Here is a 113,252-nt window from a genome sequence, read left to right as displayed (position 1 = left end):
GCCAGCGCATGACGAGCTGGTTGCGCGAGAGCACCTGCTGGCGGTAGATACCCAGGTTCTGCCGCGCCTTGTGCGGACCCTGGGTGATGACCAGGCCCCAGGTGATGAGCGGGGCGACGTCGCCCGGCCAGCAGTGCTGCACTGGCAGGCGCGCCAGGGCCACGTCGCTTCCCTCCCAGACGACCTGCTGGCACGGCGCCGAGCTGCATTCCCGGGGCGTCATGTTCCACAACGTCTTCAGCATGCCGCCCATGCCGAGCATGTCACGCAGCCCCCTGGGTGGCTCGGGCTCCTTGAGCGCGGCGAGAAGTTCGCCAAACGTGCGCAAGCCGCGCAGGTCGGCCACGCCCATGGCGCGCGCCACCCTGGCCGGCGTGCCGAACAGGTTGGCAAGCACGGGCATTGCGTGGCCGGTGGGCCGCTCGAACAGCAAGGCCGGACCGCCAGCGCGCAGGACGCGGTCGCACAGGGCGGTCATTTCCAGGTGCGGCGAAACCGGTTGGCTGACGCGGCGCAACTCGCCGGCCTGCTCAAGCTGGGTGATGAAGTCGCGCAGGTCGTGGTAGGGCATGTTTATGTATTAAAAGTGGCTTATCCGCCCGACAGTATTGCTTATTTAGCTATTTTTATAGTAGCAATTTCGCAATCTTCAGCGCTGAAAGACTCAGGCGGACTGCGCAAGTCCGGCGCCCTCCCAGCTCGGCGACAGCGTGTGTGAGATCCCCAGCAGATCGAGCGCGCGGGCCACGCTGTGGTTGACGATGTCGCCAAGGGTTTTCGGCTGCAGGTAGAACGCGGGCATCGGCGGACACACAATGCCGCCCATTTCGGTGACGCTGACCATGTTGCGCAGATGCGCCAGGTGCAGCGGCGACTCGCGCACCAGCAGCACCAGGCGGCGTCGCTCCTTGAGCATCACATCGGCCGCACGCGTCAGCAGGTTGTCGCCCAGCCCGTTCGCCACGGCGGCGAGCGTGCGCATCGAGCAGGGCGCGATCACCATGCCGTGGCAGTCAAACGAGCCACTGGCGATCGAGGCGCCCACATCGCGCACGTCATGCACCTGGCCGGCCATGCCCTCGATGGTGGCGCGGTCCATGTCCAGTCCCAGTTCCAGCTCGATGTTGCGCCAGCCGGCGCTGGACACCACCAGATGCGATTCAATGCCGGGGCGGTTCCGCAGCGCTTGCAGCAACCGCACGCCGTACACGGCGCCACTGGCGCCCGAGATGGCAACGATGAAGCGGCGCGGTGAAGATACAGCTTCGCTGGCGCGGTTCATGCGGCAGCGACGTTCGGTGCGTGGCGGTCAGGCTGCAGATCGATGCTGCTGGCCCCCGCTGGCGTGTCAAGGCATGCAGGCGGGCCGAAGGGCTGGGCCAGCAGATCGGCACTGACGCGTTCCAGCACCAGGGCAGCCTGTTGCGGGTCGAAGTCTTCATGCTGGCGCTTTTTGACGCCGTATTCCTGCAACTGGTAATGCCGCTGGGGGGTGATGCCGTGGCGCGCCAGGCTGCTTTTCACGCAGACCAGCGCGCAGCCGTCGAGCGCGACAATCGGCCGACCCGAACGCGCCGTCTTCAGCAGGCTGGGCACATCGCCGCCAATGCCGGCAATGCATGACATCTCGGCTACTGCGCTGCGGTCAAGCCGCACCGCGACATGGTTGGCCATTTGCGCGGCGCTGGAGCAGCCCGAGCAGGAATAGACCAGCGGCTTTTTGACGGCTGCGTTCATGGCCTGTTGTCCGGGTGGCGCGCTGCGGCCATGGATCTGCCCCACATGCCCAGCCGTGCCAGCACCTGGGGCGGCGTCCACTGGCGCGGGTCGAACACCGGCAGCTCCAGTGCATCGAGCGCGTTCTTGATCACCAGGCCCAGTTCGGTATCGCCCTCGATGGACAGGCGGCGGCTGAAAAACAGGGTGTCCGGGTCTTCGAGGCGCTGCGCCAGACGCACGAAGTCATGGACTGTCGCGCTGAGCGTCAGGTCGGTAGCCTGCTGTTTCGGGCAGGCCGCAAAGCACCGGCCGTTCCAGGAAAAGTCAAAGGTCAGGCGTGCGTCACGCACATGGATGCGCAATTTTCTGCCCAGCACCCGCTGGCGCACATCGTCAGGAAGTTGTCTGGCCAGGACCAGATTGAGCGCGCCCACGAGCAGCAGCGAGCCCGGGTAGGCGGGCAGACTGGACAGGATGGCGCCCATGGACTGGGGCAATTCAAAAGCAGGGAGTGTCGTCATTTCGGTCCAGGCAGTGGTCATTCGTCAGGCCACATGGTGTTGTTCAAGCCCTGGGCGGCCGCGCCAGTACCCGTTGCAGCCCTGCCCGGGCATGAGCGGCCCGGTGCGCGCCAGCGCTTCATGCGGCGCCAGCACCTGCCTTCGGGCCTGATCGAACAAGGCAATGATGTCAGGCATGTGCCGTGCCTGCGGACTCAGGCGCAGCACATCGACACCCAGCGCTTTCATTTCGTCCAGGGAATCGATCAGGTTGTAGACCCGTGAAGACTGGGTCTGGGTGCCATTGATGACCAGGAATTCTTCGCTTTCGCGCGTCTTGAGCAGCAGGCCGTCCGGATGGTCCAGGCAGCTGAAGCGGCAATCGTCCTTGGGCAGGTTGCGGTGCCGCGCGGTGAAGCAGCGCGCCGAGAAGGCCAGCGGCATGCGGCCATAGGCGAACACCTCGGTCTGCAGCCCGCCCGGCCGGCCCTGCTGCAGGATGGCCAGGTCGTCACGCTTCATCTCCAGCGGCATGACCCAGCGGACAGCGCCCAGCGAAGCCATCCACTGCAGCGAAGGCAGGTTGTAAAGGTTGAGTTGCGGCCCGGCCACGAACGGGAGCGTGCCCGCCAGCCGCTGCACCGCGCCCATGTCGTTGGCTTCGACCAGGAAACGGCCGTTGGCCGCAATCTTGTGCATGGTGGCGACTTCGCTGCCCGATTCAAGCAGCACCTGCGTGGACAGCACGACTTCCTTGCCAGCGTTTTGCAGCCGGGCGGCAATGTCCAGCCAGTCGGCCAGGCGCAACTCATGGCGGCGCGAGCAGACGGTTTCGCCGAGATACACCACATCGACCGGCATGCTGGCCATGGCCTCGTAAAAGCTGAAGACGGTATCGCGCGGCCAGTAGTACTGAATCGGACCAAGGGCAATTTTCATCATGGGGTTCGCTATCATTTCCAGGGCCTGTGGTAAGCGCCCAGCGTGTGCTGCTGGCCTTCGGCCAGCTTGTCCAGGCTGGACATCCAGGCCGGCTTGGGGGCATAGCGTTGCAGGTTGGCGCTGCAATGGTCGATGGCCTCGCGCCAGGTCTTCGTGACTTGCGCAACATAGGCAGGGCTGCGCTGCCGGCCTTCTATCTTGAGGGCACGCACGCCCATCTTCATCAGCTGCGGCAGCAGTTCGAGCGTATTCAGGCTGGTGGGCTCTTCAATGGCGTAGTAGTTTTCATCTTCGCCGACATCGAAGCGCCCCTTGCACAGCGTGGGATAGCCGGCGTTCTCGCCATCGGCGTAGCGGTCGATCAGCACGCCGTTCAGTCGCGACTCCAGGCCCTTGGGCGTTTGCTGCCAGCGCACCGCCCTGGCCGGCGAGCACACGCCGTGGGTGTTGGGCGACTCGCCCGTCACGTACGACGACAGCGCGCAGCGGCCCTCGACCATCACGCACAGGCTGCCAAAGCCGAACACCTCGATCTCGACCGGCGTCTTTTCGATCACCTGCTGCACCTGCGTCAGCGACAGCACGCGCGGCAGCACGGCGCGCACCACGCCGAACTGCTCGCGGTAGAAGTTGATCGCGTCAAAATTGGTCGCCGAGCCCTGCACCGACAGGTGCAGCCGCAGGCCGGGGTAATGCGCGGCAGCGTACTGCATCAGCCCCGGATCGGCCAGGATGACCGCGTCCATGCCCAGGTCCGCCGCCTTGTCCAGCGCGGCGCGCCACAGTCCGGGATTGGATGCCTGCGGATAGGTATTGAGCGCCATGAACACCTTGCAGCCACGCGCATGGGCGTACTGGATGCCGGTGGCAATGGCCGCCTCGTCGAAGTTCAGTCCGGCAAAGTTGCGTGCATTGGTGGCATCGCGAAGACCCAGGTAAACGCAGCTGGCGCCGTTGTCAACCGCCGCCTTGAGCGCCGGCAGGCTGCCGGCCGGGCAGACCAGTTCAAAAGGATTGGTATCGGGCGCCGCAGCGTTTGCCGGCAAGTCGGAACCGGGTTTACGAATAAAAGATGCCATGCTTATCCATGTTTTACGACAAGTCGCGACGGATTTGTCGCAGCCGCCAAGAATATGTGCTGGCACGTTCAGCCGCCTTGATCCTGGTCAAGCTCAGCAACGGAATCGGCCAAAATGGCAAGCAAGACAATCCATCCGGAATTCATGCCTTGCATCGCTGCCTTGGGCTAAAGGATCCGCTCGCCCCAGGGAGAACAGGCCGTCATCGTCCCCGGTGCACAAATCACTTTCAGTAGTAGCCGCCCTTCATGCGCTGACCCAGCCGGTCCCTGCGCCTGCCGGACTGGCTCCAGAGCAGCAGCCCCAGCCCGACCACCGCCGACACCACCACGGCTTTCTGTATGGCCGCCTGCCGGTTGTACTTGAACTCGGCCTTGCCGCCCATTTCGGAAAACAGGTTGGGCACATGGCCGCGCATCAGGTCGGCGCCCAACCCCTCGACCATGTTGACCCGGTCGGCAAACAGCAGCATCAGCCAGTGGCGCAGATCGCTTTCGCTGTACTTGAACGCGGCGCGCCGCAGCATGCCGCTCATGCCCGAGGGCGGCAGCGGCGTTCCAAAGATCGGCGTGATCGACGGCCGCTCGATGGACTGGAGAATCTCGACGGTCTGCGCCTGCTGCGCCGGCGGGTGGGAATGGTCGCCCCCCAGGCGCGCCGGCATTCGCTCCATGGGATAGGCCGGGCGATTCGCATGGTCCAGGTCAGCGCCCCAGCCCTTGATATGGGCAAAGCGGGGGGGAACCTCACGTGTCTTATCGGGGGTGTTGGAGAGGGTGTCCATGGCAAACGCCTCCTTCAGGTTGAAGCCATGGCACGCGGCGGTACCAGCACCGTCTTGATGCAGTTGTCGAGCTTGCTGGAGAACATGTAGTACGCATCGGCGACCTCCTCCAGCGGCATGCGGTGCGTGATGACCTCGCCCGGCTTGATGCGGCCGGCCTGGATGTGCTCGACCAGCCGGGGCAGGTGGCGCTTGACGCTGACCTGGTTCATGCACAGCGTCAGCCCCTTGTTGACCGCGTTGCCAATCGGAATCGCATTGAAGGTCGAGCCATAGACGCCGACGATGGACACCTTGCCGCCCTTGCGCACCGAGTTGATGCACCAGTGCAGCACCGTGGCCGAGCCGCCCTGCAGCTTGAGCTTGATGCCGGTCAGCGACTGGGCAAAGTTGGCCCGCCGCCTCGCAGCCGACGGCGTCGATGCAGACTTCGGCACCCATCGAGTCGGTCATTTTCTTGAGGTGCAGCGCCATGTCGTCCACTTCCTTGAAGTTGACGGTTTCACACTGGGCGAAGTTCTTCACGAACTCCAGCCGGTAATCGACATGGTCCACCACGATCACGCGCCCGGCGCCCAGCAGCCAGGCCGACTTGGCGGCAAAAATACCGACCGGCCCGGCGCCGAACACCACCACCGTCTCGCCTTCGCGGATGCCGCCCATTTCAGCGGCCTGGTAGCCGGTGGGGTAGGCGTCGGTCAGCAGCACCGCATCGTCCAGGTCCAGGTCGGCGGGAATCACCGTCGGGCCGACATCGGCCATGGGCACACGGACGTATTCGGCCTGGCCGCCGTCATAGCCACCTGTCGTGCGCGAATAGCCGTAGATGCCGCCCACTGCGCTGGCCTCGGGGTTGACGTTGTGGCAGTTGCTGTACAGCTCGCGCTGGCAGAAATAGCAGGCGCCGCAAAACACGTTGAACGGCACCAGCACCTGGTCGCCGACCTTGAGCTTATGTACTGCCGAGCCTACTTCTTCCACCATGCCGGTGAACTCGTGGCCGAAGGTGGTGCCGACGCGGGTGTCGGGCACCAGGCCGTGGTACAGGTGCAGGTCGGATCCGCAAATACACGCGCGGTTGACGCGGACGATGGCATCGTCCGGATGCTCGATGTAAGGCGCGGATTTTTGCGCTGCGCGCACCCGGCAAGGGCCACGGTAGTTCATTGCGAGCATGCTTGTTCCTTGGCTGAGAAGGCCGGTTGAAACCGCCACGGTAACGAAAGCTGCAGGCTGCCATCGTAGGCGGGTCAACGCAGTGATAGTAAGAAGCAGTAAGAAGCGTCTGACGATGCGGGACCCGCAAAGCAGCGCATGCCAGGCGGTATCAACAGCCGCTGCGTTCGGTCGGCACGCAGGCTGGCCATAACGAGGAGCAACGATAAATTCAAGTAAAAACAGGGTTTTTCGCTTGTCCCATATGCGCAAGCAGCTATGTATTCAATAGCACCCTGATAAAATGCCCGATGCCGGCCTGACGGACATTCCGGCATCGCAGGCGAGCGCCGAAAGGGCCGGGCTTAAACTTGCGGGTTCTGGCGACAACCGGTCGTAGTCCCCAACCGGCTTTCGGCGTCTTCGCTTCCTGCCTTCTTTCCGAGCACCTTTTCCATGCCATTTTCATCCCTCGGCTTTTCGCCGGCCCTGCTGCCCGTCCTGTCGCGCGCGGTTGCCGAAATGGCCTACCTTGCGCCCACGGCGGTCCAGGCGGCGGCGATTCCGGCCATTTTGCAAGGCCGCGACATCGTGGCCTCGGCCCAGACCGGCTCGGGCAAGACAGCGGCGTTCGCCCTGCCCTTGCTGCACCGGCTGGCCGAATCGCCCATTGGCGCCAAGCGCCGCATTCGCGGCCTGGTGCTGGTGCCAACGCGTGAACTCGCCGCCCAGGTGGGCGAAGCCATCGTCAGCCTGGCCAAGTATTTGCCCCAACGCATGAAGGTCGCGGTGGTGTTTGGCGGCGTGTCTATCAATCCGCAGATGATGAACCTGCGCGGTGGCGCTGACATCGTCGTCGCCACGCCGGGCCGGCTGATCGACCTGATCGACCACAATGCGCTGACCCTGGACGCCGTCGAAACCCTGGTGCTCGATGAAGCCGACCGGCTGCTCGACCTCGGGTTTGGCGAGGAACTGGGCCGCATCCTGCAATTGCTGCCGGCGCAACGCCAGAACCTTTTTTTCTCGGCGACCTTTCCCCCCGCCATCGAGGCGCTGTCCGCCAGCATGCTGCAGGACCCCTTGCGCATCGAGGCGCAGGCCGCGCCCCAGGCCGATCCCGACATCGCGCAGCGCGCCATCGAAGTTGATCCGAGCCGGCGCACGCAGTTGCTGCGCCACCTGGTGCAGACCGAGAAATGGAGCCGGGTGCTGGTGTTCGTCGCCACCAAACATGCCGCCGAGATCGTGGCCGACAAGCTGCGCAAGGCCGACATCGAGGCCGAGCCCTTCCACGGCGAATTGAGCCAGGGCAAGCGCAGCCAGGTGTTGCTCGACTTCAAGGAAAAGCGGGTCCAGGTGGTGGTCGCCACCGACGTGGCCGCGCGAGGGCTGGATATTGTTCAGCTGCCGGTAGTGGTGAACTACGATTTGCCGCGCTCGTCAAGCGACTACACGCACCGCATTGGCCGCACCGGCCGGGCCGGTGAAAGCGGCATGGCGATCAGCTTTGTCAGCGCCGCTACCCAAGCGCATTTCAGGCTGATTGAAAAACGCCAGCGACTGAGCGTGCCGCGCGAGCAGGTCGCGGGCTTTGAGCCGGTTGAAGTCCTCCAGCCCAACGCCGCCGATCCGCTGTCGGTGGGCGGCATCAAGGGCAAGCGCCCGAGCAAGAAGGACAAGCTGCGCGAAGCGGCCGGCCAGCTGAAACCGGCGCAGGGCACATAAAGCCTGGCGGCGCCAGGCTCGGGCTTATTCGAAGTCTTCGTCGTCGCCGGAAGCGGCTTCGGCGCCCTCAGCCTGAGGCCGGGCGCTGCGGTGGCCATGTTTGGTGACGACCTCGACGTAAAACTGCTCGGCGCCTTCGTGCACGGCGGTGTCGATCAGGTTCATGAGCGTGGCGAAATGCACCACGGCCGCAGTCGCTTCATCGCTGCCGAACTTGCAGTCGAAATCCCAGAAATCCACGCCTGCAGGCAAGGCCCGGCTGCGTTCGCGCTTGACGTACTTGCGGATGTCGTGCTTGCTGGCCTCGACCAAGCGGTCACGGTTCTTGCCTTCGAGGTTGAGGAGGAATGTTTTTCTCACGGAATGGTCCTAATGGGGGGTTTGATGCGATTCACCCCTTGCGGACGTGACTCAGAAGCGGACCATTATCCGTCCACCGGTGGCGCCTTCACGGCGGCCGGGTTCAGCCGCGCTGCAGCAATGCCTTGTCAACCGCGTCATGCAGGTGCTGCAGGCCGAAAGACACATCGGTGAACACGCCGTTGACGTAAAACGCCGGCGTCGAGCGCACGCCCAGGTGCCGGCCGCCCAGCACATGCTCCTGCACCCGCTGGAGATAGACATGGTCGGCCATTTCATTGCGCCAGCGTGCCATGTCCAGGCCAATCTGGGCGGCATGGTCGAGCAGGTGCTTTTCCTTCAGGTGCTGCGCATGGCTGAACAGCAGGTCGTACATCGGCCAGAACTTGCCTTGCGCGCCGGTCGCCTCCGACGCTTCCGCAGCCAGTTCGGCATGCGGATGCACTTCACGCAGGGGAAAATGGCGAAACACGAAGCGCAACTGGTCGCCAAAATGCGCCCGCAGGATGTTCACCGCGCCGTAGGCCTGGCAACAGGCCGGACACTCGAAGTCGCCATATTCAATCAGCGTGACCGGCGCGGACGCGGGACCGCGAATGTGGTCGGTGGCCTCGTCAGGCTGCAACACGGAGACTGTTCTGGAATGGGGATTCATGACGGGTTTCCCTTTCGATGTCTCTTGCCAATGGTTGCCAGGAATTTCGGTATGCCCGGCAGCACACTATGCGCTTCCCGGCACCCGAAAATCAAGGCTGGGTCAAGCCAGCGAACCCTCGCGGGCCATTCCGACGAACGCGTAAGGCCTCAGGCGGCAGACGCGGCGGCTGCGGCAGCCGAGGCAGCGGCAGCGGCCTCAAGCGCTTCATCGAGCCCCTTGCAGGATGGCGAGCATACGGCCTGGGACTTGCCCAGCACCTTGCGGGTGCCCATCAAGGAGCGGGCGCGGTGCTTGCCGCACATGAAGCACGACATGGTGGCCGCGCCAAACGACGTGGTGGCCGCAAAGGGCGAACCCGAAACTTTGGATTTGTAGCGCAGGCCGTCTGCGAGTACGGCGGTTTTTGCGTCAGCTCTTGCCATGGGTGGGGTCTTCCTTGTGTGATGGGTTGGAGCGGTTCATGGCCCGGCACATTGCGCGGTCCAGAACCTCTTTGGCTTGTTGCTCCGCAGCAAGCGAAGCGTCCAGCGCCGAGCGGCAAAGCCCGGCATGCTGGTAATTGACGTTCTCGTACAGTTCGGCGGCGGCTGGATGGCTGTCGAGCAAGGCGCCGAGCGCCGTTCCCGGCTCGACTTCACCCAGCTCGCTGACCAGATGCTGCACGACCGATCGGTACTGCTCGGCGCCGACAGGCACCGCACTGCGCTCCAGGCGCTCAAGCAATTGGGCGAGCACATGGGTCACAGTCAGATCGGTTTTACGGGCGTATGGTTTGGTGGCGTTCATGTAACAAATCTGGGGGTTCCTTCCCCAAATTCAAGCACTTTGCCAGTCGGCGTCACCAGGGTTGGATCGGCTGCCAGGCCACTGAAAGCCCGGCCCGACAAACGTTATCGCTATATTTTTAATAGCTTTTCACGCTTGCCTGTCGTGGGTTGGAGCCGTATTTTACCGTTAAATCCAGATGACGTCACTATCCTGATTTGCAACGCGGTCTTTCAGGCTGCCTTTGCGCCGTACAGCAAGGCGTGGCGGCCTGCCCGGAAAGCTTGATAAAGTGGCGCCGCACCTCATGGTTTGCGCCGTGTTTCAGAAATGCCGCCGAATGCGGACAAAATGGGTACCGGATACAAGCACTCCTGTTCAAGAAGAATAAAAAATCCTTTTATTCAAAAAAACCCCCTCCATCTTCAAAAGCTAGAAAGAACTTCTCACATGGCACGTCTCGTCAATTGCATCAAGCTCGGCAAGGAAGCCGAAGGTCTCGATTTTCCACCGTACCCCGGCCCGCTGGGCAAGCGAATTTATGAAGAAGTCAGCAAGCAGGCCTGGGCCGACTGGATGAAGCAGCAAACCATGCTGGTCAATGAAAACCGGCTCAACCTGGCCGACGCCAGAGCCCGCCAGTACCTGGCGCGGCAAATGGAAAAGCACTTCTTCGGCGACGGCGCCGATGCGGTGCAGGGCTACGTTCCACCAACGCCTCCCGGCGCCTGAGCGCTGCGGATGCCCGAGCGCATTGAATGGCTGGAAGATGGCACGGCAGGCGGCAGCCCCTACAACCCGCGCTTTGGCGACCGCTACCGCAGCGAAGGGGGCGGACTGGAGCAGGCGCGTGAAGTGTTCCTCAAGGGCTGCGGCCTGCCGCAAGCCTGGGCCGGCCAGCCGCAATGGTGCGTGCTGGAAACCGGCTTTGGCCTGGGGCTGAATTTTTTGGTCACCTGGGCGGCATGGAAAGCCGACCCGCAGCGCCCTCGCCTGCTGCATTTCGTCTCGACCGAGGCGTATCCGGCCAGCGCCGACGATGTGTTTCGCAGCGCCCTGACCCACCCCGAATTGGTTCCGCTCGCGCAGGCCTTGAAAGACCAGTTCTGGGGCCTGCTGCCCGGCGTTCACCGGCTGGTGTTCGAGGGCGGGCAGGTGCTGCTCACGCTGTGCATCGGCGACGCCAAGGCGATGCTGCGCGAAACCAAATTTGAAGCCGATTCGGTCTACCTCGACGGCTTCAGCCCGCAGCGCAACCCTGACATCTGGGATGTGCCTACCTTTAAAGCGGTGGCGCGCTGCTGCCGCCGGGGCACGCGCATCGCCACCTGGACGAGTGCGCGCAGCGTGCGCGACGCGCTGGTGCAATGCGGCTTTATCGTAAAAAAAGTCCCCGGCGTACCGCCCAAACGCGACAACCTGAAGGGGCAATACCAGCCCGCGTGGGAACCCAAAAAATCCCGGCCCGCAGCAGCCCGAACACAAGCGGCACGCTGCATTGTGATTGGCTCGGGCCTGGCCGGCGCCGCCGTGGCGGCCAGCCTGGCGCGGCGCGGCTGGCAGGTCACGGTGCTGGACGCCGCCAGCACGCCTGCAGCCGGCGCGTCGGGCTTGCTGGCCGGTGTGCTGGCGCCGCATGTGTCACCCGACGACAGTTTGCTGTCGCGCCTGTCGCGCAGCGGCATCCGGGCGATGCTGCAGCAGGCCGGCAGCCTGCTTGAAAGCGGTCTCGACTGGCGGCCGACCGGTGTGCTGGAGCATTGCGTCGAACATTCGCGCCAGTTGCCTGCCGCGTGGCGTCCCGGAGAGGCGCTGGCCGATGCGGCCGGCGACTGGACCGGCTTGGCAACGCCCGAACAGCTAGAACACTGCGGCCTGCCGCCCGACACTCCGGCACTGTGGCATGCGCGGGCAGGCTGGATCAAGCCTGCCCGCCTGGTCCGGGCCTGGCTGGCAACACCGGGCGTGGCATGGCGCGGCAACGTGGCCGTCAGCCAGTTGGTGCGACAAGCCAATGGCTGGCAGGTGTGCGATGACGTTGGCCGGGAACTGGCCAGCGCCGAGCTGGTGGTGGTGGCGGCGGGATACGCCAGCCGCCTCCTGGCCGAGTCGGCGGGCTTGGGCAATCCGCTGGCCTTGCAAGCCATTCGCGGCCAGGCCTCGTGGGGCATGCATGCGCCGGACACCGAAAAAGTTATGCCGGTTTTCCCGGTCAATGGCCACGGCAGCCTGGTGCCGGCCGTTGCGCTGGCACAAGGACTGGCCTGGGTTGCCGGCTCCAGTTTCGAGCGCGACAACACCAGCACCGAACTCCGGCCCGAGGACGAACAGCACAATTTCAGCAAGTTGAAGACGCTGCTGCCCGCCGCCGCGCAGGCGCTGACGCCTCAATTTGAAAACGGACAGGTGCAGGGCTGGGCCGGCATTCGCTGCGCCACGCCCAGCCGCCTGCCTTCGCTCGGCCTGCTCGACGGTCTCCCCGATGCGTGGGTGTGCAGCGGCATGGGTTCGCGCGGCCTGACCTTCGCGGCCTTGTGTGGCGAACTACTGGCAGCCCGGTTGCACGGCGAACCGCTGCCGCTGGAGCAACGCCAGGCCGATGCGTTGCTGCCGCAATACACGGCGCGATGACCGGCAGCCACGAGTTGGAGGCGAGAACTGCGCCATGCACCCGCAGGGTTGGCGTTTAAAGCGCAGGCCTCAGATGGACAAGGTCCGACTGCGTTTTTGCGGTGAATCGCCGGGGATCAAAGCAATACGATGTCGTATTGCTCTTGGGCCATCACCGCTTCGGCCTGCAGAGAAATCGGTTTACTAATAAAGTCGCTCAGACTTGCAAGATGCTGGCTTTCCTCGTCCAAAAACAACTCGATCACTTTGGGCGAAGCCACAATTCTGAATTCCCGTGGATTGAACTGGCGTGCTTCACGCAAGATTTCACGCAGGATGTCGTAGGTTACGCTGCGAGCCGTTTTGACAATGCCTTTTCCACTACAGGCGTTGCAAGGTTCGCACAACTGACGCGCCAATGACTCCCGGGTTCGCTTGCGTGTCATTTCAAGCAATCCCAATGCTGAAAATCCATTCACAGCGGTTTTGATGCGATCGCGCTCCAGTTGTCTTTTGAATTCAGCCAATACGGCATCGCGGTGGCTTTCTTTGCTCATGTCGATGAAATCGACAATCACGATACCTCCGAGATTGCGCAGACGAAGCTGTCGCGCAATGGCCTGGGCTGCCTCCAAATTGGTTTTGTAGATGGTTTCGTCGAAGTTGCGGACGCCAACAAATCCCCCGGTGTTCACGTCAACCGTCGTCAACGCTTCCGTCTGGTCAACGACCAGATAGCCACCGGACTTGAGGTCCACCCGGCGGCCCAGCGCTTTTGCAATTTCCTCGTCGATGTTGAACAAGTCAAAAATAGGCCTCTCACCACTGTAAAGCTGCAGCTTGGGGACAGTTGAGGGCATGAACTCCAGGGCAAACGCTTTGAGTTTTTCAAACTGTTCACGCGAATCGATGCGAATAGTCTGTGTGTTTTCCAGCGCCATGTCGCGCAATACACGCTGCAACAGGCTCAAATCCTGATGCAAAACAGACGCCGCCGGCAAACGCAAGGAAGCCTGCTTGATGCGAAGCCAGGTTTTGCGCAAATAGGCAATGTCTTCAGCCAGTTCAATGTCAGTTGCATCCTCGCCATTGGTGCGAAGAATAAATCCTCCCCCCATGTCGGAGACCAAAGACTGGACCCGTTGACGCAACTCTTCGCGCTGGCGAGGCGGAATTTTTTGCGAAACACCAATGTGGTTGTCCTGGGGTAAAAAGACCAACAAGCGGCCCGCAATGCTGATCTGCGCCGTCAACCTTGCGCCTTTGGTGCCCATCGGGTCTTTTAGAACCTGCACCATCAGTGCCTGTCCTTCAAACAGTTGCTTCTCGATTGGCTGTAACGATGGGCTTGCCTGCACCACGGCGGTGCCACCGGAAAGCGATTCGGGCTCGGCATGGCGGCTGTTGATGCTGCTCATCAAGTCGGCAACATGCAAAAATGCAGCGCGGTCCAGGCCGATGTCGATAAACGCAGACTGCATTCCCGGCAGCACACGGACCACCTTGCCAAGATAGACGTTGCCGACCAGGCCACGCTCAAGCGTCCGCTCCACCTGCAGTTCCTGCACAGCAGCATGCTCCACGACGGCAACGCGTGTCTCTTGTGGCGACCAGTTAATCAGGATTTCTTGTTGCATTGTTCTCAGAAAGTAAGGCTAAATATCAAGTCCGGCAGCCCGAAGCAGCGAGGCTGTTTCCCATAATGGCAACCCCATGATGCCACTGTAGCTGCCGTTGATCCGTGTGATATGCATGGACACCCTGCCCTGTATGGCATAGGCGCCCGCCTTGCCCAGAGGTTCACCGGTGGCTACATAGCGGCTGATCTGGTCGGCAGTCATGGGCTCGAAGCTCACCCTCGAACTACTGAGCGCACCAAAACGCTGCTGGCCGTGCTGGATATTTACCGCCGTCAGAACCCGGTGCGTTGTGCCAGAAAGCGCAGACAACATTCGCTCGGCATGACGGGCGTCGTCAGGTTTGCCGTAAATGGTTCGCCCAAGGGCCACGGTGGTGTCAGAGCACAGGATGGGCGCTGGCTGCAGTTGGCGCCGGGCCAGGCGCGCTGAAGCGGCATCGAGCTTGAGGCCTGTCACCCGCTTCACGTAGCGTGCTGGCGCCTCGTTTTCAAAGGCGGCTTCCAGCGCTTCAGCATCTTCATCTGCGTCGGGCAGCAGCAGTTCATACCGAACGCCCAGTTGTTCCAGCAACTGGCGCCGCCTGGGGCTTTGGGAGGCCAGATAAACAAACTCCACCATGCTGGGCACGCCTGAAAAAACTACTCGCGATGATACGGATGATTGATGGTGATGCTCCAGGCGCGGTAAAGCTGCTCGATCAGCAATACGCGCACCATGGCATGCGGCAGGGTCAGGTCGGAAAGGCGAATTCGCTGATGGGCGGACTGCTTGAAGCCGGCATCCAGACCATCGGGCCCGCCGATCACGATGGCCACATCGTCGCCGGAAAGCTGCCAGTTTTTGAGATTCTCCGCCAGCGCCATGGTGGTCACGGCCGTTCCGCGCTCATCCAGTGCCACGATCCGGCAGCCTCTGGCAATGGCGCCCTCAATGCGGCTGCGCTCCGCCGCAAGCAGGTTTTCCAGCGTTTTGGACCCCCTCGGTTCGGTCTTGACGGCCTTTAGCTCAACCTTCAATTCTGGAGGAAAGCGTTTGGCATAGTCGTCGTAAGCTGTCTGGGCCCAATCGGGCACCTTCTGGCCGACGGCTACGATGGTCAGCCTCATTCGCTCCGGGGTGTGGTTTTCTTCGCAGCAGGCTTTCTGGGTGCAGGCTTTTTGGCAGCTGTCTTGACCACAGCCTGCTGGGCGGCGACTTTTTTAGCCACAGGGGTTTTCACAACCGGTGTCTTGACGACCACCTTTTTTACGGCTGCCTTTGTCGCCACCGGCTTTGACTCGGCCGAAGCCACCCTGGCGGCTGGCTTGCGTGCCTTGACCGGCTTGGCTTCAGGTTCTGCAGCCGGTGCCGTTGCATTGCGCTTGGCCGTCCAATCATGCGTCTTGCCAACGCGGCCCACATAAGTGCCGTCATCGGTTCGTGCGAACGTTATGGCGTCTGGCAGGTTCTCGTCGCTAGGACTTTTAGCTGCCTTGGACGGCTTGGGAGTAGTTTTCGATTTGCCGCCAGCCGCAGCACGTGACCGGGCAGGCTTGACTTCTGCCTTCGCTTCGGCCTTGGCGGCTTTTGGCAGCGGCGCCGGGGCTCCAAGCTTGAGCTTGATGGGCTTGTCGCCCCAGAGTTCTTCCAGGTTGTAGTACTGGCGAATCGTCGGCTGCATGATGTGCGCGACCGCCGCGCCGCAGTCAACGATGATCCACTCGCCGTTGTCCTCGCCCTCAATGCGTGGCTTGGCAAAACCGGCATCCCGCACGGCGTCGCGCACGCTGGCGGCAAGCGCCTTGGTCTGGCGGTTGGACGTTCCCGACGCAACGATCACGCGCTCGAACAGCGACGTGATGTGCTCGGTATCAAACACCTGGATGTCTTGCGCCTTGACATCTTCGAGCCCGTCAATGATGGCGCGCTGCAGTTTTTGGACATCTTTTTTGCCCTCGGCGCTTGAGATTTTGACAGTGATAGGGGTCATGCAATGCTTTGCTTCAATAGGGTGAAAATTAACCGGGGCCGTACAGTTGATACAGCGAAATATAACGTGCAACCGCTTCGGGAACCAATTTCCTGGCTTCTTCGGCGGTGGTCGCGCCCGAAGCCATCATCTGGCGAATCTGGGTGGCGCTGACCGGCATCAGGGGCAACTTGAGAACGAAAAACCGGTGATGGTGCGGCGCATAAACGTCAAACTGGATTTGAGTCAGCGCGGATTCTGTACGATCAGCTATACAAATTATAGCGATTTCAAGAATCTGCCTCCATTGATGCCATTGGGCAAAGGTGGCGAACTGGTCTGCGCCTATGAACAGGTAGAGCTGGCACCCGGGATTCTCGGCTTGCAAGGCCTTCAAGGTATCAATGGTAAAGGTAGGGCCCGTGCGCTGCAATTCGCGCGTGTCCACGATGACGCCATCAATGCTGCCGAACGCCAGCCGGGCCATGGCCAGCCGGTGTTCGGGGGCGCTGAGCGCCCTGGCCTTGTGCCATGCCTGGCCGGTCGGGATGACGTGCAGCACATCAAGAGCGAACTGCGCCAGTGCTGCCCTGGCCATTGCGACATGGGCGTTGTGCGGCGGGTCAAACGCACCACCAAACACGCCGATGCGTCGGGGCTGGCCGCTAGCGTTAGTACTCAAACCCAGTCCCGCCTGGCAAGAAACTCTGTATACAGGCGTTCTTCAGGCGATCCGGCTTCATTTGGCCGCTGGTAGGACCAGCTTGCCAGCGGCGGCATGGACATCAGGATCGATTCGGTCCGTCCGCCCGACTGCAGGCCGAAATGGGTGCCCCGGTCCCAGACCAGGTTGAACTCCACATAGCGGCCCCGACGGTACAACTGGAAATCGCGCTCACGCTGGCCAAAGGGGATGTCCTTGCGGCGTTCGACAATCGGCAGATACGCCTGCAGGAAGGAATCGCCAACGCCTTGCATCATCGCAAAGCTCTGCGCCAGCCCAAGCTCCTGAAAGTCATCGAAAAACACGCCACCGATGCCGCGCTGCTCCTGCCGGTGCTTGAGGTAGAAATACTCATCGCACCACTGCTTGAAGCGTGGGTATTTGTCGTCGCCAAATGGCGCCAGTGCGTCCTTGCACACCTGATGGAAATGCACGGCGTCTTCGTCAAAGCCGTAAAAAGGCGTCAGGTCCATGCCGCCGCCAAACCAGCAAACCGGTTCGGCGTCTTCGCCAAGCGGCGTTGCCGCAAGCATCCGGACATTCATGTGCACCGTCGGCACATAGGGATTGCGCGGATGAAACACCAGGGAAACACCCATGGCCTCAAACGGTGCGCCAGCCAGTTCGGGCCGGTGCTGGGTTGCAGAGGGCGGCAGCCTGGGGCCGCGCACATGGGAAAAGCCGCAGCCTGCCCGCTCAAACACCCGGCCGCCTTCCAGGATTTTGGTGATGCCATTGCCCTGCAGCGTTTCACCGGGTTCCTTTTGCCAATGGTCGGCCACGAAGGGCTGGCCATCCACCTGGGCAATCGCACAGGTAATGCGCTCTTGCAAACCCAGCAAAAAGGTGCGGACGGTTGAAAGGTCGATGCTTGACATGTCCGGCCTTCAGGACTTGATCGCCCGGTAGCCAATGTCCTTGCGAAATTGCGCGCCATCGAAATCAATTCCCCGGGCGACTTCGTAGGCGCGCTGCTGCGCCGCCTTGACCGTGCCGCCGAGCGCCGTTACGCACAGCACGCGGCCGCCGGAAGTGACCGTGGCGCCGTCCTGGCGTTGCGTACCCGCATGAAACACCATGGCGTCGTCACTGGCCGGGGGCAAGCCGTGGATGACATCGCCCTTGCGCGGATGCAGCGGATAACCGTGCGCGGCCATCACCACGCCAAGCGCCGGACGACGGTCCCATTCCATTTCCACCTTGTCGAGGGCGCCCGAGGTAGCCGCCATCATCACATCGAACAGATCGGTTTTCAGCCGCATCATGATGGGCTGGGTTTCCGGGTCGCCCATGCGACAGTTGAATTCCAGCGTCTTGGGCTTGCCCTGCGCATCGATCATCAGGCCGGCGTATAAAAAACCGGTGAACGGAATGCCGTCCTTTTCCATGCCCTTGATGGTGGGCAGGATGATCTCGCGCATCGCCCGGGCATGCACATCGGGCGTGACCACCGGAGCTGGCGAATAAGCGCCCATGCCACCCGTGTTGGGACCCTGGTCGCCGTCGAGCAGCCGCTTGTGGTCCTGGCTGGTGGCCAAAACAGCGACGTTCTTGCCATCGCACATGACAATGAAGCTGGCTTCCTCGCCCTGCAGGAATTCCTCGATCACGACGCGCGCGCCGCCCTCGTTGTGCGTCACGCCCAGCGGGTTGAATTCCGGCTCGGGGGCCAGCATGAATTCAATGGCTTCGTGCGCCTCGTGCAGGGTCATGGCGACGACCACGCCCTTGCCTGCGGCCAAGCCATCAGCCTTGACCACGATAGGGGCGCCCTTTTCATCGACATACGCATGCGCGGCCGCTGCGTCGTTGAAGGTTTCATAGTCCGCCGTCGGAATATGGTGGCGCTTCATGAACGCCTTGGAAAAGGCCTTGGAGCTTTCCAGCTGCGCCGCCGCCTTGGTCGGGCCAAATACCCGCAGGCCGTGCTTGCGAAATTCATCGACGATGCCGGCGGCCAATGGCTGCTCCGGGCCGACCACCGTCAACGCTATCTTTTCATTAGCTGCCCAGGCCCGCAGGGCTTGCGGGTCCGTGATATTTATGTTCTCAAGCCGGGAATCCAGGGCGGTTCCGCCATTTCCCGGTGCCACATAAACCGCCTGCACCTTGGGCGACTGGGCCAGTTTCCAGGCCAGCGCATGTTCACGGCCGCCGCCGCCTACCACTAAGACTTTCATGCCGGGGCTTTCATTGTTGTTGTGTTTGCAAAGGATGTCTTATTCGGAAAACTCGGCATTGTGAAAGACTTCCTGCGTGTCGTCCATGTCTTCCAGCACATCGAGCAGCTTTTGCATTTTCTGGGCATCGTCGCCGCTCAGTTCGATGGTGTTGTCGGCGCGCATGGTGACTTCGGCCAGTTCCGGCGTCAAGCCGGCGGCCTCCAGGGCGTTCTTGACGGTTTCCAGCGCGGTATAGAGCGTCAGCACTTCAATGGCGCCGTCATCATGCGCAATCACATCGTCGGCTCCGGCCTCCAGCGCGATTTCCATGACCCGGTCTTCATTTGTGCCCGGCGCAAAAATCAGCTGGCCGCAGTGCTTGAACTGAAACACGACCGAGCCTTCGGTGCCCATGTTGCCGCCGTGCTTGGAAAACGCATGGCGGACTTCAGCGACAGTGCGGACCTTGTTGTCGGTCATGCAGTCCACCAAAATGGCCGCGCCGCCGATGCCATAGCCTTCGTAGCGGACTTCTTCGTAGTGGACGCCTTCCAGGTTGCCCGTGGCCTTGTCGATGTTGCGCTTGACCGTATCTGCCGCCAGATTGGCTGCCTTGGCCTTTTCAACGGCCAGGCGCAGGCGCGGATTGGTCGCCAGGTCGCCGCCGCCCAGGCGCGCCGCCACCATGATTTCGCGGATCACCCGCGTCCAGACCTTGCCGCGTTTGTCGTCCTGGCGACCCTTGCGGTGTTGAATATTCGCCCATTTACTATGACCAGCCACGGAAAATCCTTTAGCAATTGATTTAATCTACAGATCCCATTTTACTTTTCGCCTGGCCTTGGCTCAGGCAAGTTACATCAGGACCTCCACATCATGGCCGAGCCACTCCTTATTGGTAAAAATTCCGTGACGCAATGCGAGCTTCTGCCGGCGCTGGCGAACCGGCACGGCTTGATCACCGGCGCCACGGGAACCGGCAAAACCGTCACGCTGCAAACCCTGGCTGAAAGCTTTTCCAGGATCGGCGTGCCGGTTTTCATGGCCGATGTAAAAGGCGACCTGACCGGCATCAGCCAGGCCGGCGTCGTGGGTGAAAAACTGGCCGGCATTCTTAAGGAGCGCGGCTTGGGGATGCCCGAACCGCGGGCCTGCCCGGCCACGCTGTGGGATGTGTTTGGCGAGCAGGGCCACCCGGTTCGTGCCACCGTGTCCGACATGGGGCCGCTGCTGCTGGGCCGCATGCTCAACCTGAATGAAACGCAGGCCGGCGTCCTGAACCTGGTCTTCAAGATCGCCGACGACAACGGCCTGCTGCTGCTTGACCTCAAGGACCTGCGCGCCATGCTGCAGCACGTGGGAGACAACGCCAGCCAGTTCACCACGCAATACGGCAATGTCAGCGCGGCCAGCGTGGGCGCCATCCAGCGCGGACTGATGCAGATCGAAACCCAGGGCGGCGACAAATTCTTTGGCGAGCCGATGCTCAACATCAGCGACTTCATGCAGACCGACAGCGCCGGGCATGGTGTCATCAACATCCTGGCAGCCGACAAGCTGATGCATTCGCCCCGGCTTTACGCGACCTTCCTGCTGTGGATGCTGTCCGAACTGTTCGAACAATTACCCGAAATCGGCGACCCGGACAAGCCCAAGCTGGTGTTTTTCTTTGACGAAGCCCACTTGCTGTTCACCGATGCGCCCAAGGCGCTGGTCGAGCGCATCGAACTGGTGGTGCGGCTGGTGCGCTCCAAGGGTGTGGGCGTTTATTTCGTGACGCAAAACCCGCTGGACATTCCCGATTCGGTGCTGGCGCAGCTGGGCAACCGGGTGCAGCACGCCCTGCGCGCCTACACCCCACGCGACCAGAAAGCCGTCAAGGCCACGGCCCAGACGATGCGTCAAAAGCCGGGTCTGGACATTGAAGCCGCCATCACCGAACTGGCAGTGGGCGAAGCGCTGGTGAGTTTCCTTGACACCAAGGGCCGGCCCAGCGTGACCGAGCGCGTCTTTGTGCTGCCGCCCGGCAGCCAGCTGGGCCCGATCTCTGCGCAGCAACGCCAGCAACTCCTGCAGGATTCGCTGGTGGCCGGCGTCTATGAAAAGGAAATCGACCGCGCATCGGCCTATGAAATGCTCCAGCAGCGTGCGGGCGCCGCAGCCCCGGCCGCCGCATTGCCCAACGGCGGCGCGGCTGGACAATCGGCTTCGGGCGGCATGCTGGGCGGCCTGAACGACATGCTGTTCGGCACCACCGGGCCGCGCGGCGCCAAATACGACGGCCTGGCGCAAAGCATGGCCAAGTCCGCCGTCCGCACCATGGGCTCTACCGTGGGCCGCGAGATCATCCGTGGTGTACTGGGCAGCCTGTTTGGCGGCAAAAAACGCTGAACCTCACCTCGAATCCCCACAAGAAAGCCTATATATCCATGAGCAATGTCCACCTGATCGACCATCCGCTGGTGCAGCACAAGCTGACGCTGATGCGCCGCAAGAATGCTTCGACCAGCACTTTTCGCACCCTGCTCAGCGAGCTGAGCAACCTGATGGCCTATGAAGTCACCCGCGACATGCCGCTTCAGGACCTTGAAGTGGAAACGCCGCTGGAAACCATGACCAGCAAGATCATCGATGGCAAGAAGCTCGTCCTGGTGTCCATCCTGCGCGCCGGCAACGGTTTTCTCGATGGTTTCCTGAACGTCGTTCCCGGCGCGCGCGTCGGCCACATCGGCCTGTACCGCGACCCGCAAACGCTGGCCCCGGTCGAGTATTACTTCAAGATGCCGCAGGAAATGGAAGAGCGCGACATCGTCATCGTTGACCCGATGCTGGCCACCGGCAACTCGGCCATCGCGGCGGTGGACCGGCTCAAGCAGCTCAAACCCAAATCGATCAAGTTTGTCTGCCTGCTGACCTGCCCGGAAGGCGTTGCAGCACTGCAAAAGGCGCATCCCGACGTGGCGATCTACACCGCAGCAATCGACCGGCAGCTCAACGAGCATGGCTACATCCTGCCGGGCCTGGGCGATGCCGGCGACCGTATTTTTGGAACCAAGTAAGGCCTTTGCGCATATGGAACGTGCGCAAGCAGCTATTTAATTCATAGCGTTCAAAATTGATTTTCAGACTGCCTGCGACCGTTTTGGAACAAAGCAACTCATGCCTTTGCTGAAGGAAACTTCTCAAGCCGCCTTGCCACCGCTGCCATTGCTTGCGGCCGGTCAGGCTTTTCCACCGCTGGAAAATGCCTGGAGCACGGCCGACCCGGCGCCCGGCCTGCTGGCGGCCGGCGAAACTCTCGATGCACCCACCTTGCTCCGGGCTTATTCAAACGGCATTTTTCCCTGGTTCAGCCTGGGGCAGCCCGTGCTCTGGTGGAGTCCCGATCCGCGTATGGTGCTGCGAACCGCCGACTTCAGGCTGCACCGGTCGCTGCGCAAGCGCATTGTTCATTTCATCAATGATGCCCGGTGCGAAATCAGGTTTGACAGCGCCTTCGAGCGCGTCATCGGCGCCTGCGCCAGCAAACCGAGGATCGGCCAGTCCGGCACCTGGATTGTTTCGGAAATGGAGCAGGCTTATGCCGAACTGCACCATGCAGGCCACGCCCACAGCGTGGAAACCTGGATCAACGGAGAACTGGCCGGCGGTCTGTACTGCGTCAACCTGGGCACCATGGTCTTTGGCGAGTCGATGTTCGCGCACCAGACCGATGCGTCCAAGATCGCGCTGGCCGCACTGGTGGCGTTTTGCCGCACTGCGGGCATCACAATGATTGACTGCCAGCAGAACACCGGCCATCTTGCGTCACTCGGCGCAGCCGAAATCAGCCGCGCGGCGTTTGCCCATCACCTGCGCCGCAACGTGAATGCAAACGCGCCCGCATGGCATTTTGATTCCCTATACTGGCAGCAAATCCTGAAGGCTACGGCAACCTCCTTGCCCGCAACACCGTGACGCACCTCAAAGACCTGCCGCTGCACACCCTGCAGTTCTACGCCACCGCGCCCTACCCTTGCAGTTACCTGCCGGGCCGGCAGGCGCGTTCGCAGGTCGCAACCCCCAGCCACCTGATCCACAACGACGCTTATTCAGAACTGCTCACCCAGGGTTTCCGGCGCAGCGGCATGTTCACCTACCGGCCCTACTGCGACGGATGCCAGGCCTGCGTGCCGCTGCGCGTGCCGGTCAACACCTTCGTGCCAGACCGCAGCCAGCGGCGCGCATGGAAGCGGCACCAGGCCCTCAAGGCCAGCAGCCTCAAACTGTGTTTTCTGCCGGAACACTACCAGTTGTACCTGCGCTACCAGAACAGCCGCCATGCTGGTGGTGGCATGGACCACGACAGCATCGATCAGTACACCCAGTTCCTGCTGCAAAGCCGCGTCAATTCAAGGCTGGTGGAGTTTCGCGAGTCCTTACCCAACGGAGAATCCGGCGCGCTGAAGATGGTTTCGATTCTGGATGTGCTGGAAGACGGTATTTCAGCGGTCTATACGTTCTATGAGCCGGAGGCTGGCGCGGGCTACGGAAACTACGGCGTGCTGTGGCAGATCGAGCAGGCCCGGCAACTCGGCCTGCCCTTCGTCTACCTGGGCTACTGGATCGCCCAAAGCCCCAAGATGAATTACAAGCTCGGCTTCAGGCCCAACGAGATACTGCGGGACGGCAGTTGGATTGACTCGCGAACGATCAGCGCCGGTCCCGGGTAGGCTCGCCGCTCCGCTCAGCAGTGGAGCCGGGTCCAGATTCAGCAATGCACAAGTAAATTTCACAAGGTAAAATTTGCAGCAGAAAGCCTGCACATGACAAAACCCGATAGTGAACTTCCCGTCAAACCGACCGTCCAGGTGATCGAGCGCATCTTTACCTTGCTGGACATCCTGGCCAACCGTGAAGAAGCAGTTTCCCTCAAGGAAATCAGCGAGGAATCCGGTCTGCACCCCTCGACGGCGCACCGCATTTTGAATGACCTGGCCTCGGGCCGTTTCGTGGAACGGCCGGCAGCTGGAAACTACCGCCTGGGCATGCGGCTGCTCGAACTTGGCAACCTGGTCAAGGCGCGCCTCAATGTCCGTGAAGCAGCCATTCTTCCCATGCGCGAACTGCACAAACTGACGCAGCAACCCGTCAACCTGAGCATGCGCCAGGGCGACGAGATCCTGTATGTCGAGCGCACCTACGGCGAACGCTCGGGCATGCAGGTGGTACGCACCATAGGCGGCCGGGCACCACTGCACCTGACGTCGGTCGGCAAGCTGTTCCTGGCCTCCGACGACCCGCAGCGCCTGCGCGCCTACGCGACCCGAACGGGTTTGCCCGGGCAAACGCGCAACAGCATCACCGACCTGGCCGTACTGGAACGCGAGTTGTCGAAAGCCCGCCAGTATGGATTCGCGCGGGACAACGAAGAATTGGAACTGGGCGTTCGCTGCATGGCTGCCGGCATTTATGACGACCAGAACAAGCTGGTGGCAGGCTTGTCAATTTCAGCGCCAGCCGACCGGCTCGATGAAAGCTGGCTGCCCAAACTGCAGGCCACAGCCAACGAAATTTCGACGGCGCTGGGCTACATTTCAAGGTAAAACTGGCTTTCACGCACGCTGTGCAAGCATCTCAAGCTATAGATACCATAGCACCATAAAATAAAATGCCGGGTGCGGTTTTTTACAAAACCTGCACCCGGCAATCGTATTTCAAAATTTCCTGCCGATGGCAATCAACCGTTGATCTGCTTGTCAGTAGCGCTGAGCTTGACCTTCTGGTCTGCCACCGGATTGGTTTCGACCCAGCGCCGCACGCGCTCCGCGTCGCCCAGGCGGCTCAGCTTGCCAGCAGAATCCAGAAACACCATTATCAGTTTGCGGCCGGCAATTTTGGTCTGCATGACCAGGCACTGGCCGGCTTCGTTGATGAAGCCTGTTTTCTGCAGGCCAATGTCCCAATCCGGGTTTTTTACCAGCCGGTTGGTGTTGTTGAACTGAAGGGTTCGGCTGCCGACCGCCACCTGATAACCCGGGGATGTGGACAATTCGCGCAGCACCGGGTCGCCATGGGCGGCACTGACCAGTGCAGCCAGGTCTTGCGCGCTGGACTGGTTGCGGCTGGAAAGACCCGTCGGTTCGGCATAGCTGGTGTCATGCATGCCCAGCATTTTTGCCTTGGCATTCATCAGGCTGACAAAAGTGGCCATGCCGCCGGGATAGGTGCGGCCCAGGGCGTGGGCGGCCCGGTTTTCGCTCGACATCAGCGCCAGGTGCAGCATTTCCCCACGGGACAGCGTGGTGCCGACGCTGAGCCGCGAGCGGCTGTGCTTTTCAGTGTCAACGTCATCCTGCGTCACGGTGATCATTTCGTCCATCGGAAGCCTGGCTCCGCTGATGATCACGCCGGTCATCAACTTGGTCAGGGACGCAATCGGAAGCACCGCATGTTCATTCTTGCTGAACAGCACTTCACGCGTGTCCTGGTCAATCACCAGGGCCACGCTGGATTTCAGGTCCAGCGGATCGATCGCGCTGTGCAGGCCAGCCATCTGGCCAAACGAAGGAATGGCTGGAATCAGTGCCTGAATAAGGGAAGGCCGCTTGGCACGGGCTAGCTTGGCGCTGGTTTCAAAGCGTACGTTCTTGCGAACGGATGCTACTTTTTTCGACGCTGTTGATTTTTCGACATGGGGCTTCTTGACAATTGCTCGCTTGGACGACGATTTTGCCGGCGCTGCTTGGGCAGTCGGTGCTACCAGCGCAAACGACAAAGCAAAGAATCCCACGATTTTTAGTGCGCGACTCAAAAGCTGTTTCGACATGGTAAATATTGCCTGTTTGGGTTGCGATAAAGAAAGAGGTTGAAGTGTATAGAAATAGAAAAAGTCACGCAATATCAGGAGCTTGCGTGACTTTCTTAAATAACTACCAGAATGTCTGGCTTCATGCCTTTGCTTACCCCGCAGACCCGACCTAAGCCATTGAATCTAAAAGGTATTGCTCAGACAAAGAGCCATTATCCCTGCGCGGCAACCCTGTCGGCTTTACTTTGAAGTTTGTTCAAAGCGCTTAAATAAGCTTTGGCCGACGCCACCACGATATCGGGATCGGACCCTACCCCATTCACGACACGCCCGCTGTTTTGCAAGCGCACGGTCACTTCACCCTGGCTTTCGGTCGAGCCGCTGATGGCATTCACCGAATAAAGCACCATTTCAGCGCCGCTTTTGACATGCGTCTCAATCGCCTTGAGCGATGCATCCACAGGCCCATTTCCATCGGACTGGCCTTTGACCTCTTTTCCGGCGACCGTGAAAACCACGCAAGCCTGGGGTCGCTCGCCGGTTTCGCTGTGCTGGGACAAGGATACAAAACCGTACTGCTCATTGCTATGGGTGACGCTCTCATCGCTGACCAAGGCAAGAATATCCTCGTCAAAAATTTCGCTCTTGCGGTCGGCAAGATCCTTGAACTTGATGAATGCATTGTTGATGTCGGTTTCGCTTTCCATCGCCACGCCGAGTTCCTGAAGGCGCTGCTTGAAGGCATTTCGTCCGCTCAACTTGCCCAGCACGATCTTGTTGGCCGACCAGCCCACGTCTTCGGCGCGCATGATCTCGTAGGTGTCGCGCGCCTTGAGCACACCATCCTGGTGAATGCCCGACGCATGGGCAAAAGCGTTGGCGCCCACGACGGCCTTGTTGGGCTGCACCACAAAACCTGTCGTCTGGCTCACCAGGCGGCTGGCCGCCAGTATCTGCTGCGTGTCGATGCCAAGTTCGAGTCCAAAGTAGTCCTTGCGTGTTTTTACGGCCATCACCACTTCTTCAAGCGAGCAATTGCCTGCGCGTTCGCCCAGGCCATTGATGGTGCATTCCACCTGCCGGGCGCCACCGATCTTCACGCCTGCGAGTGAATTGGCAACGGCCATGCCCAGATCGTTGTGGCAGTGAACCGACCAGACCGCCTTGTCGCTGTTGGGGATGCGTTCGCGCAGGTTCTTGATGAAGTTGCCGTAGAGCTCGGGAATCGCATAGCCCACGGTATCGGGAACATTGATGGTGGTCGCGCCTTCGTTGATGACCGCCTCGATGACGCGGCACAGGAAGTCGGGGTCGGAGCGGTAGCCGTCTTCGGGGCTGAACTCGATGTCGGCCATGAGGTTACGGGCAAAACGCACGGAAAGCCTGGCCTGCTCAAACACCTGGTCGGGCGTCATGCGCAGCTTTTTTTCCATGTGCAGCGCACTGGTCGCCAGAAAAAGATGCAAGCGTCCTGAGTTGGCCGGCTTCAGCGCTTCTGCGGCCCGCGAAATGTCGCGGTCATTGGCGCGCGCCAGCGAGCAGATGGTGGAATCCTTGATGGATTCTGCAATCGCCTTGACACATTCAAAGTCGCCATTTGAACTGGCGGCAAAACCGGCCTCGATCACATCGACCTTCAGCCGCTCCAGTTGCCGGGCAATGCGCAGTTTTTCGTCACGTGTCATGGAAGCACCAGGGGACTGCTCGCCGTCGCGCAAGGTGGTGTCGAAAATAATGAGTTTGTCAGTCATGGGAAGTTTCTCGGTTTGGATGGGGTTTGCACAAACTGCAAAAATGCAGCAGGGCTGAGGACGGTTATCTGGAGTCAGTTGTCTGCAGGTTTCAGTTGCAATGCGTTTTTCATTAATAAAAACCAGCAACCAAAAAAAACGGCCCGTTGCTGGTGCAAACGGGCCGTGGAAATCAGGTGTACGCGTGCGCTACCGTCTCCGCCCGTTGGCAGATAGCAGTAGTGCTAGCGAAATTTTTTTCATCCGGTCAATGTACCACAATTCATTTGTGCAGCCCACGTTCGTCAGGCTCGTCAGTAGAGGTTGAAATCACACTCGTCTGCTGACCCTTGGCCTTGCGCCAGCCGTACAGCACGTAACCCGACAGTCCATAAATCACGAACAGGCCGAAAATGACCGTCGGCGGATCAATATTGATGATGGCAATGCCGAGTGCGATCAGCACAATGACGACGAAGGGGACGCTGCGCTTCATCTGGACATCCTTGAAGCTATAAAAAGGCACGTTGGTGACCATGGTCAGGCCGGCATACAGCATCAGTCCAAAGGTAACCCAGCGCACCTCCAGGCCCTTGATTCCCAGGTCGTTCATCAGCCAGATATAACCCGCCACCAGCGCGGCGGCGGCAGGGGACGGCAAACCCTGAAAAAACCGCTTGTCAACCACGGCCGTGTTGACATTGAACCGCGCAAGGCGCAAGGCTGCGCAGGCGCAATAAACAAAAGCGCCAATCCAGCCCCAGCGACCCAGGCTGGTCAGTGCCCAGATATAAGCGATCAAGGCAGGCGCTGCGCCAAACGACACCATGTCCGACAGCGAATCCATTTGCTCGCCAAAAGCGCTCTGGGTATTGGTCAGGCGTGCGACCCGGCCATCGAGGCTGTCGAGCACCATGGCACAAAATACGCCAATGGCGGCCTGGTCGAAGCGCCCGTTCATCGCCATGACGATGGCGTAAAACCCGCCGAACAGCGCAGCGAGGGTGAACAGATTAGGCAATATGTAGATGCCTTTGCGCCGCTTGCGCGGTACAACTTCTGTGCCGGTTTTCAGGTTTTCCTCGCCATCATGCATAAAAAGTACTCCTCAGGCACGACTGGAGCGCGCAAATAGCTATTGAATTCATAGTGCAGCGAGTTAGTTCCCCACACAAGAGATTGCCTTGTGAACAAGGCGGGCCCAGCATACCGGTACAGACTGGCAAGGATAAAGTCACGTTTTTGAATCGCAGCAATTTTTGTCAGCACCATTGAAAAAGCCGCGCAAGGACTTTGCGCGGCTTTAGCAAAACCGTCGTAGCTGAAAAGATCAGTTGCGCGTCTGATCAACCAGCTTGTTCTTGGCAATCCACGGCATCATGGCGCGGAGCTTTCCGCCCACTTGCTCGATCTGGTGCTCGGCATTCAAGCGGCGGCGGCTGATCAGGGTCGGCGCGCCAGCGATGTTTTCCAGCAGGAAGCTCTTGGCGTATTCGCCCGTCTGGATGTCTTTCAGCACGGCGCGCATGGCGTTCTTCGTGTCTTCGGTCACGATGCGCGGTCCGGTCACGTACTCGCCGTATTCAGCGTTGTTCGAGATCGAGTAGTTCATGTTGGCAATGCCGCCTTCGTAGATCAGGTCCACGATCAGCTTGAGTTCATGCAGGCATTCGAAGTAGGCCATTTCCGGCGCGTAACCGGCTTCCACCAGCGTCTCAAAACCAGCCTTGATCAATTCAACCGCGCCGCCGCACAGAACAGCCTGCTCGCCGAACAGGTCGGTTTCGGTTTCTTCGCGGAAGTTGGTTTCGATGATGCCGGCCTTGCCGCCGCCATTGGCCATGGCATAGCTCAGCGCCAAGTCGCGCGCTTTGCCCGACTTGTCCTGATGGACCGCCACGAGGTGGGGCACGCCGCCGCCCTGGGTGTAGGTGTTGCGCACGGTGTGGCCAGGGGCCTTCGGGGCCACCATCCACACATCGAGGTCGTCGCGCGGAATCACGGCGCCGTAATGCACGTTGAAGCCGTGGGCGAACACCAGGGAAGCACCCTGCTTGATGTTGGGGGCCACGTCGTTCTTGTAGACCGCGCCGATTTGTTCGTCTGGCAACAGGATCATGACCACGTCGGCAGACTTGACCGCGTCAGCCACTTCAGCCACTTGCAGACCGGCTTTTTCAACCTTTGGCCATGAAGCACCACCTTTGCGAAGGCCTACAACCACCTTGACGCCGCTGTCATTCAGGTTCTGGGCGTGTGCATGGCCCTGGCTGCCGTAGCCGATGATGGCGACTGTCTTGCCCTTGATCAGGCTCAAATCACAATCCTTGTCGTAAAAAACTTTCATCTGTCGCTCCTAAATAATCAGCAAAAAAATAAACTGCCAGATCCGATACCCGGATTCCGGCAATATCAGACCCTCAGAATTCGCTCGCCACGGCCAATGCCGCTCGAACCGGTTCGCACCGTCTCCAGAATGGCGCTGCGGTCGATGGCCTCCAGGAACGCATCGTTCTTGGTCTGGTCGCCCGTCAGTTCAATCGTGTAACTTTTCTCGGTCACATCAATAATCCGACCGCGAAATATATCAGCCATGCGCTTCATCTCCTCGCGCTCCTTGCCGACGGCGCGCACCTTGACCATCATGAGTTCGCGCTCGGTGTACGAGCCTTCGGTCAGGTCCACGACCTTGACGACTTCAATCAGGCGGTTCAGGTGCTTGGTGATCTGCTCGATCACGTCGTCCGATCCCGAGGTCTGGATGGTCATTCGCGACAGGGTCGGGTCTTCGGTCGGCGCGACGGTCAGGCTCTCGATGTTGTAGCCACGCGCCGAAAACAGGCCGACGACGCGGGAAAGAGCGCCCGGCTCGTTTTCCAGCAAAACTGCGATGATGTGTTTCATAAGAAGATTCCTCTTTTCGCTGCCCTCCCCTGCGCACGGTAATGCGCAGGCTTGGCAGGCAATAGATTCGTCAGTTGACGGGGTGAATAATTAAAAGGGCGATGCGTTCAGAGGTCTTCAGACCCGAGCAGCATTTCCGTGATGCCCTTGCCGGCCTTGACCATCGGGAACACGTTTTCCGTCGGATCGGTGCGGAAGTCCATGAACACCGTGCGGTCCTTGAGCTTGCGCGCCTCGCGCAGCGCCGGTTCCACGTCTTGCGGTTTTTCAATCAGCATGCCGACGTGGCCATAGGCTTCGGCGAGTTTGACGAAATTGGGCAGCGCGTCCATGTAGCTGCTGCTGTAGCGGCCGGCGTATTCGATTTCCTGCCACTGGCGCACCATGCCGAGGTAGCGGTTGTTGAGCGAAACGATCTTGATCGGCGTGTTGTACTGCAGGCAGGTCGAAAGCTCCTGGATGCACATTTGCACCGAGCCTTCACCGGTGATGCAGAACACTTCCGAATCCGGCTTGGCGAGTTTGATGCCCATGGCGTAGGGAATGCCGACGCCCATGGTGCCTAGACCGCCGGAATTGATCCAGCGGCGCGGCTCGTCGAACTTGTAGTATTGCGCGGCCCACATCTGGTGCTGGCCCACATCGGACGTGATGTAGGTATCGGCGTCCTTGGTCATGTTCCAGAGCGTCTCGACCACATACTGCGGCTTGATCACGTCGCCCGAGCCCAGGCTGTATTTCATGCAGTCGCGGCTGCGCCACTCGTCAATCGTGCTCCACCAGCCGCCCAGCGCATCGGAGTCGGGCTTGAGGCCCGACTCGCGGATCATGGCGATCAGTTCGGTCAGCACATCCTTGACATCGCCGACGATGGGAATGTCCACCTTGACACGCTTCGAAATGCTCGAAGGATCGATGTCGATGTGAATGATCTTGCGTTCGTTCTGGGCGAAATGCTTGGGGTTGCCGATCACGCGGTCGTCAAAACGCGCGCCGACGGCCAGCAGTACATCGCAATTCTGCATGGCATTGTTGGCTTCGAGCGTCCCGTGCATGCCCAGCATGCCGAGGAATTTTCGGTCGCTGGCCGGATAGGCGCCCAAACCCATCAGCGTGTTGGTGCAGGGATAGCCCAGCATGTCCACCAGGGTGCGCAGTTCCTGAGATGCATTGCTGAGCAGCACGCCGCCGCCGGTATAGATATAGGGCCGCTTGGCCGCCATCAGCAGGTGCAGCGCCTTGCGTATCTGGCCGGCATGACCTTTGCGAACCGGGTTGTAAGACCGCATCTCGACGCTCTTGGGGTAACCGGTGTACAGGGTCTTGTTGAAAGAGACGTCCTTGGGCACATCGACCACCACCGGACCGGGCCGGCCGGTGCGGGCGATATGGAAAGCCTTTTTCATGGTGGCAGCCATGTCCCGCACATCCTTCACCAGGAAATTGTGCTTGACGATGGGCCGTGTGATGCCCACGGTGTCGCATTCCTGGAAGGCATCCAGGCCGATGGCGGCCGTCGGCACCTGGCCGCTGATGATGACCATCGGAATGCTGTCCATGTAGGCGGTCGCAATTCCGGTCACGGCATTGGTCAGGCCAGGGCCTGAGGTGACCAGGGCCACGCCCACATCGCCGGTGGCGCGGGCATAGCCATCGGCGGCATGCACTGCGGCCTGTTCGTGGCGCACCAGCACATGCTGAATCGAGTCCTGCTTGTAGAAAGCGTCGTAAATATGAAGAACAGCGCCGCCCGGATAACCCCAGATGTACTTGACACCTTCGGCCTGAAGCGACTTGACGAGGATTTCAGCGCCCCGCAGGTCTTGAGAATTTGTGGGGACAGATGCCGCTGCTGCGGAAGCGATTTCCGCTTTATTGATTTCCATGATGAACCTTTGTGAATTTCTCTAACGAAATACCTAGGGTGCCTCTTGGCCCGCTCTTGTGGAGCCGCGTCGAGACTTGAGGCCAAAACCATAAGCAGAAACATAATCCGCCGAGCCATGACCCGTTTGCCTTTTGATGTGCAGGCAGCATTATGACACCGTGCGCAGCCTGCCTGTCGTCTTGAACCCGCCGATACTGGAGACGGCACACCTGAGGCTTGCGAAAACCCAATGCGATAATTTCAAGCTGAGCATCGGCCTGAAGCCCATGCAACAACACATCAAGTCCTGAGCACACTGACAACGCTGGACAACCGGGACTCACACAGTTGGCAACTGAACAAGAACTTTCCGACTTTTTGAAAAGCGTCGAAAAACGAGCCTTCAAACGCAGCATCTACCACGTCCGAGACGAAGAAGCCGCGCTTGACATCGTTCAGGACAGCATGATGAAACTGGCCCAGCACTACGGCGACAAGCCGGCGGCGGAATTGCCCATGCTGTTTCAGCGAATCCTTTCAAACACGACGCTGGACTGGTTCCGGCGCCGCAAGACGCGAAACGCCCTTTTTTCCAACATGAGTGAATTTTCTGCATCCGGTGATGATGGAGATTTCGATCTTCTGGAAACTTTGGAGAGCCTGACCAACTCTGAAGGCACAGAAAGTGCGCAGGACGCCACCGAACGGGCTCAGATTTTGCATGCGATCGAAGTCCAGATTCAGGAGTTGCCAGACCGTCAACGGGAAGCCTTTCTGATGCGTTACTGGGAGGAAATGGATGTGGCTGAAACGGCCGCCGCCATGGGTTGCTCGGAAGGCAGCGTCAAGACACACTGTTCCCGTGCAGTTCACGCCCTCAGCAAAGCGCTGAGCGCCAAAGGAATAAAACTATGAAAATTTCGCTCCAGAAAAAATCGGCCATCCTGCAGGACAGGTTTGGACTCAGAACCGCCTCCTACCTGTCAGCCGGCACGGCCGAGCTACCTCATGACATCTCCGAACGGCTGCGGTCGGCCCGCGTTCAGGCGGTTTCCCAGCGCAAGATTCCCCATACCCAGACTGCCGGCGGGGTGGTTCAGTCAGGCGGCAGCGCGGCGCTGACCTGGGGGTCCGGCGAGGGCTTCAGCTGGTGGAACCGGATTGGCTCGGTACTGCCCTTGATTGCACTGGTCGCGGGCCTGCTGGCCATCAATTCGTTTCAAAGTGACAACCGGACCCAGGAACTGGCCGAGGTGGATGCTGCGCTGCTGACCGATGACTTGCCACCGGCCGCATTTGCAGACCCGGGTTTTGTCCAGTTCCTTCAAACTGGACGCCAGCTTGCCAGCCCCCAATGACGCTGACCAATTTTTCACTGGCGATGTCCTGCGGCATTTTTGACGGGCCCATGACGCACCGAGCGATAGTCCCTATGCGTTCAGCCCTGCTGGGCCTGACGGTTGCCATCCTGCTGGCCTGGCCACCCGCCGCTTCGTCACAGATTGAGCGACCCTCGACACCAGCCAGCGCACCAGCATTGGGCAAGCCCCCGACCTCCGGTCCGGCCTGGTCCCAATTGACGCCATCCCAGCAGCAGGCCCTGGCACCACTGGCGTCAAGCTGGAACACCGGCATGAGCGAGCAGCAAAAACGCAAGTGGCTGGAGATTTCGAAAAACTACGGCGCGCTCACGCCCCAGGCCCAGGCCACGCTGAACAGCCGCATGAATGAATGGGTAGCGCTCAGTCCGCAGCAGCGCGCCCAGGCACGGCTGAATTTCGGCAAGACGCTGGAGTTGTCCCGGCAACTGACGCCAGAAGAAAAAAAATCCAAATGGGAGGCCTACCAGGCCTTGAGTCCTGAAGAAAAACAAAAGTTGGCCGCCACGGCCAGCCCCAAGCCAAGCGGCGCGGCCACCGCCGTCAAGCCCGTGGCGCCGCAAAAACTTGCAACGGTTCCCGCGCAGCCCGCCAGCAGCCAGGCTTTCAAGCCTGCGCCTAAAATCACTCCTTCGCCAGCAGCGCCAGTCCCAGTTCCCGCAGCGACGCCTGCGCCAGCATTCGACGCTGTACCGCAGCGATAAGGAACCGGCCTGGCAATGCTTGCCGGCCCTGCCTCCAAATCGGTTCAGCGGCTTCGTGCCAGCCATCCACCATGAGTTGTTCAATTGATTGCTAAAGATATTCAAATACCGTCGATTCCAAGGCGCATGGCCTGCTGGATGTACGAAGGCATGCTCATGTTCGGCGTGGTGTTCATTGCCGGCTACCTGTTCAGCACCCTGAGCCAGACGCGCAATGCACTGGACAACCGGCATGGGCTGCAGGCTTTCGTGTTCGTGGTTTTTGCCGTCTACTTTGTCTGGTTCTGGGCCAAGGGCCAGACACTCGCCATGAAAACCTGGCATATCCGCGTCGTCGATGTGAATGGCCAGCCGATCACCCAGCAACGCGCCCTGCTCCGCTATGTGCTCAGCTGGATGTGGTTTCTGCCGCCCTTGGCCGCAAGCTGGATGCTGGAGCTGTCGGCTGCAAAAGGCGCCGTTCTGACGATGGGCTGGGTGGCCATCTGGGCGATTCTGGCGCGCTTTCATCCGCAGCAACAGTTTTGGCACGACGCCTGGGCCGGCACCCGGTTGATCACCTTGATCACCCCGCCCAAGGCGAAACGCACGGCATCCGCCAAGGCAACGGTTTCAAGTCCATCCTGAAAGCGCTTTGTCATGCTGCGCCGCGAGAATGATGTTCATGCCTGAACAAGTTCCGTTTTCCTCACCCGCCAATGCCCAGAAAAACCGCCGTGGCCTGAGCCGCATGTGGCATGCGGCCGGCTTCTCCCTGGCCGGCCTGCGCGCCGGGTGGAACGAAACGGCTTTCCGGCAGGAGGCGCTGGCCTCGCTGGTGCTGGTGCCGGCTGCGTTCTGGCTGGGACGCAACTGGATGGAAACAGTCCTGCTGGCAGGAACCGTCATGCTGGTGCTGATTGTCGAATTGCTCAACACCGGCATCGAGGCGGCCATCGACCGCATCGGGCCAGAATGGCATGAACTTTCCAAACGCGCCAAGGACATGGGCAGCGCTGCGGTTCTGCTCAGCCTGCTGCTTTGCGCAGTCACCTGGACGCTGGCGCTGGCCGACAGGCTTGGCGCATGAACCTTGAAACTGGCAGTATGAACAAACCTACTTTTTCCTTGTGCGTATATTGCGGCTCGCGCCCCGGCAACAGCCCCGAATTTGCCGCGCTGGCGCGCGAGGTCGGCAGCTGGATTGGCCGGCATGGCGGCCAGCTGGTATATGGCGGCGGCCACAACGGCCTGATGGGCATCCTGGCCGACGCAGCGCTGGCGGCAGGCGCCCGGGTCATTGGCGTGATTCCGAAGGCGCTGGTCGAAAAGGAATGGGCGCACACCGGCTGCACCGAACTGCATGTCGTGGAAAACATGCATGAGCGCAAGCGCATCATGGCCGAGCATGCCGACGCATTTCTGGCATTGCCCGGCGGCATCGGCACGCTTGAAGAATTCTTTGAGGTCTGGACCTGGCGCCAGCTCGGCTACCACGACAAGCCGGTGGGCCTGCTCAACCTGGGCGGCTTCTACGACAGCCTGCTCACGTTCCTGAATTCAGCGGTCAGCAGCGGCTTCATGAATGAATGGCAGATGGGGCTGATCCGCACCGGCAGCGATGCGGAATTGTTGATGGCCGAACTGGTGCAGGCAGCCGGCACCGCCTTGCCGACGGTGCGGCTGGACCAGATCTGAGCCGGCTTAAATCGCCGCTTCGTCTTCTTCGCCAGTTCGGATGCGCAACACGCGCTCGACACTGGTGACAAAAATCTTGCCGTCGCCGATCTTTCCGGTGCGCGCCGCGCGCACGATGGCTTCGACGCAGCGGTCGACATCGTCAGTCTTGACGACCACTTCGACCTTGACCTTGGGCAGGAAATCGACCACGTATTCGGCGCCGCGATACAGCTCGGTGTGTCCTTTCTGGCGGCCAAAACCCTTGACTTCCGTCACGGTCAAGCCGGTCACGCCGCATTCCGCCAGGGCTTCGCGGACTTCTTCGAGTTTGAAGGGCTTGAGGATGGCGGTAATTTGTTTCACGAAAACTCTCTCTGTGGGTCTGAAAACTGAATGGTAAAGGCTGGCTGCTGTCGGCGATGTAACGATTGTGAATCGCTGCCCGCCGTCAGACGCCGAACTTGCTGGTAATAGGATAACGCCAATCCTTGCCAAAACTCCGGTGGCTCACACGGATGCCGACCGGCGCCTGGCGGCGCTTGTATTCATTGATCCGGATCAGCCGGGCCACGCGCTCGACCACCGCCCGCTCGAAGCCGGCGTCCACGATGGCATCGATGCTCTGGTCGTTTTCCATGTAGCGTTTCAGGATGGCATCGAGCACCTCGTAGGGCGGCAGGCTGTCCTGGTCGGTCTGGTCGGCGCGCAGTTCGGCGCTGGGCGGGCGCGTGATGATGCGCTCCGGGATCGGGCTGCTTCCCGTGCCGTAGGGGTCGTTTTCATTGCGCCACCGGGCCAGACGGAACACCGTGGTTTTCAGCAGGTCCTTGATGACCGCAAAACCGCCGGCCATGTCGCCGTACAGCGTGCAGTAACCGGTGGCCATTTCGCTCTTGTTGCCGGTGGTCAGGACAATCGAGCCAAACTTGTTTGACAGTGCCATCAGGAAAACGCCGCGGATGCGCGCCTGGATGTTTTCCTCGGTGGTGTCCTCGGACAGCCCCTTGAACTCGCCGGCCAGTGAAGCCTTGAAGGCTTCGAATTCGGGAACGATCGAAATCTCGTCGTAACGCACTTTCATGCGCTCGGCCATGTCGCGCGCATCGATCCAGGAAATATCGGCCGTGTAGGGCGACGGCATCATCACCGTGCGCACCTTGCTAGAGCCCAGCGCATCGACCGCAATGGCCAGCACCAGCGCCGAATCAATGCCGCCCGACAGGCCCAGAATGGCGCCGGGAAAGCCGTTCTTGCCCAGGTAGTCGCGCACGCCCAGCACCAGCGCATCCCACAGGTCGGCATCAAGGCTGCGCAAGGGCACGCTGTCCGCTACCAGTTCAATAGCGCCCTGCGCCCGTCCCGCCTGCGCAAAGAACAGATTTTCCTTGAAACTCTCGGCCCGGCCGGCAAGCAGCCCATCGGCCTGCAGGGCAAACGAATGCCCCTCGAAAACGATTTCGTCCTGGCCGCCGACCAGGTGCGCATAGACCAGCGGCAGGCCGGTCGCCAGGCAGCGTTCGCGCATCATCAGCTCGCGCTCGCTGCCCTTGCCGACGTGAAACGGCGAGGCATTGATGACCACCAGCAGCTCGGCGCCGGCCTGCCTGGCCAGCCGTGCGGGCTCCTCGAACCAGGCGTCCTCGCAGATCAGCAGGCCGATGCTGACCGCATCAATGCCTTCGCCGGCCTGGAACACGCAGGTGCCTTGTCCGGGCGTGAAATAGCGGCGCTCGTCGAACACCTGGTAGTTGGGCAGTTCGCGCTTGGCGTAGCTTTCGATGATGCGGCCTTCGCGCAGCACCCGGGCGGCATTGTGGCGCTGCTGCACTTCCACGCTGCGGGTGCGCAGACCCAGGCCGCTGTCGCCGTGCGTCGGCGTGCCGACCACGACGCTCAGGCCTTTTAACCCGGCCAGCTCACGGGCCACCAGATTCACGGCATCATCACAGGCCTGGATGAACGAGGTGCGCAGGAACAGGTCTTCGGCCGCGTAGCCGCAGATCGCCATTTCCGGCGTCAGCACCAGCCGGGCGCCCTGCTGGTAGGCGGTGCGGGCGGCGGCGATGATTTTTTGCGCATTGCCGGTCATGTCGCCGACGCAGTAGTTCAATTGGGCAACGCAGATTTTGAGTGACATGTGAAAAATCGAACCCTGAAAAAAACGCCAAGAAACAAGTGAAAAACAAGTCAAACGATTATGTCATCCGCATCCTGGATTCGCCGCTGGCCGTGAATGCCGGCCAGTGGAATGCCCTGCTGGCCGCGCAAGACCCGGACGCCACCGTAAACCCCTTCATGCGCCACGAGTACCTGGCCGCGCTGCACGCCAGCGGCAGCGCCACGCCAAAGACCGGCTGGACGCCGCGCTTCGTCACCCTCTGGAACGGCGACACGCTGGCCGGGGCTTGCCCGCTGTACCTCAAGGCGCATTCCTACGGCGAGTACGTCTTTGACTGGGCCTGGGCCAACGCCTATGCGCAAAACGGCCTGGACTACTACCCCAAGGCGCTGGTCGCCGTGCCTTTCACGCCCGTGCCCGGCGCGCGACTGCTGGCGCGCAATGCGGCCGAGCGTTCGCTGCTGATGCAGGCGCTCGTGGCCTGGTGCGACGAGGAAAAACTGTCTTCATTGCACCTGCTGTTTGCCGCCGATGAGGACGTGGCTGCCTGCGAGGAAGCCGGCCTGATGCTGCGCCACACCGTGCAGTTTCACTGGACAAATAGTGCCCCCACGCTCCCCGCTGCGCGTGGTTCGCTGCCCCCCGGGGGGGCCGCTGCGCCTGCGGCCCGGCAAAGCCGGTTCCGCGGCCCTGACGCGCAGGGAACTGCCGCCTCCACGCCTGTCGCTGCGCGTACTGCGCTGCCTCTTGATAGGACTGGCTTGTTCAAGGACTTCGACGACTTCCTGATGACACTGAGCCAGGAAAAGCGCAAGAAAATCCGCCAGGAACGCCGCAAGGTGCGGGACGCCGGCATCTCCTTTCGCTGGTCGCTGGGACCGCAGATTTCAAGCGCCGACTGGGATTTTTTCTTCCGCTGCTATGAGCGCACCTACCTGGAGCACGGCAATGCCCCTTACCTGAGCCGCGACTTCTTTCATCGCATGGAAAGCACCATGCCGGAGAACTGGCTGCTGTTCGTGGCCGAGCATGAGGGAACCGCCATTGCTAGCAGTTTGATAGCTGTCAGCGCACGTCCTGATTGCGCAAATGGCCATATTGATGCCGAAAATCATCCTGCGCAGCCAGAAAGCTCAGCGAATCCGCCATTCCAGGGCCTGACAGCTTATGGGCGCTACTGGGGCGCGCTGGCGCGGGTGGACTGCCTGCATTTCGAGGCGTGCTATTACCAGCCCATCGAATGGTGCATTGCGCATGGCTTCCAAAGTTTTGAAGGCGGCGCCCAGGGCGAGCACAAGATGGCCAGAGCCCTGCTGCCGGTCAAGACCACCAGCGCGCACTGGCTCGCGCACCCTTCCTTTGCCGACGCAGTCGAGCGTTTCCTGGAGCGCGAAGGCGCGGGCATCGACAACTACCTTGAAGACCTGGAGCGGCGCAGCCCCTTCAAGGCGCCCGCCCTTCAACCCACAACACACCCGACAATCCCCTCATGAGCGAAAAGACTGCCCCCTACACCGTCAAGATGGTTGACGCCACCGGCCTGAGCGCCGCCGAGCGCAGCGCCGCCGAACTGCGGTTTCGCATGGCGCTGGAAGCCGGCGTCGGCGGCCGCGACCTGGTCGTGCCGACACTGCAGGCCTGCATGCTGGCGCGGTCGCTCACCAGCCAGCTGGCGCCCGAGGAACTGGCCGATGCCGACCATGCTGCCGAACGCGAAGTGATCGCGCTCTGGGAAAATGCCGAGGACCGGGCCATCATGACCGCGCTGAAGCCGCTGAACCGCGACACGGGCGACGCACGGTTTGAAATCAGCCTCTGAACACCGAAGCTTCGATGCTTCTTTATTGATAGCTGCTGATGCCCGCGCTGATTGCGCAAAAGGCTTTTTTGACCATGAATCTCCCGTCCAGCCCCGATCACGCTTCACCATCCCTGGCCGAGCCGCTTGCCGCCACGGCGATGGCACCCGCCATCGCGCTCGGCCGCACCCACGCCCGGCGGTTGCGCGAGATTTACCGCTCGGCCGGCTGGCCCTGCCAGGACATGGTCGAGGTCGAACTGCTGGCCGGTGGCATGCTGGAGCGCGTCGCCAGCGCGGCGGGCCACCAAACCCTGCGCGTGAGCGATGCGGGCATTGCCTGGCTGGCGGCGACGCTGGCGGTCAACCGGGCGGCGCTGTCGGCGCATGAAGCGCTGGTGGAACGCGTGGCCTGCGAAATGGTGCGCGCCGGCCGCATCGCCTGGCGCGCCCTGAGCCTGCGCGCGCAATTGCCACCGGCCACGGAAGGCGAAAAGGCCCGGTGGTGCATGGTGCGGCCCGACGTGTTTTCGATCCGCAACACCACGGTCGAGACTTATGTGGACCCCATCGTCCACGAGATCAAGGTCAAGCGCTCCGACCTGCTCGGCGACCTGCGCCGGCTTGAGAAGCGCAGCGCCTACCTCGACCTGGGCGGCGAATGCTGGTATGTGCTGGGCTGCGACGCCAAAGGCCGGCCGATAGGCGCGGCCGATGAGATTCCCGCCGAATGCGGCGTGATGCAGCTTGAAAACGGCCGCCTGGCGGTGGCCCGGGCGGCGCCCCGGCGCTCACGGCAAAACCTGCCGCTGGGCGTGTGGATGGCACTGGCCAAGGCGACGCCGGTTGCCGGCCTGAACGATGGCGTTCAGGGCCTGCTCGGCGAATGCGGCTAGCCGGGCGGCAAACCCGCAGGCGCTGAAGGCAGCGGCCCGGTTAGAGGGCTCCCCCCTGTTCAATCGCGCCGGCCAAACCGATACTGTGTGGATTTGTGCTCCACGCGGCAACCTTTCCAGACCTTTCCACGCCATGGCAAAACCATTCAATCCGCCGCCTGCGCAAAGCCGGCCCGCCCGGCCTGCCAAAGCGCCCTTTTCAGAGCCCGAGGCAGCGCTGCATGACGTGCCACCCAGTGCCTGGTTGCTGGCACTTGAAGTGCGCGCCATTTGGGAATTCAGCGCGCTGCTCCCGGCCTGGCCGCTGCTCAATCGCGCCCCCAGGGGCGACAGCCATCCGGTGGTGGTGTTTCCCGGGCTCACGGCCAATGACATCTCGACCGCGCCGCTGCGCCGCTACCTTCAGCTGCTCAACCATTCGGCCTGCGGCTGGGACCAGGGATTCAATTTCGGCCCGCGCCCTGGCGTCATGGATGAAGCCCGGGACCAGCTGGTGCGCACGTTTGAAAGCACCGGCCGCAAGGTCAGCCTGCTGGGCTGGAGCCTGGGCGGCATTTATGCGCGCGAACTGGCCAAGGAAGTGCCGCAGATGGTGCGCGGCGTCATCACGCTGGGAACGCCGTTTGCGGGTTCGCACAAATCGACCAACGCCTGGCGGCTGTACGAGCTGGCCAGCGGCCGCAGCATCGAGCGGGAAAGCGAAAGCTACAACCTGCCAAAGGCGCCGCCCGTGCCGACCACCAGCATTTATTCGCGCACCGACGGCGTGGTCGCCTGGCAGGGCAGCGTCCAGTCGCCGGGAAGCGAAAACCCGCAGACTGAAAACATCGAAGTCCTGGCCAGCCATGTCGGACTCGGTTTCAACCCCAGCGCCTGGTGGGCGATTGCCGACCGGCTGGCCCAGCCCGAGGGGCAATGGACGCCTTTCATGCGTGAAACGCGCGGCCGCATCCAGGGCCTGATCTACCCCTACCCGTCCCGGCCTGGCTGATTCGGTGTTCAGCCAGGAACAAGCCGCCGTTGTTGCAGGGCTTTAATCCACGCGCGCCGGCTCGACGGCAAAGCGCAAGGTGACCTGGCGGCCTTGCCGGGACAGGTCGACATGCTCTGCCAGCGCCAGCGCCTGCACATCGGCCCACACCAGTTTTCGGTAGCCATCGTCATAACGGTCCAGCTGGCCCTCGCCAATCGGCTCGGCCTGCAGCGTAAGCGTGACTGCCGCCGGGCTGGCCTGGGCCTGGATCGTCACCGTGGCGGGCTCGTCCATGGCGTCGGTCAACGCAAACAAGGCAGCGCCCAGCACCATGCGCAGAGGATCGCGCAGAACCTGGGCCGACAGTTCCTCGACCTCGTTGACCAGGCGAAAACCACAAAAATGCAGCATGGTGGCCATCAGGCCGACGCACTCCCGCACGCCGGACTCGACATCGGTCACGACGCCCGGCTCGGGTGCCAGCCAGGTGCCCATGTCCATGCATTCGTCAAGCGCGGCCTTGGCGAATTCATTGATCTTGTCGGCCTCATCGCGCACCGACCGCAAATCGGGCTGGGCGGCTGAAAGCTTGTGGTGCATGACGCCGTAGATCAGCCCGATGGGCTGCAGCGGCCGAACCATGTGGTGCCGCAAGGCAGGCGCCAGCCGCCTGAGGACCGCATAGCGCGCTGCCTCGATCTGCTGGGCGGAGACCTCGGCGGGCAAGGCGGACGCCATTGAGGCTTGAGGGGTTTCCTGGATGGTCATATTTGCTGCTCTTCACGAGAAATGGGTTGGCTTTCTTGTGTAATTCCGTTTCCAGATCAATCCGGGATTAGGCGCGAAGCCGCAAACAGTGCTGTAGCACGGCAAGGCGAAGCAACGACATATCGGTTTGATCTGGAAATGGAATAACGTCCTGTTGACGTGTGTACCCAAGGCATGGTGTTGAAAGCAGGGGGCTAGCGGGGCAAGTTTCCTGAAAAATCTGCTGGACTGTTTGTATCAAAACAAACTACGCCCCGGCCCGTTGAAGCCAGGGAATTTGTAACCAGCAGCTACGCATTCCGTGCTTTTACAACCAGCGGTTGAGCAGCCAGGCCGGGCGGCAAGCATCACACCTGGCTGCTGGGAACCAGCTGCGCAATGCTCTGGCAGATATGCGCGACCGTGGCAGGTTTTGACAGGTGGGCATTGAAGCCGCTCTGCAAGGCCCGCACGGTGTCCACCTGCCGGCCATAGCCGCTGAGCGCAATCGCCTTGAGGTTGCGCCAGTCGGGGCGCTTGCGTATCTTGCGGATCAGCTCGTAGCCGTCCATGTAGGGCATGCCCAGGTCCGAGATCAGCAGGTCGTAGCTGTTTTTCTCCAGCATTTCCAGCGCCTGCTGGCCGCTGGTGGCCATGTCCACCTCGGCCCCCTCCAGGCGCAGCAGCGCCGAGAAAGGCTCCAGCAGGTCGATCATGTCATCGACCGCCAGAATCCTCAGCCCCTTGAGGTTTCCGACCGGCATGCCAGGTTTTTTATCCTGCACCCTGGTTTGCGCCAGCGGCAGCCAGATGGTGAAGCAGGTGCCCTTGCCGATGCCCTCCGAATCGGCCAGCACCCTGCCGCCCTGGGCCACGGTCAGGTCGCGCACCAGCGTCAGGCCCACGCCCAGGCCGGTGTTGGTGTTGTAGATTTTTTGATCGGGCGCCTGGACAAACATGCCGAAGATGTGCGGCAGGAACGCCGTGTCGATGCCCTGGCCGGTGTCGATCACGCTGACGGTGGAAAAGGTCCCGTCGCGTCCAAGCCGCACTGTGATGGTTCCCCCATCGGGCGTGAACTTGATGGCGTTGTTGATCAGGTTCCACAGGACCTGCTCGGTGCGGACGCGGTCGCACAGGGCCACGAGTTCCTTCTCGCTGCATTCGTAGTTCAGCGTCAGGTTTTTCTTGCTGGCGGCCTCGCGCGCGGCAGCTGCAATCGATGTGGCCATTTCAGCCAGGTCGACCGGCGCCAGCCGCAGCGTCAGCTTGCCGGTACGCGCGCGCGACAGGTCCAGCAGGTCGTCGATGATCTTGGTCTGGCTGACCACGGCGCTGCGAATGGTTTCGCCGGCCCGCGCCACCTCGGGAAGCGCGCGCACCTCGGGATGGCTCAGCAGCAATTCGGTGTTGACCTGGATCAGGTTCAGCGGGTGCTTGAGTTCATGCGACATCACGGCCAGAAACTGGTCCTTGAGTTCGTTGGCCTGCTTTTCCATGGCCAGCAACTCGTCGCGGCTCACCTGCTGCGATCGGCTTTCGGTCATGTCCCGGGCAATCTTGGCATAGCCACCGGCCTTGCCTTCCAGCCGGGTGACCGCGCCGCTGCAAAAAAAGGTGCTGCCGTCCTTGCGCAGGTGCCAGCGCTCGTCCACGCTGCGGCCTTCCTCGCGCGCGCCACGCAGCTCTTCTTCAGGCGCCCCGGAGGCGCGGTCTTCGGGGGTGAAGATGGCGTAAAACGGCTGACCCACGATCTCTTGCGGCGCATAGCCAAAAATCCGCTGGGCACCGACGTTCCAGCTGGTGATGGTGCCCTCCTCATCAATGGTCAAAATCGCATAGTCCTTGGTGGTTTCAGCGGCAATGCGAAGCCGTTCCTCGCCGGCGCGCAGTTTTTCCTGGGCCTTGCGCAATTCGGTGACATCGACAAACGTCAGCACCACGCCATCGATGTGGTCGTCGGTCGTGCGGTAGGGACGAAGGCGGGCCAGGTAGTGTGTGCCGTCGCTGCTGCTGACAGGGTGCTCGATCGGGTTCAGCGTCTTGAGCATTCCGGCAGCATCGTCCGCCAGCGATTGATAGTCGAGCTTGTGGGTGATGTCCATCAAGGGCCGGTCGATGTCGGACTCGATGAGGTTGAAGATGCGGGTGGCCTGCGGGGTAAAGCGCTTGATGTACAGGCTCCGGTCAACGAATATCGTGGCAATGTCCGTCGATGCGATCAGGTTTTGCAGGTCGTCGTTCATCATGCTGGTCTCATCGACCTTGACCTTCAATTCAAAGTTGACGGTGGTCAGCTCTTCGTTGATCGACTGCAGTTCTTCCTTGCTGGTTTCCAGCTCCTCGGTGGCCGAGCGGAGTTCCTCATTGACGGCCTGCTGCTCTTCATTAGATGCCTTGAGTTCTTCGGTCGATATCTCCGTCTGTTCGATGATTTCCCGCAAATCTTCCTTGAGCTGCCTGATTTCGATTTCCATCTGGTTGATCAGCAGCTGGTGCGCCTGACCGACACTTTCGGCCACCGGACCAAGCAGTTTTTCAGGCACCTCCTCGAACATCACCAGCGAGAGCGCCGATTCGCTTCCCGCTTCCCCGAAGAAACGAACCGTCATTTCCACCATGCTCTTGCTGTCACCGCGCCGGACAGCAATGGCATGGGTCTTGACCTGCTTGCCCGTATGCGTTGCCTGGTAGAGTGCCGTGCGCAATTCGGTGCGCAATTCGGACTGCATGTTGTCCAGCAGGTTGACGGAAGGCGTGCCGCTGCCTGGCAGCAAGAATTTGCCGACATTCTCGGACAGGTGCAGGATGTTTTGGTTGCCGTCGATCAACACGCTGGGCAGGACGACCTGGTCAATCAGCTTGTGGTGCAGTTCCGCGAACGAAGCCGGCTTGGGCGCACGCCGGTCGGGCCCGCGCGGGTTGAACACCAGGCGATCGCTGGGCGGGTCCTTGGCGAGCAGCAGATGGCGGATGGAACTGCCATTCGGGTTGGCCTTGAAGAAGCGGCTCTTTTTGTCAAACACGGTGAAAAGCTTGTGCGCTGCCTCGACCGACTCCGAACTGCCCAAAAACAGGAATCCTTCAGGCTTGAGCGCAAAGCGAAAGGTTCCCAGGACATTGGACTGGGCCGACTTGTCCAGGTAGATCAGCAGGTTGCGGCAGCAAATCAGGTCGATGCGGGAAAAAGGCGGATCGCGCAGCACATTGTGGTTGGCGAACAGAACCTTTTCACGCAGCTGCTTGACCACCCTGAACTGCTCTTTTTCCTGGGTGAAAAACCTCTTCAGCCTGGCAGGCGACACATCGGTGGCGATGGATGCCGGATACAGTGCGTTGCGGCCGAAGTTGACCGCGCGCTCATCGATGTCGGTGGCAAAAATCTGCAGATCGGACGTGCAGTGGTGCAGCTCCATCTGTTCCCTGAGCAAGATGGCCACCGAATAGGCTTCTTCCCCCGTGGCGCAGCCCGCCACCCAGACCCGCACCGGCTCGTCCGGTGACCGATGGGCCAGCAGGACAGGCAGCACATCGCGTTCAAGCGCCTCGAAAGCAGCCGGGTCGCGAAAGAAATTCGTGACACTGATCAGCATGTCCTGAAGCAGCAGCTTGACCTCTTCAGGATGCACGCGCAGGAAATCCCGATAGGCCGGCAGGTCCGGCACGCCATTGACCTGGAGCCGGCGCTCGATGCGGCGCAGGACGGTGGCCCGCTTGTACTGCCGAAAATCATTCCTGGAGTGGATGCGCAGCGCCGACATGATGTCGCGCAGGGCATCCTCGGCAAGCAGCACCGCCTCATCGCTGTCGGGAACCTTGACCCGTAGCGACGAGCCGTTTTTCTGGGGCAGGCTGATGCGGGAGGCATTGGCCCAGAGTTCCTTCAGTCGCTTCGGCATCTCGGCCGCCGTCGCGATGAAATCGACCATGCCGGTGGCGATAGCGGCTTTGGGCATGCTGTCATATTCGGCATCTGCAGGTTGCTGCACGAAAGTCACGCCGCCCTCCTCCTTGACCCGCGCCAGCCCGGCGGCGCCGTCGTTGCCGGTACCGGACATCACGACGGCAATCGCCCTTTCCTGGTGAACCTGGGCCAAAGTGCGGAAGAACAGGTCGATGGCCAGGTGCGCGCCCCGGACACGCGAATGGCTGGACAGTTGCAGGTGCCCGTCGTTCATTTCGAGGTCGTGCGTGGGCGGTATCACGTACACATGGTTGGCTTCGATGGCGGTCAACTCGTTGACCTGGACCACCGGCATGCTGGCCACCCGCTGAAGTATTTCAGCCACATTGCTTTCATGCTCGGGTGACAGATGAAGAATGACAACAAAGGCCATGCCATTGGCAGCGGGCATCTGCTCGAAAAAGTGCATCAGGGCCTGCAGGCCGCCGGCCGATGCACCGATGCCCACCACGGGAAAATTGAGCGTGCTTTTGGTCAAGGCGTCGATGTTTTCAGGGTCCGGGGAAGCGTCACGCGGGTCTGCCATGCTGATGAACCAGTCTGGATAAATGGAATTTGATAATACCGTCGGATGCTGACATAAAAGCGTTTCAGGCTGGTGCCGCATCACATGCGAAATTATTTGTCCGGGCCGGCAAAAATGGCCAGACCCCGGACGCTGTCACTCCTGCCAACAGGCAAAAAGCGCCTCCAGACTGAACTGGAGGCGCTTTTGCGTGCAACAGCGATTTTATTGAATACTATTATTTTTATAGCAAACTATGCACATGGGACATGCGCAAAGCACATAAAAATTTTGAATCAATGGAAAAAATCACTTGCCCTGCTGTTCCTTGGCGTAGTTGGCGATGCCGTCGGCGATTTCCTGCTTCGCGGCGTCAGGGCCTTCCCAGCCTGCAATCTTGACCCATTTGCCTTCTTCCAGGTCCTTGTAGTGCTCGAAGAAATGGGCAATGGTTTTCAGGCGCAGCGGGTTCATGTCCTCGGGCTTTTGCCAGTGGCTGTAGAGCGAGCATTTCTTGTCGATGGGCACGGCCAGCACCTTGCCGTCTTCGCCGGCTTCGTCGGTCATCTTCAGGATGCCGATCACGCGACAGGTCACCACCACGCCGGAAATCAGCGGCACCGGCGTGATCACCAGCACATCGACCGGGTCGCCGTCGCCGCTCAAAGTCTGGGGCACATAGCCATAGTTGCAGGGGTAGTGCATCGCGGTGCTCATGAAGCGGTCGACGAAAATCGCACCGGACTCCTTGTCCACCTCGTACTTCACCGGGTCGGAATTCATCGGGATTTCGATGATCACGTTGAACGAGTCTGGAGCGTTTTTGCCGGGTGTAACTTTATCTAGGGACATGGTCGCTTTGAAGTTGATGAAAACAATGAAGAAAAGAAACGGATGCCGTGCCGTTTCTGACGGATTGCCGGCAACGGGCTGAAGGCGCGGGCGCTGTCAGCCGCATCGACCGGGCGGTTTTGCCTTTCATTTTACTGAAGGCCACCTTACGGGTTGCCAACGGCGCCTGTTTTCGCGTTTAATTTCCCTGAGTTGGCCAATCGTCCGATCGCCTTGCACGCGAGCCACGAGGAAGCAACGCAGCGGGGGTCCGCTTGCGTGGCACCCATCAAGGCAAAAAAATAACGTCGGAGGTATTTATGACTGGTCACTCAGCAGCGCTCATTCTTGCGCTGGTTTGCGGGCTCATTGCCGTGGGATACGGCTTCTGGGCGCGCAGCTGGATTCTTTCCCAGGACGCGGGCAACGCGCGAATGCAGGAAATATCGGCCGCCATCCAGACCGGCGCGGCCGCCTACCTGGCCCGGCAGTACACCACGATTGCCATCGTCGGCGTGATTTTGGCGGTGCTGATCGGTGTTTTCCTTGACGGCAAAACCGCCGTGGGCTTCGTGATCGGCGCGGTGCTGTCGGGCGCCTGCGGCTTTATCGGCATGAACGTCTCGGTGCGCGCCAATGTGCGGACAGCGCAGGCGGCCACGCGCGGCATTGGCCCGGCGCTGGACGTGGCGTTTCGCGGCGGCGCCATCACCGGCATGCTGGTGGTGGGGCTGGGCCTGCTGGGCGTCACCGGCTTTTTCTGGTTCTTGGTTGGCAACGGCAACTACACGCCGACCGCCAAACTGGCGGACCTGCTCAATCCGCTGATCGGCTTTGCCTTTGGCTCGTCGCTGATCTCGATCTTTGCGCGGCTGGGCGGCGGCATCTTCACCAAGGGTGCCGACGTGGGCGCCGACCTGGTCGGCAAGGTCGAGGCCGGCATTCCCGAGGACGACCCGCGCAACCCGGCGGTGATTGCCGATAACGTGGGCGACAACGTCGGCGACTGCGCCGGCATGGCGGCCGATTTGTTCGAAACCTATGCCGTGACGCTGATCGCCACCATGGTGCTGGGCGCACTGCTGGTGGCCAGCGCCCCCATGAATGCGGTGCTGTATCCGCTGGCGCTGGGCGCCGTGTCGATCATTGCGTCGATCATCGGCTGCTTTTTCGTCAAGGCCTCGCCCGGCATGACCAATGTGATGCCGGCGTTGTACAAGGGCCTGGCCGTGGCCGGCGTACTTTCCCTGGTGGCGTTCTACGCCGTCACCACCTGGCTGATGCCCGACAACGCCATTTACGCCAGCGGCAGCCAGATGAAGCTGTTCGGCGCCTGCGCCGTCGGCCTGGTGCTGACGGCCGCGCTGGTCTGGGTGACCGAGTACTACACCGGCACGCAGTACGCGCCGGTCCGACACATCGCGCAGGCCTCGACCACCGGCCACGGTACCAACATCATTGCCGGACTGGGCGTGTCGATGCGCTCGACCGCTTGGCCGGTGATCTTTGTCTGCATCGCCATTCTGGTGTCGTACCGCCTGGCCGGGCTGTACGGCATTGCGATTGCCGCGACGTCCATGCTCAGCATGGCGGGCATCGTCGTGGCGCTGGACGCCTATGGCCCGATCACCGACAACGCCGGCGGCATTGCCGAAATGGCCGACATGCCGCCCGAAGTGCGCGCCGTGACCGATCCGCTCGACGCCGTGGGCAACACCACCAAGGCGGTGACCAAAGGCTACGCGATTGGCTCTGCCGGCCTGGCCGCGCTGGTGCTGTTCGCCGACTACACGCACAAGCTGGAAAGCTACGGCCGCGCCATCAGCTTCGATTTGAGCGACCCGATGGTCATCGTCGGCCTGTTCATCGGCGGCTTGATTCCCTACCTGTTCGGCGCCATGGCGATGGAGGCCGTGGGCCGCGCCGCAGGGGCCGTGGTGGTCGAGGTGCGGCGCCAGTTCAAGGAAATTCCCGGCATCATGGAAGGAACGGCCAAGCCCGAATACGGCCGCGCGGTGGACATGCTGACGACGGCGGCGATCAAGGAAATGATCATTCCCAGCCTGCTGCCCGTGGTGGTGCCGATCCTGGTCGGCCTGCTGCTCGGCCCCAAGGCGCTGGGCGGCCTGCTGATGGGCACCATCGTCACCGGCCTGTTCGTCGCCATTTCGATGTGTACCGGCGGCGGCGCCTGGGACAACGCCAAGAAGTACATCGAGGACGGCCACCACGGCGGCAAGGGAAGCGAGTCGCACAAGGCCGCCGTCACGGGCGACACCGTGGGCGACCCCTACAAGGACACGGCCGGCCCGGCCATCAACCCCTTGATCAAGATCATCAACATCGTGGCGTTGCTGATCGTTCCGCTGGTGATGAAATTCCACGGCGGCGAGGTGCAGGCCGCGCCGCTCGCGCCCGTCGTGGCGCCCACGGTCATCAGCACGCCCGCCAGCGTGCCGACCACGCCGGTCATGCCCGCACCAGCGCCAGCCCAGGCGCCGGAAGCCGCGGCCATCCAGACGCCTTCGGCCAGCGCACCGGCGCCGGCCGCTTCCCAATAAGGCTGCGTCACGGCAGACCGATTGGTCAAACGGCCGCTAGCCCGACCCGCTTCGGCGGGTTTTTTCATGGCCGGCAAGCATTGCGATTGAATGCCAAAAAATCAGCAATTGCGATTTTTACGGCAATCAACAACAATGGATTCATGAAAACCTTCGATGACCTTGAAGTCCGGCGGCCCGCACTGGCGCAGGCTTATCTGGCGCTGCTAGGCGCCCAGCCCGGCCGGCCGCTGGCGCTGTTTGCGCCCCGGCGCGTCGGCAAAACCTTCTTTCTGGACCACGACCTGGCGCCGCAAGCGCACAAGGCCGGCATGCTGCCGGTCTATGCCGACCTGTGGCTGCACAAGACGGCCCCGCTGGAAGCGGTGAACCACGCGCTTGAAGAGGCTTTGGACGATGCGCGGGTGCCGGCCAGTTCCATCGGCAAGCTGGCCAAAACCCCGGTGAAAAAGATAGGCGTCCTCGGCGCCAGCATCGACCTGGGGGATGAACCGCAGCGCCGCGCCTTGCCGGAGCAGTCCGCCCTGCGGCTCGATGCGCTGGTCACGCGCCTGGCCGGCCAGCACAAAGGCCAGGTCCTGCTGATGCTCGACGAGGTGCAAACCCTGGGCGAGGCGCAGGGCGGCGTATCGCTGATCGCGTCCTTGCGGGCCGTGCTGCACAAGCGCCGGGCAGAGGTCTGCGCTGTCTTCACCGGCTCGTCGCAGGAAGGGCTGTCCCGGCTCATGAACACCGCTGGCGCGCCGATGTACCAGTTTGCGCAGATCATCGACTTTCCCTTTCTGGGCGATGAATTCCTGCAAATGCTGGCAGTGCATTTCGCCGCCGTGCATCCGGGCAAGACGCTGGCGATGGACGGGCTGCGCAGCGGATTCGAAAAAATCGGCTGCAAGCCGGCGCTGATGCGCGATGTGGTGAAGGCGATGTCGGCCGAAGGCCTGACCGATGTCCAGCGCGGCATCGACAACTACATGGCCAGCGACCACCAGGTGGCAATCTGGCGGGCACTGCTCAATTCGGTCGATGCGTTTGACCAGGGCGTGCTGGCGGTGATTGCCAGGGATCAGGCGCCGCTGAGCCAGTCCACGCTGCAGGCGCTGGCGGCAATCCCCGGCGCGAAGCCGACGATCTCCAAGGTCAGGTCGTCCATCGAAAAGCTCAAACGCAGTGGCCTGCTGTCAAAAAACGCAGGCGGTACGACGATTGACGATCCGCTGTTTGCCGAATACCTGCGGCAACGGGGCGCGCTCTGATGCCATGCTGAACCACAACACCTGTCAGTTTTTGCTACTTAATTTATAGCTGCTTGCGCTTACCGGTTATGCGCAAATAGGTTATTTAATACAAAAATTCGCTTGCATGTCAAAACGAAAGGGCCAGGCGCCATCCAGCGCTGATGACGCAGGCTAAACGATCCACTCCGGAAAACGCCGCTTGATGTCATCGACAAAGGCCAATGTTCCGGACAGGTGCTGGCGCAAGGCCTGCTCTGCGGCCGGAGCGTCCTTGCGAGCGACGGCGTCAAGGATGGCGCGGTGGTCGCGCACGATGGACTGGGGCTTGCCTTCGTCGGGCAGGTTCAGGCGACGCAGGCGGTCGATATGGCCGCTTTGCTTTTGCACCAGGCTCCACAGCGGCCGGACCTTCGCGGCTTCGTACATTTCCTGGTGAAAGGCCTGGTCAGCCAGGGCGAGCCTGGCCACATCGAGCGGCTGAAGCGCCGCCTCCTGCACCGCCAGGTTTGCATGCAGGCGCCGCACCAGTTCGCCATGTTCCGGGTCCGGCAAGCCGCACAACACCTGCAGTATTTCAAGTTCGATCGAACGCCGCAGGAAATGCGACTGCAGCGCCGCCGACAGGTCGATGCGGCTGACCACCGTGGCATGTTGTGGAAAAATATCCACCAGCTGCTCTTCGCCCAGCCGCAGCAGGGCATCGCGAATCGGCGTCTGGCTGATGCCGAAATGGTCTGCCAGCTCGGCGCGCTGCAACACCGTCCCGGGTTCCAGCTGGAACGACACGATCAGCGCACGCAAAGCCTCGAACACCTGGGGTGCCGACTGGCGGGTGCGGTCCAGTTTGAGCGGGGCAACTTTCGCTAGGGCATTCATGCGGTCTTTATGGTGAAGGGGTCGTGCCTAGGGTAAATCATAGCATTGACACACTAATATATTAGTGCTTTAATTTTTCCAATATTTCGAACCTGAAGACCTTTCCATGACCCAGAAAACCTATAAAGAACTGCGCAGCGCGCGCTGGTTCGCCCCCGACGACGTGCGCTCCTTCGGCCACCGCTCGCGCGTGATGCAGCTGGGCTACGGCCCCGAGGACTGGGAAGGCAAGCCGGTCATTGCCATCCTGAACACCTGGAGCGACATCGGCACCTGCCACGGCCACTTCAAGCAGCGCGTCGAAGACGTGAAACGCGGCGTGCTGCAGGCCGGCGGCTTTCCGCTGGAGCTGCCCGCGCTGTCGCTGTCCGAATCGCTGGTCAAGCCGACCACCATGCTCTACCGCAACATGCTGGCGATGGACGTCGAGGAACTGCTGCGCAGCCACCCGATTGACGGCGCGGTGCTGATGGGCGGCTGCGACAAGACCACGCCGGGGCTGGTGCTGGGCGCGCTGAGCGCCGGCGTGCCCTTCATCTACATGCCCGCCGGCCCCATGCTGCGCGGCAACGTCAAGGGCAAAGTGCTGGGCTCGGGCTCGGACACCTGGAAATACTGGGACGAACGCCGCGCCGGCAAGATCAACAAGGCGCAATGGCTCGAAGTCGAGGGCGGCATAGCCCGCAGCCACGGCCACTGCATGACCATGGGAACGGCCAGCACCATGACCGGCATTGCCGAAGCGATTGGCTTGAGCCTGCCCGGCGCCTCGTCGATTCCGGCAGTGGATTCCAACCATATCCGCATGGCCACCGAATGCGGCCGCCGCATCGTCGGCATGGTCTGGGAAGACCTGACCCCGGCCAGGATGCTGTCGCGCGCCTCGTTCGAGAACGCCATCACCGTGGCCATGGCCATGGGCTGCTCGACCAACGCCATCATCCACCTGGTCGCCATGTCGCGCCGCGCCGGCGAACACTGCGCCATCGGCCTGGACGACTTCGACGCCGCCAGCCGCAAGGTGCCGGTGATTGCCAACATCCGGCCCAGCGGCGACACCTATCTGATGGAAGATTTTTATTACGCCGGCGGCATGCTCGGCATGATGAGCGTGCTCAAGGACCACCTCCAGCTCGATGCGCTGACCGTCACCGGCAAGCCGCTGGGCGACAACCTGGTCGGCGCCGAGGTCTACAACCACGACGTGATCCGGCCCCTGAGCAACCCGATCTATGCCGAAGGCGCGCTGGCCGTGCTGCGCGGCAACCTGGCGCCGGGTGGCTGCGTGATCAAGCCCAGCGCCTGCGCGCCGCAGTTCTTCCAGCACACCGGCCCGGCGCTGGTATTCGACGACTACCCGTCGCTGAAAGCCGCCGTCGACGACGAGAACCTCGACGTGACCGCCGACCACATCATGATTTTGCGCAACGCCGGCCCGCAGGGCGGCCCCGGCATGCCCGAGTGGGGCATGCTGCCGATCCCGCTCAAGCTGGTCAAGCAGGGTGTCAAGGACATGCTGCGCATCTCGGACGCGCGCATGAGCGGCACCAGCTACGGCGCCTGCATCCTGCACGTCGCGCCCGAGGCCTATATCGGCGGCCCGCTGGCGCTGGTGAAAACCGGCGACCTGATCACCGTCGATGTGCCGGCGCGGCGCATCCACCTTGAAGTCACCGACGACGAACTGGCCCGGCGCCGCGCCGCCTGGACGCCGCCGCCGCCACGCTTCGAGCGCGGCTACGGCTGGATGAGCGCTAGACATATCCAGCAGGCCGACACCGGCTGCGATTTTGATTTTCTTGAAACCTCGTTCGGCGCGCCCATCGGCGAACCCGACATTTACTGAAAGCGAAAGACATTCATGGCACTCAACCCCGCGACCCGAGACAAGCTCAAGACCGTCAGCACCGCCACGCTGTGCACCGCCCTGTTCAAGCGCGGCCTGCGCAACCAGTTCATCCAGGACGTGCATCCGCTCAATACCAGCCTGCCGACCATGGTCGGCGAGGCCTTCACCCTGCGCTACATTCCGGCGCGCGAAGACCTGAACCCGATCAGCGTGTTCCAGGACCCGAAACATCCGCAGCGCGTCGCCGTCGAGCAGTGCCCCGAAGGCGCCGTGATGGTGATCGACAGCCGCAAGGACGCGCGCGCCGCGTCGGCCGGCTCCATCCTGATCTCGCGCCTGATGGTGCGCGGCGCCGCCGGCATCGTCACCGACGGCGGTTTCCGCGATTCGCCGGAACTCGCCGTGCTGCCCTTCCCCAGCTACCACCAGCGCCCGTCGGCGCCGACCAACCTGACGCTGCACCAGGCGCTGGACATCAACGTGCCGATTGGCTGCGGCGATGTGGCGGTGTTTCCGGGCGACGTGATCGTGGGCGACCAGGAAGGCGTGTTTGTGATTCCGGCGCACATGGCCGATGAGATTGCCGACGAGGCGGTGGAAATGACCGCCTTCGAGGACTTCGTGCTTGACGAAGTCCTCAAGGGCCGGCCCATCATCGGCCTGTACCCGCCGACCCAGCAGCAGTCCAGGGACGACTTCGCCGCCTGGCGACAGGCTAAAAACCGCTGAGCAAGCGCACGCCGAAGTTTCAATCTTTCCCTCACCACCCCAGGAGATAAATTTATGTCAAATCGTCGCTTTGCGCTTGCCACTCTTGCGTGTGCAGCTATTGGTTTCATAGCATCCAGCGGTGCGGCCCTGGCCCAGTCCGACTATCCGAACAAGCCGGTCAAGATCATCGTGCCCTTTCCGGCCGGCGGCACCAGCGACGTGATGGGCCGCATGATCGCCGAGGAGCTGGGCAAGATCCTCAAGCAGCCCTTCATCGTCGAGAACATCGGCGGCGCCGGCGGCGTCATCGGCACCGAGCGCGGCGCCAAGGCCGCGCCCGACGGCTACACCCTGATCCAGACCGGCGTCGGCCAAAGCGCCGTGGCCCACGGGCTGGAGCCCTTGCCCAAGTACGATTCGAACCTGGATTTCATCCACATCACGCAGGTCCACTCCGGCCCCAACGTGCTGGTGGTGCATCCGAGCACGCCGTTCAAGACGCTCAAGGAACTGGTCGATTACGCCAAGGCCAACCCCGGCAAGCTCGACTACGGCTACACCCCGGCGGCGTCGGGCCACATGGCGATGGAGCAGTTCAAGCAGACCGCCGGCATCTTCATGCTGGGCATTCCCTACCGTGGCGGCGGCCCGATGATGACCGACATCCTGGGCGGCACGATCAAGCTGATGTTCATCAACCAGGACGTGGCGCTGCAGCATGTCAAGGCCGGCAAGCTGCGCCCGCTGGCCGTCTCCAGCGCCCAGCGCAATGCGCTGTACCCCGACGTGCCGACCGTGGCCGAGTCGGGCTACAAGGGATTTGAGGCGCTGTCGTGGTCGGGCATGTCCGCTCCCAAGGGCGTTCCCCAGTCCATCGTGGACAAGCTGGAGGCCGCGATGGTCCAGGCCATGACCTCCCCGGCCATCAAGCAGCGGCTGGAGTCGCAGGGCTTCGTGGTGCCGGTGCAAGGCTCGAAGCACTACACCGAGTTCGTCAAGACCGAGGAAGCGCGCTGGACCCGGGTGATCAAGACCGCCGGCATCAAGACGCCCTGAGCCGGCGAAAAGGATGCGGCGCTGGCAACGCCATGGCAATGGCGGCAGCGCGAACCGTTCTATTGACCCCAGCGCAAGGAATGAACCTATTTACGCTTTGTGGCGGGCGCTGGCCATTGCGCAAACTTCAGCAGATGCGTCGCCAGCAGCGTTTCGGCCAGAAAGCACACCAGGGCCGATAAAAAACACACCACGCCGGCCAGAAAGCACACGGTGGCGATCTTGAAAATCGGCAACTCGCTGGTTTCACCCAGGAACAGCAGGATGATGGTGGTGCCGATCAAGATGGCGCAAAACGTCAGCAAGGCCAGGCAGCCATTGACGAGCCAGCCCCGGTGCCTGAGACGGCGCAACTCGTCATAGATCCTGGCGGCTCGGGTTTCTTCCGCAACGCCGATTTCGAGCCGGCCTTCGAGAAACCGGGCCCGGTCGATGATGCGGGCCAGGCGCCCTGCCACGGCGCTGATCATTCCGGAAACGGCGGTCAGCAGAAAAACCGGGGCGACGGCCAGTTGTATGCCGTGTGTCACGGTCGCAAGGTCAGTCGCAAAATTCATCCGGGCTCCGCTGCATGAGGTGATGGGGCGGCTATTTTCTCATGCAAAAGCGCAAGGCTCGGGCGACCGCAACGCAGGGAACAGCCCGCAGAAACACTGCCTGAAACTTCCGGCTGTGCCGCCGCAGGCAGGCAGCGGGCCGCTGGCTGGAATGTCAGGAATGCAGCGGCTGCCCTTCCGGGACGTGGGCTGTCATGGGAAAGAAGCTGCTCGCCAGGGGCGGCATGACGGACTGAAGAACCTCCATCGGTGACTTTGTCCCCGTCTCTTTTTCGCGCTCCAGAACGTGCGTCACGCTTTTGATCATTTCCACCTGTGTCTGCATCGCGCTTGCGGCAATTTGCTGCCAGTATCTGCCGGCGCTCTGCATCGTGAAACGCAGGATTTCGGACTGGATCGCCATGAGTTCGGTGGGCTGGCAGGATACAAAAAGCCTTTGGGCCGTCTCTTCATGAAAAACCGAAGCTTCATGCGCTGCATCCTGCTGGATTTTTCGCAGGGCTTGACTGCCGCGGCACAGGGCCGTGGTGCCATCTACCGCCAGGGCAAGCTGGTGGCGGCCCAGTTCGGAAAGAAAATTGGGCGGATCGCTTGAGGCACCACGCCTGGCGGTGCTGTCTTTTGCTTTCGTGTTCATTGCAATTCCCTGTTCAAGAAATATTTGAAAGGCCGGTAACCCGAGGGTTTCCACGAGCGCAAATTGTGAAGGCGTTTACGCCGGGCACGCATGGATGGGACTGTAAAAACCTTAACAAGAGTTGACCGGAGAATTTGCATGGCACACTGGCAAGCTCAATTCCTTCCTGTATTTTTACCTTTCAACCAAGGACCCCCATGCTGCCCAACAAAGAAGGACAAAACGTCCCCCAAGCCACCTTCAAGACTCGCCAGAACGACAAATGGGTTGATGTTTCCAGTGCCGATCTGTTCGACGGAAAAACAGTGGTGGTCTTTTCCTTGCCAGGCGCCTACACGCCGACCTGTTCGTCCACCCATCTGCCGCGCTACAACGAACTGGCCAACACGCTCAAGGCGCATGGCGTCGATGAGGTGGTGTGTATGTCGGTCAACGACGCCTTTGTGATGAACGAATGGGGCCAGGCGCAGGAAGCGGAAAACCTCACGCTGATTCCCGACGGCAATGGCGAATTCACCGAAGGCATGGGCATGCTGGTGGACAAGAGCAGCCTGGGTTTTGGCAAACGCTCATGGCGTTATTCGATGCTGGTCAAGAACGGCATCATCGACAAAATGTTCATCGAGCCGGAAAAGGAAGGCGACCCGTTTGAAGTGTCGGACGCCGACACCATGCTGAACTACATCGCCCCCGGCGCCAAGGCGCCCGAGCCGATCACGGTGTTCACCAAGCCCGGCTGCCCGTTTTGCGCCAAAACCAAGTCCCTGCTGCAGGAAGCCGGCCTGCGCTTCGAGGAAATCTCGCTGGGCCACGGCATCACCTCGCGCAGCCTGTACGCCGTTTCCGGCGCTGGCACCGCGCCCCAGGTGTTTTGCGGTGGCCAGAAAATCGGCGGCTCCGAAGAACTGGAAGCTTGGCTGGCCAAGCGCGGCCAGTAATCCGGACGTTCAGGCAAACTTTCGCTGCGCATCGAGCGCCAGGCCGGCGCCGATGCTGCCGAACAGGTCGCCTTCGACGCACCGGGCCTGCGGCGTCAGCGCCAGCACCCGCTCGCGCAGCAAGGGAACGCCGCTGGAGCCGCCGGTGAAAAACACCGTGTCGATCCCGGCAGCGGTGATGCCCGCATCGACCAGCAGCCGGGCAACCGTCTGCTCGACAGCGTTCACCAGCCCGTCAATCGACTGGTCCAGTTCGACCCGGTGCAGGGTCACGGTTTCACCGGCAGCAATTCGCCCGATGTCGATTCGCGCCGCATCGGCATTCGACAGGGCAATCTTGGCGTCTTCGACCTGCAGCGCCAGCCAGTGGCCGGCGCGTTCACGGACCAGGCTTTTCAGCCGTTCCATTTTGGGCCGGTCCGCCGCATCCCTGTGCAGTTCGGTTATTTGCGCCCAGGCTTTTTTGGTGTACGCCAGGTTGATGGTGTGCCAGGTCGCCAGGTTGAAATAGTGGCTTGACGGCATTTCGCGCCCGCTTTTGAGCAGGCTGCCCAGCCCCAGCATCGGCATCATGCTGGCCAGGCTCAGGGCCTTGTCGAAATCGGTGCCACCAATGTGTACGCCGCTGGTCGCCAGGATGTCATCGCGCCTTTCGGCACGCTTCGCCCGCTCGGGACCGACGCGGATCAGGGTGAAGTCGGACGTGCCGCCGCCAATGTCCACCACCAGCACCAGTTCCTCGCGCGCGATCTGCGACTCGTAGTCAAACGCGGCCGCAATCGGCTCGTACTGAAAGGCAATGTCGTGCAGGCCGGCCCGGCGGGCAATGTCTTCGAGCGTGTCCTGCGCGCGCTGGTCGGCGGCCGCGTCGTCATCGACAAAAAACACCGGCCGGCCCAGCACCGCGCGGGTGAACTCCTGCCCCGCTGCCCCTTCGGCGCGGCGCTTGAGTTCGCCGATGAACTGCGCCAGCAGCGCACGGAACGGCACGGCGCGGCCCGCCACCTCGGTGTGCTCGTCCATCATCGACGTGCCGAGCAGGCTTTTCAGCGACCGCATCATCCGGCCTTCATGGCCTTCGAGGTAATCGGCCAGCGCAGCGCGGCCATAGCTGACATGCGCGTCCTCGGCATGGAAAAAGATCACCGAAGGCAGCGTCAGCTTGCCGTCCTCCAGCGCCAGCAAGGCGCGCTGGCCCGGTCGGCTCCAGCCGGCGGTCGAGTTGGAGGTGCCAAAGTCAATGCCGCAGGCGGCTGCGGGCGCCGTCGGCTCCAGCGTGGCGCTCATCGCCCGGCCGGCTTGCCAAAGCCGCCTTCCGCCCAGGACACCGCGCTGGCGCGGTTCAGCTTGAACGAAGTAGCCACCCGCACTTCGGCCAGCAGTTCGCCGGTTTCATCGTGGGCGCTCAGCAGCGCATAGGGATGGTCCTCATCGGGAACGATGTCGAGCGACACGGTGATGCGCGCAGCGTGGGCCGTCACCGTGATGCGCTGGTGCAGCGCGGCGTGCAGTTGCTGCTCCTGCCGGCGCACGAACTCTGAGGCGGTCTTGACGAGGGTGTTGAAGGCGTTGACATCGAGCGGCTTGGGATTTTTCTTGTCGCGGCCCATGGTCCAGGGACCGACCAGCGCGGGCTCGGACGCGCCGTCCTTGGTCATGGCCACGGCCCAGCCGTCGTCGTCTTCGTTCTTGATGACCCTGGCGGTCCAGCCGTCGCCGCTCCACAGGCGCGGCTGCTGGATTTTGACAAGGTCGGGTGAAGAAGATTCGTCGTCGGATGCGGGCGGGGTGGGGTGGGGATCAGTCAAGGCGCAGTCACTCAGGTCAAAAATCATGCCGCAAGAGGGCATCTACAAAAGGGATTCGGGATGGGATGCGGATTTTACTGTCGGCCTGAAAGCCAATGGCGCTGACATCGGATAACCAGAAGACCGCCAAACAGTCCCAGCAAAAAATCCACCCCATCAATGAGAAGCTTCTGGCTGATCCGGAACTTCAAGAACAACACGCATTGTGGCCAGGCGTTCAAGGCACCAGGTCAATTTTGCTACTTAATTCATAGCTGCTTACGCATGATGGATGTGCGAAAGAGGCCTATTTGATGCTAAAAATATTTCCAGCCGGGTCAGGCGCCTATTTCAAACTGCGCATCACCCATGTAGCGGTTCGGCCCCAGGGCTGCGGTCAAGGCGGCGGCTTCGGCCGCCTGCCACTGGCTGAAGATTTCCAACTCTTCGGGCGACAGGACTTCTTGCGACGGGTGTTCGCCGTAGGTCGCCACTATCCGGCGATACGCCGCATGCACCGGCGCGACCAGGCTGGCATCGCCCAGCGACGCGTCCAGGGCCTTGCGGAAGCGCTGTTCGGCGGCCGCAAGCTGCTGCGGGCTGGCGTCCTCGAAGGCATAGAGTTTGAGGGTGTAGCTCATTTTTCGTCCTTCCTGAATTCTTTCACGGCCGCATCGGTACCCTGCGCGATGGCGATGCGCCGGCGCAGGCGGGCCGCCTCTTGCGCATCGCCGCCCTGCTCTGCCCGCTGGAGCTGCACCCCCAGCCAGGCCAGCAACGGACGCCGCCAGCCCTGGGCGGAAGCGGTGTCAACCGCCAGCGCCAGCACGGCCGGACTGGCGCGGCCGGTCTGCAGCAGCACGCCCGCCGCCAGAAGTTGCGACAGTGGATCGGCAATGCCCTGGAGCGCGCCGGCATTACCGGCCGCCGCGGCGCGCTGGGCTGGCGGCAGCAGGGCCATGGTTTCAGCCTGCGCCCGGCCCGCCAGGTAGTCGGCATAGGCGCGCTGGGAAAGGGTCGCGTCGGCCCGCAGCGGCTCAAAATCCGCGCACGGCTCGAACACCAGGCTGGCCACGCGGCTGGCGCAATGCAGCAGTTCGGCGGTGGCCAGCAGGTCGGGCCGGCCGGTGCGCGACAGCTGGCTGCGCGCCCGCGCCAGTTCGGCGGCTTCCACGCGGCGGTTGCCTTCCAGGTAGGCGGCAACGGAACGCTCCATGGCGCTTTTCGCTTCCACCTGCCAGTCCGGTGGCCTCGGGTTGCTGCCGCAGGATGCCAGGCCACACAAGGCGGCCGCCAGAAAAACGGGTTTCATCGATAAAAGAAGGGTATTTTTCACGGCAGCTTCATTTCCGCATCGCGGGCAAACGGCCATTTGCGGTTGATCTCGCTGACCAGGCCTTCGACTTTGCGCAGGCTGGCCTCCACGTCGCCGCGCAAGGCGCCCAGGTCGTTCGTGGCGTCTTTGGCATTCGACGCGATGGCCTGGGCATCGACCAAAATGGCATCGACCTTTTGAAGGCTGGTGCGCGCCTCGCCCAGCATGGCATTGAGCTGCACGACGGTGGCGCGGGTTTCGGGCAGAACGCCCTTGTCGCCAAACACCTGGGTGTCGGTCTTGGCGGCGATGCCGTCGAGCCGGGCCAGCAGGGCATTGGTGCGGTCCAGCGTGGCAGAGAATTTTTTGGCCTCCGCTTCGCTGCCGAGCAGTACCGTCAGTGCGCCGCCCGGTCCGTTGAGCCGTCCGGTCAGGACCTGCAGGTTGGCCAGGCTGGCGCCCACCGAGCCGCTGCTGCCCGTCAGGCTGCCCAGGTTGTCGATCAAATCCTTGGCAGCGGAAATGACCTTGGGGATTTCCGCGCTGGCATCGCCCTGCAGAACGGTGCGCACCGCATCTTCGGGCAGGGGCGGATCGTTCAGCAGCCCGGTGTAGGCGCGAATGTTGGGGCCGCCCACAATGCCCTTGACGAGCGTGAAAACGCTGCTGCTACGCAGCCAGTGGGCGTCCTTCTGGGCCACATCGACCAGGATGCGCGCCTTGCCGTCCTCGGCCAGTTCGATGCGGCGCACCCGGCCAATTGGAAAGCCGGCAAAGGTCATGTCCATGCCGACCACGACGCCTTCGGAATCATCGGCCATCAGCACCAGGCGCTGTGTGCTTTCAAACGCGCCGCGTGCATAGAGCACATACAGCGCCGAGCCGCAGACCAGCAGCAGCATGAACAGCAGCAGCAACCTGGCCTTGAACTCCAGGCTGGCCGTGTTGTCAGGCGCGCTGCTGTCCGGCAGGCGCTCAAGCTGCGCCGGGCCATGGCCGACAGGCGGCAGCAGCGGCGGGGACGAATCGGGAGGTGGACTGCTCATGGAAAGTGTGTCTCAAGCTCAGTAATAGTTGCCAACCAGCGAAGCCACTTCAACCAGCAGCAGCACGGCAAACATGCGAACCAGTCCGCGCATCTCGGCACTGGAGCGGATACTGGCGCCGCGCATGCCGTACAGGGCCGAAGCCATCGGAATCAGCGAAACGGCCAGGCAAAAAAATACGGTTTTCAGCACAAAGATCAGCGTGACGGCTGGCGTGAACACCTGGCCGAACAGCCGGGTATAGCCGGCCAGCCCTGACACGGCAAATCCGTACACCGCGACATAGGCCACGACCAGCGCCACCACGCAGCTCAGCGCGGCCAGCGTGATGCCGGCAAACATGCCCGCCACCACGCGCGGCAGCACTTCGCGGCGTATCGGCTCCACGCCCTGCCTGCGCATGTTGTCGAGTTCGCCACTGGCCTGCAGGGCGGTGAGTTCGGCGCCATCGGGAATCGTGCAGCGCAGGGCAACGAACAGCGCGGCCGTCAGGGGGATCAGCTCCAGCACCAGCACACGAATCACCAGCTGCAACGCATATTGGGACAAGCCATAACTCAGCGCGGTCACCATCACAATGCGCGTGAGCACCACCGTCACCAGCGCACACAGCAGCGAAAACCCCAGCAGCACGGGCGCCGTGCTGGTGTAGACATGGCGCCCCAGCACCACCCGGTTTTCGCGGCTGTAGCTGGAAGGCGAAAGGGCCAGCACCAGGATCACGGCGCCCAGATGCACCAGCTGCCACCATTCGACAAACCACTGCCGGACAGACTGACCCGTCTGGGTCAGGCGGCTGTGCCAGGGCGTGGTTGAAGTCATGCCTGCATGATAACGGTGCGTTTGTTTGGCGAAACCGCGAAATGCCTTCGGGAAGCGTCACCGGCGTGCTGCTGGCAAACAGCCTTGATGGCGCGCTGCTTTCACTTGCCGGGCTGTTCGGGCAGCAGCCGGATGAGCTTGCCGTTGCTGCTGTCGGTCAGCACATACAGCAGGCCATCGGGGCCTTGCCGCACATCGCGGATGCGCTCGCCGACATCGCCCAGCAGCTTGTGCTCGCGAACCACCTGGCCGCTGAATGGCGCCGAGAGTTCAATCCGGTCCAGGTAGGAAAACTTCAGCGACCCCACAAACAGGTTGCCCTGCCAGGCCTTGCCATAACGCTCGCTGGTCAAAAAGGTCATGCCGGACGGCGCGATCGACGGAACCCAGTAATGCAGCGGCTGCTCCATTCCGGTCTTGCGGCTCAGGCCTTCACCGATCTTGCCGCCGCCGTAGTTCTCGCCATAGGTGATGTCCGGCCAGCCGTAGTTGGCGCCCGGCCGGGGCAGGTTGATTTCGTCGCCACCCTGCGGCCCGTGCTCATGCATCCAGAACGTGCCATCGGGCGCGAGCGTGGCGCCCTGGGCATTGCGGTGGCCATAGCTCCAGATTTCGGGCAATGCGCCCGCCTTGCCGGCAAAGGGATTGTCGGCGGGCACCGAGCCATCCTTGTTGATGCGCACGATCTTGCCGTGATGGTTGTCGAGTTTTTGCGCATCTTCCTTGCGTGAAAAACGGTCACCCAGCGTCAGGAACAGCTTGCCGTCGGGCCGGCCATTCGCGCCAGGCGCGCGGCTTTCAACGATGCGGCAGCCGAAGTGGGCCGAGCTGGCAAATTTCGGTTTCTGGCTGAAAAGCACCTTGAGGTTTTCCAGCCGCGCGCCGTCAGCGCTCAGGCTGGCGCTGGCCAGGGCCGTGCTGTTGGCCCGGCCGGTGGCGGCAGGCTCCGAATAACAGAAATACAGCGTGCGGTTGCGGGCAAAGTCACTGTCCGTCACCACGTCGAGCAGGCCGCCCTGCCCGCCCGCCGCGATTTCGGGCAGACCGGCCACGGTGGCTGACGCCCTGCCATCGGCAGACAGCAAGCGCAGGGGACCGGCACGTTCGGTGACCAAAAAGCGCCCGTCAGGCAGGAAGGCCAGCGCCCATGGGTTTTGCAGCCCCGATGCCACGATGTCGGCGCGGACTTCCTGTGCCTGCGCCCCAGACGCCAGCAGGCTTGAAGCGATGGCAATGACAGCAGGAAGCACCCGCAAGCTCAGGACTGAAAGCATGTTTTGGTTCCTTGAATTGATGAAGGTGGCTTTGTGATGTTGCCAGAAGGAGATAGTTCAAGACACGGCAGGCTGAAACAGGGATCGACTCAGGGACCGGGTCGATGCTGCACAGTGCCTTCGCCATGCGGCTGCTTTCAAAAAACCAACACCTCACAAACATAGAAACGACTTTTTCAATAAAATACAAGAAAATTTAACTGCAGGAAAAGAAAATGGGCTAGCAATTTTTATTGACGTAGGACTAATTCGTCAAGTATGCTCGGCGCGATGCGAATTATTCCCCCTGCACTTGTCCTGGCTCTTGCTGCACTTTGCACCTTTAGCGCCCACGCAACCCCCGCCAGCTCCAGCGACGAGATCGACAGGCTGCTCGCCGATCGGGGCCTTCTGACCAAAATTGACCATGTTCGCCAAAACGTCGGCCAAAAAGCGTCCGAGCTGGTCGTCAATGCCATGGGCTTTCTCGGGGTTCCCTATAAATGGGGAGGGACCGATGCCGACACCGGGTTTGACTGCAGCGGTTTTGTGGTTTCGGTGTACCAGCAAAGCATTGGATTGCTGCTGCCGCGCAAGGCCGAGCAGCAGGCGGCAGCCACGCAGAAAATAGACCAGACCGACCTGCAACCCGGTGACCTGGTGTTTTTCAATACCATGCGCCGCGCCTTCAGCCATGTCGGCATCTATGTCGGCAACGGCAAGTTCATTCATGCCCCTAGGGCAGGCGCCGAAGTCAGAGTGGAAAGCATGGGCGGCAGCTACTGGCAGAACCGCTTCAACGGCGCACGGCGCGTCATCAGCAATGCGGCCGAGTCGGTCAATCCGATGCCGGTCGCCGCTTCCTACGGCGACGCTGCCTCGATTCGCTGAGCCTGACCGGCCACGCCTGGCTTCAGGTGCTTCGTTTTTAATAGATGCGTGCGCTGTATGCGCAAGGCGGCTTTTTTTATGTCAGGCTGAAATTCCAGCGGTAGAAAAATCAAGCGCCTCGTGCTCGTCTGACGGAGCACGAGGGGCTTTGCTATTTCATAGGGCGTTCATACCGATATGGGACGTTCACTTGGTTCATCCCTGACGGGGTCACGCCGTTCGTTCTCGGCTTGTGCACGGCATGCCTCGGCGGCAAGGCGCGCCGGCACGAGCAAGTTTTTCTCAACATATCGTGCTTCCTCGGATGACATCAATGCAGACATCTTTTCGGACAGCGACTGCGAATCGACAGCAGGGCTGGCGACAAATGTTTGCCGAGAAAAGCCGTGGGTGTTGCCCTCGGCCCCTTTTTAATCCAGGCCGAGCGGTAGAGCATCGCGCGTAGGCCCCGTTTTTTGATGTGCATTTGCATAGCTCAAGAGTGAAGATGCCATGTGTAGCAACTGTGTGGCACGACAGGATTGCCACATTGGCCATCGCATTGATGCCTATTCAAAGACGCGATGCTAAAAAACAGCGAAATCACTCTAAATTTTTAAAGAATTAGGGTGACTGTTCAGCCTACGCGAGCGCCAGGGCCTGTCCCGAGAAGACGGCGCGCATGGCGTGAAGCATGCCAAAGCCTTGCTTGCGCGCGGTGTCCAGATAGGAGCGGATGGTGCAGAAATTCTGCGCGCCCGGCAAGGTACGAAAGCAGCCTGAAATTCTCTGCTTGACCTTTGGCATGCGAATGGCGCGCTCGGCCAGGTTGTTGGTAAAGGGCACACCCAAATCGCGCATGAAGCGCAGTACCTCCTGCTCTCGCTCCAACAGCCGGCGCAGCAGGTTGAAGGCACCTGACTGCTTGGCCCGGCCACGTTGTCCTAGCGCCTTGGCCGCTGGCAGGTTTTGCGCCTGGCCTTCCTGCACCAAGGCGCGGTATTGGCTGGCAAAGACCTCGACCTGCACAGCCTGTAGTGCCGTATCGGTCTGACGCGCCGCCTTGCAGGCTTGGTCAGCGGCCAGCAACAACTCGATAAGGCCCTGGGGCCACGCTTGCGCAGTGGTCTCTTTTTGATAAATCAGCTCGCGCAGTAAGTGTGCGCCGCACAGCGAGTGCGCGCACTCCAGGCTCCAGTAGGGCGCCCAGCAGTCGTGCACCAGCGTGCCCGCGTAGTTGGGCAGCACCCCATGGTCGGCTATTGCTTGCATGCCCCGCTTGGGATGCACGCCGTACCAAGTGTGGGTGGCCGTGGCGGCCGTATGCAGCCACTGCAGGCAAGACGCTACGCGCAGGCCCGATTCATCGACATGCACCACCGCTGCGGCCTGCACGCTTTGCACGATGGCCTGCACCGTGGGCACCAGCGCCTGCGCGGCCTCGTGCACCCACTGCACCAGCGTGGCCGGCGAGATGTCCAGTCCATACAGGTCCTTGATGAGTTCGCCCGCCCGCGCGAAAGGCAGCAACTGGCCCTGCGTCAGGTGCACCGCCAGCGCCCGCACGTTCGGGCCGTATTGCGCGACTTCACACACTTCGGGCGCAAACTCGTTCTCGTGGAGCTTGCCGCACGGGCAGCGCAGTTGCAGCGTCTGGAACTCCACCACCTCAAAACGCACGGCCGGGATGTCAAACACCTGGCCGCGCCGGTGAACTTGCGCATCACTATTGGACAGCGTCGCCTGGCAGGCATCGCAGCGCTCGGGCAGCGCATGCCGGATGACGATGTCTGGCCTGTCTGTTTGCTCCAACGTCTTGCCCGCGTGCCCGGCCTGACCGCCCGGCTTCCTGCCCGAGGCCACGCGCAGCGAGGTCGTCTTTTTCAAGCCGTCCGAAGATGGCGGCTTGCTCGAGTTCTTGCTGTTCTTCGATGCCTGGCCTTCGAGCTCCTTGATGCGCAAACGCAGTCTTTCGACTTCGCTCGTGAGCGCCTGCACTTGCCCTTGCAGCGCTTGGGCTTTCTCGTTCATGGCCTGGAGCGTCAGGTCGGCAGTAGCGTCTGGTTCTTGCACGGCTTCAAGTTTGACATAAACCCCTTGGGCTGCAATTCAGGAGGGCTGAACAGTCACGAATTAGGAATGAAAGGCTCTGGTTCTGCTGGTGGAAGCCACCAGCGCAAAAAACCGTACCCGTCAATATCGAGGGCAGCAATCGGCTCAGAATTTGGTGACAGTTGGCGGTGACAGTATCGAAACGAGCAGGGGTGAACAATTCAAAACAGGTCCATAAAGCAGCAAACCGTCACCAGAATGTCAGCATCTCAGAAATGAAAAAAGCCCGCTATCATTAAAATAGCAGGCTTTCTATATCCCATAATGGCTAGCTGGTGGGTTCTGCGAGATTCGAACTCGCGACCTACGGATTAAGAGTCCGCTGCTCTACCAGCTGAGCTAAGAACCCGAAATTTTTTGGTGGGACGTGCGGGGGTCGAACCCACGACAAACGGATTAAAAGTCCGCTGCTCTACCAACTGAGCTAACGTCCCAAGATTTTCATCTTGGTAGTGCTGTTTGTTTACAGCACAGCCTCAAATTATAACGTTCTTTAAAGCCTTTTTTAAATTAACCCGCAATTTTGTTGAGTACCCAACCGGCAGCACACATTCCAAAAGTTGATGTGATGGTGACTACGGAGCCGTATCCATGACAATTCAAGCTTCCATCAGATTGTGCTGACAACGGCGCAGACAAACTTTCGTTTCCTGCAATGTGACTGGAAAGTTCCGAGGCACCTAGAGCAACTAAAGGTTTCGTAATTGGTTCGCGACTGAACACGCACATCACATTCATCTTGCCGGTACGGGCAGCCTCGTAACCCTTACGCAAGCGGGAACGAATTTGCGCAAGCAATGGGTCGTGTGTTACTGCCGACAGGTCTTCAATGTCCACTTGGTGGGCAAGCCGCTTTCCCCCGGCCGCCCCGACGCTGATAAAACTGACTTTATTCTTCAGGGCCCACGCCGCCAGCGCAGTTTTGGCCTTTACTTGGTCGCAGGCGTCAATAAAAGCCGTGTTGCTGCCATTGGCCTGGAGATCAAAAGAAACCAGCTCAGGCCAGTTTTCCGCGTCGACAAATTCCTCGATGCAGTCAACCCGGCACGCCGGATTGATATGCGCAATACGTTCCCGCATGGCTTGCACCTTGGACTGTCCCAAGGTGGTATCGAGTGCATGAATCTGTCGATTGATGTTGGACTCGGCAATATGATCCAGGTCAATCAATGTCAGACGGGCCACACCGCTTCGTGCCAACGCCTCGGCTGCCCACGAACCGACACCGCCCAGGCCCACGACGATAACGTGTGCCGTCCGGATACGCGCAGCGCCAGCTACCCCATACAGACGTGCAAGCCCTCCAAATCGGCGCTCAAGGTCTATGGCAATCAAGTCGTGCTCATTCATCTTTTTTTGTAACTTCTCATAGGCCCCGCTGTAACCGAAATAAGGTTATTCGGTCTCCAGAAAATTTGAACTGCTACTTGAGCTTCACAAGACGCTCCTTGGCAGCAGATGCAGCCTCGGACTGTGGGTAGGAAGTAATAAGCTCCTCCAGGGTTTTACGTGCAGCCTTTGTATCTTTGAGTTCGACCAGGCAGTTGGCCGTTGACAAGAGAGATTCAGGTGCGCGGGGGTGCTGAGGGTCGGAAGTTGCCAGCATGCGAAAGTTTCCTGCTGCCGATTTGTAGTCACGCAAGGCATACTGCGCATTGGCCAGCCAGAACAAGGACGAGGACTTGTAGCCGCTTTGCGGATAACGCTTAATGAACGCCGTATAAGCCACTTGCGCAGCGGCAAAATCACCTTTCCGAAGATTGGCGAGGGCAGCTTCAAATTCCTGCTTTTCAGCAGGTTCTGCCTCAAAATCCCGCCCATCCAAAGATACCTTTCCAAGCTCGACCTTTCGCAGACGCTCTTCCACGCCTTGGGCTACGTCTTTTTGCGAGCGCTGAACATCGGCAACGCCACGCGTCAACTGTTCATTCTGCCCACGCAACACAGCCATTTCGCTACGCAGGGATTCGATTTGATTAGACAGGTCGAGCAAACTGCGTCGAAGTTGCGCATTTTCTTCATTGCCTCTTCGAAGCTCTTCGGTAGTGCGAAGTTGTGACGCTTCAACTTTTTGCCGCAAATCAAGAATGGCCCTGCGGGCGTCATCATCTTCAAACAAGGCCGCACTGACATTAAATGCCAGCATGCAGGCCGCGACCGCACAAAAAACCTTGGGTATCTTCACTTTCAGCACGCCTGATTAGCGATAGTTGAGTTCAGCACGGCGATTTCGTGCCATTGATTCCTGATCGAATCCGGCAACAGCAGGCTTTTCCTTGCCGAAACTGACCGCTTCAACCTGAGAATCGGTAACACCCAGCAAACCGAGCGCACGACGCACGGCTTCGGCACGCTTTTGTCCCAAGGCCAGGTTGTACTCCCTGCCACCGCTTTCGTCGGTATGTCCCTCAATAGCCATGCGGCGGGACTTGTTGGCGGTCAGGTATCTTGCGTGCGCTTCGATAACGCTCTGGAATTCAGGCTTGACCACAAAACTGTCGAAATCAAAGTAAATGATCTTCGCAGTATTCACCGGACCCGCAGCCGAGGAATCCGAAGCGCCAATCTGCACGGGTGCAACGCCCCTGGCCGCAGCCGCTGCGGCATCCGCATCGGCCTGCGACGAACTGGCGGATCTGTCTTCGACTGGAACGTCCTGCAGTTTGACATTGGAGCCACAAGCCGCCAGTGCGGTTGCCAGGACAAGATACGAAATGATGGAAGAGAAAAAGCGCTTCATTGATTACCTCTGCTAAACAAAATAGATCCAGAATTATTGCCTATCGCTGGAAAGGTCCCCAGTCCGGCTCGCGGATATCGCCGCCTGCGCCTGACAAACGCGCTTTGATCTTGCCGTCAAGCGTCGTGGTCATTAGCGCCTCTTTGCCCTGTTGCTGCGTTGCATAAACAATCAACCGGCTGTTCGGCGCAAAGCTCGGACTTTCGTCTGCGGAGGTATCCGTGATGGCCGTGGTCGTTCCGCTCGAGAGTTCCATGACATGCAGTTTGAACCCGCCGCCAATTCTTGAGATAAATGCCATCCATCGACCGTCAGGACTGAGGGCGGGCGAGATGTTGTAGTTGCCAGTAAACGTGACACGATCGGCATTGCCGCCGGCAGGGTTCATGCGGTAAATCTGCGGAGAGCCACCCCGGTCGCTGACGAAGTAGATCGTACGTCCATCGGGAGAAAATGCAGGTTCGGTGTCAATGCTTGATGTCTGGGTCAAGCGCTTGGGGTCGCCGCCATTGAGGCCCAAGGCGTAAATTTGCGAGCCGCCTGCCTGGCTGAGTGTGGCGACCAGCTGGCTGCCGTCAGGTGACCATGCAGGGGCGCTGTTGGAGCCGCGAAAGTTCGCCAGCAGGCGACGCCTTCCGGTAGCGACCTCGTGAGAGTAAATCACTGGCTTGCGAGACTCGAAAGACACATAGGCGAGCTGGGCGCCGTTGGGCGACCAGGCCGGGGAAATGATCGGCTCGGGACTTGCAAGGGCTGACTGCGCACTTTCGCCATCGGAATCCGCGACCCATAGCGTGTAGCGCTGGCCTGACTTGGTCACATAGGCAATCCGCGTTGAAAAGATGCCTTTTTCACCGGTCAGTTTTTCATACACAAAATCAGAAACACGATGCGCCGAAAGCCGCAGATCGGATTTAGCGACGGTATAGCTTTGACCGCCCAGATCCTGCTCGCGAACGACATCCCACAAGCGGAGGCGAACTTCAAATCGCCCGTCGGCTAGCGGTGAAACGCTGCCAGTGACCATGGCATCGGCGCCCTTTTGGCGCCAGCTTGCCAGATCAGGGCGGGTAGTCTCGTCTGCCACGACGCCTGCGGCATCAACGCCGCGAAACATGCCGCTACGCTCCAGATCGGCTTTGACAATGCCGCCAATTTTTTGAGGCGATTGCGCTTCGCCCCTGAAGGGAGCGATGACAATTGGCAGCTGGGTCGTGCCCACACCCGAGACTTCCACACGAAACTGGGCGAACGCCGGCAATGGTAAGAATGTGCCTGCTGCCAACAGACCGAAAACAGTTCGGCGGTTTAAGGAGGGTGTAATGCTCATAGATCTGGTTCTTATGAATGTAATTGAGTCAATTTGACGAATGCCGACGTGTCAAGTTCCCGAAAACCTTTTTCGGCAAAGATTAGATTGGTGTTCATACGCGAAATGACGCGGTTTTTATTGGCCGACTCACTGTCGCGCTTGCTTTCTGGATGCCAAAGGTGAAAGACCTCGGTCGCCAGGAATCCATTTTTCCTTCGTATCCCAAGATGGCTAAGCCGCAGTACAAAATCAGCATCTTCGTGGCCCCAGCCTTCAAACGACTCGTCAAATCCATTGACATTCAGGAAATCCTTCTTCCATACGCCAAGGTTGCAACCGCGGATTCCACGCCACTCAAAAGTCTTTTTTACGCGGAATAAATTTCTTGGCCAGCCCAGCAGATGCAATAGTTTGTTGCAATCTCCGCGCAGCCTTGCACGCAGCCAGAAATACGCGGACTGACTGGTCAAATCAAGCGCCTTATTGATCACGTTGGTAGTCAGGCGCTGGTTCAAAAGCACCCGGCTGCCGTTGACAAAATGGCCGGTCTCGGCAATACGCTCGTGTTGTGCCACAAAGGCACGATTCGGAATGCAATCGCCGTCAAGGAAAACCAGATACTCGCCTGTGGCATGGTTGGCTGCCAGGTTTCGGGAGCGTGCGATGGTAAAACCGACATCCGGATGCCATACATGCAGGACCGGACATTGAAACATGGGACAGCGCTCCAGCAGCATCTGCACCTGTTCCTGTCGCGACCCATCGTCTGCAATGATGACCTGATGGTGCTGGTTGCACTGCCGGGACAGGGAGCGTAAAACCGCCAGCAATGCGTCTGTACGGTTATAGGTCAGAACAATGAAGCTGATTTTCATGACGACGGAGACGATGCCTTCCGATCAAGCAACAGCAGCCACAGCTTCAAGTACCTGTAATAAGTTCCTTCGGCATTGGAGATGGCCAGCGCAAGGCCCATCCAGCCATCCAGAAATCCCCTCTGCAAAAAATAGGTTCGGATGAATGCCCACAAGCCATGACCCAGCGCCTTGGGAAATGACGACGACTTGCCCATGCTCAACAGGCGCTCGGCGCCGGCACTCGAATAGCGATCAACCTTGTCCAGGACCGTTTCAAAGTCTGGAAAGCTCTCATGCAGCAAGCGGTTGCCCAACGGGCTGACTTGCCCTTTGACGACAAGTTTTTCATGGATGATGTCATCTGAAAACCGGGCGGCACCACGCCGGAAGAGTCGTGTGACAGGGTCGGGGTACCAGCCTGAATGATGAATGTATTGGCCGCAATAACTCGATAGCCTCGGAAAGCAATAGGCATCGGCCACCGGATGCGCAAGGACTTCCTGGATTTCGGCCTGGAGTTCGACGCTCAAGCGCTCGTCGGCATCAATGGACAGTACCCAGTCGGAACTGGCAAGTGCCAGTGCACGGTTTTTTTGAACGCCAAATCCCAGCCATTGGCTGTTGACGATGACCTCGGCACCCAGTTTTCGGGCTAGTTGGACCGTTTCATCCATGCTGCCGGAATCGAGAACGACGATCTGATCAGCAAAGTGAACCGAGCGCAAACAGGCCTCGATGTTATGGGCTTCATTCTTTGTAATCACGATGACCGACAAGCTTGTCAACAAATACCTTTTTAGTTCATCTCCACGGCAGTTCAGGGACTTGGGCAGTCAGCTGATGGGTGCAAAGCATAGCAGACCGTCCACCAAATTCGCTTTGCGGAAAGGCAAACGGAATCACCGATAATGCGGGCAAATCCCCTTCGGCCCCGAACCTAATTTGTTAAAAAACACGATCAATTTCCGGCTTGCAGTCATTTGCCTGGCAGCAGCTTCCGTCGGATTGTCGATGGTTCTCATCAGCATTTCGAAGCTTTTGCTGGTAATTCTTGGAGCAACCGTCGTGCTTTTTGCAAGACGTGCTCCAACGTCAGACCAGCTGTTAAAGGGCATGAGCACTCCGACTGCAGTCATGATTGCCCTGGCTGCATTTGCATTCAGTCTTTTATGGACCGTGGCGCCGCAAGATGATGCTCTAGGCTCGCTGGTCAAGTACGGCAAACTGCTGATGGTGGTTCTTTTGCTGATTACCATCCGCGACCGGCGCGAGGCAATTTATGCCCTGGGCGCGTTTGCCGCGGCACAAACATTCCTGCTGGCAAGTTCCTGGATGCTGTTCGCGCACCTGCCGGTGCCTTGGGCCACTTCCCAGATGGCATTGACCCAATACGCAGTCTTTTCAAGCTATCTTGACCAGGGCATCATAAGTTCGGTCTTTGCGGCACTGTGCTGGCATTTTCGCGAACTCGTTCCCGGGCGGTTCGGCCGAGAACTGGCGATTTTTGTTGCGGTTTTGGCGCTCGCCAACGTCTTTTTTGTTCTGATGGGCCGCAGCGCCCATGTGATTTCGATTGTGCTCATATCGATTGCCATCATGTGGGAGCTGCCAAAAAAATACCGATCCCTTGTTGTCTTGCTGCCATTCCTGCTTGCCGTCGGCTTGTTTTTTGCATCCAGCAAGGTTCGGGACAGGCTGACCCTAGTTCAAACAGAAGTGTCCGCCTACTCTGCCCAGCACAAGGCCAATACATCATCCGGAATAAGGCTTGACTTGTGGAACACGGCGCTACAAGCCATCGGCGAACATCCGGTGGCAGGGTCAGGCGTAGGAAGCTGGAGCACCCAGTTCAACCGGCTGCAACGTGAAAAAGATCCTGCTCACATCGATATTGCCGGCAACGGCAACCCGCATCAGGAATTCCTTCTGTGGGGCGTACAACTCGGGATTCCAGGCATTCTTCTTTTTGCAGCCTTGCTTTTTTCCATGTGGCGAGACACGCTGAAGATGGCGACGCCATATGCGCGCGCAGCACAATCAACCCTCCTTGCATTGGCGGTCGCCTGCCTTTTCAACTCTTCTGTCTACGATGCGCAGATAGGAGATTTTTTTTGCATCCTGATCGGCTTGCTGCTGGCCCTGGGTCGTCAAAGCCTGCCTGAGCCTAATGCCCACCCTTCTTACAAGCAGCCTGCGTGACCAAGCCCCCTCCAAAAAAAATCGTGGCTTCACCCCAAAAACAAACACTGTTGCGCAGGCTGGCGCGCGTGTGGCCCTATTTCAGCGGCTCGCAGGCAGGTTGGGCGCTGGCCATTGGCTCCACCATCGTCGCCTCGGCGACCGAGCCTTTTGTGCCCGCCTTGCTCAAACCCTTGCTGGATCGGGGCTTCCAGCAGGATGACCTGAATCTCTGGCTGGTACCCGTCACGCTGATGCTGCTGTTCATCATCCGGGGACTGTCGGGATTTCTGGCGCAGTTTGCATTGGCAAAAGTAACCAACGATGGTTTGCTCGAACTGCGCAAAGCCATGTTTGGCAAACTGCTCAGCGCCCGGCTAAGCCTGTTTTCCGACCAAAGCTCCAGCATGATTGCCAACACGGTCGTGTATGAAGTGTTCAATGGCTCGTCAGCGCTGATCAATGCGGTCATGCGGCTGGCACGGGACGTGCTTACGCTGCTGGCGCTCATCAGCTACCTGGTCTACCTGAACTGGAAACTCACGCTGATCGTCGGTTTTCTGTTTCCAGCGGTAGCCCTGGTCATTCAGGTCCTGTCCAAACGCCTGTATCGCCTGACCAAAGAGAGTCAGACAGCCACCGACAGCCTGGCCTATGTGGTGGAAGAAAATGTCATGGCGCACCGAGATGTTCGCCTGCATGGCGCCCAGGCGTCCCAGGCCACGCGGTTTGACAATCTGAGCCATTCGCTGCGCGGCCTGTCGATGAAATCAACTGCGGCCTATGCCGGCATGAGTGCCATCACCCAGGTGCTTGCCGCCATGGCGCTTTCGGCCGTGATTTCGATTGCGCTGATGCAAAGCGCCGAAAACACGACGACAGTGGGCGGTTTCGTGGCGTTTGTCACCGCCATGCTGCTGCTGATCGCCCCCATCAAAAGCCTGTCGGACGCCGCCACCCCCATCACCCGTGGGCTTGCGGCTGTCGAGCGCGGCCTGGACCTCATGGAATTGACCCCTGACGAAACCAGCGGCCATTTTGTCAAGACAAGGGCCGTTGGCGACATTGAATTTTCAGGTGTCGGCGTTGCCTACAAGGCCGATGCGGTGCCTGTGCTTCAGGGATTCAGTCTGTCAATTGCTGCCGGAGAAACGCTTGCCATCGTCGGGGCTTCAGGTTCCGGCAAGACCACTCTGGTGAACCTGCTGCCCCGTTTTATCGAAATGACGGAGGGCCGCATCACCTTGGACGGCGAGGAGATTCGCAGTTGGGACCTGGCGTGCCTGCGCTCGCAGTTTGCGATGGTCAGCCAGCATGTGGTGATGCTCAACAGCAGCATTGCCGACAACGTGGCCCTGGGGCAGCCGGTCGATGCGGCCCGGGTCAGGGACTGCCTCGAAGCCGCCAACCTGGCGTCCTTGCTGGCCGGACTACCCGAAGGCCTGAACACTGTCCTGGGCCACAATGCAATGCAGTTGTCAGGAGGCCAGCGCCAGCGGCTGGCCATTGCGCGCGCGCTCTACAAGGACGCGCCGATTCTGATTCTTGATGAAGCCACCTCGGCACTGGACACCGAATCGGAAATTGCCGTGCAGGAAGCCATCCGGCGGCTGACCACGGGGCGTACCTCGCTGGTCATTGCGCACCGCCTGTCAACCATCCAGAATGCTGACCGCATCATCATGATGGACGCAGGGCGGATCATCGAGTCGGGCACGCACAAAAAATTGCTGGCCATGAATGGTGCTTTTGCCCATCTTTACCGGCTGGGTTTTCAATCCTCGTGAATGGTTCCAGCGTGGCCGATGGCGCATTGAAGTCTGAAACCCGCAGCCGCCAGGAGTGCAATCCGGGCCAGATCAGCCAACCAGTTTGCCCTGTTGGCTGGCAAAGGCAGCCATGTCGGTATGAAAATCGCTGTCGCCGCCACGGGTTTCCTGCTGATCGACAGGCTCGTCGGGCAGTTCTCCCAGAAACAATTCACGCAGCGTGCTGGCGTCGGGCAGGTTGAAAGCACTTGTCACGATGTAGGTAATGCCGCAATCGCGCAGTATTGCCTCTTTCAGTTCGCTGCTGGCCTTGCTGCCTTCGTGCTTGCCGAGCACATCCACGCAACCGACGACCTTGCCGTTCAGGGTGCAGATGGTGAAGGTCGCGTAAAGCCCGCCGAGCATTTCCAGCCATTGCTCGCTTTTAAGCCACCAGTCATTCTGGGTGGCGGCATTGCTTGCCAACTTCGACATTGACGGTTCGTGCAATTGGGTGAAGCGCAGGATGGGGACTTTCACCATGACCGCATGGTCATGAAAACCGTCTTTCAGTGAATGCCATATTTCCTGTTCCTGGCTGCTGACAATCGGTCTGCCCCTCAAAGGCCACAAGCCCGGCAACGGAAAAGCCAGCTTGTTGCCGGCCTTTCGCCTGTCCAGCCAAACGGCCCATAGCCCGGCGCCCGACAGCATCCCGACCAGCAAACTCACAACCGACAAAATGACTGGCCATTCACTCAAGATAACTTCCCCTGGGTTGCGCTCTGTGCCTGGTCAGCGGGTTGCCGACACCTGGACACGTTCCAGCGTCAAGGCTGGAATAAAACTATTCCGCATCATGAACGAGATGGCGGCGAACGGCAACCGGATTCATGGCCTGGCATGGCGCTTGCACGCGTTAACATGGCTTGCGGAATTTTCAGCGAATGCCGTGATTTCGCGCATCGCCCACTGCCCGCCAACTTTTACTTTTACCCATTCAAGCCCATCATGAACCTTTCGTACAGAATTTCGGCTGTTGCCGGCAACCCCTGGATGGCACCTGGCAAGCACTTGCGGGTGGAACGCAGGAATGGCACAGACATCGCGGCACACGTGCTGCGCGTTCGCTGAACACCGGCCAGATTAGCCATGGAGCAAGTTCTCTGGTTCGGCTGGTTTCGCGCCGACATCATTTCCCAATACGCCGGCCTGTTCTGGCGCGGTCTGCAAATGACCATTGCCGTCACGCTGATCTGCATCGTGCAGGGCACTGCGCTGGGCCTGGCCGTTGGCCTGGCGCGCGTGGCCGAAGCGCGCCATGCACCGGCCAGGCAATTGTGCAAATACCTGCTGCAGTGGCCGGCGGCGGTGTATGTCAGCTTCTTCCGGGGCACGCCGCTGTTCGTGCAGATCTTGCTGATCCACTTTGCCTTGCTGCCGCTGTTCATCAATCCGACGGACGGCCTGCTCATTGCTGGCGAATCGGCACGCGACCTGAAGCAGAACTATGGCGCCTTCCTGTCCGGCGTGGTCGCACTCACGCTCAATTCGGGTGCCTACATTTCCGAGATTTTCCGCGCCGGCATCCAGTCGATTGACAAGGGCCAGGTCGAGGCTTCGCGTTCGCTGGGCATGTCGTTTCCCCGGACGATGTACCACATCGTGCTGCCGCAGGCTTTTCGCCGGATGCTGCCGCCGTTGGGCAACAACGCGATTTCGCTGCTCAAGGACTCCTCGCTGATCTCGGCCATTGGCCTGGCCGAGCTGGCCTATGCGGCGCGTACCGTGGCGGGCGCCTATTCGCGCTACTGGGAACCGTATCTCACGATTTCGCTCATGTATTGGGTACTGACGCTGGGCCTGGCCTATGGCGTGAAACGACTGGAGGCACGTTATGGACGAGGTGATTCGCGTTAAGGGGTTGACCAAGCTGTTTGGCAAACTGGCCGTATTGCGCGGCATTGACTGCGCCATCAAGGCGACCGAGGTGGTGTGCGTGATCGGCCCGTCGGGCTCGGGCAAAAGTACGTTTCTTCGCTGCCTCAATGGCCTGGAGGATGCCTCGGGCGGCGAGGTGCTGGTGCATGGCGTGTCGGTGCATGAACCCAAGACCGATGTCGATGCGCTGCGTTCCGAAATCGGCATGGTGTTTCAGCGCTTCAACCTGTTCCCGCACAAGACCGTGCTGGAAAACATCACCCTGGCGCCGTCCAAGGTTCGCGGCCTGACGCATGCCCAGGCGCGGGTTCGCGCCTGCGAGCTGCTGGAAAAAGTCGGGCTGCTGGAGAAGATCAATGCCTACCCCAGCCAGTTGTCCGGCGGTCAGCAGCAGCGGGTGGCGATTGCCCGGGCGCTGGCGATGCAGCCGCGCATCATGCTGTTCGACGAGCCCACGTCCGCGCTGGACCCCGAGATGGTCGGTGAAGTGCTGGCGGTCATGCAGGCCCTGGCCGAGGAAGGCATGACGATGGTGGTGGTGACGCATGAAATGGGCTTTGCCCGCCAGGTGGCCGACCGGGTGGTGTTCATCGATGAAGGCGTGATCGTTGAGGAGGGAACGCCAGCGGCAATTTTCGACACGCCGCAGCAAGACCGGACGCGCCGCTTCCTGAGCAAGGTGCTGTAAACGTGCCACGACGTTGTAAATTATTGATAAAAACGGCCTCTTTCGCTTATTGCACGGGCGCAAGCAGCTATCATTAATATAGCAAAAGGGATTGCTGGCGCACTTTTAGCGCCTGCGCAGCGGATCGAGCAGATGCGACAGCCCGTTGTGGTCGATTTCCTGCATCAGCGCCAGCAGGCGGCCGATCTCTCCCTTCGGGAAGCCTTCGCGGGCAAACCAGTTCAGGTAGTTGCCCGGAAGGTCGGCAATCGGCGTGCCCTTGTATTTTCCGAAGGGCATGACACGCGTCAGCAGCAGCGGCAGGTCGTCGGGCGTCATCTTCAGCCGCCTGCCCTTTTGGCGGCGAAGCCCTGCTTGGCCAGTGCAAGCATCACCTGCTCGCAGTGGTCGCCCTGCACTTCGATCACCCCGTCCTTGACCGTTCCGCCCGAGCCGCAGGCGGCCTTGAGCTGCTTGCCCAGTTGCACCAGCGCCGGCTCGCCGAGCGCCAGGCCCGTCACCAGCGTGACGGTCTTTCCACCGCGCCCCTTGGTGCTTCGGGAAACGCGCGCCACGCCGTCCGACTTGGGCAGCGCTTTTGCCAGCCTGCAGACGCAGGCGGATGCCGGCTGGCGGCAACCGGGACACATTCGTCCGGCGTCGGTTGAATAGACGAGGCCGGTTGCTGACAAGGATTTTTTCATGATCTGGACGATGCCGGATGCGCGATGCCCGTCTTCAGGCCGTCCGCTGGCTGAAGAAAAGCACAGGCTCAGGGCATTTCAATTGTTGGTAATGGTGGAGGTATTGCAGGCGGCCCGGATGATTCGCCGGTAAGGATTGGGCTCGACATCGCGAAACTGCATCAAACGCGGTTCCGTCTGCGGGTACACCCGCCGCAGGTAAGGCTCGCCCTTCCAGCCTGGCAGGCGGTAGTAGTCTATCGACAGGTAGCGGGCCACATCTTGAGGGCAATCAAAAAGAACGTCGGCAACATAGGAGCGGTAGGAAATGCCGTCCCAGTTGACGCGGTCTTGCGAACGGCTTACCCGCACCCGCATGATGCGTGTCTCGCCCGTGATGGAAACGGGGGTCGGGTCCACCTCGATGGTGTTGACGCTTTCGTCGGCCGCGTCGCCCATGACGTTGAACCAGTCTGCCCTGGCGTGCGCCAAGGTGCAACACCACAGGCCGCACATCAATATTAAAGTTTTCATCTTCGGATCACGCGTGTTTTCAGGTGCTTCAGGTCAAACCCGGGCCTGATGGACTATGCGAAAAGCAGGAAACGGAATGGCTTCAAAACAGCCGCAAGGCAGCAATTATCAATCCGCAGTGCATCAGCTCATCCGCAGTGGGGTAACCAGCCAGCAGATTTCAGATGCATCAACTGATTGCGGACTGCAGCACCGGCAAATGCTGAGCGCCGGCCCCCCGGAATCCAGCCATGCCCGCCATTCAGCGCTGGCCGGGCCGGGCGGGAAAGGCCGGGTGATCGAAGTTCCCCTGAACGGTCTCCGGCGGTGGCTCCACTGGGCGCGGCCGCCGTCCCTCGGGCGGCAACAATTCATAAGCCCTGGGCATGGCCTGCCCTTCTGGCGGCAGCCGCTGGCGGTCCTGCGCGGGTGGCGGAACCGTGATGTAGCGAACCACGGGCTGGGGCGGCAGGTTTTCCGCAGGCATCGCGCCGGACTCGTCCCGGTAGGGCCTGTCATCCCTGTCAACCGGGTCCGGCTGCCCGGCGCCATCAGGCGGTGTTTCACCGTTTTGAACGCCGCCTTCCTCTGCCCGCATGGGCTCGGCCTCTTCCGATCCATCGGAATTGTTCCATTGGTTGGCAGGCTGCGCGAATTTTGGCGCGTCAAAAAGCAGCGCCGCATCCAGCACTTTGGCGCGCAGGGCCTGCTGGAAGAATTCGCCGACCATCGGCAGCGCGCTGCGGGCCCCCGGCCCCCAGCCATTGCCCATGGTGATGCGGTTGTCGTTAAAGCCGACCCAGGCGCCCGCCACCAGTTGCGGATGCATCAGGATGAACCAGCCGTCGGTGTTGTCCTGCGTCGTGCCGGTCTTTCCCGCCACGTCGGCCTGGATGCCGAACTGGTTGCGGATGCCGGCGCCCGTTCCCTGGTCGATCACGCCGCGCAGGGTGTCCAGCAGGGTTTGCGCCACCTCGGCGGGCATGGCCACCTCGGCCACCTGGGGCGCAAAGGCCTGCAGCACCTTGCCGTTGCGGTCTTCAATCTGCGTGACCAGGACCGGCTCGATGAAGTTGCCGTCATTGGCAATCGTGCCGTAGGCCGTCACCATTTCCTTCAAGGTCACCGGGCTGGTTCCCAGCGCCAGCGACAGCACTTCCTCCAGCCGGCTGTCGCGCACGCCCATGGACCGGGCCAATGCAGCGACATGCGCCGGCCCGACCTGCTGCATGACCTGCGCTGTGATGGTGTTTTTCGAATACATCAGCCCCTGGCGCAGGCTCATGCGGGCGCCGCTCGGGCCGCCGCCATCGCTGGGCCGCCAGAAAGCGCCGTTGCCCAGCGGTATGGCCACGGCCTGATCGACGAAGGTATCGGTCGGCTTGGCGCCGTCCTCGAACGCGGCGCCGTAGACAAAAGGCTTGAAGGTCGAACCGGGCTGGCGGCGCGCCTGCTGCACATGGTCGAACTGGTCCTGCGCAAAATCCCGGCTGCCGACCCAGGCCCGCACCTGCCCGTTTCGCGGATCAAGCGCCATGAAGCCGGCCTGCAGGCGCGTCTTGCCGTCGTGCAGCTTTTGCATGAAACCGGCGTCGGCCAGCAGTTGCTGCAGCGCCTGCTCCGGCGTCTGGCCGGACTCCAGCGCGGCCTTGTAGTCGGGCGTGGCCCGCACAAAGGACTGCACCAGGGTTTTTCTAGCCTTCCAGCCGGCGTTCAGGCCCCACGCCGCGCTGGCTTGCCGCTGCAGCTTGTCGGCATGGCGCGTCACCGCCTTGGTAGCCATGTCCTGCAGGCGCGAATCGATCGTGGTGCGCACCACCAGCCCGTCGGCATAAATGTTGTAGCTGTTGCGATCCGCCCACTCGATCAGCCAGCGTTTGAGCTGCTGGGCCAGGTGCGGCGCTGAACCCAGCGGCTCGGTCTGCCGCTCGAAATCGATTTTCAGCGGCCTTTTCTGCAGGCCGGACAGGCTGGCTTGGGGCAGCGTGCCGTTTTTCACCATCTGCGCAAGCACGATGTTGCGGCGCTGCAGCGAGCGCTCGGGGTTTTGCACCGGGTTGTAATAGCTGGTGCCCTTGAGCATGCCGACCAGCGTGGCACCTTCCAGCACGTCGAGCTGGCCGGCCGTCTTGTCAAAGTAGGTGCGCGCCGCCATCTCGATGCCGTGCGCGTTGTAGAGAAACGGCACGGTGTTCAGATAGGTTTCCAGGATCTCGTCCTTGGTGTAGACCGACTCGATCTTCAGCGCCGTGACGGCCTCGCGGATCTTGCGGTTCAAGCTGGCGGCGCGGCCAATCTCGTCGGGAAACAGGTTGCGCGCCAGTTGCTGCGTGATGGTCGAGCCGCCCTGCAGGTCGCCCGTGAAGGTCTGGAACAGCGCAGAAGCCGTGCGTTTGAGGTCCATGCCGTGGTGCTGGTAAAACCGCCGGTCCTCGGTGGCGATGAGTGCGTCGATGACCTTGGGCGAAATCTCGGCTAATCTGGCCCATTCACGGTTCGCCTGCCGGAACACCGCCAGTTCCTGGCCGTCGGTGGACATCAGCACCGAGGCTTTTTCGGACTTGGCCTTGCGCAGGTCGGAAATGCTGGGCGTGAACGGAACCTGGACCAGCGCGTAAAGCAGCAGCAAAACCGGCAAGGCCAGCGCCACCCAAACCCAGTCGCGCCGGGTCAGACGACGCAGCCGGCCAGGAAGCGAAGCGGCAAATTGCTTGAAGCGGGGCAGGAGCATTCTCATGGCCGCGATTCTAGTGTCGCGTCACACGACACTCGGGCGGCGCCGGCCGACGTGCTTTTGCGCTGCTGGCCACGTGTCAAACGCGTCAGCGGCGCTGCGCGGCGTTCATGATCTGTTCCAGCATCGACGTTCCACGGTTGAGCACCTCGTCGCCGTCATCCGGCACGCCGCCTTGCGGCGTCAGCTGGTTCACCATTTCCGGCAGGATTTGCGCCATGCCCGAGGACACTTCTTCCTGGCTGACGCCGAGCTGCTGCGACAGGCGCGAAAGCTCTTCCGTTCCCATCAGTTCACTGACCGCCTGCGGCGGCAGTTCCTCGTTCTCGCCGGTGGAAACCCACGAGGCGGCCTGCCGGCTGTAACCCTGGTTCCGGAAACGCTCCAGCACCCCGCCAATGCCGCCATTGCGCTGCACCCATTGCATGGCCAGCGGCAGCAGCAGGAGCATCAGCGCGCTTCCCTTGTTTCCCATGCCCGAGCCGCCCTGGACCTGGCCCTGACCCACGCCCAAACCGCCCAGTCCGCCCAAGCCCCCGGGGCTGTTTGCGCCTTGCCCCGCGCCGCCACCCAACAGCCCGCCCAGCAAGTCGCCCAGGCCGCCAGAGCCGCCCGCGCCCTGCGCTGCACCGCCCCCCATCAGCCCGCCCAGCAGGTCACCGAGGCCGCCGCCGCCGCCCATCGGGCTTTGCTGGCCGGCCCGGGCATTGCCCAGCACGCTGCCCAGAATCTGCCCCAGGAAATCATTCGCCATTTTCTTGCTCCTATTGATTTGCCAAAGCTAGAACGTTAAACCCGCATGCTGCGCCCGAGCGTAGGCAAAAACCGCATGGCAGGCACGCTGCCGACCTTTTTTTCGGCTGCCTGCGGCACGCGCCGGGCTGGTAACAAAACACATTGTCACGCGGGTAAACACCAATAACCGTTAGTCTTTATTTTTGCGGTTTGCATTCCGGGCAAACCGCATCTTTTTTTCAATGCACTTGAAAGCCCTTATGAACCGTTTCAGTTCCATCAAGAAATCCCCGGCCATGTCCCGCTCCGGCGCCATCGCCCTGGCTGCCGTGGCCAGTGCGGCCGCCACCGCCGCCTGGGTTGAAGTCCAGGCGCGCCGGGCCGAGCGCGACAACCCGCCCGCCGGCGACTTCATCGACATTGACGGCGTTGACCTGCACTATGTCGAGCGCGGCGAAGGCCCGCCGGTCGTGCTGATCCATGGCAACACCGTCACGCATGCGGACTTCATCGCCAGCGGCCTGATGGACCGGCTGGCCCGCAACCACCGCGTGGTCGCCTTTGACCGGCCCGGTTTTGGCCACAGCAGCCGGCCGCGCGACCGGCTCTGGACGCCAGCGGCGCAGGCCGACCTGCTGCGCGCGGCGCTGGAACGCCTGGGCATCGAGCGGCCGGTCGTCGTCGGCCACTCGATGGGCACGATGGTGGCAGTGGCCATGGCCCTGGCGTATCCGGAAAACGTGCGCAGCCTGGTGCTGGTGGGCGGCTACTTCTACCCGAGCTTTCGCGTTGATGCGCTGCTGACCGCGCCGGTCGCCCTGCCGGTGCTGGGCGATGTGATGCGCTACACGGTCACGGCGTTGTCAAGCCGGCTCATGCTCAAGAAAATGGCCCAGGCCATGTTTGCGCCCAGGGAGTTGCCGGACAATTTCTTCCCGGTCATCTCGCGGGAGATGATGCTGCGGCCGGTGCAGCTGCGCGCCAATGCCGAGGATGCGGCCTTCATGGTGCCTGCCGCCAGTACGATGTCCAAACGCTACGCCGAACTCGTCCTGCCGGTGACGCTCATCGCCGGAGAAGAGGACGTGGTCGTCGATCCGCAAGCCCATTCCGTCCGGCTGCACGATGAACTGCCGCACAGCGAGCTGTTTCTCGTTCCCGGCGTCGGCCACATGGCGCATTACGCCGCGCTGGACCGGGTGGTGAACGCCATCGACACGCCGCTGCATGCGGTGTCGCTGGACCACTTCACGACCATGACGGAGGACGACCTGACGCTGGGGGCTGAGCCGGAAATGGGCCGCCGGTAAAAACCGCATCGAGCTACTGAATTCATAGCTGCTTGTGCAGACTGGCCGTGCGCAGAAGGCATATTTGATGCCTAAAATTCAGTTTGCGGGTTAAAGCGAATGCGTGCCAGCGCCCTGGCGTCAGTCTTTCAACAGCCGCTCGCGCCGGCGCAGCACCCAGGCGAAGTAGACGCCTTCGAGCGCCATCACCGCGCCGCCCAGTGCAATCACCGCGCCGGTCCCGATGCGGTCGATCAGGCTGGCGGCCAGCACCACGCCGATCGACTGGCCCAGGAACAGCGACGAGGAAAACAGCGACACCGCCGTGCCGCGCGCATGTGGCGCCATCTGCGTGGCGTTGGCCTGCATGGTGTTGTGGAACATGAAAAAGCCAAAACCCGCCAGCAAGCTGGCCGGAAGCGCCGGACCCCAGTGCGGCGTGTAGGCCAGCACCAGCGCGGACACGCCGACGATGCCGCCGCCGATCAGCACCAGCCCCTGCTGGCCGAAGCGGCGGATCAGGTGGCGGCCAACCGCCATGTAACCCATGCCGCCCAGGCCGAACAGAGCGACGATGGCGCCGGCCAGCGACAGCGACAGGCTCAGCGAGCGGTGCAGGTGCGAAGCCCAGATCGCCAGCACGCCAAAGCCTGCGGCGCCTTCGACCAGCGCCATCAGCAAGATGATGCGCGACCAGGGACCGGTCACGATCTGCAGCGCCTGCGCGACGAAGCCCAGGCGCGGCGCTGCCGCCCTGTCAGGCGCCTGGGCCTTCGCGGCCGGCGCGCGCTGCCGGCGCAGGTCCAGCCAGAGCAGCGAACCGACCACGCCGAACAGCACCGTCATGAACACAAAGGCCCAGCGCCAGCCCAGCGCATCGGTCAGCAGGCCGCCGACCAGCTGGCCGCCGACAATGCCCAGGGTGCTGCCCAGCCCGGTGCGCGTCAGCATTTCCTGGAGCTGTTCGGACGGCACCGCGTCGCCGATCCAGGCCATCGACAGCGGGATCAGGGCGGCGGCGCCCAGCGCCATCAGCAGGCGCGCAAACACCAGCATGTCCAGCGTGCCGGCAGCCACCGCCAGCGCGCTGCCAATGCTGCACCCGAGCGTGGCAAAGGTGATGACGCGAAACTTGCCGATGCGGTCGCCCAGCGGGCCGTAGAACAGCTGTGCCGCACCGTAGGTGATGGCAAACACCGACACCACCTGCGCCGCCTGCCCCAGGCCGACCGCGAACACGCGCGACAGTTCGGGCAGCATGGCGTCGCAGATGCGCTGCGCCGCCATGCTGGCGAAGGTGGCGAACGACAGCAGCAGGATGGAACGGCGCGTGGCCGGGCTGATGGCCGGCGCCATCGTTGAATCGCTGGATGACATGGGCTGAACTGGCGCTGTCGGCTACTGGAGCTGCTTCAAGATCCTGCCGAACAGGCCGTTGACGATGTCCGCCAGCGGATCGCTCCGCCGCTGCTGGGGCGGCGGCGGTGGCGGTGGCGGCCGCCTGCGCGGTATGTCGAACTCGGCGTTGGGGTCCAGCCAGCGGTTGCGAAACGCGCCCTGGAACACCTCGCCGACCATCGGCAATGCGCTGCGCGCGCCCTGCCCCCAGTTGCCCATCGTCGCGCTGTTGTCGTTGAAACCGACCCGCGCGCCGGCCACGAGCTGCGGATTCATCATGATGAACCAGCCGTCGGTGTTGTCCTGCGTGGTGCCGGTCTTGCCGGCCACGTCGGCCTGGATGCCGTAGCGCTGGCGTATGGCGCTGCCGGTGCCCTGGTCGATCACGCCGCGCATCACGTCCACCAGCGTCAGGGAGTCGGCGCGCGGCATGGCCGGCGTCGCTTCCCTGACCGGCGTGAAGGTTTCCAGCAGATTGCCCTGGTGGTCTTCGACGCTGGCCACCAGCACCGGCAGCAGGTAGTGGCCGCCGTTGGCGATGCTGCCGTAGGCGGCGACCATTTCCAGCAGCGTGACCGGGCTGGTGCCCAGCGCCAGCGAAGGCACCACGTCGAGCTTGCTCTGGCGCACGCCCAGGGCCTGGGCCAGCTGGCCGACGCTGGCCGGGCCGATTTTCTGCACCAGCTGGGCGGTGATGGTGTTCTTGGAATACACCAGCCCGTCGCGCAGCGTGGTGGGCTGGCCGGTGGGCGGCGTGGCATCGCTGGGCGTCCACACGTCGCCGCCGCCCGAGTCGATGGCGACCGGCTGGTCGATGAAGGCAAACGACGGGCTCAGCCCCTGCATGAAGGCCGCGCCGTACACGAAAGGCTTGAAGGTCGATCCGGGCTGGCGCCGCGCCTGGCTGACGTGGTCGAATTGCTCCTGCGCGAAATCCCGGCTGCCGACCCAGGCGCGCACCGCGCCGCTGCGCGGGTCCAGCGCCAGAAAGCCGGCCTGCAGCATGGCGCGCTCGGCGCCGGCCTTGCGCTGGCCGTCCGCCAGCTTTTGCAATTGCGCCAGCTGCCGCGCCACCGCCTGGTTGGCCAGCTTCTGGATGTTGGCGTCGATCGTGGTGCGTACCCGCAGGCCGTCGGCGTGGATGTCGTAGCCCTTGCTGTCGGCCCACGAAATCAGCCATTTGCGCAGGTGCTGGGCGACGTGGGGGGCCGCGCCCAGGGGCTCGACCTGGCGTTCAAAATCCAGCCGCAGCGGCCGCTTTTCCAGCGCGTCGAGCCGGGCCGGAGCGAGCTTGCCATGCTTGACCATCTGCGCCAGCACCAGGTTGCGGCGCTTGAGGGCGCGGTCGGGGTTGAGCACCGGGTTGTAGTAGCTGGTGCCCTTGAGCATGCCGATCAAGGTGGCGCTTTCCAGCACATCGAGCTTGTCGGCCGACTTGTCGAAGTAGGTGCGCGCCGCCATTTCGATGCCGAAGGCGTTGTAGAGAAAAGGCACGGTGTTGAGGTAGGTTTCCAGGATCTCGTCCTTGGAATACACCGACTCGATCTTCAGCGCGGTGATCGCCTCCTTGACCTTGCGCGTGATGGTGGCGGCGCGGCCGATTTCCTCGGGATACAGGTTGCGCGCCAGCTGCTGCGTGATGGTCGAGCCGCCCTGCAGCTCGCCCGACAGGGTGCTCAGCAGCGCACCAAAGGTGCGCCGCAAATCGATGCCGTGGTGCTGGTAGAAGCGGTGGTCTTCGGTGCTGATCAGCGCATTGACGACATGCGGCGAAATCTTGTCCAGCGTGACCCAGCGCCGGTTGCTGCGCCGGTACTCGGCCAGCACCGTGCCGTTGGACGCCAGCAGCACCGACGGCGTTTCGGACTTGGCCTTGCGCAGGTCGCCGATGCCCGGCGTGAAGGGAATCAGCACCAGCACGTAAAGCAGCAGCAGCGCCGGAAGCACCAGGGCAGCCCGGAAGGGGTATTGCTTGATCAGGCTGACAAGGCGGTGGAATTGCACGCGGACAAAAGCGGCGGCGCGCTGGAGGATGGGAGGCATGGGGCAGAGTTTAAAGCGGCGCGCTCACGCAAGCGCCAGGACGCAAGCGAGGCCGCCAGCTCGGCACAAGCCGGTGCCAGGCGGCTTTTTGCCCCGATTCTTAAGAAAAAAATGCCTCTTGCGCATGATGGACGTGCGCTGGCAGCTATTCATTCAATAGCAGATTCAGGTGGCATGGCGCGCCGCCGGTCTATTGCATCGCCGGCGGTTGAATCCCGGCTGCGGCCTTGGCCTACAGGCCGGGCACGGCAAAGGCGTTACGGTTGATTCATCAACCACCTTCAGGAGACCAGCATGGCAACCCAACCCGGAATGGAACCCGACCGCATCGACATGAACGACCCGGCAGCCCGCGCGCAGTGGGCCAGAAAGCTCGACGCCACCGAGGCGCAACTGCGCGAAGCGGTGGGGGCCGTGGGCGATGTGGCCGCCGACGTGGAAATGCACCTCAAGGGCAGCCACAGCACCACGAATGCGGACCGCATGGACGAGCTTGGCGACAGCTGAGCCTGCCGCGAAGGCTTGAAGCCGCGCAAAAAAACAGCCTTATCGCCCGGATCCTGCGCTTTTCGACCGCCTGCGGCTGTAGAGCCACAGCCCCAGCGCCAGCATCACAAGGCACGGCAGCAAAAATCCCTGGAAGCGTTGCACCAGCGCCAGGATTTCCTGCCAGCGGCCGCCCACGTAACGCACGCCATAGACCAGCAAGGGCAGTTCGACCAGCGCGGCCGCGCCGTCGTAGATGAACAGGTGGCGGTAAGGCATCTTCAGCGAGCCGGCGGCAAAGAACAGCGGCGTTCGCAGCCCCGGCATGAAGCGGGCGACAAACATGAAGCCCGGCCCGTAACGGCGCATGACCGCCTGCATCGCCGCGAGCCGGGCCTCTGGCATCAGGCGGGCCAGGAAGCGGTGGCGCAGCAGCTGCCCGCCAAAGCGATGGCCCCAGTGCAGCACCAGCGAATCGGCCGTGACCAGCCCCAGCCATGCCACCGCGACCAGCGGCACCGGATCCATCACGCCCTTGAGCGTGAGCGCGGCCGCGCCCAGCAAGAGGATGTCTTCATTCACCGGCAGCCCGAAACCGCTGCCCACCAGCAGCCCCAGCAGCAGCGCATAGGCTTCAACGCCCTGCAGCGAATGGAGAAAGGCCATCAGTGAGTCCATCAGGCGCCTGTTGCCGTGTTGGCACGGTGCGAGCACAGTGAATCCGGCGTGGCCGCAATCAAAAGAAAATGCAACCCACTTTCACATCCATCGTGGCCGGTTAAATTCCTGATGCACCAATGCATTCAAAAACTCTCACGAAGAAATACTCGTATCCTTGATTTAAAAAATAGCTACTCAAATAATAAAACCATGAATTTATTTACGTTCTGAAAAAATCAAATGTGGAGTTTTTTTGATTTTAAAGTGAAATAACTTTAATTAACATTCAACCAACTTGGTTACTATTGTTTCAACGCAACCTACCCATTTTAATGGGACTGTTTCGCCTAGAATAAAATTCTAAATCGACAGTCAAGAAAAGAATCAGACTTTTAATAGTTTTCGATTTTTATTAAAAGGTAATTAATGCATAAAAAAGTTAAATCCAGAATAGTCCATATCAGCCTTACCGTTATGGGCATTTCCGTGCTGTATGGATGCGGTGGTGGCAGCGACAGTGGTGGCCTGAATACTGCAGATTCTGACCAGCCATCAGCCCCTACCCTGGCCGCAGCCACAGCCCTGGAGGACGGGACCAGCGTCGGCACATTGACTTTTGCAAAAGGTGCAACGGCCACCGGTGGATCAGGGCAGGCTATTGCGGGTCTTGCATGTGAAAAGCCCGCCAAGTCTTCTCCGGCCTATGGCTTTACCCATCTAAGCCTTGTGGTGGACGGCCAGCAAGTTGCGATTCCAGAGGACATTGGCCTGGTCGCCCAAGGCAACCCCGGCATCGCTGATGCGACCTTGAGACAAGTCGGCTGCTATTACCCACTCATGACGACGGACACCAGTGGCAAGATCCGCACAAAATCCGGCGGCGCGGCGCCCTATACGCTGGGTCAGTTCTTTGCACTGTGGGGGCAACCGCTCTCCACGACCAATGTGGCGGGTTATGCCGGAAAGCCCGTCAAGGTATTCATCCGCGATGGCAGCACGCTGGCTGAATACACGGGCGCGCTGGATGCATTGCCGCTGACCGGAAACCGCGAAATCACGATCCAGGTCGGCTCGGCGCTCAGCCAGATTCCAAACTTTGAATGGAAAAATCCGCCTGCGCTGTCCGCCACGCCGCTGATCGTCAATCGGGGGGCGTTTGGAACCGCGCTGAACGGCCAACTCGGCCTGGAAGACAACCGGTCCAATGGCCGTGGCGGACAAGGCCAGCCGGTAGATGGGCTGTCCTGCTACGGACCGCGAAACCAGTCGAATCTGGAATATATCTACCACGCCCATAGCCATGTGGCGATCTACAAGGACGGCGTACGCATGGCCATTCCCCAGTTGATTGGCGTCGTCGGGAACGATGAGGTATTCAGTACGACCTGTTTTTATCCGCTGCATACGCATGATATGACCGGCACGCTTCATATTGAACCGCTGAACTACGACCGTCAGACGCTGGGGCAGTTCTTCAATATCTGGGGACAGCCGCTGACCCGCACGAATGTTGCCGGCCAGCTCAACACACCGGTCGTGGTTTATGTCAGGGACGGCGGCAATCTGCGCATCTACCAGGGCGACCCGGCTGCCATCGAATTGAAATCGTACCGGTCGATCGTCATACAGCTGGGCACCCCCCTGAAGGAGGTTCCTTCTTTCGAACTGGCGAACGAAGCCAATTAACCAGTAGAGGCATGCGCATTCACGCAGCCCTTATTCATTGGCTGCTGTGTGGCGTGACAGGCGCCTGAGCAGATTTCGCTCTCTGCTCAGGCATAAATATTGAGATGGCTTGGAGCCCGGAATCCATGGAGCAATACCTGTAGGCGCCCGCCGATTCAAATCGCCCGGCCGAGCCGCTCCATCCCCTCTTTGATTTTCGACACATCCGCCGTGGCAAAGCTGAGCCGGAACGTTGCCTTGTCGGGATTCGCCGCATAAAACGGCGCGCCCGGCACGAAGGCCACGCCTTGCTCAATCGCCTTTTTGGCGAATTCGCCCGCATCCTTCATCCTGCCGCCGTCGCCCGTCAGGCGCGCCCAGAAGAACAGGCCGCCCTGCGGCTGCTCGAACGCCACCGCGTCGCCCAGTTCGCGCTTCAGCGCATTGCCCATGGCGGCGGCGCGTTCGCCGTAGACCTTGCGCACATGGGCCAGCGTCGCCGGCATGCGGCCGGCTTTCAGGTACTGCGCGGCGGTAGCCTGGGCAAAGGTGCTGGTGTGGGCGTCGCTGAACTGCTTGCACATCACCGCGTTGGCCAGCAGCGCCGGCGGCGCAATCATCCAGCCGATGCGCAGGCCGGGCGACAGCACCTTGCTGAGCGAGCCGCAATGGGCCAGCAACTCGCGGCTGCCCGGCACGTCGTCGCTCAAGGCCAGCAAGGACGGCGGCGGTGCTTCGCCAAAATACAGGTCGCCGTAAGGGTCGTCCTCGACCACCAGCGTCTGGTATTTGACGGCCATCTCCAGCACCTGCCGGCGCCGCGCCAGGCCGAGCAGCGCGCCGCTCGGGTTGCCGAAGGTCGGAATCAGGTAAACAAATTTCGGCTTGTGCTCAACGATCAGCCGCTCCAGCTCGTCGGTCTTCACACCATGCGCGTCGATGGGCGCGCTGATGACTTCGGCGCCGTACAGGCGAAAGCACTGGATGGTGGCCAGGAAGGTCGGACCTTCGACGATCACCTTGTCGCCCGGATTGATCAGCGTCTTGCCCAGCAGATCGAGCGCCTGCTGGCTGCCGGTGGTGACGATCAGGCCTTCGGGCGCGACGGTCACGCCCTTGCTCGCCATGAAGGCGCCCAGTTGCTCGCGCAGCGGGGCGTAGCCTTCGGTGGCGCCGTATTGCAACGCGCCGCCGGGTTCTTCATTGAGTGCCTTGCCGCTGGCTTCCTTGATGCCCTCGATGTCAAACATCGCCGGGTCGGGAAAGCCGCCGGCAAAGCTGATGATGCCGGGCTTGCCCAGCAGCTTGAAGAGTTCGCGGATGGCGGAGGTTTCGACATTGTTGAGGCGGTCGGCGAATTGCAGGGGCATGGCGTGAGTCTCTGGATGGAATGTTGGCGTGCAGGGCGGGGTTGGATGCGTGATTTTCAGGAAACGCGGGCATGAATGGTAGCGCCAGCAAGGCAGGCAGGGACGGCAATCGCGCCACGGCAATCTTCAGGCAGGCCAAGTGCCATGACGCGGCATGCCGCCAGGCGTTGCGCCAGCGCCGGGGTCCATTCGGTCAAAGCCAGGCCCAGGCACTTCAGGCTGGCCTCGAAGTGAACCCATGCCCGGGCAAAGTCGGCTGGCCGTTGCCCGGGCGGCGTGCGCTGCAGCGTGCCAGACACTGACGGACCGAGGTAGTCCAGCGCCACCCGCGCCCAGTCGAAAATTTCGGCAGCGTCCTGTTCGACGCGCATCACATCCAGGCCCGTGGCACCGGCCCGGCCAATGGCGGCCACGCTCATTCCCGGCATGTGGCTCACTGACAGATGCAGGCGCGCAAGTGGAGAATCCACGCCAATCGCCTGCCCCGGGCGGGAAACCAGCGTGATGGATGCGGCAGGTTGATCAAGGAACATTGCCACCGTCTCGCGCAAAGCCGTGCGGATCAGCGCCCTTGCCAGCGAGCGCTCGCCCGTGGCGGGGGTTGCCACGCTGATGACGGCCATCGCCCGGGAACCGCGCAGTTCGTCAACGGCGGCTTGCATGCCTTGCGGCCACGCGTGAACCGCCACCGGCTTGTGCGGAGGCAACAGCATGTCAGTTGCGCGCGGGCGCGGCCGGGCAACCCTTCCAGCTCGATGCGGCAGGGATGAACTCGCCTTTCATGACCAGGGTCAGGGCACCGAGCTTGGCGTTGTCGGCCACCACCGCGCTGTAGAGCACCGCGCTGCGCGGCCCCATGTAGACGCGCTTGCCGATGATGACGTGATCGACCTTCATGACGCGGTCTTCGAACAGGTGGGTCTGGGGGCAAGCCAGCGCATTCAGCTCGCTGTAGTCGCCGATGGTGACGCAGTCGAACTCGGTGATGTCCGTGGTGTCGAGATAAACCCCCTTGCCGATGCGGCAGCCCAGCAAGTTCAAGGCCACGGGCAGCCAGGGGGTGCCGCGCAGGTAGCGCAGGAAATTGGGCACGGCAATGCCTTCATACAGATTGGTCACGCCCTCCGACAGCCAGACAAACGGGGTCCACATCGGCACGCTGCATTGGCGGTAGCGCCGCATCAGCGACCACTTGATGGCCGCAATGAAAAGGAAAGCCCCCACCCCATAGAAAAGTCCGGCGCCCATCAGGTAAACAATGACGGCGCCCCACTGGCCGTCGCTCGCCACGGGCATGATGTCCAGGACCACGGTGTAGCCGACAGAAATCACGATGGCATGCGGCGCCACGATGCGAAAGGCTTCAATCAACCCGCGCGCCAGCCGGCGAAAGGGCGATGGCCGGTAGGTCAGGTGTTCGGGGAAACCGCTGGTCTGCTCGCGCGCAGGCAGGTTGATCGGCGGCGAGCCCAGCCAGGTGTCGCCGTCCTTCATGGCGTCGTTGGCGGGCGCACTGGAATGCACGCCAATGAGCACGTTTTCGGGCAGCGTGGTGCCGTCGGGAATGTAGGCGCCGTTGCCCACGAAGCTGCGGCGCGAAATCACCGTGGGCTGCATGGTCATCCAGCCGCCGTCGATGCTCTCGTCGCCCAGCATGACCGCATCGGCGATGAAGGTTTCATCGCCCAGCGTGAGCATGTCGGGCACCAGCCCGAGCGCGGAAGAAATCTCGGCATCGCGCCCGACCCTGGCCCCCAGCAAGCGGTACCAGAAAGGGGCGTACACCGTGGCATAAACGCCATGCAAGACGGCCAGGCTGGACTCCTGAATCTGGTTGACCAGCCATTTGGCGCAATACAGGTTGCTGTGAACCGGCCAGCTGCCAGGCTTGAGGCGCGGCAAGACCGTCCAGCGTATGCCGGCCGACAGCAGCGCGGTGCAGACGATCAGCACGCCAGTGGCCGGGAAAGCGAGGATGAAATACTTGACCAGCTGGAACGACAGGTCGGTGCCGCGCAGCAGCGCAAAACGCTCGGTATCGTCGATCCAGTCGATCAGCACAAAGCTGGGAAACACCGGCAGGAAGAACAGCGTGGTGATCAGCAAGGCGCCGAACACGAAATACGCGCCTTCGACGACCCTGCGCAGGCCAGAGACGGCGGGCCGGGCGGGCCGGTCCGTGTGGTCGAACACGCCCACGTCGCGCGCCGGCGAGCCTTTCCAGATGCGTCCGGCGGGCAGCGCCTCGCCGTCGCTGAGCGCCGACTGGCCTTCCAGATGGCCGTAGGCGCCGATGCGGGTGTTGCCTTCGAGCACGGCATAGGAGCCCACGCAGGCTTCACGCTCCAGCGTGATCGGCCCCAGGCGCAGTTCGCCGTGCTCGACCCGTGCATTTTCAAAATTGGCCGCGTTGCCGATGCTGACGCCGTCGCCAATGCTCAGCAAGTCCGGGGCGCGCAGGGTGATCGACCCGATGATGACGTCGCGCCCCACCCTGGCGCCCAGTGCGCGCAGCCACCAGGCGTACATCGATGATCCACTGAGCAGGTAGGTGGGTGCCGCCTCTATCAGGCGGTCCGCCAGCCACCAGCGGTAATAGGTCATGCCCCAGAGCGGATAGCGCCCGGCCTTGAGCCGGCCCAGAATCAGCCACTTGCCCGCAACGGCCACCGCAAACGCCAGCAGGGTGGACAGCAGATAGGCGGCCACCGATGCGGCAATGGCCAGCGCCATCGAATCGTCGGGCTCGCCGGTAAAGAAATGGTAGGTAAAGAACGGCGCCATCCATTGCGCCATGTGCAGCGCCACCAGGCCGGGTATGGCGACCGCCTGCGCCATGCCGCAGGTCCAGCGCTTGAGCCGGGGCGGCGCCACCCAGCCGGTGTCCACCGCCATGCCAGGCGCATGGCGCTGGCCCAGCACCTCGGCGATCAGGCCGACCTGGCGGTTCTGGTAAATGTCGTTCACCGTGATGTGCGCAAAACGCGGGTCGGCCCGCAAGGCCGAGGCCAGGCGCGCCGCGAACAGCGAGTGGCCGCCCAGGTCAGAGAAAAAATCGGCGCTGCGCACAATCGGCTGGCCGGGGAACAGCTTGGCCAGGGCTGCGAACAAGGCTTCTTCAGCCGGCGTTTTCGGCGTGTCGGAGCCGCTGGCATCCCCCGTGGCAAGCGCCAGGGGACGCGCCTTGAGGGTGTTGCGGTCGATCTTGCCGGAGGTCAGGCGCGGCATTTCCGGCAGCGGCTCGAAGTAACCGGGCACCATATAGGAAGGCAAGGTGTCTGCCAGAGCGGCACGCAGCTCGGCGCTGGAGCGGCGCATGCCGCCTTCAAAAACGAGGAAAGCAATCAGCTGGTCGATGCCGCCCTCCTGGCGCAGGACAACGGCGACGGTGCCCACCCCCGGCTGATGGGCCAACGCCGCCTCGATCTCGCCCAGCTCCACCCGAAAGCCGCGTATCTTCACCTGGTCATCGGTGCGGCCCAGGCAGTGGACGCGGCCATCGGGGTCGATACGGGCCAGATCGCCCGTGCGGTACAGGCGGTCGTCATGGGCATGGCTGCGCCAGGGATTGGCCAGGAATTTCCCGGCCGTCAGGTCGGGTCGCCCCAGGTAACCGGCCGCCACGCCGGGACCGGTGATGCACAACTCGCCGACTTCCCCGCGCGGCAGCAGCACCAGGCCGTTTTCAACGGCCGGGTCGATCACCATCAATCCGTAATTGGGCAGCGGCCGTCCGATGGTCACGGGCTCGCCCGGCTGCAACTCGGCCAGGCTGGCCGACACGGTGGCTTCGGTCGGGCCATAGGTATTGAACACCTGGCGGCCGGGCCGGGCCCAGCGCGCCACCAGCGACTGCGGACACATCTCGCCGCCCAGATTGATCAGGCGCAGGTTTGGGACGTCCTGGTTGAACAAGGCCAGCAGCGTCGGCACCGCGTGCAGCACGGTGACCTGGTGGTCCACCAGGCCCTGCGGCAGGGCTTCCGGGTCAGAGGCCAGCGCCTTGGGGGCAATCCAGAGCGTGGCGCCAGCCAGGTAGCTGATCCAGATTTCCTCGAACGACATGTCGAAAGCGACGGAAAACCCCTGGTACACCCGGTCGGTTTCGCGAACGCCCAGCAGGGCGTTTTCGCTGCGCAGAAAGTGGCAGATGCTGCCCTGGGTAATCTCGATGCCCTTGGGCTTGCCGGTCGAGCCCGAGGTGTAGATGACATAGGCGGGGTGCGAGGGAAGCAAGCCCCGCCGGCGAAGCCGCCCGGGCGTTGGCACGAGCAAGGCTTCGGCCGTCCAGACGCTGGCAGCGGGCTGCGCCAGGCGCGGCGCGAATTCCTCGCAAGTGACGACCCCGACCGCGCGGGCATCTTCCAGGCACACGGCAATGCGCTCGACCGGGGTATCCGCATCAAACGGCAACCAGGCTGCACCGGCCTTGGCAATGCCTGCCTGCATCACCAGCAGGCCCATGCCGCGCGGCAGCCACAGGCCCACGATGTGGCCCGGCCGCACGCCTGCCTCGATCAGGCCGGAGGCCACCTGGTCCGCCTGCGCATTCAGCGCCTCGTAAGTGAGGTGCCGGTCCGCGAACATCAGCGCGACCTGGTGCGGAATGCGGGCGGCCGTCGCCTCAAGAATATCGGCAAGCACCTCGGCGCGAATCAATTCCGGCTGAAGGGGTCCGGACAAGATATCCGGATGACCGGCACTGCCAGCGGGAGAACTGTCCAGCAAGTGCAAGGCAGGCAGGAGATCGGCTGGGAGAAGTGACGTCATAAAAAAACCAGTTGCCGAAAAAGAGAATGAATAGCCGAGCTAGCCCAGGATTATCTTTTGATAACTGACGCTACGCCATATAAAGAAATAATGGAGTCTGCGCACGCGCAGCCAGCACAGGCTGCTATGTTTTATGAAGCACTGCCCCGGACCTGCGCAGGCGCGGCCCTGCAGCCCTACACTTCCCGCCATGAAAACCAGAGACATCGCCCCGTTCTTTGCCACGCTCAAGGCCGCCAACCCGATGCCGGTGACCGAGCTGGAATACACCAGCGTGTTCGAGCTGCTAACTGCCGTGCTGCTGTCGGCGCAAGCCACCGACGTGAGCGTGAACAAGGCCACGCGCCGGCTGTTTCCAGTCGCCAGCACGCCGCAACAAATACTCGACCTGGGCGTGGACCGGCTGGAGGCCTACATCAAGACCATCGGCCTGTACCACTCGAAAGCCAAAAACCTGCTGGCGACCTGCGCGATATTGATAGCGCAGCACGGCGGCCAGGTGCCGCGCACCCGCGAGGCGCTTGAAAAACTGCCCGGCGTTGGCCGCAAGACGGCCAACGTGGTGCTCAACTCCGCTTTTGGCGAGGCCGTGATGGCGGTGGACACGCACATCTTTCGCGTCGGCAACCGCACCGGGCTGGCGCCGGGCAAGAACCCGCTGGAAGTCGAGCTGAAGCTCCTCAAGCGCATACCGCCCGAATACCTGGTCGATGCGCACCACTGGCTGATCTTGCTGGGCCGCTATGTCTGCATTGCCCGCAAGCCGCTGTGCTGGCAATGCGGGGTAGCGCCGTTTTGCGACTACCAGCCCAAGACTGAATCGCCACCGTCTTCCCCGCAATCGAAGCCTTGACACGCACCGGAAGGCAGCTTCAGCGATTGAACGTCAGACCGCTATTGGCGGCGGAACGTCACGCACAGGCGCCAGTCAATGCGAGACGAAAAAAAACCCCAGGCCGATTGGCGAGGGGGTGAGGACAGCTCGAGTTCTCGAAATCGATTTCTTGAAGGAAAGCGCCGTGCTTTGCATTCTCGAAAGCTGCGTTCGGATGCGGTCTTGGAACCTGCTTCAAGGTTGCGGGCAACACGCTGCTTGAATCACAGGCGCGCTTGCGTACCGCTGGCAGCCAAGGACGCTCCAGAAGCGTCCTTGGCGTTGCCGTATGTGTTATTTGGCTGGTGTTTCCGCAGGCTTGCCTTGAGCGCCTGCCGCGCCGGTGGCACCCGCAGCGCCTGTACTGCCTGTACTGCCTGTGCTACCTGTGGAACCCGTGGAACCGGTGGAACCGGTGGAACCGGTTGCGCCTGTCGCTCCGGCGGGGCCGGGCTGGGTGACAACGGTCTTTTCGCAGGCGGCGAGGCCAAGCGTCATCACGAGTGCGGCTGTCAAGATTGCGTATTTCATGGGAGTCCTTTGAGTGAATGGGTCCGCACCCGGGGTGCGAAGGTTGGTACGGACGCTAGATTAACCACCCCATGCAAACTGAACTGTAGGACGGGCGCACCCCCTGCCGTCCGTTTAAAGCAGCAGTGTGGCCTGTCAGCCCCCTACTGTCTGGAAAGTTGGCGTGGGGTTGACAAGCCAGACCGGCTTGCGCTTGCCGACGAAGGCCGCCACGCCTTCGCGAAAGTCATCGCTGCCGTAGCAGCGGCGGATCAAATCCTCGTCGGCCGGCAGGTTCTGGCTGACTAGCCGGCGCAGCCCTTCCTTGGTCACGCCTTGCGTCACCGGCGCCAGCGAGGCCAGGCGTTCGCACAGCGCCGCCAGCGCGGCATCGATCTCGTCCGCCTCGCAGACCTGCAGCAGGAAACCGCAATCCAGCGCTTCGTCGGCCACCAGCACCTCGGCCAGCATCAGCATGCGCTTGACGCGCGGAATGCCGAACACGGCGCCCAGCCGCGCCAGGTTGGCCACCGACAGGCAATTGCCCAGCGTCCGCGCAATCGGCACGCCGAAGCGCGATGCCGGCGTGGCGATGCGGAAATCGCAGGCCGTGGCAATCGCCAGGCCGCCGCCAATCGCCCAGCCCTCGACCACGGCCACGGTGGGCATGGGCAGCATTTCCAGCTTCTGGATGCACTGGTCGATCTGCTGCTCATAGGCCACGCCGTCCTCGCCTGAGTTAAACGCCGTGAACTGCTCAATGTCGGTGCCGGCCACGAACGCCTCGCCGCCCGCGCCGCGAAACGTGGCCACGCGCACCGACGCATCGGCCTGCAACTGGTCGCAGATCTGGCCGAGCCGCTCGTACATCGCCCAGGTCATGGCATTGCGCGCCTGCGGGCGGTCAAACGTGACCGACGCCACGGCGCCCTGGATCGCCAGGTGAACCTTGCCGCCGCTCATGCCGCGAACGCGCCTTGCGCTTGCATTTCGTCCAACTCGCCAGCGCTGATACCCAGTTCAACCAGCACTTCGGCGTTGTGCTCGCCCAGCAGCGGCGGGTGCCGGCGCACCTGCTGCGGCGTGCCCGAGAGCTTGACCGCAAAGCCGATGTTGGGCACGGTGCCTTCGATGGGATGGTCGATTTCCATGCGCATCTGGCGCACCTTGGCATGCTCGCTGCCGAAAGCTTCCGGGTAGCTCAGGATGGGGCCGGCCGGAATGCCGGCCGCCAGCAGCGTATCGACCCAGTAGTCCTTTGGCTGCAGGCGGAAGGTGCGCTCCAGCTCTTCCTCCAGCGCGGCGCGGTTGGCCAGCCGCAGCGAAATGGTGGAAAAGCGCGCATCTTCGGCCAGTTCGGGCCGGTGGATCAGCGCGCACAGCTTGAGCCAGAGTTTCTGGTTGTTCGCGCCCATCACGAAATAGCCGTCGGCGCTGGCCATCGCCTGGTAAGGCGCAGTCATCTTGTTCGACGTGCCCAGCGGTTCGGGCTCCTTGCCCGTGCCCCAGTAGTCGCAAACGTCCCAGACCGAAAAAGCCATGGCCGAGTCGAACAGCGACGCATCGATGTACTGGCCCTGCCCCGTGGCCTTGGCGCCGATATAGGCCGACAGCGTGCCGTAGACCGCGAACAGCGCGCAGCCAATGTCGGCCACCGGCACGCCGGCCTTGACCGGCGGGCCGCCCGGGTAGCCGGTCACGCTCATCACGCCCGACATGGCCTGCGCCATCAGGTCGAACCCCGGCCGGTCGGCCCACGGGCCGGTCTGGCCGAAGCCGGAAATGCTGGTGTAGACCAGGCGGGGGTTGATCTCTTTCAGCACCTCATAGCCCAGCCCCAGCCGTGTCATCGCGCCGGGGCGGTAGTTTTCAATGAGGATGTCGGCGTCCTTCGCCATGCGCAGCAGCAGTTCGCGCCCCGCATCGGTCTTGAGGTTCAGCGCGACGCTGCGCTTGTTGCGGTTCATGTTCAAAAAGCCCATGGAATCGGGCCCTTTCATCTTGAAGCCCATCGCGCCGCGCGTCTGGTCGCCGCTGCCGGGCGGCTCGATCTTGATGACATCGGCGCCCAGGTCGGCCAGCAGCATGCAGGCATACGGGCCGGCCATAACCTGGCTGATGTCCAGCACGCGGACGCCGGCCAGCGGCAAGGGGCGTTTTTCGGTGCTGGCCTGGGAAGACTCGTCGGAATTCATGCGTCGCCCTTCACATTCGCGTCTTTCACGACCTTGGCCCATTTCTTCGACTCGACCTTGATGAAGTCGCCGAACTTTTCCCTCGAACCGCCGCCATCCTCGGCGCCGTACTGCTCGAACTTCTCCGCCACGTCGGGCATCAGGAGCACCTTGTTGATGTCTTCGTTCATGCGCTGGGCCAGCACCGATGGCAGCTTGCCGGGGCCGACCAGGCCGTACCAGGTGGTGGCCTCGAAACCCGGAAAACCCGATTCGTCCATGGTCGGCACGTTCGGATGGCCCTTGGCGCGCTTCTGGCGGGTCTGCGCCACGGCAATCGCCTTGCCGCTTTTCACATGCGGCGTGGCGGCGGTCATGGTGTCGAAGCTGTAGTGGATCTGGCCGCCGATCAGGTCGGTCAGCATCGGGCCGGAGCCCTTGTACGGCACATGGATGGCGTCGATCTTCGCGGCCAGCTTGAACATTTCCAGCGCCAGGTGCTGCGCCGAGCCGTTGCCGGCCGACCCGAAGCTGATCTTGCCCGGGTTCTTGCGGCACAGCTCGACCACGTCCTTGACGGTGCGCGCCGTTTGCTGCTCGTTGCAGATCAGCAGGTTGGGCGTGACGCCGACCAGCACCACCGGCGTGAAGTCGTTCTCGACGCTGTAGGTCATCTTCGGCGTCAGCGCCGGGGCGATGGCGTGGCTGTTGATGTGCGCCATCAGCAGCGTGGTGCCGTCGCTAGGCTGCCGGGCCACGTACTCGGCGGCAATCATGCCGGCGGCGCCGGCCTTGTTTTCAACGATCACCGTGGTGTTCCACATGGATGACAGCTTTTGCGCAATCACCCGCGCCAGGATGTCGGTGCCGCCGCCCGGCGCAAAGCCGACGACGATGCGGATCGGCTGTGTCGGCAAGGCCTGCGCCCACAGCATCGGGGCGGCTAGTGTGGCGGCTGCGGCGCCGGTGGCGCGGATGAAGGTTCTGCGATGCATGGTGTTGTCTCCTGGTTTAGTGATGAAATAGGCCGTTTGCGCACGGCTCTTGTGCACTGACAGCTATTTAATGAATAGCACTTAAAATTTTTGCTTCAAGCTGCCCTGCGCTCCAGCACCACGGCCGCATGGCTTGAAAAAAAGTCCATCGCGGCCTGCACGCCCGAGCCGGCCAGCTTCACGCCCGCCAGCTTCAGGCCCATCTCGCTACCGCCCAGCGCGGCGATCAGCGTCAGGTCGTTGCAGTCGCCCAGGTGGCCGATGCGGAACATCTTGCCCTTGACCTTGCCCAGCCCGGTGCCCAGCGAGCAGTCGAAACGCTCGTAGATGATCTTGCGCACCGCGTCGGCGTCAATGCCGTCGGGCACCATCACCCCGGTCAGCACCGGCGAATACACGGCCGCGTCAAGGCACTGGATCTGCAGGCCCCAGGCCCGGACGGCGGCGCGAACGCCTTCGCCCCAGCGCTGGTGGCGGGCGAACACGGCCTCCAGCCCATGGGCCAGCAGCATGTCGCAGGCTTCGCTCAGCGCGTACAGCAAGTTGGTGTTGGGCGTGGAGGGCCAGTAGCCGGTCTTGTTCATTTCAATGATTTCGTCCCAGGCCCAGAAGGACTTGGGCAGCGTGGCGGTCTTGCTCGCCTGCAGCGCTTTGCTTGACACGGCATTGAAGCTGATGCCGGGCGGCAGCATCAGTCCTTTTTGCGAGCCGCTGATGGTCACGTCCACGCCCCATTCGTCATGCCGGTAGTCGGCCGAGGCCAGGCCCGAAATCGTGTCCACCAGCAGCAGCGCCGGATGTTTCGCGGCATCCATCGCCTTGCGCACGGCCGCGATGTTGCTGGTCACGCCGGTCGAGGTTTCGTTGTGGACCACGCAGACCGCCTTGATGGCATGCCCGGTGTCGGCCTTGAGCCGCGCCTCGATCTGACCTGCATCCACGCCGTGGCGCCACACTTCGGCACCTGGGTGGCGCATGACCTCGGTTTTCAGCCCGAGCCGGTCGGCCAGCTTTTGCCACAAAGCGGCGAAATGGCCGGTCTCGTACATCAGCACCTGGTCGCCGGGGCTCAGGGTGTTGACGAGCGCCGCTTCCCACGCGCCCGTGCCCGAGGCCGGGTAGATGATGACCGGCTGGCGGGTCTGGAAGATTTTCTTCACATCGGCCAGCACCTTCAGGCCGAGCGCGGCGAATTCCGGCCCGCGGTGGTCGATGGTCGGCAGGCTCATGGCCCGCAGGATGCGGTCCGGCACCGGCGACGGCCCGGGAATCTGCAGGAAATGCCGGCCGGTGGGATGAAAGTCAAGTGTCAACATGTCGCGTTCGCTCCTGAAGTAAGCCGCCATTTTTTGCATACAAAATTCATTTGTCAACAAAAAACAATGAAACTTAGGGTTAACAATGGGTTTGACAGTACCAAGTTTTGCATACAAAATTTAGCCCATGACCGCTGAAATCATTCCCATCCCCCGAGCCGCCCTGCATGAGCAGGTCGCGCACCGCCTGCGCCAGATGCTGGTCGAAAACCGCATTGCGCCCGGCGCCAAGCTCAATGAGCGCGAACTGAGCGAAGTCCTCAATGTCTCGCGCACGCCGCTGCGCGAGGCCATCAAGATGCTGGCCGCCGAAGGACTGGTCGAGCTGCTGCCCAACCGGGGCGCGATTGCGGTCGAGCTGAGCGAAGCCGATGTGCTCAACACCTTCGAGGTCATGGCCGGGCTGGAAGCGCAGTCGGGCGAACTGGCGGCGCAGCGCATCACCGATGCCGAGTTGAACGAGATCAAGGCCATGCACTTTGAAATGCTGGCCGCCTACACGCGCCGCGACCTGCCGGCGTATTACCGGCTGAACTCGGCGATCCACCGCGCCATCAACGCGGCCGCCAGGAACCCGGTGCTGGCCGCCACCTACCAGCAGGTCAACGCTCGCCTGCAAGCGCTGCGCTTTCGCTCCAACCAGAACGAGGAAAAGTGGCGCGAAGCCGTCAAGGAGCATGAGCAGATGGTGGCCGCGCTCAGCGCGCGCGACCCGGCCGCGATGCGCGCCGTCATGTCCGAGCACCTGGCGCACAAGCTGGACACCGTGATCCAGCAGCTGCGCGCTGCCGGCGACGCCAGCCGCCCCCCTTCAAAAGCCTGAAAAAAAGCCTGAACCATGAATGCACCCCTCCCGCTCAAGATCGCCCGGCAAGCCGCAGCCCACGCCTATGACGACGTGGCACGCTCAAGCAACGAAGTCGCCGGCCGGCTGGCCGCCCGGCTGGCGGCCGAAACGCAAGGCGAAGTACTGTTCTCCGGCGCCGACCGGGGCCGCTACGCGACCGATGCCTCCATCTACCAGGTCATGCCGGTCGGCGTGTTCGTGCCGCGAACGGCCGCCGACGTCAAGACCGCGCTGGATATCTCTATAGACCTGCAGGTGCCCATCGTGGCGCGCGGCGGTGGCACCAGCCAGTGCGGCCAGACCGTGGGCGCGGGACTGGTCATTGACTATTCCAAGCATGTGCGCAGCATCCTGAATGTCGATGCCGAGGCGCGCACCGCCGAGGTCGAACCCGGCATCGTGCTCGACCACCTCAACGCCGCGCTCAAGCCCCACGGCCTGTGGTATCCGGTCGACGTGTCCACCAGCGCGCAGGCCACGCTGGGCGGCATGGCCGGCAACAACTCGTGCGGCAGCCGCTCAATCGCCTACGGCAACATGGTGCACAACGTGCTGGGCGCGACCGCCTGGCGCTCCGACGGCAGCCTGCTGGAACTGGGCCGCTACGACCTGGCCGGCGGTGCGGCGCGCCAGCTGGGCGACTACGTCAAGGCGCTGTCCGACGCGCTGCGTCCCGAACTGCAGGCGCACTGGCCCAAGGTGCTGCGCCGGGTGGCGGGCTACAACCTTGACATCTTCAACAACCAGAACGAAAAGCCGTACACCACCGACGGCTCGGTCAACCTGTCGCACCTGCTGATCGGCAGCGAAGGCACGCTGGGGCTGACCAAATCGCTCAAGCTGCGCCTGTCGGAACTGCCGCGCACCAAGGTGCTGGGTGTGGTGAACTTTCCGACCTTCTTCCAGGCGATGGACTCGGCCCAGCACATTGTCAGGCTCGGCGACGGCACGCTGACGGCGGTCGAGCTGGTGGACCGCACCATGATCGAGCTGTCGATGCAGAACCCGGCCTTCGCGCCCACGGTGCGCACCGCGCTGATCGGCCGGCCCGATGCGATCTTGCTGGTCGAGTTCTCGGGCAATTCCAAGGCTGAACTCACGCCCAAGATCAGGCAGCTGGTCGAGCTGATGGGCGAACTCGGCCTGCCCGGTTCGGTGGTCGAGATGATCGACGATGCGCCGCAGAAAAACCTGTGGGAGGTGCGCAAGGCCGGCCTGAACATCATGATGAGCCTCAAGGGCGACGGCAAGCCGGTCAGCTTCATCGAGGACTGCGCCGTGCCGCTGGTACACCTGGCCGAATACACCGACGCGCTGACCAACGTGTTCCGCAAATACGGCAGCAAGGGCACCTGGTACGCGCATGCGTCGGTCGGCACGCTGCATGTTCGGCCCATCCTGGACATGCGCCGCGAAGGCGCGGCCAAGATGCGCGCGATTGCCGAGGAAGCCTCTGAACTGGTGCGCCACTACAAGGGCGCCTACAGCGGCGAGCATGGCGACGGCCTGTGCCGGGGCGAGTGGATCGGCTGGCAGTTTGGCCCGAAGATCAACGACGCATTTGCTCAGATCAAGAATTACATGGACCCGCTGAACCTGCTCAGCCCGGGCCGCATCGTCAACCCGCCGAAGATGGACGACACCCGGCTGATGCGTTTTCCGCCCAGCTACCGGGTCATTCCGATCCAGACCGCGCTCGACTGGAGCGCCTGGAATGTGCAGAACGACCCGGTGACCGAGCAGACCAGCGCGCCGGGCACCGGCGGCGACCCGGCGCAGGGCTTCGCCAAGGCGGTGGAAATGTGCAACAACAACGGCACCTGCCGCAAGTTCGATCTAGGTGTCATGTGCCCGAGCTACCGCGTCACGCGCGACGAAAAGCACCTGACGCGCGGCCGTGCCAACACGCTGCGGCTGGCCTTGTCCGGCCAGCTGGAAGGCATCAAGGCTGAAGACGCCTTCACCAGCGACGCGGTGAAGGACGCGCTGGAGCTGTGCGTCGGCTGCAAGGGCTGCAAGCGCGACTGCCCGACCGGCGTGGACATGGCCAAGATGAAGATCGAGTTTTTGCACCACTACAAGGTCAAGCACGGCTACACGCTCAAAGACAAGCTGGTCGCCCACCTGCCCGACTACGCCCCCTGGGCCAGCCGGCTGGCGCCGCTGCTCAACCTGCGCGACCGCATTCCCGGCCTGGCCGCGCTGAGCGAAAAAATGATGGGCCTGTCGGCCAAACGCACGTTGCCGCAGTGGAAGACCGCTACCTTCTTTAACTCGGCGGCTAGCAGCGCCAGCCGCGAGCAAGTGCTGGCGTCCAGCCAGCCCGTGGTGCTGTTTGTCGATACCTTCAACGGCTACTTCGAGTCCGGCAACGCCGTTTCAGCATTAAAAGTGCTGCAAGCGGCCGGCTACACGGTGCATGTAGCTACCAAAACCGTAGCAGACGGCAAAAGCCTGTGCTGCGGCCGAACTTTCCTGGCCAGCGGCATGGTGGACAAGGCCAGGGCCAAGGCCGGCGAACTGGTTGCCGCCCTGCTTCCGTTTGCCGAAAAAGGCATCCCCATCGTCGGACTGGAGCCGTCGTGCCTGCTGACGATGCGCGATGAAATGCTGGTCATGGGCCTGGGCGAAGCGGCGCAAACCATTGGCGGGCAGGCGCTATTGCTGGAGGAATTCCTGGCCAGGGAAGCGGCTGCCGGAAAACTCGAAGCACTCAAGGCCAAGCTCATGCCCGTCAGCCAGCCCATCCTGCTGCACGGCCACTGCCACCAGAAGGCCTTTGGCGCGGTCAGCCCCATTCTCGACGTGCTCAAACTGATCCCAGGCGCAAAACCCGAGCTGGTCGAATCGAGCTGCTGCGGCATGGCGGGCAGTTTCGGCTACGAGGCCAGCCATTACGAGGTGTCGATGCAGATGGCCGAACTCAGCCTGCTGCCCGCCGTGCGCCAGCAGCCGGGCGCCATCGTGGTGGCCGACGGCACCAGCTGCCGCCACCAGATCAGGGACGGCGCGCAGGTTGACGCGGTGCATGTGGCGGTGTTGCTGGCGCGGCAGTTGCAAGCCTGAGCTGAAGCAATCAAGCAACACGCGGCGACAAAAACGTCGCGACGCGCTGCCGCCAGGCCTTACGATGCCTGCAAACAAGCCTCAACTTCAGCCATGCCTGACATCCTCACCGTCACCATGAACCCCGCCCTGGACGTGTCCACCTCGACTGAAAAAGTCCTGGACACGCACAAGCTGCGCTGCACGGCCGCCATCCTGCACCCCGGCGGTGGCGGCATCAACGTGGCGCGCGTGCTGCACCGGCTCGGCGGCGACTGCCTGGCGCTGTACCCGGCGGGCGGCGCGAACGGCCAGCGGCTGCAGCAGCTCATCGACCAGGAGCAGGTGCGCAGCTATTCCATCGCGATTGCCGGCGAGACGCGCGAAAGCTTTTCGGTGCATGAACAGTCCAGCGGACGCGACTTTCGCTTTGTGCTGCCCGGCCCTGAACTGGCGCCTGGCGAATGGCAGGCTTGTTTGCGCCATGTCGCCGACCTGCCGAAGCCACCGGCTTATCTGGTGGCCAGCGGCAGCCTGCCGCCCGGCGTGCCGGCCGACTTTCATGCGCGGCTGGCCCGGCTGGCGCGCGAACGCGGCAGCCGGCTGGTGCTCGACAGTTCGGGGCCGCCGCTGGCTGCGGCGCTGGCCGAAGGCGTGTACCTGGTCAAGCCCAGCCTGCGCGAACTGCGCGAGCTGACCGGCCATCCCCTCGATACCGAGCAGGACTGGCACGCGGCGGCGCGGCAGATCATCCGGGCCGGCCAGGCGCAGGTGGTGGCGCTGTCGCTGGGTGAGGACGGCGCCTTGCTGGTCACGGCGGAGCAGGCGCTGCGCGCGCGCAGCCTGCCGGTCAGGGTCGCCAGCTCGATTGGCGCGGGCGACAGCTTTGTCGGCGGCCTGCTCTGGGCTTTGAGCCGGCGCGAAGAGCTGGAGCATGCCTTTCGCCATGGCATGGCCGCCGGTGCGGCGGCCCTGCTCGCCCCGGGAACCGCGCTGTGCCAGGCGGCGGATGTGGAACGGCTGCACCGCGAAGTCGCCGTCCACCCGGTCTGATTCCACCGCCTGCATTGCCGATGCTGTCAGGCGTTTTCAGGCCAATTGATCTAGCGCAAGCCACCAGCGTAATGCGGCGGCTACCGTAGTGGCGACAAGAGGTGACCCGGATCAAAAAGGTTGGACAGGCGCGTACCTGAACGCGCCGTGATTCCATGGGCAAGCCCTGTGTTCCCTGTCAAGCCGGAGACAACAACATGACGACACCCTTCATCCGCTGGTTTTCAGACATCGGCATCGCCGATGTTGCGCAGGTCGGCGGCAAGAATGCCTCGCTGGGCGAAATGGTCCGCGAACTCGGCGCGCAGGGCGTGCGGGTGCCCAACGGCTTTGCCGTCACCGCCGGCGCTTACCGCCACCTGCTCGACCAGTCCCATGCCTGGGGCGCCCTGCACGAGGCGCTTGACGGCCTGGACGTGAAGGATGTCGATGACCTGGCCAGGCGTGCCCGCCGTGCGCGGGAAATCATCCACGGCACGCCGCTGCCGGCCGGCATGGTCGCGCAAATCAACGAAGCCTATGCACGCCTGCGCGCCGAATACGGCGAACAGGTGACGCTGGCGGTGCGCAGCTCGGCCACCGCCGAAGACCTGCCGACCGCCAGCTTTGCCGGCCAGCACGAGACTTTTCTGAACGTCTCGGGTGAAGCCCGGCTGCTCGAAGCCATCCGCCAGTGCTTTGCCAGCCTGTTCATGGACCGCGCCATTGCCTACCGGGTGGACCACGGCATCGACCATTTCAAGGTCTACCAGTCGGTCGGCGTGATGAAGATGGTGCGCTCCGACCTGGCCGCCAGCGGCGTGACCTTTTCGCTCGACACCGAAACCGGCTTTCGCGACGTGGTGTTCATCACCGGCGCCTACGGCCTGGGCGAAAACGTGGTGCAGGGAACGGTCGATCCGGACGAGTTCTATGTCTTCAAGCCCACGCTCGCCCAGGGCCACCGGGCCGTGCTGCGGCGCAAGCTCGGCGCCAAGCAGATCCGCATGGTCTATGCGCAGGCGGCAGGCCGCGAAACCACGCGCAACATGCCGACGCCGCCGGAAAACCAGGCGCGCTTTTGCATCACCGACGACGAGGTGCTCGAACTCGCCGATGCCGCCATCAAGATCGAGGCGCACTACAGCCGCAAGGCCGGGCAACCGACACCAATGGATGTCGAATGGGCCAAGGACGGCCTGGACGGCAAGCTCTACATCGTCCAGGCGCGTCCCGAAACCGTGGCGTCGCGAAAGCCGCTGGGCCAGGTCGATGAATACCGCCTGGGCGACAAGGGCCAGCCCGTCGTCAGCGGCCGCGCCGTGGGCGGCAAGATCGTCAGCGGCCGGGCGCGCGTCATCAGCGAGGTGTCCGAACTGAATCAGTTCCAGCCCGGCGAGGTGCTGGTGGCCGACACCACCATGCCGGACTGGGGAACGGTGATGAAGATCGCCGCCGCCGTGGTGACCAACCGGGGCGGGCGCACCTGCCACGCGGCCATCGTCGCGCGCGAGATGGGCATTCCTGCGGTGGTCGGCTGCGACCATGCCACCACGGCGATCAGGACCGGCGACGAGATCACCGTGTCCTGCGCCGAAGGCAGCGCCGGCCATGTGTACGCCGGCCGGATTCCCTTCACCGTCACCAGCACCGACGTGGCCGGCATGGCGCGTCCGCAAACGCATCTGATGGTCAACCTGGCGAACCCCGACATGGCCTTCCAGACCGCGCTGCTGCCGAACGACGGCGTCGGCCTGGCGCGCATGGAGTTCATCATTGCCGAGCACATCCATGCGCATCCGATGGCGCTGGTGCATCCCGAGAAGGTCGAAGACGCTTTGGCGCGCGCTGAAATCGCCCGGCTCACGCACCTGTACGCCACGCCGGCCGAGTATTTCGTGCGCCAGCTGGCCGAAGGCGTTGGCACCATCGCGGCGGCTTTCTACCCCAAGCCGGTGATCGTGCGCATGTCGGACTTCAAGACCAATGAATACGCCAGTTTGCTGGGCGGGCGCGGTTTCGAGCCGGTCGAGGCGAATCCGATGATCGGCTTTCGCGGCGCCTCGCGCTATGCGCACCCGGCCTATGCTGAGGGTTTTGCGCTGGAATGCGCGGCGATGAAACGCGTGCGCGACGACATGGGCTTGAGCAACGTGAAGCTGATGATTCCGTTTTGCCGCCGCATCGACGAAGGCGAGCGCGTGCTCCAGGCCATGACCGGGCACGGCCTGGGGCGTGGCATAAACGGACTGGAAATCTACGTCATGTGCGAGATTCCGAACAACGTGATCCAGATCGATGCGTTTGCGCAGCTGTTCGACGGCTTTTCGATTGGCTCGAACGACCTGACGCAGCTGGTGCTTGGTGTGGACCGGGATTCGGAGATCGTCGCCTTTGACTTTGACGAGCGCGACCCGGGCGTGAAGATGGTGCTGCGCCAGACCATCGAGGGCGCGCGGCGCAACCACCGGCATGTGGGCATCTGCGGCCAGGCGCCGTCGGACTATCCCGAAATGGCGGCCTACCTGGTCGAACTTGGCATCGACGCGATGAGCGTCACGCCCGACACGCTGCTGAAAACCACGCGCGACGTGCTGGCGGTCGAAGCGCGGATGGGACGCGCGCCGCGCGGCGAGGCCGCAGCCGCGTCAACCCCTTCTTTTTCGCAAGGGAGAGCGTCATGAACGATCAAAGCATTGCGTCACTAATGCGCCATGAGGTGCATCCGGTCGGCGCCGATGACACCATCGCGTCGGTCGAGCAACAGATGCTGGCCCGTGGCTTGAGCTGGGCGCCGGTGATGGACGGAGACGGCGCGACGCTGGGCGTCCTCAGCAGCCTGGACCTGCTGCGCTTTCATGCCGATGGCAAGGACGCCGGCAAGGTCTGCGCGTGGCAGATCTGCACCTACAAGCCGATTTCGGTGTCGCCGGATGCCAGCGTGGCCGAAGTGGCCAGGTTGATGGTCGAAGCCGGCATCCACCACGTCGTGGTCCAGGACGGCGGCGGCATCAAGGGTGTCGTGTCGTCCATGGACTTTGTCCGGACCTTCATGGACTAGCAGGCAGAACCGCTACCTTTTTAATAGCTGCCTGCGCCCGCTGGTCCTGCGCAAGAAGGCAATTTGATGCATATTTTTGGGCTTTGGGTGGGTTCTTCTTTGGTTTGGGGGTGAGCGCCTTCCCTGTCAATAGCCTCACTTGCCCGACTGCGCGAACGCTTCCATGTCGAACTCACGCGACAGCGCAAAGCTCGGCGCATTCTGGCCTGAACTGTTGGGCGTGGTGCAGCCATGCCCGACCCATTGCGTGGGCGACTCGGTCCACCACATGCGGTAGTAGAGCCGGCCGTTCGTGGCGTTGTCGCGTAGCCGGCTCCACACTTCAGCGGGCAGCGTGTAGCCCGCCGGGTACAGCGCCGACGACTGGAAGGGCGAGACTTTCCACGAGCCGTAGAAATTGTTGTCGTTGCGCTGCGCGCTGTACTGGTCGGTGAAGTACCAGCTGTTGGTGGACACCTCGACCGCGTAATAGCGGCCAGCCCCCGGGTTGACCTGGAAGCGCGGCGCCGCGCCGTTGGCCGGGAAGGCGGTGGGCGCAGTGATGGCGGGCGTGTCGCCTCCGCCGCTGCCGGGCTGGCTTTGCGTCGTCAGAGTCAAGCTCGGCGCAGCCTGCGCATTGCTGTCGGTTGTCGTAACGCGGTAATTCACCCAGGCGGTCGGACTGGAAGTACACCAGAGCCGGTAGTAAAGCCGTGAAGCGCCCTGGCGCAGGCGATTCCAGGCGTCCAGCGGCACGGTGAACGAGCTGTCCTGGCGGAACGGGCTGACCTTCCACGAGGCGTAGAAATTGTTGTCGTTGCGCTGCCCGCCATTGGCCGTGCTGTTGAACAGCCCGGCCTCGGTGGCGACTTCCACCGCGAAGTACTGCCCCGACGGCACCGACACCGCAAAGGTGACGGGCGTGGCGCCGTTGGCAAAGGAAGACGGCGCCGAGATCGACAGGCCGCCGCTGCCCGTGCCGCCGCCCGCGCTGCCGGTTCCAATCGTGAACGGCTTTTCCGCATCGAAGGCTGGATTGCTCACGCCCGAGCGGAATAAATTGGGCGTCTGGTCCGACGGCATGCGGGCCACGATGGCCGAATGGAACTGGGCATAGCTGCCGCTGAAAGCCCCGCCGTTCCAGACCTCCTTCAGGCGCTGGGTGAACAGGCCGTTGGCGTCGCCGTCGGACGACAGCTGGTTGTCCTGGCAGCCCGAAATCAGCGTCACGCTGGCATTGACCGACGCGCGGTGCGTCCACTGGCTGACCTCGTAGTTGCTTTTGTTGGCCAGGTAGTTGGCATGGACGGCGGCCGGATCGGCGGCGCGAACGCGGGGCGGCGCATTCACCGGGCGGCCGTACTGGGCGGCGAATTCGGCGCTCTTGAACTTTTTCTGAAAGCTCATGACGCGCGCCACCGTTCCGCTGTGGCAGCTGTCGGACAGCAGGAAGATGCGCACGCCGGCGGCAAAGCTGGACCACAGGCCGTTCAGTTCATCGTCGAGCAGCTGGCGGTCCCAGAGCACCCAGGTTTCATCCTTTCCGTCGGGCTCGTCGCCGGTCACGTCGTTAATCTGCGAGCCGTGCCCGGAGTAGCTCACCAGGCAGATGTCGCCCGCCGCCAGCTGGCGAGCCGCCTGGCCGATGACGCGCGTCACTTCCGAAGCGGTGGCCTGCGCGTCGGTCAGCATCGTCGCGGTGTAGCCGAGCTGGGTGGCGATCTGGTTCATGTCTCGGGCGTCGTTGATGCAGCCCGCCAGCGCCCCGTCCCATCCGTTGTAGGCGGCCGGGTTGACAAAATTCAGCCCGATATTGACAGCGATTCCTTTTGCCATTTGAGCGCTCCTTGGGTTGTCTTCGGTTAGACGGAAATCATGTCCGCCGTCAGGGTGACGATGTTGCTGCGGACCTGCATGTCCCAGGCCTGCCATGGCACCAGTTCCGCAGGCTTGCCGGGAAAGACCTTGGTCACCTGGAACTCGACGATGCGCGCCGCTAGGTAAGTCGTCAGCGGCAGCAGAAAATTGACCGCGCCGCGACGGCTGTCCATGCCGACCCGGTAAACGCCCGGCACGCCCTGCAGCCGGGCGTCGAGGTCGAGCCGGGTCAGGCCGTGGTTTTCGTAATTGACCATGTCGAGGAACACGACGTTGCATTCAATCTCCTCGATCATGGCGCGGACTTCTTCAAAGCTCGGGTTGCCGTCGGTGAGCAGCACAGCATCGGCATAAGCCGCCGTGTAGCCGGCGGGCGCGGCAATGTCTATCGAGGCGCCAGGCGCCAGCGTCGCCTCCACCGCGATACGAACCGGCTCGGCCGGCCCGTTGAACAAATAAACATCATTCACCGCCACAGAGCCTTCAA

The 113,252-nt window shown here is 62.0% G+C and carries 104 protein-coding genes, 2 tRNA genes and 1 pseudogene (2 of these 107 cut by a window edge); 39 read left to right on the top strand and 68 right to left on the bottom strand.

Annotated elements, in window-relative coordinates:
* The 8 genes and pseudogenes from ubiD to EC86_RS25925 form a co-directional block, all read right to left on the bottom strand.
* Nucleotides 1-571, bottom strand: partial view of a 4-hydroxy-3-polyprenylbenzoate decarboxylase gene (ubiD, locus tag EC86_RS0105310; protein WP_029524640.1) — the 5' portion only. It extends 914 nt beyond the left edge of the window; 571 of the gene's 1,485 nt are visible here — the first part of the coding sequence; the start codon lies at nt 569-571; the stop codon falls past the left edge of the window.
* Nucleotides 572-664: 93 nt separating this feature from the next.
* Entirely contained in the window at nt 665-1,282 is a 618-nt protein-coding gene (locus EC86_RS0105305; protein WP_029524639.1) for a UbiX family flavin prenyltransferase, read from the bottom strand.
* A complete protein-coding gene (locus EC86_RS0105300; RefSeq protein WP_084181171.1) occupies nt 1,279-1,737 on the bottom strand; it encodes a putative zinc-binding protein in 459 nt (152 codons plus the stop codon). Before EC86_RS0105300 ends, EC86_RS0105305 begins: the two co-directional genes overlap by 4 nt.
* Complete coding sequence (gene ubiT, locus EC86_RS0105295; RefSeq protein ID WP_051676118.1) at nt 1,734-2,240, bottom strand: ubiquinone anaerobic biosynthesis accessory factor UbiT; 507 nt, start codon at nt 2,238-2,240, stop codon at nt 1,734-1,736. Before ubiT ends, EC86_RS0105300 begins: the two co-directional genes overlap by 4 nt.
* A gap of 24 nt (nt 2,241-2,264) precedes the next feature.
* On the bottom strand, nt 2,265-3,158 hold the full coding sequence (gene ubiV / locus EC86_RS0105290) for a ubiquinone anaerobic biosynthesis protein UbiV (RefSeq protein WP_029524636.1): 894 nt from the start codon (nt 3,156-3,158) through the stop codon (nt 2,265-2,267).
* Between the two features lie 14 nt (nt 3,159-3,172).
* Nucleotides 3,173-4,240 carry a ubiquinone anaerobic biosynthesis protein UbiU gene (gene ubiU / locus EC86_RS0105285; RefSeq protein WP_029524635.1) on the bottom strand — a complete coding sequence of 356 codons (1,068 nt, stop codon included), beginning with the start codon at nt 4,238-4,240 and terminating at the stop codon, nt 3,173-3,175.
* Nucleotides 4,241-4,469: 229 nt separating this feature from the next.
* Entirely contained in the window at nt 4,470-5,024 is a 555-nt protein-coding gene (locus tag EC86_RS0105275) for a hypothetical protein (protein WP_084181169.1), read from the bottom strand.
* Between the two features lie 14 nt (nt 5,025-5,038).
* A pseudogene (locus EC86_RS25925) lies at nt 5,039-6,200 on the bottom strand (zinc-dependent alcohol dehydrogenase).
* Between the two features lie 435 nt (nt 6,201-6,635).
* Here EC86_RS25925 and EC86_RS0105265 point away from each other — a divergent pair.
* Entirely contained in the window at nt 6,636-7,907 is a 1,272-nt protein-coding gene (locus EC86_RS0105265; protein WP_029524633.1) for a DEAD/DEAH box helicase, read from the top strand.
* A 24-nt stretch (nt 7,908-7,931) separates the two neighbouring features.
* Here EC86_RS0105265 and EC86_RS0105260 read toward each other — a convergent pair whose 3' ends face one another.
* The 4 genes from EC86_RS0105260 to EC86_RS0105245 form a co-directional block, all read right to left on the bottom strand.
* Nucleotides 7,932-8,267: a DUF6172 family protein gene (locus EC86_RS0105260; protein WP_029524632.1), complete on the bottom strand. Its 336-nt coding sequence runs from the start codon at nt 8,265-8,267 to the stop codon at nt 7,932-7,934.
* Nucleotides 8,268-8,370: 103 nt separating this feature from the next.
* The gene (locus tag EC86_RS0105255; protein ID WP_029524631.1) at nt 8,371-8,922 is read right to left on the bottom strand and encodes a DsbA family protein; all 552 of its coding nucleotides are present in this window, start codon (nt 8,920-8,922) and stop codon (nt 8,371-8,373) included.
* A 149-nt stretch (nt 8,923-9,071) separates the two neighbouring features.
* Nucleotides 9,072-9,347, bottom strand: a complete 276-nt coding sequence (locus EC86_RS0105250; RefSeq protein WP_029524630.1) for a hypothetical protein — start codon at nt 9,345-9,347, stop codon at nt 9,072-9,074.
* Nucleotides 9,334-9,711, bottom strand: a complete 378-nt coding sequence (locus tag EC86_RS0105245) for a hypothetical protein (RefSeq protein ID WP_029524629.1) — start codon at nt 9,709-9,711, stop codon at nt 9,334-9,336. The genes EC86_RS0105250 and EC86_RS0105245 overlap by 14 nt, the downstream gene beginning before the upstream one ends.
* Before the next feature lie 429 nt (nt 9,712-10,140).
* On the opposite strand from EC86_RS0105245, the gene EC86_RS0105240 reads away from it, so the two are divergent.
* Nucleotides 10,141-10,422 carry an oxidative damage protection protein gene (locus EC86_RS0105240; protein ID WP_029524628.1) on the top strand — a complete coding sequence of 94 codons (282 nt, stop codon included), beginning with the start codon at nt 10,141-10,143 and terminating at the stop codon, nt 10,420-10,422.
* A 9-nt stretch (nt 10,423-10,431) separates the two neighbouring features.
* On the top strand, nt 10,432-12,321 hold the full coding sequence (mnmC, locus tag EC86_RS0105235; protein ID WP_029524627.1) for a bifunctional tRNA (5-methylaminomethyl-2-thiouridine)(34)-methyltransferase MnmC2/FAD-dependent 5-carboxymethylaminomethyl-2-thiouridine(34) oxidoreductase MnmC1: 1,890 nt from the start codon (nt 10,432-10,434) through the stop codon (nt 12,319-12,321).
* Nucleotides 12,322-12,437: 116 nt separating this feature from the next.
* Here mnmC and rng read toward each other — a convergent pair whose 3' ends face one another.
* From rng to EC86_RS0105195, 8 genes are read right to left on the bottom strand one after another with little or no spacing between them, the layout of a single operon-like run.
* The gene (rng, locus tag EC86_RS0105230) at nt 12,438-13,937 is read right to left on the bottom strand and encodes a ribonuclease G (RefSeq protein WP_029524626.1); all 1,500 of its coding nucleotides are present in this window, start codon (nt 13,935-13,937) and stop codon (nt 12,438-12,440) included.
* A gap of 18 nt (nt 13,938-13,955) precedes the next feature.
* On the bottom strand, nt 13,956-14,558 hold the full coding sequence (locus EC86_RS0105225; protein ID WP_029524625.1) for a Maf family protein: 603 nt from the start codon (nt 14,556-14,558) through the stop codon (nt 13,956-13,958).
* Between the two features lie 20 nt (nt 14,559-14,578).
* Nucleotides 14,579-15,046 (bottom strand): 23S rRNA (pseudouridine(1915)-N(3))-methyltransferase RlmH, encoded by a 468-nt coding sequence (gene rlmH, locus EC86_RS0105220; RefSeq protein ID WP_029524624.1) that lies wholly within the window; start codon nt 15,044-15,046, stop codon nt 14,579-14,581.
* Nucleotides 15,043-15,909, bottom strand: coding sequence for a ribosome silencing factor (gene rsfS / locus EC86_RS0105215; RefSeq protein WP_029524623.1), 867 nt, complete (start codon nt 15,907-15,909; stop codon nt 15,043-15,045). The genes rlmH and rsfS overlap by 4 nt, the downstream gene beginning before the upstream one ends.
* Before the next feature lie 28 nt (nt 15,910-15,937).
* Nucleotides 15,938-16,570 (bottom strand): nicotinate (nicotinamide) nucleotide adenylyltransferase, encoded by a 633-nt coding sequence (nadD, locus tag EC86_RS0105210; RefSeq protein WP_029524622.1) that lies wholly within the window; start codon nt 16,568-16,570, stop codon nt 15,938-15,940.
* Nucleotides 16,567-17,490 carry an oxygen-dependent coproporphyrinogen oxidase gene (hemF, locus tag EC86_RS0105205; RefSeq protein WP_029524621.1) on the bottom strand — a complete coding sequence of 308 codons (924 nt, stop codon included), beginning with the start codon at nt 17,488-17,490 and terminating at the stop codon, nt 16,567-16,569. The genes nadD and hemF overlap by 4 nt, the downstream gene beginning before the upstream one ends.
* A 9-nt stretch (nt 17,491-17,499) precedes the next feature.
* Nucleotides 17,500-18,792, bottom strand: a complete 1,293-nt coding sequence (purD, locus tag EC86_RS0105200) for a phosphoribosylamine--glycine ligase (RefSeq protein WP_029524620.1) — start codon at nt 18,790-18,792, stop codon at nt 17,500-17,502.
* 39 nt (nt 18,793-18,831) lie between these two features.
* Nucleotides 18,832-19,557 (bottom strand): YebC/PmpR family DNA-binding transcriptional regulator, encoded by a 726-nt coding sequence (locus tag EC86_RS0105195; protein WP_029524619.1) that lies wholly within the window; start codon nt 19,555-19,557, stop codon nt 18,832-18,834.
* A 93-nt stretch (nt 19,558-19,650) separates the two neighbouring features.
* Between EC86_RS0105195 and EC86_RS0105190 the strand changes: the two genes are divergently transcribed.
* From EC86_RS0105190 to EC86_RS0105170, 5 genes are all read left to right on the top strand, one after another.
* Nucleotides 19,651-21,165, top strand: a complete 1,515-nt coding sequence (locus EC86_RS0105190) for a helicase HerA-like domain-containing protein (protein WP_029524618.1) — start codon at nt 19,651-19,653, stop codon at nt 21,163-21,165.
* A 38-nt stretch (nt 21,166-21,203) separates the two neighbouring features.
* On the top strand, nt 21,204-21,833 hold the full coding sequence (upp, locus tag EC86_RS0105185; protein ID WP_029524617.1) for a uracil phosphoribosyltransferase: 630 nt from the start codon (nt 21,204-21,206) through the stop codon (nt 21,831-21,833).
* 100 nt (nt 21,834-21,933) lie between these two features.
* Nucleotides 21,934-22,731 carry a leucyl/phenylalanyl-tRNA--protein transferase gene (aat, locus tag EC86_RS0105180; protein WP_084181167.1) on the top strand — a complete coding sequence of 266 codons (798 nt, stop codon included), beginning with the start codon at nt 21,934-21,936 and terminating at the stop codon, nt 22,729-22,731.
* On the top strand, nt 22,728-23,486 hold the full coding sequence (locus tag EC86_RS0105175) for an arginyltransferase (protein ID WP_029524615.1): 759 nt from the start codon (nt 22,728-22,730) through the stop codon (nt 23,484-23,486). Before aat ends, EC86_RS0105175 begins: the two co-directional genes overlap by 4 nt.
* A 93-nt stretch (nt 23,487-23,579) precedes the next feature.
* Entirely contained in the window at nt 23,580-24,359 is a 780-nt protein-coding gene (locus EC86_RS0105170; protein ID WP_029524614.1) for an IclR family transcriptional regulator, read from the top strand.
* Between the two features lie 134 nt (nt 24,360-24,493).
* On the opposite strand, the gene pbpG is transcribed toward EC86_RS0105170, so the two are convergent.
* The 6 genes from pbpG to EC86_RS0105140 form a co-directional block, all read right to left on the bottom strand.
* Entirely contained in the window at nt 24,494-25,582 is a 1,089-nt protein-coding gene (pbpG, locus tag EC86_RS0105165; RefSeq protein WP_156955219.1) for a D-alanyl-D-alanine endopeptidase, read from the bottom strand.
* Between the two features lie 194 nt (nt 25,583-25,776).
* Nucleotides 25,777-27,315: a 2-isopropylmalate synthase gene (locus EC86_RS0105160; protein WP_029524612.1), complete on the bottom strand. Its 1,539-nt coding sequence runs from the start codon at nt 27,313-27,315 to the stop codon at nt 25,777-25,779.
* Nucleotides 27,316-27,577: 262 nt separating this feature from the next.
* A complete protein-coding gene (pssA, locus tag EC86_RS0105155) occupies nt 27,578-28,390 on the bottom strand; it encodes a CDP-diacylglycerol--serine O-phosphatidyltransferase (RefSeq protein WP_029524611.1) in 813 nt (270 codons plus the stop codon).
* A gap of 234 nt (nt 28,391-28,624) precedes the next feature.
* Nucleotides 28,625-29,641, bottom strand: a complete 1,017-nt coding sequence (ilvC, locus tag EC86_RS0105150) for a ketol-acid reductoisomerase (protein ID WP_029524610.1) — start codon at nt 29,639-29,641, stop codon at nt 28,625-28,627.
* A 65-nt stretch (nt 29,642-29,706) separates the two neighbouring features.
* Nucleotides 29,707-30,198, bottom strand: a complete 492-nt coding sequence (gene ilvN, locus EC86_RS0105145) for an acetolactate synthase small subunit (protein ID WP_011801117.1) — start codon at nt 30,196-30,198, stop codon at nt 29,707-29,709.
* Nucleotides 30,199-30,305: 107 nt separating this feature from the next.
* Nucleotides 30,306-32,084 carry an acetolactate synthase 3 catalytic subunit gene (locus tag EC86_RS0105140; RefSeq protein WP_029524609.1) on the bottom strand — a complete coding sequence of 593 codons (1,779 nt, stop codon included), beginning with the start codon at nt 32,082-32,084 and terminating at the stop codon, nt 30,306-30,308.
* A gap of 329 nt (nt 32,085-32,413) precedes the next feature.
* Between EC86_RS0105140 and EC86_RS0105130 the strand changes: the two genes are divergently transcribed.
* From EC86_RS0105130 to EC86_RS0105105, 6 genes are all read left to right on the top strand, one after another.
* Nucleotides 32,414-32,980: an RNA polymerase sigma factor gene (locus EC86_RS0105130; RefSeq protein WP_029524608.1), complete on the top strand. Its 567-nt coding sequence runs from the start codon at nt 32,414-32,416 to the stop codon at nt 32,978-32,980.
* Nucleotides 32,977-33,423, top strand: coding sequence for a DUF3619 family protein (locus EC86_RS0105125; protein ID WP_029524607.1), 447 nt, complete (start codon nt 32,977-32,979; stop codon nt 33,421-33,423). The genes EC86_RS0105130 and EC86_RS0105125 overlap by 4 nt, the downstream gene beginning before the upstream one ends.
* Before the next feature lie 74 nt (nt 33,424-33,497).
* Nucleotides 33,498-34,148, top strand: coding sequence for a DUF3106 domain-containing protein (locus EC86_RS25920; RefSeq protein WP_232229799.1), 651 nt, complete (start codon nt 33,498-33,500; stop codon nt 34,146-34,148).
* A gap of 84 nt (nt 34,149-34,232) precedes the next feature.
* Nucleotides 34,233-34,775 (top strand): RDD family protein, encoded by a 543-nt coding sequence (locus tag EC86_RS0105115; RefSeq protein ID WP_269635688.1) that lies wholly within the window; start codon nt 34,233-34,235, stop codon nt 34,773-34,775.
* A 28-nt stretch (nt 34,776-34,803) separates the two neighbouring features.
* Nucleotides 34,804-35,217, top strand: a complete 414-nt coding sequence (locus EC86_RS0105110) for a diacylglycerol kinase (RefSeq protein ID WP_029524604.1) — start codon at nt 34,804-34,806, stop codon at nt 35,215-35,217.
* 17 nt (nt 35,218-35,234) lie between these two features.
* Nucleotides 35,235-35,825, top strand: coding sequence for an LOG family protein (locus tag EC86_RS0105105; protein ID WP_029524603.1), 591 nt, complete (start codon nt 35,235-35,237; stop codon nt 35,823-35,825).
* Between the two features lie 6 nt (nt 35,826-35,831).
* Here EC86_RS0105105 and EC86_RS0105100 read toward each other — a convergent pair whose 3' ends face one another.
* A complete protein-coding gene (locus tag EC86_RS0105100) occupies nt 35,832-36,170 on the bottom strand; it encodes a P-II family nitrogen regulator (protein ID WP_029524602.1) in 339 nt (112 codons plus the stop codon).
* 85 nt (nt 36,171-36,255) lie between these two features.
* Nucleotides 36,256-37,944 carry an NAD+ synthase gene (locus EC86_RS0105095; protein WP_029524601.1) on the bottom strand — a complete coding sequence of 563 codons (1,689 nt, stop codon included), beginning with the start codon at nt 37,942-37,944 and terminating at the stop codon, nt 36,256-36,258.
* A gap of 38 nt (nt 37,945-37,982) precedes the next feature.
* Between EC86_RS0105095 and EC86_RS25915 the strand changes: the two genes are divergently transcribed.
* From EC86_RS25915 to EC86_RS0105070, 4 genes are all read left to right on the top strand, one after another.
* Nucleotides 37,983-39,419, top strand: a complete 1,437-nt coding sequence (locus EC86_RS25915; RefSeq protein ID WP_036771853.1) for a GNAT family N-acetyltransferase — start codon at nt 37,983-37,985, stop codon at nt 39,417-39,419.
* Entirely contained in the window at nt 39,416-39,745 is a 330-nt protein-coding gene (locus EC86_RS0105080) for a hypothetical protein (RefSeq protein WP_029524600.1), read from the top strand. Before EC86_RS25915 ends, EC86_RS0105080 begins: the two co-directional genes overlap by 4 nt.
* A gap of 74 nt (nt 39,746-39,819) precedes the next feature.
* Nucleotides 39,820-40,620 carry a hypothetical protein gene (locus EC86_RS0105075; protein ID WP_051676114.1) on the top strand — a complete coding sequence of 267 codons (801 nt, stop codon included), beginning with the start codon at nt 39,820-39,822 and terminating at the stop codon, nt 40,618-40,620.
* A gap of 133 nt (nt 40,621-40,753) precedes the next feature.
* Entirely contained in the window at nt 40,754-41,611 is an 858-nt protein-coding gene (locus EC86_RS0105070) for an esterase/lipase family protein (protein ID WP_198026757.1), read from the top strand.
* A 42-nt stretch (nt 41,612-41,653) separates the two neighbouring features.
* Here the strand turns inward: EC86_RS0105070 and EC86_RS0105065 are convergent, their stop codons facing one another.
* From EC86_RS0105065 to ppa, 3 genes are all read right to left on the bottom strand, one after another.
* Nucleotides 41,654-42,361, bottom strand: coding sequence for a hypothetical protein (locus EC86_RS0105065; RefSeq protein ID WP_029524597.1), 708 nt, complete (start codon nt 42,359-42,361; stop codon nt 41,654-41,656).
* Nucleotides 42,362-42,708: 347 nt separating this feature from the next.
* Complete coding sequence (locus tag EC86_RS0105060) at nt 42,709-46,830, bottom strand: chemotaxis protein CheB (RefSeq protein WP_084181163.1); 4,122 nt, start codon at nt 46,828-46,830, stop codon at nt 42,709-42,711.
* 288 nt (nt 46,831-47,118) lie between these two features.
* On the bottom strand, nt 47,119-47,661 hold the full coding sequence (gene ppa / locus EC86_RS0105055) for an inorganic diphosphatase (RefSeq protein ID WP_029524595.1): 543 nt from the start codon (nt 47,659-47,661) through the stop codon (nt 47,119-47,121).
* A gap of 299 nt (nt 47,662-47,960) precedes the next feature.
* On the opposite strand from ppa, the gene EC86_RS0105050 reads away from it, so the two are divergent.
* Both EC86_RS0105050 and EC86_RS0105045 read left to right on the top strand, forming a co-directional pair.
* Nucleotides 47,961-50,201 carry a sodium-translocating pyrophosphatase gene (locus EC86_RS0105050; RefSeq protein WP_029524594.1) on the top strand — a complete coding sequence of 747 codons (2,241 nt, stop codon included), beginning with the start codon at nt 47,961-47,963 and terminating at the stop codon, nt 50,199-50,201.
* Nucleotides 50,202-50,344: 143 nt separating this feature from the next.
* Complete coding sequence (locus tag EC86_RS0105045) at nt 50,345-51,454, top strand: hypothetical protein (protein WP_051676113.1); 1,110 nt, start codon at nt 50,345-50,347, stop codon at nt 51,452-51,454.
* Between the two features lie 153 nt (nt 51,455-51,607).
* On the opposite strand, the gene EC86_RS0105040 is transcribed toward EC86_RS0105045, so the two are convergent.
* A complete protein-coding gene (locus tag EC86_RS0105040; RefSeq protein ID WP_029524592.1) occupies nt 51,608-52,312 on the bottom strand; it encodes a GntR family transcriptional regulator in 705 nt (234 codons plus the stop codon).
* Nucleotides 52,313-52,418: 106 nt separating this feature from the next.
* Between EC86_RS0105040 and araD the strand changes: the two genes are divergently transcribed.
* The 3 genes from araD to EC86_RS0105025 are packed head-to-tail and all read left to right on the top strand — an operon-like array spanning nt 52,419 to nt 55,928.
* On the top strand, nt 52,419-54,158 hold the full coding sequence (araD, locus tag EC86_RS0105035; protein WP_029524591.1) for an L-arabinonate dehydratase: 1,740 nt from the start codon (nt 52,419-52,421) through the stop codon (nt 54,156-54,158).
* Nucleotides 54,159-54,173: 15 nt separating this feature from the next.
* Entirely contained in the window at nt 54,174-54,890 is a 717-nt protein-coding gene (locus EC86_RS0105030) for a ribonuclease activity regulator RraA (protein WP_029524590.1), read from the top strand.
* Nucleotides 54,891-54,944: 54 nt separating this feature from the next.
* Complete coding sequence (locus tag EC86_RS0105025; RefSeq protein WP_029524589.1) at nt 54,945-55,928, top strand: Bug family tripartite tricarboxylate transporter substrate binding protein; 984 nt, start codon at nt 54,945-54,947, stop codon at nt 55,926-55,928.
* A gap of 86 nt (nt 55,929-56,014) precedes the next feature.
* Here EC86_RS0105025 and EC86_RS0105020 read toward each other — a convergent pair whose 3' ends face one another.
* Nucleotides 56,015-56,485, bottom strand: coding sequence for a DUF2721 domain-containing protein (locus tag EC86_RS0105020; RefSeq protein ID WP_029524588.1), 471 nt, complete (start codon nt 56,483-56,485; stop codon nt 56,015-56,017).
* A 154-nt stretch (nt 56,486-56,639) separates the two neighbouring features.
* A complete protein-coding gene (locus EC86_RS0105015; RefSeq protein WP_029524587.1) occupies nt 56,640-57,122 on the bottom strand; it encodes a phasin family protein in 483 nt (160 codons plus the stop codon).
* Between the two features lie 197 nt (nt 57,123-57,319).
* Here EC86_RS0105015 and EC86_RS0105010 point away from each other — a divergent pair, with 197 nt between their 5' ends.
* Nucleotides 57,320-58,060, top strand: coding sequence for a glutathione peroxidase (locus EC86_RS0105010; protein WP_029524586.1), 741 nt, complete (start codon nt 57,320-57,322; stop codon nt 58,058-58,060).
* 9 nt (nt 58,061-58,069) lie between these two features.
* On the opposite strand, the gene EC86_RS0105005 is transcribed toward EC86_RS0105010, so the two are convergent.
* The 7 genes from EC86_RS0105005 to EC86_RS0104970 all read right to left on the bottom strand — a co-directional run bounded on the left by EC86_RS0105005 (nt 58,070) and on the right by EC86_RS0104970 (nt 64,304).
* Nucleotides 58,070-59,347 (bottom strand): Hsp70 family protein, encoded by a 1,278-nt coding sequence (locus EC86_RS0105005; protein ID WP_029524585.1) that lies wholly within the window; start codon nt 59,345-59,347, stop codon nt 58,070-58,072.
* Nucleotides 59,344-59,868 (bottom strand): hypothetical protein, encoded by a 525-nt coding sequence (locus EC86_RS0105000; protein ID WP_029524584.1) that lies wholly within the window; start codon nt 59,866-59,868, stop codon nt 59,344-59,346. Before EC86_RS0105000 ends, EC86_RS0105005 begins: the two co-directional genes overlap by 4 nt.
* Nucleotides 59,869-60,185: 317 nt before the next feature.
* Nucleotides 60,186-60,488 (bottom strand): hypothetical protein, encoded by a 303-nt coding sequence (locus EC86_RS0104990; protein WP_029524583.1) that lies wholly within the window; start codon nt 60,486-60,488, stop codon nt 60,186-60,188.
* Nucleotides 60,485-61,159: a hypothetical protein gene (locus tag EC86_RS0104985; RefSeq protein ID WP_036771847.1), complete on the bottom strand. Its 675-nt coding sequence runs from the start codon at nt 61,157-61,159 to the stop codon at nt 60,485-60,487. The genes EC86_RS0104990 and EC86_RS0104985 overlap by 4 nt, the downstream gene beginning before the upstream one ends.
* Before the next feature lie 20 nt (nt 61,160-61,179).
* The gene (locus EC86_RS0104980; RefSeq protein ID WP_029524581.1) at nt 61,180-62,208 is read right to left on the bottom strand and encodes an MlaD family protein; all 1,029 of its coding nucleotides are present in this window, start codon (nt 62,206-62,208) and stop codon (nt 61,180-61,182) included.
* Nucleotides 62,209-62,226: 18 nt separating this feature from the next.
* On the bottom strand, nt 62,227-63,030 hold the full coding sequence (locus EC86_RS0104975; RefSeq protein ID WP_029524580.1) for an MlaE family ABC transporter permease: 804 nt from the start codon (nt 63,028-63,030) through the stop codon (nt 62,227-62,229).
* A 101-nt stretch (nt 63,031-63,131) separates the two neighbouring features.
* A complete protein-coding gene (locus EC86_RS0104970) occupies nt 63,132-64,304 on the bottom strand; it encodes a PQQ-dependent sugar dehydrogenase (RefSeq protein ID WP_029524579.1) in 1,173 nt (390 codons plus the stop codon).
* A 270-nt stretch (nt 64,305-64,574) separates the two neighbouring features.
* Between EC86_RS0104970 and EC86_RS0104965 the strand changes: the two genes are divergently transcribed.
* The gene (locus EC86_RS0104965) at nt 64,575-65,174 is read left to right on the top strand and encodes a C40 family peptidase (protein ID WP_051676112.1); all 600 of its coding nucleotides are present in this window, start codon (nt 64,575-64,577) and stop codon (nt 65,172-65,174) included.
* Between the two features lie 621 nt (nt 65,175-65,795).
* Here EC86_RS0104965 and tnpC read toward each other — a convergent pair.
* The 9 genes from tnpC to EC86_RS0104920 all read right to left on the bottom strand — a co-directional run bounded on the left by tnpC (nt 65,796) and on the right by EC86_RS0104920 (nt 72,959).
* Nucleotides 65,796-67,226, bottom strand: a complete 1,431-nt coding sequence (gene tnpC, locus EC86_RS0104960) for an IS66 family transposase (RefSeq protein ID WP_232229797.1) — start codon at nt 67,224-67,226, stop codon at nt 65,796-65,798.
* A gap of 312 nt (nt 67,227-67,538) precedes the next feature.
* Nucleotides 67,539-67,614, bottom strand: a tRNA-Lys gene (locus EC86_RS0104955).
* A gap of 9 nt (nt 67,615-67,623) precedes the next feature.
* Nucleotides 67,624-67,699, bottom strand: a tRNA-Lys gene (locus EC86_RS0104950).
* Nucleotides 67,700-67,775: 76 nt separating this feature from the next.
* Nucleotides 67,776-68,615, bottom strand: coding sequence for a tRNA threonylcarbamoyladenosine dehydratase (locus EC86_RS0104945; protein ID WP_029524576.1), 840 nt, complete (start codon nt 68,613-68,615; stop codon nt 67,776-67,778).
* Nucleotides 68,616-68,688: 73 nt separating this feature from the next.
* Nucleotides 68,689-69,411: a tol-pal system protein YbgF gene (gene ybgF, locus EC86_RS0104940; RefSeq protein ID WP_051675731.1), complete on the bottom strand. Its 723-nt coding sequence runs from the start codon at nt 69,409-69,411 to the stop codon at nt 68,689-68,691.
* Between the two features lie 54 nt (nt 69,412-69,465).
* On the bottom strand, nt 69,466-70,005 hold the full coding sequence (gene pal, locus EC86_RS0104935; RefSeq protein ID WP_029524574.1) for a peptidoglycan-associated lipoprotein Pal: 540 nt from the start codon (nt 70,003-70,005) through the stop codon (nt 69,466-69,468).
* 40 nt (nt 70,006-70,045) lie between these two features.
* Nucleotides 70,046-71,335: a Tol-Pal system beta propeller repeat protein TolB gene (tolB, locus tag EC86_RS0104930; protein ID WP_029524573.1), complete on the bottom strand. Its 1,290-nt coding sequence runs from the start codon at nt 71,333-71,335 to the stop codon at nt 70,046-70,048.
* 11 nt (nt 71,336-71,346) lie between these two features.
* Nucleotides 71,347-72,192: a glycosyltransferase family 2 protein gene (locus EC86_RS0104925; RefSeq protein ID WP_029524572.1), complete on the bottom strand. Its 846-nt coding sequence runs from the start codon at nt 72,190-72,192 to the stop codon at nt 71,347-71,349.
* On the bottom strand, nt 72,189-72,959 hold the full coding sequence (locus tag EC86_RS0104920) for a glycosyltransferase family 2 protein (RefSeq protein ID WP_036771843.1): 771 nt from the start codon (nt 72,957-72,959) through the stop codon (nt 72,189-72,191). The genes EC86_RS0104925 and EC86_RS0104920 overlap by 4 nt, the downstream gene beginning before the upstream one ends.
* A 157-nt stretch (nt 72,960-73,116) precedes the next feature.
* On the opposite strand from EC86_RS0104920, the gene EC86_RS0104915 reads away from it, so the two are divergent.
* Together EC86_RS0104915 and msbA are read left to right on the top strand one after the other, a co-directional pair.
* The gene (locus EC86_RS0104915; protein WP_232229796.1) at nt 73,117-74,373 is read left to right on the top strand and encodes an O-antigen ligase family protein; all 1,257 of its coding nucleotides are present in this window, start codon (nt 73,117-73,119) and stop codon (nt 74,371-74,373) included.
* Nucleotides 74,374-74,396: 23 nt separating this feature from the next.
* A complete protein-coding gene (gene msbA / locus EC86_RS0104910; protein ID WP_232229794.1) occupies nt 74,397-76,139 on the top strand; it encodes a lipid A export permease/ATP-binding protein MsbA in 1,743 nt (580 codons plus the stop codon).
* Between the two features lie 72 nt (nt 76,140-76,211).
* On the opposite strand, the gene EC86_RS28535 is transcribed toward msbA, so the two are convergent.
* A complete protein-coding gene (locus EC86_RS28535) occupies nt 76,212-76,595 on the bottom strand; it encodes a hypothetical protein (RefSeq protein WP_156955218.1) in 384 nt (127 codons plus the stop codon).
* 160 nt (nt 76,596-76,755) lie between these two features.
* On the opposite strand from EC86_RS28535, the gene EC86_RS28530 reads away from it, so the two are divergent.
* From EC86_RS28530 to EC86_RS0104890, 3 genes are all read left to right on the top strand, one after another.
* Nucleotides 76,756-77,115 (top strand): hypothetical protein, encoded by a 360-nt coding sequence (locus EC86_RS28530; RefSeq protein WP_156955217.1) that lies wholly within the window; start codon nt 76,756-76,758, stop codon nt 77,113-77,115.
* A 137-nt stretch (nt 77,116-77,252) separates the two neighbouring features.
* Nucleotides 77,253-78,020 carry an amino acid ABC transporter permease gene (locus EC86_RS0104895; RefSeq protein WP_029524566.1) on the top strand — a complete coding sequence of 256 codons (768 nt, stop codon included), beginning with the start codon at nt 77,253-77,255 and terminating at the stop codon, nt 78,018-78,020.
* A complete protein-coding gene (locus tag EC86_RS0104890) occupies nt 77,998-78,729 on the top strand; it encodes an amino acid ABC transporter ATP-binding protein (RefSeq protein ID WP_269635686.1) in 732 nt (243 codons plus the stop codon). The genes EC86_RS0104895 and EC86_RS0104890 overlap by 23 nt, the downstream gene beginning before the upstream one ends.
* Nucleotides 78,730-78,834: 105 nt before the next feature.
* Here the strand turns inward: EC86_RS0104890 and EC86_RS0104885 are convergent, their stop codons facing one another.
* The 5 genes from EC86_RS0104885 to EC86_RS0104865 form a co-directional block, all read right to left on the bottom strand.
* Nucleotides 78,835-79,047: a DUF3820 family protein gene (locus EC86_RS0104885; RefSeq protein WP_029524564.1), complete on the bottom strand. Its 213-nt coding sequence runs from the start codon at nt 79,045-79,047 to the stop codon at nt 78,835-78,837.
* Between the two features lie 2 nt (nt 79,048-79,049).
* Nucleotides 79,050-79,412: a translation initiation factor Sui1 gene (locus EC86_RS0104880; RefSeq protein ID WP_029524563.1), complete on the bottom strand. Its 363-nt coding sequence runs from the start codon at nt 79,410-79,412 to the stop codon at nt 79,050-79,052.
* 78 nt (nt 79,413-79,490) lie between these two features.
* Nucleotides 79,491-79,925 carry a surface-adhesin E family protein gene (locus EC86_RS0104875; protein ID WP_029524562.1) on the bottom strand — a complete coding sequence of 145 codons (435 nt, stop codon included), beginning with the start codon at nt 79,923-79,925 and terminating at the stop codon, nt 79,491-79,493.
* 241 nt (nt 79,926-80,166) lie between these two features.
* Nucleotides 80,167-82,641, bottom strand: a complete 2,475-nt coding sequence (locus EC86_RS0104870; RefSeq protein ID WP_084181161.1) for a penicillin-binding protein 1A — start codon at nt 82,639-82,641, stop codon at nt 80,167-80,169.
* Nucleotides 82,642-82,726: 85 nt separating this feature from the next.
* On the bottom strand, nt 82,727-83,392 hold the full coding sequence (locus EC86_RS0104865; RefSeq protein ID WP_029524560.1) for a YidB family protein: 666 nt from the start codon (nt 83,390-83,392) through the stop codon (nt 82,727-82,729).
* Nucleotides 83,393-83,633: 241 nt separating this feature from the next.
* Here EC86_RS0104865 and EC86_RS0104855 point away from each other — a divergent pair, with 241 nt between their 5' ends.
* The gene (locus tag EC86_RS0104855; protein WP_084181160.1) at nt 83,634-84,683 is read left to right on the top strand and encodes an alpha/beta fold hydrolase; all 1,050 of its coding nucleotides are present in this window, start codon (nt 83,634-83,636) and stop codon (nt 84,681-84,683) included.
* A gap of 120 nt (nt 84,684-84,803) precedes the next feature.
* On the opposite strand, the gene EC86_RS0104850 is transcribed toward EC86_RS0104855, so the two are convergent.
* Together EC86_RS0104850 and EC86_RS0104845 are read right to left on the bottom strand one after the other, a co-directional pair.
* Complete coding sequence (locus tag EC86_RS0104850; protein WP_051675728.1) at nt 84,804-86,039, bottom strand: MFS transporter; 1,236 nt, start codon at nt 86,037-86,039, stop codon at nt 84,804-84,806.
* A gap of 21 nt (nt 86,040-86,060) precedes the next feature.
* Nucleotides 86,061-88,103, bottom strand: coding sequence for a penicillin-binding protein 1A (locus tag EC86_RS0104845; protein ID WP_029524557.1), 2,043 nt, complete (start codon nt 88,101-88,103; stop codon nt 86,061-86,063).
* A 294-nt stretch (nt 88,104-88,397) separates the two neighbouring features.
* On the opposite strand from EC86_RS0104845, the gene EC86_RS0104840 reads away from it, so the two are divergent.
* Nucleotides 88,398-88,610, top strand: coding sequence for a DUF3606 domain-containing protein (locus EC86_RS0104840; RefSeq protein WP_029524556.1), 213 nt, complete (start codon nt 88,398-88,400; stop codon nt 88,608-88,610).
* Nucleotides 88,611-88,649: 39 nt separating this feature from the next.
* On the opposite strand, the gene EC86_RS0104835 is transcribed toward EC86_RS0104840, so the two are convergent.
* Entirely contained in the window at nt 88,650-89,267 is a 618-nt protein-coding gene (locus tag EC86_RS0104835; RefSeq protein ID WP_156955216.1) for a DedA family protein, read from the bottom strand.
* Between the two features lie 408 nt (nt 89,268-89,675).
* Here EC86_RS0104835 and EC86_RS0104830 point away from each other — a divergent pair, with 408 nt between their 5' ends.
* The gene (locus EC86_RS0104830; protein ID WP_029524554.1) at nt 89,676-90,935 is read left to right on the top strand and encodes a hypothetical protein; all 1,260 of its coding nucleotides are present in this window, start codon (nt 89,676-89,678) and stop codon (nt 90,933-90,935) included.
* 155 nt (nt 90,936-91,090) lie between these two features.
* On the opposite strand, the gene EC86_RS0104825 is transcribed toward EC86_RS0104830, so the two are convergent.
* The 3 genes from EC86_RS0104825 to EC86_RS0104815 form a co-directional block, all read right to left on the bottom strand.
* On the bottom strand, nt 91,091-92,278 hold the full coding sequence (locus tag EC86_RS0104825) for an aminotransferase-like domain-containing protein (RefSeq protein WP_029524553.1): 1,188 nt from the start codon (nt 92,276-92,278) through the stop codon (nt 91,091-91,093).
* 62 nt (nt 92,279-92,340) lie between these two features.
* On the bottom strand, nt 92,341-92,997 hold the full coding sequence (locus tag EC86_RS0104820) for a 4'-phosphopantetheinyl transferase family protein (RefSeq protein WP_051675726.1): 657 nt from the start codon (nt 92,995-92,997) through the stop codon (nt 92,341-92,343).
* A gap of 1 nt (nt 92,998) precedes the next feature.
* On the bottom strand, nt 92,999-97,054 hold the full coding sequence (locus EC86_RS0104815) for a Pls/PosA family non-ribosomal peptide synthetase (protein WP_051675725.1): 4,056 nt from the start codon (nt 97,052-97,054) through the stop codon (nt 92,999-93,001).
* Nucleotides 97,055-97,244: 190 nt separating this feature from the next.
* On the opposite strand from EC86_RS0104815, the gene nth reads away from it, so the two are divergent.
* Nucleotides 97,245-97,907 carry an endonuclease III gene (nth, locus tag EC86_RS0104810; protein ID WP_029524550.1) on the top strand — a complete coding sequence of 221 codons (663 nt, stop codon included), beginning with the start codon at nt 97,245-97,247 and terminating at the stop codon, nt 97,905-97,907.
* Between the two features lie 687 nt (nt 97,908-98,594).
* Here nth and EC86_RS0104800 read toward each other — a convergent pair.
* The 4 genes from EC86_RS0104800 to EC86_RS0104785 form a co-directional block, all read right to left on the bottom strand.
* Nucleotides 98,595-99,401 carry an enoyl-CoA hydratase/isomerase family protein gene (locus tag EC86_RS0104800; protein WP_051675724.1) on the bottom strand — a complete coding sequence of 269 codons (807 nt, stop codon included), beginning with the start codon at nt 99,399-99,401 and terminating at the stop codon, nt 98,595-98,597.
* Complete coding sequence (locus EC86_RS0104795) at nt 99,398-100,633, bottom strand: CaiB/BaiF CoA transferase family protein (protein WP_029524547.1); 1,236 nt, start codon at nt 100,631-100,633, stop codon at nt 99,398-99,400. The genes EC86_RS0104800 and EC86_RS0104795 overlap by 4 nt, the downstream gene beginning before the upstream one ends.
* Nucleotides 100,630-101,607 carry a Bug family tripartite tricarboxylate transporter substrate binding protein gene (locus EC86_RS0104790; RefSeq protein WP_029524546.1) on the bottom strand — a complete coding sequence of 326 codons (978 nt, stop codon included), beginning with the start codon at nt 101,605-101,607 and terminating at the stop codon, nt 100,630-100,632. Before EC86_RS0104790 ends, EC86_RS0104795 begins: the two co-directional genes overlap by 4 nt.
* A 95-nt stretch (nt 101,608-101,702) precedes the next feature.
* On the bottom strand, nt 101,703-102,923 hold the full coding sequence (locus tag EC86_RS0104785; RefSeq protein WP_029524545.1) for a pyridoxal-phosphate-dependent aminotransferase family protein: 1,221 nt from the start codon (nt 102,921-102,923) through the stop codon (nt 101,703-101,705).
* A gap of 127 nt (nt 102,924-103,050) precedes the next feature.
* Between EC86_RS0104785 and EC86_RS0104780 the strand changes: the two genes are divergently transcribed.
* The 5 genes from EC86_RS0104780 to EC86_RS0104760 all read left to right on the top strand — a co-directional run bounded on the left by EC86_RS0104780 (nt 103,051) and on the right by EC86_RS0104760 (nt 110,908).
* Nucleotides 103,051-103,746, top strand: coding sequence for a GntR family transcriptional regulator (locus tag EC86_RS0104780; RefSeq protein WP_029524544.1), 696 nt, complete (start codon nt 103,051-103,053; stop codon nt 103,744-103,746).
* 15 nt (nt 103,747-103,761) lie between these two features.
* On the top strand, nt 103,762-106,836 hold the full coding sequence (locus EC86_RS0104775) for an FAD-binding and (Fe-S)-binding domain-containing protein (protein ID WP_029524543.1): 3,075 nt from the start codon (nt 103,762-103,764) through the stop codon (nt 106,834-106,836).
* 93 nt (nt 106,837-106,929) lie between these two features.
* Entirely contained in the window at nt 106,930-107,868 is a 939-nt protein-coding gene (locus tag EC86_RS0104770; RefSeq protein WP_029524542.1) for a 1-phosphofructokinase family hexose kinase, read from the top strand.
* A 197-nt stretch (nt 107,869-108,065) separates the two neighbouring features.
* On the top strand, nt 108,066-110,531 hold the full coding sequence (gene ppsA, locus EC86_RS0104765) for a phosphoenolpyruvate synthase (RefSeq protein WP_029524541.1): 2,466 nt from the start codon (nt 108,066-108,068) through the stop codon (nt 110,529-110,531).
* Nucleotides 110,528-110,908, top strand: coding sequence for a CBS domain-containing protein (locus tag EC86_RS0104760; protein ID WP_029524540.1), 381 nt, complete (start codon nt 110,528-110,530; stop codon nt 110,906-110,908). The genes ppsA and EC86_RS0104760 overlap by 4 nt, the downstream gene beginning before the upstream one ends.
* A gap of 135 nt (nt 110,909-111,043) precedes the next feature.
* On the opposite strand, the gene EC86_RS26920 is transcribed toward EC86_RS0104760, so the two are convergent.
* Together EC86_RS26920 and EC86_RS0104750 are read right to left on the bottom strand one after the other, a co-directional pair.
* On the bottom strand, nt 111,044-112,723 hold the full coding sequence (locus EC86_RS26920; RefSeq protein WP_051675723.1) for a caspase family protein: 1,680 nt from the start codon (nt 112,721-112,723) through the stop codon (nt 111,044-111,046).
* Nucleotides 112,724-112,749: 26 nt separating this feature from the next.
* Nucleotides 112,750-113,252, bottom strand: the 3' end of a protein-coding gene (locus tag EC86_RS0104750; protein ID WP_156955215.1) for a hypothetical protein. Its footprint extends 2,650 nt past the window's final position; only the last 503 of its 3,153 coding nucleotides appear in the window; its start codon lies off the right edge, out of view — the gene reads right to left on this strand; its stop codon occupies nt 112,750-112,752.

The organism is Polaromonas glacialis (assembly GCF_000709345.1).
In the GTDB taxonomy this organism is placed as follows: domain Bacteria; phylum Pseudomonadota; class Gammaproteobacteria; order Burkholderiales; family Burkholderiaceae_C; genus Polaromonas; species Polaromonas glacialis.
This window is presented reverse-complemented; position numbering and strand designations above follow the sequence as displayed.

What these genes read in the sequence shown, in the direction of transcription:
- EC86_RS0105305 (WP_029524639.1), bottom strand. Translation starts at nt 1,282, where the DNA reads ATGAACCGCGCCAGCGAAGCTGTATCTTCACCGCGCCGCTTCATCGTT.
- EC86_RS0105300 (WP_084181171.1), bottom strand. Translation starts at nt 1,737, where the DNA reads ATGAACGCAGCCGTCAAAAAGCCGCTGGTCTATTCCTGCTCGGGCTGC.
- ubiT (WP_051676118.1), bottom strand. Translation starts at nt 2,240, where the DNA reads ATGACGACACTCCCTGCTTTTGAATTGCCCCAGTCCATGGGCGCCATC.
- ubiV (WP_029524636.1), bottom strand. Translation starts at nt 3,158, where the DNA reads ATGAAAATTGCCCTTGGTCCGATTCAGTACTACTGGCCGCGCGATACC.
- ubiU (WP_029524635.1), bottom strand. Translation starts at nt 4,240, where the DNA reads ATGGCATCTTTTATTCGTAAACCCGGTTCCGACTTGCCGGCAAACGCT.
- EC86_RS0105275 (WP_084181169.1), bottom strand. Translation starts at nt 5,024, where the DNA reads ATGGACACCCTCTCCAACACCCCCGATAAGACACGTGAGGTTCCCCCC.
- EC86_RS0105265 (WP_029524633.1), top strand. Translation starts at nt 6,636, where the DNA reads ATGCCATTTTCATCCCTCGGCTTTTCGCCGGCCCTGCTGCCCGTCCTG.
- EC86_RS0105255 (WP_029524631.1), bottom strand. Translation starts at nt 8,922, where the DNA reads ATGAATCCCCATTCCAGAACAGTCTCCGTGTTGCAGCCTGACGAGGCC.
- EC86_RS0105250 (WP_029524630.1), bottom strand. Translation starts at nt 9,347, where the DNA reads ATGGCAAGAGCTGACGCAAAAACCGCCGTACTCGCAGACGGCCTGCGC.
- EC86_RS0105245 (WP_029524629.1), bottom strand. Translation starts at nt 9,711, where the DNA reads ATGAACGCCACCAAACCATACGCCCGTAAAACCGATCTGACTGTGACC.
- EC86_RS0105240 (WP_029524628.1), top strand. Translation starts at nt 10,141, where the DNA reads ATGGCACGTCTCGTCAATTGCATCAAGCTCGGCAAGGAAGCCGAAGGT.
- mnmC (WP_029524627.1), top strand. Translation starts at nt 10,432, where the DNA reads ATGCCCGAGCGCATTGAATGGCTGGAAGATGGCACGGCAGGCGGCAGC.
- rng (WP_029524626.1), bottom strand. Translation starts at nt 13,937, where the DNA reads ATGCAACAAGAAATCCTGATTAACTGGTCGCCACAAGAGACACGCGTT.
- EC86_RS0105225 (WP_029524625.1), bottom strand. Translation starts at nt 14,558, where the DNA reads ATGGTGGAGTTTGTTTATCTGGCCTCCCAAAGCCCCAGGCGGCGCCAG.
- rlmH (WP_029524624.1), bottom strand. Translation starts at nt 15,046, where the DNA reads ATGAGGCTGACCATCGTAGCCGTCGGCCAGAAGGTGCCCGATTGGGCC.
- rsfS (WP_029524623.1), bottom strand. Translation starts at nt 15,909, where the DNA reads ATGACCCCTATCACTGTCAAAATCTCAAGCGCCGAGGGCAAAAAAGAT.
- hemF (WP_029524621.1), bottom strand. Translation starts at nt 17,490, where the DNA reads ATGTCAAGCATCGACCTTTCAACCGTCCGCACCTTTTTGCTGGGTTTG.
- purD (WP_029524620.1), bottom strand. Translation starts at nt 18,792, where the DNA reads ATGAAAGTCTTAGTGGTAGGCGGCGGCGGCCGTGAACATGCGCTGGCC.
- EC86_RS0105190 (WP_029524618.1), top strand. Translation starts at nt 19,651, where the DNA reads ATGGCCGAGCCACTCCTTATTGGTAAAAATTCCGTGACGCAATGCGAG.
- upp (WP_029524617.1), top strand. Translation starts at nt 21,204, where the DNA reads ATGAGCAATGTCCACCTGATCGACCATCCGCTGGTGCAGCACAAGCTG.
- aat (WP_084181167.1), top strand. Translation starts at nt 21,934, where the DNA reads ATGCCTTTGCTGAAGGAAACTTCTCAAGCCGCCTTGCCACCGCTGCCA.
- EC86_RS0105170 (WP_029524614.1), top strand. Translation starts at nt 23,580, where the DNA reads ATGACAAAACCCGATAGTGAACTTCCCGTCAAACCGACCGTCCAGGTG.
- pbpG (WP_156955219.1), bottom strand. Translation starts at nt 25,582, where the DNA reads ATGTCGAAACAGCTTTTGAGTCGCGCACTAAAAATCGTGGGATTCTTT.
- EC86_RS0105160 (WP_029524612.1), bottom strand. Translation starts at nt 27,315, where the DNA reads ATGACTGACAAACTCATTATTTTCGACACCACCTTGCGCGACGGCGAG.
- pssA (WP_029524611.1), bottom strand. Translation starts at nt 28,390, where the DNA reads ATGCATGATGGCGAGGAAAACCTGAAAACCGGCACAGAAGTTGTACCG.
- ilvC (WP_029524610.1), bottom strand. Translation starts at nt 29,641, where the DNA reads ATGAAAGTTTTTTACGACAAGGATTGTGATTTGAGCCTGATCAAGGGC.
- ilvN (WP_011801117.1), bottom strand. Translation starts at nt 30,198, where the DNA reads ATGAAACACATCATCGCAGTTTTGCTGGAAAACGAGCCGGGCGCTCTT.
- EC86_RS0105140 (WP_029524609.1), bottom strand. Translation starts at nt 32,084, where the DNA reads ATGGAAATCAATAAAGCGGAAATCGCTTCCGCAGCAGCGGCATCTGTC.
- EC86_RS0105125 (WP_029524607.1), top strand. Translation starts at nt 32,977, where the DNA reads ATGAAAATTTCGCTCCAGAAAAAATCGGCCATCCTGCAGGACAGGTTT.
- EC86_RS25920 (WP_232229799.1), top strand. Translation starts at nt 33,498, where the DNA reads ATGCGTTCAGCCCTGCTGGGCCTGACGGTTGCCATCCTGCTGGCCTGG.
- EC86_RS0105110 (WP_029524604.1), top strand. Translation starts at nt 34,804, where the DNA reads ATGATGTTCATGCCTGAACAAGTTCCGTTTTCCTCACCCGCCAATGCC.
- EC86_RS0105105 (WP_029524603.1), top strand. Translation starts at nt 35,235, where the DNA reads ATGAACAAACCTACTTTTTCCTTGTGCGTATATTGCGGCTCGCGCCCC.
- EC86_RS0105095 (WP_029524601.1), bottom strand. Translation starts at nt 37,944, where the DNA reads ATGTCACTCAAAATCTGCGTTGCCCAATTGAACTACTGCGTCGGCGAC.
- EC86_RS0105080 (WP_029524600.1), top strand. Translation starts at nt 39,416, where the DNA reads ATGAGCGAAAAGACTGCCCCCTACACCGTCAAGATGGTTGACGCCACC.
- EC86_RS0105075 (WP_051676114.1), top strand. Translation starts at nt 39,820, where the DNA reads ATGAATCTCCCGTCCAGCCCCGATCACGCTTCACCATCCCTGGCCGAG.
- EC86_RS0105070 (WP_198026757.1), top strand. Translation starts at nt 40,754, where the DNA reads ATGGCAAAACCATTCAATCCGCCGCCTGCGCAAAGCCGGCCCGCCCGG.
- EC86_RS0105065 (WP_029524597.1), bottom strand. Translation starts at nt 42,361, where the DNA reads ATGACCATCCAGGAAACCCCTCAAGCCTCAATGGCGTCCGCCTTGCCC.
- EC86_RS0105060 (WP_084181163.1), bottom strand. Translation starts at nt 46,830, where the DNA reads ATGGCAGACCCGCGTGACGCTTCCCCGGACCCTGAAAACATCGACGCC.
- ppa (WP_029524595.1), bottom strand. Translation starts at nt 47,661, where the DNA reads ATGTCCCTAGATAAAGTTACACCCGGCAAAAACGCTCCAGACTCGTTC.
- EC86_RS0105050 (WP_029524594.1), top strand. Translation starts at nt 47,961, where the DNA reads ATGACTGGTCACTCAGCAGCGCTCATTCTTGCGCTGGTTTGCGGGCTC.
- EC86_RS0105045 (WP_051676113.1), top strand. Translation starts at nt 50,345, where the DNA reads ATGAAAACCTTCGATGACCTTGAAGTCCGGCGGCCCGCACTGGCGCAG.
- EC86_RS0105040 (WP_029524592.1), bottom strand. Translation starts at nt 52,312, where the DNA reads ATGAATGCCCTAGCGAAAGTTGCCCCGCTCAAACTGGACCGCACCCGC.
- araD (WP_029524591.1), top strand. Translation starts at nt 52,419, where the DNA reads ATGACCCAGAAAACCTATAAAGAACTGCGCAGCGCGCGCTGGTTCGCC.
- EC86_RS0105030 (WP_029524590.1), top strand. Translation starts at nt 54,174, where the DNA reads ATGGCACTCAACCCCGCGACCCGAGACAAGCTCAAGACCGTCAGCACC.
- EC86_RS0105025 (WP_029524589.1), top strand. Translation starts at nt 54,945, where the DNA reads ATGTCAAATCGTCGCTTTGCGCTTGCCACTCTTGCGTGTGCAGCTATT.
- EC86_RS0105020 (WP_029524588.1), bottom strand. Translation starts at nt 56,485, where the DNA reads ATGAATTTTGCGACTGACCTTGCGACCGTGACACACGGCATACAACTG.
- EC86_RS0105015 (WP_029524587.1), bottom strand. Translation starts at nt 57,122, where the DNA reads ATGAACACGAAAGCAAAAGACAGCACCGCCAGGCGTGGTGCCTCAAGC.
- EC86_RS0105010 (WP_029524586.1), top strand. Translation starts at nt 57,320, where the DNA reads ATGCTGCCCAACAAAGAAGGACAAAACGTCCCCCAAGCCACCTTCAAG.
- EC86_RS0105005 (WP_029524585.1), bottom strand. Translation starts at nt 59,347, where the DNA reads ATGAGCGCCACGCTGGAGCCGACGGCGCCCGCAGCCGCCTGCGGCATT.
- EC86_RS0104990 (WP_029524583.1), bottom strand. Translation starts at nt 60,488, where the DNA reads ATGAGCTACACCCTCAAACTCTATGCCTTCGAGGACGCCAGCCCGCAG.
- EC86_RS0104985 (WP_036771847.1), bottom strand. Translation starts at nt 61,159, where the DNA reads ATGAAACCCGTTTTTCTGGCGGCCGCCTTGTGTGGCCTGGCATCCTGC.
- EC86_RS0104980 (WP_029524581.1), bottom strand. Translation starts at nt 62,208, where the DNA reads ATGAGCAGTCCACCTCCCGATTCGTCCCCGCCGCTGCTGCCGCCTGTC.
- EC86_RS0104975 (WP_029524580.1), bottom strand. Translation starts at nt 63,030, where the DNA reads ATGACTTCAACCACGCCCTGGCACAGCCGCCTGACCCAGACGGGTCAG.
- EC86_RS0104970 (WP_029524579.1), bottom strand. Translation starts at nt 64,304, where the DNA reads ATGCTTTCAGTCCTGAGCTTGCGGGTGCTTCCTGCTGTCATTGCCATC.
- EC86_RS0104965 (WP_051676112.1), top strand. Translation starts at nt 64,575, where the DNA reads ATGCGAATTATTCCCCCTGCACTTGTCCTGGCTCTTGCTGCACTTTGC.
- EC86_RS0104945 (WP_029524576.1), bottom strand. Translation starts at nt 68,615, where the DNA reads ATGAATGAGCACGACTTGATTGCCATAGACCTTGAGCGCCGATTTGGA.
- ybgF (WP_051675731.1), bottom strand. Translation starts at nt 69,411, where the DNA reads ATGCTGGCATTTAATGTCAGTGCGGCCTTGTTTGAAGATGATGACGCC.
- pal (WP_029524574.1), bottom strand. Translation starts at nt 70,005, where the DNA reads ATGAAGCGCTTTTTCTCTTCCATCATTTCGTATCTTGTCCTGGCAACC.
- tolB (WP_029524573.1), bottom strand. Translation starts at nt 71,335, where the DNA reads ATGAGCATTACACCCTCCTTAAACCGCCGAACTGTTTTCGGTCTGTTG.
- EC86_RS0104925 (WP_029524572.1), bottom strand. Translation starts at nt 72,192, where the DNA reads ATGAAAATCAGCTTCATTGTTCTGACCTATAACCGTACAGACGCATTG.
- EC86_RS28535 (WP_156955218.1), bottom strand. Translation starts at nt 76,595, where the DNA reads ATGTCGAAGTTGGCAAGCAATGCCGCCACCCAGAATGACTGGTGGCTT.
- EC86_RS0104895 (WP_029524566.1), top strand. Translation starts at nt 77,253, where the DNA reads ATGGAGCAAGTTCTCTGGTTCGGCTGGTTTCGCGCCGACATCATTTCC.
- EC86_RS0104890 (WP_269635686.1), top strand. Translation starts at nt 77,998, where the DNA reads ATGGACGAGGTGATTCGCGTTAAGGGGTTGACCAAGCTGTTTGGCAAA.
- EC86_RS0104885 (WP_029524564.1), bottom strand. Translation starts at nt 79,047, where the DNA reads ATGACGCCCGACGACCTGCCGCTGCTGCTGACGCGTGTCATGCCCTTC.
- EC86_RS0104880 (WP_029524563.1), bottom strand. Translation starts at nt 79,412, where the DNA reads ATGAAAAAATCCTTGTCAGCAACCGGCCTCGTCTATTCAACCGACGCC.
- EC86_RS0104875 (WP_029524562.1), bottom strand. Translation starts at nt 79,925, where the DNA reads ATGAAAACTTTAATATTGATGTGCGGCCTGTGGTGTTGCACCTTGGCG.
- EC86_RS0104870 (WP_084181161.1), bottom strand. Translation starts at nt 82,641, where the DNA reads ATGAGAATGCTCCTGCCCCGCTTCAAGCAATTTGCCGCTTCGCTTCCT.
- EC86_RS0104865 (WP_029524560.1), bottom strand. Translation starts at nt 83,392, where the DNA reads ATGGCGAATGATTTCCTGGGGCAGATTCTGGGCAGCGTGCTGGGCAAT.
- EC86_RS0104855 (WP_084181160.1), top strand. Translation starts at nt 83,634, where the DNA reads ATGAACCGTTTCAGTTCCATCAAGAAATCCCCGGCCATGTCCCGCTCC.
- EC86_RS0104850 (WP_051675728.1), bottom strand. Translation starts at nt 86,039, where the DNA reads ATGTCATCCAGCGATTCAACGATGGCGCCGGCCATCAGCCCGGCCACG.
- EC86_RS0104845 (WP_029524557.1), bottom strand. Translation starts at nt 88,103, where the DNA reads ATGCCTCCCATCCTCCAGCGCGCCGCCGCTTTTGTCCGCGTGCAATTC.
- EC86_RS0104840 (WP_029524556.1), top strand. Translation starts at nt 88,398, where the DNA reads ATGGCAACCCAACCCGGAATGGAACCCGACCGCATCGACATGAACGAC.
- EC86_RS0104835 (WP_156955216.1), bottom strand. Translation starts at nt 89,267, where the DNA reads ATGGACTCACTGATGGCCTTTCTCCATTCGCTGCAGGGCGTTGAAGCC.
- EC86_RS0104830 (WP_029524554.1), top strand. Translation starts at nt 89,676, where the DNA reads ATGCATAAAAAAGTTAAATCCAGAATAGTCCATATCAGCCTTACCGTT.
- EC86_RS0104820 (WP_051675726.1), bottom strand. Translation starts at nt 92,997, where the DNA reads ATGCTGTTGCCTCCGCACAAGCCGGTGGCGGTTCACGCGTGGCCGCAA.
- EC86_RS0104815 (WP_051675725.1), bottom strand. Translation starts at nt 97,054, where the DNA reads ATGACGTCACTTCTCCCAGCCGATCTCCTGCCTGCCTTGCACTTGCTG.
- nth (WP_029524550.1), top strand. Translation starts at nt 97,245, where the DNA reads ATGAAAACCAGAGACATCGCCCCGTTCTTTGCCACGCTCAAGGCCGCC.
- EC86_RS0104800 (WP_051675724.1), bottom strand. Translation starts at nt 99,401, where the DNA reads ATGAGCGGCGGCAAGGTTCACCTGGCGATCCAGGGCGCCGTGGCGTCG.
- EC86_RS0104795 (WP_029524547.1), bottom strand. Translation starts at nt 100,633, where the DNA reads ATGAATTCCGACGAGTCTTCCCAGGCCAGCACCGAAAAACGCCCCTTG.
- EC86_RS0104790 (WP_029524546.1), bottom strand. Translation starts at nt 101,607, where the DNA reads ATGCATCGCAGAACCTTCATCCGCGCCACCGGCGCCGCAGCCGCCACA.
- EC86_RS0104785 (WP_029524545.1), bottom strand. Translation starts at nt 102,923, where the DNA reads ATGTTGACACTTGACTTTCATCCCACCGGCCGGCATTTCCTGCAGATT.
- EC86_RS0104780 (WP_029524544.1), top strand. Translation starts at nt 103,051, where the DNA reads ATGACCGCTGAAATCATTCCCATCCCCCGAGCCGCCCTGCATGAGCAG.
- EC86_RS0104775 (WP_029524543.1), top strand. Translation starts at nt 103,762, where the DNA reads ATGAATGCACCCCTCCCGCTCAAGATCGCCCGGCAAGCCGCAGCCCAC.
- EC86_RS0104770 (WP_029524542.1), top strand. Translation starts at nt 106,930, where the DNA reads ATGCCTGACATCCTCACCGTCACCATGAACCCCGCCCTGGACGTGTCC.
- ppsA (WP_029524541.1), top strand. Translation starts at nt 108,066, where the DNA reads ATGACGACACCCTTCATCCGCTGGTTTTCAGACATCGGCATCGCCGAT.
- EC86_RS0104760 (WP_029524540.1), top strand. Translation starts at nt 110,528, where the DNA reads ATGAACGATCAAAGCATTGCGTCACTAATGCGCCATGAGGTGCATCCG.
- EC86_RS26920 (WP_051675723.1), bottom strand. Translation starts at nt 112,723, where the DNA reads ATGGCAAAAGGAATCGCTGTCAATATCGGGCTGAATTTTGTCAACCCG.